The organism is Polaromonas sp. P3_B1 (assembly GCF_056402935.1).
The window spans coordinates 1-90,896 of record NZ_JBFUGK010000022.1; the positions used below are offsets into that span (position 1 = coordinate 1).

Annotated in this window: 88 protein-coding genes; 52 read left to right on the plus strand and 36 right to left on the minus strand. The window is 64.0% G+C overall.

Annotated features, from left to right (window positions below; all coding sequences use genetic code 11):
- Positions 1–106 precede the first annotated feature (106 nt).
- From AC1DXS_RS13990 to AC1DXS_RS14030, 9 genes are all read right to left on the minus strand, one after another.
- Positions 107–967, minus strand: a complete 861-nt coding sequence (locus AC1DXS_RS13990; RefSeq protein ID WP_477738089.1) for an ABC transporter permease — start codon at positions 965–967, stop codon at positions 107–109.
- Complete coding sequence (locus tag AC1DXS_RS13995; protein WP_477738090.1) at positions 964–1,854, minus strand: ABC transporter permease; 891 nt, start codon at positions 1,852–1,854, stop codon at positions 964–966. Before AC1DXS_RS13995 ends, AC1DXS_RS13990 begins: the two co-directional genes overlap by 4 nt.
- Positions 1,854–2,957 carry an ABC transporter ATP-binding protein gene (locus tag AC1DXS_RS14000; protein WP_477738091.1) on the minus strand — a complete coding sequence of 368 codons (1,104 nt, stop codon included), beginning with the start codon at positions 2,955–2,957 and terminating at the stop codon, positions 1,854–1,856. The genes AC1DXS_RS13995 and AC1DXS_RS14000 overlap by 1 nt, the downstream gene beginning before the upstream one ends.
- 175 nt (positions 2,958–3,132) lie before the next feature.
- Positions 3,133–4,284, minus strand: a complete 1,152-nt coding sequence (locus tag AC1DXS_RS14005) for an ABC transporter substrate-binding protein (protein ID WP_477738174.1) — start codon at positions 4,282–4,284, stop codon at positions 3,133–3,135.
- 79 nt (positions 4,285–4,363) lie between these two features.
- A complete protein-coding gene (locus tag AC1DXS_RS14010) occupies positions 4,364–5,644 on the minus strand; it encodes a glucarate dehydratase family protein (RefSeq protein ID WP_477738092.1) in 1,281 nt (426 codons plus the stop codon).
- Positions 5,645–5,647: 3 nt separating this feature from the next.
- Positions 5,648–6,664 (minus strand): Bug family tripartite tricarboxylate transporter substrate binding protein, encoded by a 1,017-nt coding sequence (locus AC1DXS_RS14015; protein ID WP_477738093.1) that lies wholly within the window; start codon positions 6,662–6,664, stop codon positions 5,648–5,650.
- Positions 6,665–6,800: 136 nt separating this feature from the next.
- Complete coding sequence (locus tag AC1DXS_RS14020; protein WP_477738094.1) at positions 6,801–7,844, minus strand: LacI family DNA-binding transcriptional regulator; 1,044 nt, start codon at positions 7,842–7,844, stop codon at positions 6,801–6,803.
- 36 nt (positions 7,845–7,880) lie between these two features.
- Positions 7,881–8,249, minus strand: coding sequence for a hypothetical protein (locus AC1DXS_RS14025; protein WP_477738095.1), 369 nt, complete (start codon positions 8,247–8,249; stop codon positions 7,881–7,883).
- A gap of 10 nt (positions 8,250–8,259) precedes the next feature.
- Entirely contained in the window at positions 8,260–9,054 is a 795-nt protein-coding gene (locus tag AC1DXS_RS14030; protein ID WP_477738096.1) for an SDR family oxidoreductase, read from the minus strand.
- 70 nt (positions 9,055–9,124) lie between these two features.
- Here AC1DXS_RS14030 and AC1DXS_RS14035 point away from each other — a divergent pair, with 70 nt between their 5' ends.
- The 3 genes from AC1DXS_RS14035 to AC1DXS_RS14045 are packed head-to-tail and all read left to right on the plus strand — an operon-like array spanning position 9,125 to position 12,310.
- Positions 9,125–9,703: an SH3 domain-containing protein gene (locus AC1DXS_RS14035; protein ID WP_477738097.1), complete on the plus strand. Its 579-nt coding sequence runs from the start codon at positions 9,125–9,127 to the stop codon at positions 9,701–9,703.
- 39 nt (positions 9,704–9,742) lie between these two features.
- A complete protein-coding gene (locus AC1DXS_RS14040; protein ID WP_477738098.1) occupies positions 9,743–10,795 on the plus strand; it encodes a M48 family metalloprotease in 1,053 nt (350 codons plus the stop codon).
- Positions 10,796–10,837: 42 nt separating this feature from the next.
- Positions 10,838–12,310 (plus strand): tetratricopeptide repeat protein, encoded by a 1,473-nt coding sequence (locus AC1DXS_RS14045; RefSeq protein ID WP_477738099.1) that lies wholly within the window; start codon positions 10,838–10,840, stop codon positions 12,308–12,310.
- A 263-nt stretch (positions 12,311–12,573) separates the two neighbouring features.
- Here the strand turns inward: AC1DXS_RS14045 and AC1DXS_RS14050 are convergent, their stop codons facing one another.
- From AC1DXS_RS14050 to AC1DXS_RS14090, 9 genes are all read right to left on the minus strand, one after another.
- A complete protein-coding gene (locus tag AC1DXS_RS14050) occupies positions 12,574–13,476 on the minus strand; it encodes a DMT family transporter (RefSeq protein WP_477738100.1) in 903 nt (300 codons plus the stop codon).
- Between the two features lie 9 nt (positions 13,477–13,485).
- On the minus strand, positions 13,486–15,096 hold the full coding sequence (locus AC1DXS_RS14055; protein WP_477738101.1) for a gamma-glutamyltransferase family protein: 1,611 nt from the start codon (positions 15,094–15,096) through the stop codon (positions 13,486–13,488).
- 258 nt (positions 15,097–15,354) lie between these two features.
- Positions 15,355–16,335 (minus strand): Bug family tripartite tricarboxylate transporter substrate binding protein, encoded by a 981-nt coding sequence (locus AC1DXS_RS14060; RefSeq protein ID WP_477738102.1) that lies wholly within the window; start codon positions 16,333–16,335, stop codon positions 15,355–15,357.
- A 110-nt stretch (positions 16,336–16,445) separates the two neighbouring features.
- On the minus strand, positions 16,446–17,957 hold the full coding sequence (locus AC1DXS_RS14065; RefSeq protein ID WP_477738103.1) for a tripartite tricarboxylate transporter permease: 1,512 nt from the start codon (positions 17,955–17,957) through the stop codon (positions 16,446–16,448).
- 13 nt (positions 17,958–17,970) lie between these two features.
- The gene (locus AC1DXS_RS14070) at positions 17,971–18,456 is read right to left on the minus strand and encodes a tripartite tricarboxylate transporter TctB family protein (RefSeq protein ID WP_477738104.1); all 486 of its coding nucleotides are present in this window, start codon (positions 18,454–18,456) and stop codon (positions 17,971–17,973) included.
- A 220-nt stretch (positions 18,457–18,676) separates the two neighbouring features.
- A complete protein-coding gene (gene tfpB, locus AC1DXS_RS14075; RefSeq protein ID WP_477738105.1) occupies positions 18,677–20,479 on the minus strand; it encodes a type IV pilus assembly ATPase TfpB in 1,803 nt (600 codons plus the stop codon).
- Positions 20,480–20,533: 54 nt separating this feature from the next.
- The gene (locus tag AC1DXS_RS14080) at positions 20,534–21,319 is read right to left on the minus strand and encodes a class I SAM-dependent methyltransferase (protein ID WP_477738106.1); all 786 of its coding nucleotides are present in this window, start codon (positions 21,317–21,319) and stop codon (positions 20,534–20,536) included.
- Positions 21,319–21,837, minus strand: coding sequence for a DNA-deoxyinosine glycosylase (locus tag AC1DXS_RS14085; RefSeq protein WP_477738107.1), 519 nt, complete (start codon positions 21,835–21,837; stop codon positions 21,319–21,321). Before AC1DXS_RS14085 ends, AC1DXS_RS14080 begins: the two co-directional genes overlap by 1 nt.
- Positions 21,834–22,679 carry a TatD family hydrolase gene (locus AC1DXS_RS14090; RefSeq protein WP_477738108.1) on the minus strand — a complete coding sequence of 282 codons (846 nt, stop codon included), beginning with the start codon at positions 22,677–22,679 and terminating at the stop codon, positions 21,834–21,836. The genes AC1DXS_RS14085 and AC1DXS_RS14090 overlap by 4 nt, the downstream gene beginning before the upstream one ends.
- A gap of 237 nt (positions 22,680–22,916) precedes the next feature.
- Here AC1DXS_RS14090 and AC1DXS_RS14095 point away from each other — a divergent pair, with 237 nt between their 5' ends.
- The 12 genes from AC1DXS_RS14095 to AC1DXS_RS14150 all read left to right on the plus strand — a co-directional run bounded on the left by AC1DXS_RS14095 (position 22,917) and on the right by AC1DXS_RS14150 (position 33,636).
- Complete coding sequence (locus AC1DXS_RS14095; protein WP_477738109.1) at positions 22,917–23,993, plus strand: extracellular solute-binding protein; 1,077 nt, start codon at positions 22,917–22,919, stop codon at positions 23,991–23,993.
- A 21-nt stretch (positions 23,994–24,014) separates the two neighbouring features.
- Entirely contained in the window at positions 24,015–25,115 is a 1,101-nt protein-coding gene (locus AC1DXS_RS14100) for an ABC transporter ATP-binding protein (protein ID WP_477738110.1), read from the plus strand.
- Between the two features lie 8 nt (positions 25,116–25,123).
- Positions 25,124–26,035, plus strand: coding sequence for an ABC transporter permease (locus AC1DXS_RS14105; protein WP_477738111.1), 912 nt, complete (start codon positions 25,124–25,126; stop codon positions 26,033–26,035).
- 118 nt (positions 26,036–26,153) lie between these two features.
- On the plus strand, positions 26,154–27,014 hold the full coding sequence (locus AC1DXS_RS14110) for an ABC transporter permease (protein WP_477738112.1): 861 nt from the start codon (positions 26,154–26,156) through the stop codon (positions 27,012–27,014).
- Positions 27,015–27,314: 300 nt separating this feature from the next.
- Positions 27,315–28,253, plus strand: a complete 939-nt coding sequence (locus AC1DXS_RS14115) for a S1C family serine protease (protein ID WP_477738113.1) — start codon at positions 27,315–27,317, stop codon at positions 28,251–28,253.
- 45 nt (positions 28,254–28,298) lie between these two features.
- Positions 28,299–29,312 carry an AAA family ATPase gene (locus AC1DXS_RS14120; protein WP_477661317.1) on the plus strand — a complete coding sequence of 338 codons (1,014 nt, stop codon included), beginning with the start codon at positions 28,299–28,301 and terminating at the stop codon, positions 29,310–29,312.
- A 117-nt stretch (positions 29,313–29,429) separates the two neighbouring features.
- On the plus strand, positions 29,430–30,410 hold the full coding sequence (locus AC1DXS_RS14125; protein WP_477738114.1) for a DUF58 domain-containing protein: 981 nt from the start codon (positions 29,430–29,432) through the stop codon (positions 30,408–30,410).
- A gap of 23 nt (positions 30,411–30,433) precedes the next feature.
- Complete coding sequence (locus tag AC1DXS_RS14130; RefSeq protein ID WP_477738115.1) at positions 30,434–31,531, plus strand: VWA domain-containing protein; 1,098 nt, start codon at positions 30,434–30,436, stop codon at positions 31,529–31,531.
- Positions 31,532–31,640: 109 nt separating this feature from the next.
- Positions 31,641–32,129, plus strand: a complete 489-nt coding sequence (locus AC1DXS_RS14135; RefSeq protein ID WP_477738116.1) for a hypothetical protein — start codon at positions 31,641–31,643, stop codon at positions 32,127–32,129.
- 39 nt (positions 32,130–32,168) lie between these two features.
- Positions 32,169–32,417, plus strand: coding sequence for a hypothetical protein (locus tag AC1DXS_RS14140; protein WP_477738117.1), 249 nt, complete (start codon positions 32,169–32,171; stop codon positions 32,415–32,417).
- Positions 32,418–32,484: 67 nt separating this feature from the next.
- Complete coding sequence (locus AC1DXS_RS14145; RefSeq protein WP_477738118.1) at positions 32,485–33,060, plus strand: hypothetical protein; 576 nt, start codon at positions 32,485–32,487, stop codon at positions 33,058–33,060.
- 96 nt (positions 33,061–33,156) lie between these two features.
- Positions 33,157–33,636, plus strand: coding sequence for a peptide chain release factor family protein (locus tag AC1DXS_RS14150; protein ID WP_477738119.1), 480 nt, complete (start codon positions 33,157–33,159; stop codon positions 33,634–33,636).
- Between the two features lie 49 nt (positions 33,637–33,685).
- Here the strand turns inward: AC1DXS_RS14150 and AC1DXS_RS14155 are convergent, their stop codons facing one another.
- Complete coding sequence (locus AC1DXS_RS14155) at positions 33,686–34,393, minus strand: hypothetical protein (protein WP_477738120.1); 708 nt, start codon at positions 34,391–34,393, stop codon at positions 33,686–33,688.
- Positions 34,394–34,493: 100 nt separating this feature from the next.
- Positions 34,494–35,654 (minus strand): serine hydrolase domain-containing protein, encoded by a 1,161-nt coding sequence (locus tag AC1DXS_RS14160; RefSeq protein ID WP_477738121.1) that lies wholly within the window; start codon positions 35,652–35,654, stop codon positions 34,494–34,496.
- Positions 35,655–35,966: 312 nt separating this feature from the next.
- Here AC1DXS_RS14160 and AC1DXS_RS14165 point away from each other — a divergent pair, with 312 nt between their 5' ends.
- The 4 genes from AC1DXS_RS14165 (at position 35,967) to AC1DXS_RS14180 (ending at position 39,343) form a co-directional block, all read left to right on the plus strand.
- Positions 35,967–36,581, plus strand: a complete 615-nt coding sequence (locus tag AC1DXS_RS14165; RefSeq protein ID WP_477738122.1) for a TetR/AcrR family transcriptional regulator — start codon at positions 35,967–35,969, stop codon at positions 36,579–36,581.
- Positions 36,582–36,674: 93 nt separating this feature from the next.
- Positions 36,675–37,532, plus strand: coding sequence for an oxidoreductase (locus AC1DXS_RS14170; protein WP_477738123.1), 858 nt, complete (start codon positions 36,675–36,677; stop codon positions 37,530–37,532).
- A 19-nt stretch (positions 37,533–37,551) separates the two neighbouring features.
- The gene (locus AC1DXS_RS14175; protein ID WP_477738124.1) at positions 37,552–38,553 is read left to right on the plus strand and encodes an NADP-dependent oxidoreductase; all 1,002 of its coding nucleotides are present in this window, start codon (positions 37,552–37,554) and stop codon (positions 38,551–38,553) included.
- Between the two features lie 85 nt (positions 38,554–38,638).
- Positions 38,639–39,343: an SDR family oxidoreductase gene (locus AC1DXS_RS14180; RefSeq protein WP_477738125.1), complete on the plus strand. Its 705-nt coding sequence runs from the start codon at positions 38,639–38,641 to the stop codon at positions 39,341–39,343.
- Positions 39,344–39,402: 59 nt separating this feature from the next.
- On the opposite strand, the gene AC1DXS_RS14185 is transcribed toward AC1DXS_RS14180, so the two are convergent.
- Positions 39,403–39,621: a glycine zipper 2TM domain-containing protein gene (locus AC1DXS_RS14185; protein ID WP_477738126.1), complete on the minus strand. Its 219-nt coding sequence runs from the start codon at positions 39,619–39,621 to the stop codon at positions 39,403–39,405.
- Positions 39,622–39,983: 362 nt separating this feature from the next.
- Here AC1DXS_RS14185 and AC1DXS_RS14190 point away from each other — a divergent pair, with 362 nt between their 5' ends.
- The 15 genes from AC1DXS_RS14190 (at position 39,984) to AC1DXS_RS14260 (ending at position 49,291) form a co-directional block, all read left to right on the plus strand.
- Positions 39,984–40,478, plus strand: coding sequence for a hypothetical protein (locus AC1DXS_RS14190; protein WP_477738127.1), 495 nt, complete (start codon positions 39,984–39,986; stop codon positions 40,476–40,478).
- Positions 40,479–40,544: 66 nt separating this feature from the next.
- Positions 40,545–41,006: a hypothetical protein gene (locus tag AC1DXS_RS14195; RefSeq protein ID WP_477738128.1), complete on the plus strand. Its 462-nt coding sequence runs from the start codon at positions 40,545–40,547 to the stop codon at positions 41,004–41,006.
- A 256-nt stretch (positions 41,007–41,262) separates the two neighbouring features.
- Positions 41,263–41,430, plus strand: coding sequence for an ESPR domain-containing protein (locus tag AC1DXS_RS14200; protein WP_477738129.1), 168 nt, complete (start codon positions 41,263–41,265; stop codon positions 41,428–41,430).
- Complete coding sequence (locus AC1DXS_RS14205; RefSeq protein WP_477738175.1) at positions 41,385–42,257, plus strand: autotransporter domain-containing protein; 873 nt, start codon at positions 41,385–41,387, stop codon at positions 42,255–42,257. Before AC1DXS_RS14200 ends, AC1DXS_RS14205 begins: the two co-directional genes overlap by 46 nt.
- 65 nt (positions 42,258–42,322) lie before the next feature.
- Positions 42,323–42,748 carry an ABZJ_00895 family protein gene (locus AC1DXS_RS14210; protein ID WP_477738130.1) on the plus strand — a complete coding sequence of 142 codons (426 nt, stop codon included), beginning with the start codon at positions 42,323–42,325 and terminating at the stop codon, positions 42,746–42,748.
- A 43-nt stretch (positions 42,749–42,791) separates the two neighbouring features.
- Positions 42,792–43,205: a hypothetical protein gene (locus tag AC1DXS_RS14215; protein ID WP_477738131.1), complete on the plus strand. Its 414-nt coding sequence runs from the start codon at positions 42,792–42,794 to the stop codon at positions 43,203–43,205.
- 5 nt (positions 43,206–43,210) lie between these two features.
- Positions 43,211–43,564: a hypothetical protein gene (locus tag AC1DXS_RS14220; protein WP_477738132.1), complete on the plus strand. Its 354-nt coding sequence runs from the start codon at positions 43,211–43,213 to the stop codon at positions 43,562–43,564.
- 70 nt (positions 43,565–43,634) lie between these two features.
- Positions 43,635–44,096, plus strand: coding sequence for a tetratricopeptide repeat protein (locus AC1DXS_RS14225; RefSeq protein ID WP_477738133.1), 462 nt, complete (start codon positions 43,635–43,637; stop codon positions 44,094–44,096).
- Between the two features lie 85 nt (positions 44,097–44,181).
- Positions 44,182–44,463: a hypothetical protein gene (locus tag AC1DXS_RS14230; RefSeq protein ID WP_477738134.1), complete on the plus strand. Its 282-nt coding sequence runs from the start codon at positions 44,182–44,184 to the stop codon at positions 44,461–44,463.
- A gap of 31 nt (positions 44,464–44,494) precedes the next feature.
- Entirely contained in the window at positions 44,495–44,995 is a 501-nt protein-coding gene (locus AC1DXS_RS14235; protein WP_477738135.1) for a DMP19 family protein, read from the plus strand.
- Between the two features lie 92 nt (positions 44,996–45,087).
- Positions 45,088–45,384: a hypothetical protein gene (locus AC1DXS_RS14240; RefSeq protein ID WP_477738136.1), complete on the plus strand. Its 297-nt coding sequence runs from the start codon at positions 45,088–45,090 to the stop codon at positions 45,382–45,384.
- 106 nt (positions 45,385–45,490) lie between these two features.
- Entirely contained in the window at positions 45,491–45,721 is a 231-nt protein-coding gene (locus tag AC1DXS_RS14245) for a hypothetical protein (RefSeq protein WP_477738137.1), read from the plus strand.
- 204 nt (positions 45,722–45,925) lie between these two features.
- Complete coding sequence (locus AC1DXS_RS14250; RefSeq protein WP_477738138.1) at positions 45,926–46,489, plus strand: prolyl hydroxylase family protein; 564 nt, start codon at positions 45,926–45,928, stop codon at positions 46,487–46,489.
- Positions 46,490–47,476: 987 nt separating this feature from the next.
- Positions 47,477–47,935, plus strand: a complete 459-nt coding sequence (locus tag AC1DXS_RS14255) for a hypothetical protein (protein WP_477738139.1) — start codon at positions 47,477–47,479, stop codon at positions 47,933–47,935.
- 981 nt (positions 47,936–48,916) lie between these two features.
- Complete coding sequence (locus AC1DXS_RS14260) at positions 48,917–49,291, plus strand: hypothetical protein (protein ID WP_477738140.1); 375 nt, start codon at positions 48,917–48,919, stop codon at positions 49,289–49,291.
- A 36-nt stretch (positions 49,292–49,327) separates the two neighbouring features.
- On the opposite strand, the gene lolD is transcribed toward AC1DXS_RS14260, so the two are convergent.
- Together lolD and AC1DXS_RS14270 are read right to left on the minus strand one after the other, a co-directional pair.
- Complete coding sequence (lolD, locus tag AC1DXS_RS14265; protein WP_477738141.1) at positions 49,328–50,002, minus strand: lipoprotein-releasing ABC transporter ATP-binding protein LolD; 675 nt, start codon at positions 50,000–50,002, stop codon at positions 49,328–49,330.
- Between the two features lie 115 nt (positions 50,003–50,117).
- The gene (locus AC1DXS_RS14270) at positions 50,118–51,371 is read right to left on the minus strand and encodes a lipoprotein-releasing ABC transporter permease subunit (RefSeq protein WP_477738142.1); all 1,254 of its coding nucleotides are present in this window, start codon (positions 51,369–51,371) and stop codon (positions 50,118–50,120) included.
- A gap of 78 nt (positions 51,372–51,449) precedes the next feature.
- On the opposite strand from AC1DXS_RS14270, the gene AC1DXS_RS14275 reads away from it, so the two are divergent.
- Positions 51,450–52,574: a hypothetical protein gene (locus tag AC1DXS_RS14275; protein WP_477738143.1), complete on the plus strand. Its 1,125-nt coding sequence runs from the start codon at positions 51,450–51,452 to the stop codon at positions 52,572–52,574.
- Between the two features lie 49 nt (positions 52,575–52,623).
- Positions 52,624–54,348, plus strand: a complete 1,725-nt coding sequence (gene recJ / locus AC1DXS_RS14280) for a single-stranded-DNA-specific exonuclease RecJ (RefSeq protein WP_477738144.1) — start codon at positions 52,624–52,626, stop codon at positions 54,346–54,348.
- Between the two features lie 186 nt (positions 54,349–54,534).
- Here recJ and AC1DXS_RS14285 read toward each other — a convergent pair whose 3' ends face one another.
- Positions 54,535–55,203 (minus strand): glutathione S-transferase, encoded by a 669-nt coding sequence (locus AC1DXS_RS14285; protein ID WP_477738145.1) that lies wholly within the window; start codon positions 55,201–55,203, stop codon positions 54,535–54,537.
- A 205-nt stretch (positions 55,204–55,408) separates the two neighbouring features.
- Between AC1DXS_RS14285 and AC1DXS_RS14290 the strand changes: the two genes are divergently transcribed.
- The 12 genes from AC1DXS_RS14290 (at position 55,409) to AC1DXS_RS14345 (ending at position 66,866) form a co-directional block, all read left to right on the plus strand.
- Positions 55,409–56,452: an ABC transporter ATP-binding protein gene (locus AC1DXS_RS14290; protein ID WP_477738146.1), complete on the plus strand. Its 1,044-nt coding sequence runs from the start codon at positions 55,409–55,411 to the stop codon at positions 56,450–56,452.
- A gap of 102 nt (positions 56,453–56,554) precedes the next feature.
- On the plus strand, positions 56,555–57,859 hold the full coding sequence (locus AC1DXS_RS14295; protein WP_477738147.1) for an ABC transporter substrate-binding protein: 1,305 nt from the start codon (positions 56,555–56,557) through the stop codon (positions 57,857–57,859).
- Positions 57,860–57,977: 118 nt separating this feature from the next.
- Complete coding sequence (locus tag AC1DXS_RS14300) at positions 57,978–58,889, plus strand: ABC transporter permease (RefSeq protein WP_477738148.1); 912 nt, start codon at positions 57,978–57,980, stop codon at positions 58,887–58,889.
- A gap of 101 nt (positions 58,890–58,990) precedes the next feature.
- Complete coding sequence (locus AC1DXS_RS14305; RefSeq protein WP_477738149.1) at positions 58,991–59,872, plus strand: ABC transporter permease; 882 nt, start codon at positions 58,991–58,993, stop codon at positions 59,870–59,872.
- Positions 59,869–60,603, plus strand: coding sequence for a GntR family transcriptional regulator (locus AC1DXS_RS14310; RefSeq protein ID WP_477738150.1), 735 nt, complete (start codon positions 59,869–59,871; stop codon positions 60,601–60,603). Before AC1DXS_RS14305 ends, AC1DXS_RS14310 begins: the two co-directional genes overlap by 4 nt.
- Positions 60,604–60,614: 11 nt before the next feature.
- On the plus strand, positions 60,615–61,349 hold the full coding sequence (locus AC1DXS_RS14315; protein ID WP_477738151.1) for an aspartate/glutamate racemase family protein: 735 nt from the start codon (positions 60,615–60,617) through the stop codon (positions 61,347–61,349).
- A gap of 207 nt (positions 61,350–61,556) precedes the next feature.
- Positions 61,557–62,417, plus strand: a complete 861-nt coding sequence (locus tag AC1DXS_RS14320) for a 3',5'-nucleoside bisphosphate phosphatase (protein ID WP_477738152.1) — start codon at positions 61,557–61,559, stop codon at positions 62,415–62,417.
- On the plus strand, positions 62,417–63,319 hold the full coding sequence (locus tag AC1DXS_RS14325) for a DMT family transporter (protein WP_477738153.1): 903 nt from the start codon (positions 62,417–62,419) through the stop codon (positions 63,317–63,319). The genes AC1DXS_RS14320 and AC1DXS_RS14325 overlap by 1 nt, the downstream gene beginning before the upstream one ends.
- Before the next feature lie 25 nt (positions 63,320–63,344).
- On the plus strand, positions 63,345–63,980 hold the full coding sequence (locus tag AC1DXS_RS14330) for an L-threonylcarbamoyladenylate synthase (RefSeq protein WP_477738154.1): 636 nt from the start codon (positions 63,345–63,347) through the stop codon (positions 63,978–63,980).
- Positions 63,981–64,154: 174 nt separating this feature from the next.
- Complete coding sequence (locus tag AC1DXS_RS14335; RefSeq protein ID WP_477738155.1) at positions 64,155–64,823, plus strand: site-2 protease family protein; 669 nt, start codon at positions 64,155–64,157, stop codon at positions 64,821–64,823.
- A 33-nt stretch (positions 64,824–64,856) separates the two neighbouring features.
- Complete coding sequence (locus tag AC1DXS_RS14340) at positions 64,857–66,155, plus strand: tryptophan--tRNA ligase (protein WP_477738156.1); 1,299 nt, start codon at positions 64,857–64,859, stop codon at positions 66,153–66,155.
- A gap of 126 nt (positions 66,156–66,281) precedes the next feature.
- The gene (locus tag AC1DXS_RS14345) at positions 66,282–66,866 is read left to right on the plus strand and encodes a response regulator transcription factor (protein ID WP_477738157.1); all 585 of its coding nucleotides are present in this window, start codon (positions 66,282–66,284) and stop codon (positions 66,864–66,866) included.
- Positions 66,867–67,589: 723 nt separating this feature from the next.
- Here the strand turns inward: AC1DXS_RS14345 and AC1DXS_RS14350 are convergent.
- Positions 67,590–68,951, minus strand: a complete 1,362-nt coding sequence (locus AC1DXS_RS14350) for a sensor histidine kinase (protein ID WP_477738158.1) — start codon at positions 68,949–68,951, stop codon at positions 67,590–67,592.
- A gap of 502 nt (positions 68,952–69,453) precedes the next feature.
- Here AC1DXS_RS14350 and AC1DXS_RS14355 point away from each other — a divergent pair.
- The 3 genes from AC1DXS_RS14355 to tssA are packed head-to-tail and all read left to right on the plus strand — an operon-like array spanning position 69,454 to position 74,043.
- Entirely contained in the window at positions 69,454–71,667 is a 2,214-nt protein-coding gene (locus AC1DXS_RS14355; protein ID WP_477738159.1) for an MASE1 domain-containing protein, read from the plus strand.
- Complete coding sequence (locus AC1DXS_RS14360; RefSeq protein ID WP_477738160.1) at positions 71,664–72,446, plus strand: response regulator; 783 nt, start codon at positions 71,664–71,666, stop codon at positions 72,444–72,446. Before AC1DXS_RS14355 ends, AC1DXS_RS14360 begins: the two co-directional genes overlap by 4 nt.
- A 46-nt stretch (positions 72,447–72,492) precedes the next feature.
- Entirely contained in the window at positions 72,493–74,043 is a 1,551-nt protein-coding gene (gene tssA / locus AC1DXS_RS14365; protein ID WP_477738161.1) for a type VI secretion system protein TssA, read from the plus strand.
- A gap of 148 nt (positions 74,044–74,191) precedes the next feature.
- Here the strand turns inward: tssA and AC1DXS_RS14370 are convergent, their stop codons facing one another.
- From AC1DXS_RS14370 to tssJ, 4 genes are read right to left on the minus strand one after another with little or no spacing between them, the layout of a single operon-like run.
- A complete protein-coding gene (locus AC1DXS_RS14370) occupies positions 74,192–78,028 on the minus strand; it encodes a type VI secretion protein IcmF/TssM N-terminal domain-containing protein (RefSeq protein ID WP_477738162.1) in 3,837 nt (1,278 codons plus the stop codon).
- Positions 78,025–78,702, minus strand: a complete 678-nt coding sequence (locus tag AC1DXS_RS14375) for a DotU family type IV/VI secretion system protein (RefSeq protein ID WP_477738163.1) — start codon at positions 78,700–78,702, stop codon at positions 78,025–78,027. Before AC1DXS_RS14375 ends, AC1DXS_RS14370 begins: the two co-directional genes overlap by 4 nt.
- Before the next feature lie 3 nt (positions 78,703–78,705).
- Complete coding sequence (gene tssK / locus AC1DXS_RS14380; RefSeq protein ID WP_477738164.1) at positions 78,706–80,094, minus strand: type VI secretion system baseplate subunit TssK; 1,389 nt, start codon at positions 80,092–80,094, stop codon at positions 78,706–78,708.
- A gap of 16 nt (positions 80,095–80,110) precedes the next feature.
- Entirely contained in the window at positions 80,111–80,827 is a 717-nt protein-coding gene (gene tssJ, locus AC1DXS_RS14385; protein ID WP_477738165.1) for a type VI secretion system lipoprotein TssJ, read from the minus strand.
- Between the two features lie 127 nt (positions 80,828–80,954).
- Here tssJ and AC1DXS_RS14390 point away from each other — a divergent pair, with 127 nt between their 5' ends.
- Positions 80,955–81,692, plus strand: a complete 738-nt coding sequence (locus AC1DXS_RS14390; RefSeq protein WP_477738166.1) for a hypothetical protein — start codon at positions 80,955–80,957, stop codon at positions 81,690–81,692.
- 35 nt (positions 81,693–81,727) lie between these two features.
- Here the strand turns inward: AC1DXS_RS14390 and AC1DXS_RS14395 are convergent, their stop codons facing one another.
- The 7 genes from AC1DXS_RS14395 to AC1DXS_RS14425 form a co-directional block, all read right to left on the minus strand.
- A complete protein-coding gene (locus AC1DXS_RS14395) occupies positions 81,728–82,507 on the minus strand; it encodes a hypothetical protein (protein ID WP_477738167.1) in 780 nt (259 codons plus the stop codon).
- A gap of 25 nt (positions 82,508–82,532) precedes the next feature.
- Positions 82,533–82,928 carry a PAAR-like domain-containing protein gene (locus AC1DXS_RS14400; protein WP_477738168.1) on the minus strand — a complete coding sequence of 132 codons (396 nt, stop codon included), beginning with the start codon at positions 82,926–82,928 and terminating at the stop codon, positions 82,533–82,535.
- 34 nt (positions 82,929–82,962) lie between these two features.
- The gene (locus tag AC1DXS_RS14405; protein WP_477738169.1) at positions 82,963–83,652 is read right to left on the minus strand and encodes a DUF3540 domain-containing protein; all 690 of its coding nucleotides are present in this window, start codon (positions 83,650–83,652) and stop codon (positions 82,963–82,965) included.
- Between the two features lie 47 nt (positions 83,653–83,699).
- The gene (locus tag AC1DXS_RS14410) at positions 83,700–84,752 is read right to left on the minus strand and encodes a pentapeptide repeat-containing protein (RefSeq protein WP_477738170.1); all 1,053 of its coding nucleotides are present in this window, start codon (positions 84,750–84,752) and stop codon (positions 83,700–83,702) included.
- 76 nt (positions 84,753–84,828) lie between these two features.
- Positions 84,829–87,546 (minus strand): DUF2169 family type VI secretion system accessory protein, encoded by a 2,718-nt coding sequence (locus tag AC1DXS_RS14415; protein WP_477738171.1) that lies wholly within the window; start codon positions 87,544–87,546, stop codon positions 84,829–84,831.
- A 10-nt stretch (positions 87,547–87,556) separates the two neighbouring features.
- Positions 87,557–90,283, minus strand: coding sequence for a type VI secretion system Vgr family protein (locus tag AC1DXS_RS14420; protein WP_477738172.1), 2,727 nt, complete (start codon positions 90,281–90,283; stop codon positions 87,557–87,559).
- 46 nt (positions 90,284–90,329) lie between these two features.
- Positions 90,330–90,896, minus strand: a 567-nt coding sequence (locus AC1DXS_RS14425) for an AAA family ATPase (protein WP_477738173.1), incomplete at its 5' end; no start/stop codon positions are given.

The following is a 90,896-nucleotide window of genomic DNA, read 5'->3' on the forward strand; positions in this document are numbered from 1 at the left end:
GGGCGGGGGTGAGGGCCGCGGCCCATGCACAAACGGCGGGATATTTGCCGCCGCTGGCCCTCACCCCAACCCTCTCCCAAAGGGAGAGGGGGTAAGACATCAGATATCAACCCTTGACCGGATGCTCCTTCACACGGCTGACCAGTTGCGTCGGGTTCACAAAGCGCAGCGCGATCAGCAGCCACAGTACCGTGATCGCCATGTAGATCATGGCCATGGCGTCCACCGACTGCCCGGCGCGCACGCCGGCGGCAAACACCGCGTAGTAAAGCGCGACCACCAGGGTCTGCGTGTCGGGGCCGGCGACGAGGAAGGTCAGCTCGAACATCGCCACCGTGCGCACCAGCACCAGCAGTCCTGCCGCCAGCACACCTGGCGCCAGCAACGGCACCAGGGTGTAGATGAACATCTGCCGCGTGTTGGCGCCAAAGACGCGCGCGGCCGATTCGATGTTGGTATCCACCTGCTCGACAAACGGCGTCATCACCAAAATCACGAACGGCAGTGCCGGGATCATGTTGGCGATGATCACGCCCGGCAGGGTGCCGGCCAGGTGCAGCTGGTACATCACCGTGGCCAGCGGAATGCCGTAGGTGATGGGCGGCACCATCAGCGGCAGCAGGAACAGCAGCGTGAGCAGCTTCTTGCCGCGAAAGTCCTTGCGCGCCAGCGTGTAAGCGGCAGGCACGCCGATCAGCAGCGACAGAAAGACCACCGAGAACACCACCACCACGGTGACCACCAGCACATGGCTGAGCTGGAACTCCTTCCAGGCCGACACATACCAGCCCACCGTGTAGGCCTCGGGCAGCCAGGTGCCCAGCCAACGCGTAGCCACCGAGTTGGTGGCTACCGCCAGGATCAGCAGGCCGACGTTGACCAGGAAAAAACCGATGACACCCCAGACCAGCGCGCGCCAGGCGCGGTCGCGCAGCGGGTGGGGATCGTGTTGTGCGGCGGCGCTCATCCCTTGCCCCCGGTCACCGGGCCGCGGTAAAACATCCGGCGCAGCCCCAGCGCGGCGGCAACGATGGCCAGCTGGGCCATGCCCATGATCATCGCGACGGCCGAGGCCAGCGAGTAGTCGTATTGCTCAAAGGCCGCTTCGTAGGCCGCGATGGCGATCACGCGCGTGGTACCTGCCGGCGAGCCCAGCAGCACCGCCGACGGGAAGACCGAGAAGGCCTGCACAAAACTCAGGCAGAAGGCCATGACCAGGCCGGGTGTGAGCAGCGGCAGGTAGATGTAGCGAAAGCGGTTCCAGCCGTCGGCCCCCAACGTCGCCGCTGCGCGCGGCAGCGCCGGGTCTATGCCGGTGATGTACGACAGGATCAGCAGGTAGGCGAACGGGAAGCCGGTGATGACCAGCGAGATCAGCACGCCCCAGTAGTTGTGCGTCAGGCGTATGGAGCCCTCATACAGGTGCAGCCACTGCAGCGCCTGCGCGAGCCAGCCGCGCGGGCCGAAGTAGGTCAGCATGCCTTCGGCGATCAACACCGTGCCCAGCGTGAGCGGCACCACCAGCAGGGTGGACAGCAGGCGCTGGTAAGGGCTTTTGACGCGCGTGGCATAGGCAATCGCCAGCGCGAAGCCGACATTGATCAGCGTGGCCGGCAAGGCCAGCTGCATGGTGTTGCCTATGGTCTTCCACAAGTCCTGCGTCTGGAAGAAGTGGATGTAGTTTTCGAACACCCCGCCCTGCGCCGGCTGGAAGGACAGCAGCAGGCCGTAGGCGAAAGGGTAGACAAAAAACATGATCATCACCACGGCGGCCGGCGCGACCAGCATCACCGCCGGGTCGAACGGCGGCTTGCTGTGGGTAGCGCCTTGCGAAGGCAGGGTCACTGCGTTCATCAGGCTTCTCCCGCGTAGACCAGCACGCGCTCGGGCGGGGCCGACAGCATGACCCGGTCGCCCGGTGCGACCGCGCGCGAGGTGCGCACGTAGAGCAGGTCGTCAAATGCCGTCTTGACCTGCAGCAGCCATTCGCGGCCGCCGTACTCGGCCGTCTCCACAGTGCCGGCGAAGGCGAGCGGGCCGTCTCCGATTTCGATTTCGTCGGGCCGTATCGCCGCCACGGCCTGCCCGGCGTGGAACAGCGACGCCGCATCCATCCCCGTGCCGGCAAAGCTGATATCGCCAGGCCCTTGCAGGGTGAGGCCGAGGCCGTTGGCCTGTGCCACCTGAACGGGCAACACATTGCGATAGCCCATGAAGCGCGCCACATCCAGCGTGGCCGGCCGCGCGAAGACCTCTTGCGGCGTGCCGACCTGCTGCACCACGCCGAGCTTCATCACCACCACGCGGTCGGCCATGGCCAGCGCCTCGTCCTGGTCATGCGTGACATACACCGTGGAGCAGCCCTGGGCGCGGTGGATGCGGCGAATCTCGGAACGCATTTCAATGCGCAGCTTGGCATCGAGGTTGGACAGCGGCTCGTCCATGAGGATCAGCGGCGGCTCGATGACGATGGCGCGCGCAATCGCCACGCGCTGCTGCTGGCCGCCCGAGAGTTGCCCCGGCAGTTTGTCCGCATGGCCCTGCAGCTGCACGGTGTCCAGCGCTGCGGCCACGCGTTTGTCGATCTCGGCCGCCGGCACGCCGCGCATCTTCAGGCCGAAGCCCACGTTGCGGCTGACCGAAAGGTGCGGGAACAGCGCGTAGTTCTGGAACACCATGCCGAAGCCGCGTTTTTCCGGCGGCAAGGTGTCTATGCGTTGCTGATCCAGCCAGATGCTGCCGCCCGACAGCGGCAGCAGGCCGGCCATGCAGTTGAGCGCGGTCGACTTGCCGCAACCCGAAGGGCCCAGCAGCGCGATGAACTCGCCGCGCTCTATGGTCAGCGACAGCTGGTCCAGCGCATTGGCCCCGCCGAACTGACGGCTCACCCCCTCCAGGCGCAGTTGCTTGAACTCGTTTTTTTCCACGGGCCGCCCCGTGGTGTTTGGCATCACCATGTCGAAACCTTCATGCCCGTCTCGCGGGCCTCTTTATTACCTGTTCTATTTACCCCCTCTCCCCCTGGGAGAGGGTTGGGGTGAGGGCCGGCGGCGATAAATATCCACCGCTTCTTGCGCAGGCCGCTAGCCCTCACCCCTGCCCTCTCCCAGAGGGAGAGGGAGCAAGATCCTTTTATTTGCCTTTACCTGAGCCGATTTCCTGATCCCACTTCTTGAACGCTGCCACCATGGCCTTGTCATCCAGCGGCTGGGCATGCGGCTGTTTGGCGATCCAGTCGGCGTATTCGGGGCGGCCGTATTCCTTGATGATGTCCTGGCTCTTTTGCGGCGCGGCGGTCAGCGGCACGTTCTTCACGGCCGGGCCGGGGTAGAAGTAACCGGAGTCATAGGTGAGCGCTTGCTGCTCGGGTTTGAGCAGGTAGGCCATCAGTTCCATCACTGCCGCCTGGCGCGCGGCGGGCAGGCCCTTGGGCATGGCCATGTAGTGCGCGTCGTTGACCCAGGTGAAGCCGTTCAGCGCCGCCACCTTGAACTGCTTGGGCACCACGCCGAGCGCGCGCGGGTTGATGTCCCAACCAGTGACCGTGACGGTCATGTCGCGCGAGCCTTCGCCGAGCTCTTTCATGACGGCGCCGGTGCCGGTGGGGTAGTACTCGATGCAGCTGTTGAGTTCCTTGAGGTAAGCCCAGGTCTTGTCCCAGCCGGCCATCGGCTCCTTGGGATCCTTGTCGCCCAGCAGATAAGGCAGGCCCATCAGGAAGGTGCGGCCCGGGCCTGAGTTGGCGGGGCGTGCATAGATCAGCTTGTTGGGATTGGCCTTGCACCAGGCCAGCAGTTCGGCCGGTGTCTTGGGCGGCGCCTTGACCTTGTCGGGGTTGTACTCAAGCAAGGGGCCTGCGGGCATATAGGTCACCATGATGGCCTGGCCGTTGGCGAGATCCTGCATCTTGCGGGCGCTGGTCAGGTAGTTGTCCATCAGGCCCGGAAACTTCGCGGCGTGCGCGGGCAGCATGGGCTCCCAGAGATTGAGCGCCATGCCGGCAGCCAGTGCATCGGTGCCGGTCAGCACCAGGTCGATGTCGGTGCGGCCCGCCGCCTGCATGGCGCGGATTTTTCCGGGCAGCTCGGGTGCGGGCGCCTTCGTGAAGGTGATGCGCGACACCAGGTTGGGATTCTTGGCCGCAAAACTTTCCAGCGCTTCCTGCGTGAGCGCGAGGTTGCCCGCCACGTCGACGACGTTAAGCGTCACGGGCTCCGCATGGGCCGCGCCTGCGAACGCCGCAAGGATGCCGGCGGCCCGCAGGCCGAGGCCCAGGCGGGACATCAAATGTTTGAACTTCGTCATGGTCTTGTCTCCTTCGTTGTTGCTGTGGACTGAAAAGTGCGAGGCTCGTGGCGGCCTCTTAAAAACGCGGGCTCACGCCGGAAAACCCCGGCTGGTACTTGCGCATCTGCGCCAGGTCATTGCGGTTGCGTATGCCGCACGCCAGGTACTGTTGGTGCAGTTCGACCAGTTTGGCCGGGTCGAGTTCCACACCCAGGCCAGGTGCTGTCGGTACCCTGACAGCACCCTGCTCAAATTTGATGCGGCCGCCCTTGATAACTTCTTCTTCCTGCCACGGATAGTGCGTATCGCAGGCGTAGGTCAGGTTGGGAATGGCCGCCGCCGCATGCGTCATGGCCATCAGGCTGATGCCCAGATGCGAGTTTGAGTGCATGGACATGCCCATGCCGAAGACTTCGCACATGCGCGCCAGCGAGGCCGTGGCGCGCAGGCCGCCCCAGTAATGGTGATCGGACAGCAAAATCTTCACCGCGTTCAGCGAGGCATTGCGCCGAAATTCATCCATGGTGGTGACCACCATGTTGGTGGCCAGCGGGCTGCGGCAGTGTTTGGCCAGTTCAGCCATGCCCTCCAGGCCCGGCGTTGGGTCTTCGTAATACTCAAGCAGCTCGTCGAGCTCAGGCGCGGCGTCAATGCTGGTCTGCAGCGACCAGTTGGCGTTCGGGTCCAGGCGCAGCGGGTGCGTCGGGAAGGCTTTACGCAAGGCCTTGATGCCGGCGATCTCCTCAGCCGGCGTGAACACGCCGCCCTTGAGCTTGATGCTTTTAAAGCCGTACTGGTCGACCATGGCCTGCGCCTGCTTGACGAGCTGCTCGGGCGTCACCGCCTCGCCCCAGGCGTCGGGCGCATAGGGCTTGTCGACATGCTCGGCATATTTGTAGAACAGGTAGGCGCTGTAAGGCACGGCGTCGCGCACCGCGCCGCCCAGCAAGTCGCAGATCGGCAGGTTCAGTAGCTGGCCCTGCAAGTCCAGCATGGCGACTTCAAGCGCGCTGATGACTTTCTCGGCGTTTTTGGCGGTGTGGGATCCAGGCGCCAGTTCAAACTGCACGCCCCCGCCCTGCCCCGGCTTGATGCTGGCGCGCACGCGCTGCTCCATCACGTTGAGGTCAAAAGGCGAAAGGCCGACAGCCAGGGGACGCGCCTGCTCCAGCGCCAGCAGCATGGGCGCGTCGCCGTAGGTTTCAGCGATACCGAGGCGGCCGTCGGAGGTTTCAAGCTCGATGATGCTGCGCAGGGCCCAGGGTTCGTGGATGCCGCTGGCGTTGAGCAGCGGCCCGTCGCGAAAAGCGATGGGCGTGACGCGGGCGTGTGTGATGCGAATGTCTTTGTTTCTCATGTGTCAGCTTGCCGTGGCTCCGGATTTCTTGACCAGTTCGGCCCAGCGCGCGATTTCGGTTTTCATATGGGCGGCGAGTTCGTCAGGTGAACTGGCGATGATTTCCATGCCGAGCTGGTCGTGCAGCTTGGCGACCACGTCGGGTGTTTTCAGAATCTTGGTGATCTCGGCATTGAGGCGCTGCACGATGGGCTTGGGTGTGCCCTTGGGCGCGTACACCGCCTGCCAGGATGACATCTCGAACTTGGGAATGCCCGACTCGATCATGGTGGGCAGCTCCGGCGCCAGCGCGATGCGCTTGCCGGTGGTCACGGCCAGCAACTTGAGCTTGCCGGCCTGCACCAGCGACACAGCGGCCGTCATCTGGTCGAACATGAAAGGCACCTGGCCGGCTACCACGTCCATCATCGCGGGCGGCGTGCCCTTGTAAGCCACGTGCGAGAGAGGCACACCGATCAGCTCGGCGAACATCTCGCCGGCCAGGTGCGTGGAGGTGCCGGCCCCCGAAGAGGCGAAATAGCGCTTGCTCGGGTCGCGCTTGAGCAACGCCACCAGGTCGGCCACCGAGTTCAGGCCCAGCGCCGGATTGACGATGAGCACATTGGGCAGCATGGCCACCAGTGAAACCGGCTCGAAATCCTTCACCGGGTCGTAGGGCAGGTTTTTGTAGAGGCTGGCATTGATGGCGTGGGTGCTGATGGTGCCGCCCAGCAAGGTGTAGCCGTCGGCCTTGGCCTTGGCGACGTAGGTGGCGCCGACGGCGCCGGCCGCGCCGGGCTTGTTGTCCACCACCATGGGCTGGCCCAGGGTGTCAGACAGTTTTTGCGAGAGGGTGCGGCCGATCACGTCGGTGGAGCCGCCCGGTGTGAAGGGGACGATGTAGGCAATCGGCTTGGTGGGCCAGCCGGGTGTGGCGATGTCGGCGGCCATGGCGCGCAGCGGCGAGCCCGCGGCAAGCGCCGAAAGACCCAGGCCGCCGAGGCCGCCCAGCGCCTTGCGGCGGGTGAAGTGAGTGCTCATCCTTTTGTCTCCTGTATTGACTGTTTGACCCGCCCCACCCTCCGGCGGGTGCGAGCTTTTCATTTCTGCGCTGGTGTTTTATTTATGTTAGCGCTAACAAATCAGGATGTTAGTGAGCAAAACGAGGCCCGTCAAGTCAGGCGCTGGCTCTTTCGACTATGGAAAACCCGAGGTCGCGTACCTTGGGGCCGGGGTCCAGGCCCTCCACGCGGTCCAGGATAAAACGTGCGGCCTGGCGGCCGATGGAGGTGCCGTCTATGCGCACCGTGCTGAGCGCCGGGTGGGTGTGGGCCGCGAAAGGCATGTCGCCAAAGCCCATGACCGCCACGTCGCCGGGAACTGACAGGCCCATGGCCTGCACTTCGGTGATCACGCCCTGTGCGATCACGTCCGAGCCGCAGAACACCACATCGGTCTGGCCATGCTCGGCCCACAGCTGCGCGAAACCCGAACGCCCGTTGGCCAGCGACGAGGGTGCGGGCACCGTGCAGGCCGGGATCGCGGGCACACCCAGCGCCGCGAAGCGCTGCTCAAAGCCCGTGCGCCGCAGCATGGCCCGCTGGTCGTCGGCGGTGATCAGCGCCGGCTTGCGATAACCCTTGCGGTAGAGGTAGTCGGCCACTTCAGCGCCGGCTTTCTCCTGTGAAAAACCCACGATCATGTCGATGGGCGTGGGCGTGATGTCCCAGGTCTCGACGATGGGAATGCCGGACGCCAGCAGCCGCTTGCGCCCTTCCGGCGAATGCATGATGCCGGTCAGCACGATGCCGTCGGGGCGCCGGCCGACGATGGCGTCTATCAGCGCATCTTCGCGCGCGCCGCTGTAGCCGCTTTGCCCCAGGATCAACTGGCAGCCGGCTTCGGCCAGCGCGTCGGTCAGCGCCTGGATGGTCTCCAGGAACACCGGTCCGGCGATGGTGGGCACCAGCGCCGCGACCAGCCGGCTGCGGTTGGACGCCAGGCCGCCGGCCACCAGGTTGGGCACATAGCCGCTGCGCGAAATTGCGCTGCGCACGCGCTCCAGGGTTTCCGGCGACACTGCCGCCGGTGTGTTGAGCGCGCGCGACACCGTGATGGCCGACACGCCGGCCAGGCTGGCCACGTCGCTGAGGGTGATGCCGCCGGTTCCGGGGCGCGGGGCGCGCTTGGCTTTGCGCAGCGTCTCAGAGGGTGATTTCATGCCCGGATGTTAACGCTAACTTGGCACACATCGCGCTCAGTCCTGGCCGAACTGTTGCCGGAAGGCTTCGCAGAAGCCGGCGTTGCCGCTCAGCGTCAGGGTCAAGGTGTGCCGGGCCTTGCCGGGCGCGCCGGGCTGCACCGCCAGGCGCCCTGTCGCCTCGTCGTACAGCAAGGCCTCGGGCGCCGTCAGCTCGCGCATGCCGTGCAGGTCGTAGTCCCAGTCAAAGCCGTCCTCCAGCGGGCCGCGCCGGCCCGGGAATGCCGCGTGGGCCCAGGCCAGCACCTGCACGACTTCGGCATGCACGGAAGGCACATGTTCGGGCCAGGTGGAGGCCATGGCCTCCAGCGTGCCTGAGCCGTCATCGCCTTCCGCGTAGTCGAAGTGGAGGTAGTCCAGGCTCAAAACGCAAAGCTCAGTAGGTACCTGGATAGGCCCCGCCGTCGGCCAGCACGTTCTGCCCCGTCATATAGGCGGCATGCGTGCTGCACAGGAAGGCGCAGATCCCGCCGAACTCTTCGGGCGTGCCGAAGCGCTGGGCCGGGATGTTCTTGCGGCGCGCGTCCATGACGGCTTCCAGCGGCTGGCCGCTTTTTTGCGCGGCGCCGCTCATGGTGCCGCGCAGGCGGTCGGTGTCAAAGGCGCCGGGCAGCAGGTTGTTGATGGTCACACCCTGGGCCGCGAGCTTGCTGCGCGCCACGCCGGCGACAAAGCCGGTCAGGCCGCTGCGCGCGCCGTTGGACAGGCCCAGGATATCGATGGGCGACTTGACCGAACTCGAGGTGATGTTGACGATGCGCCCGAAGCCGCGCGCCGCCATGCCGTCGACCGTGGCCTTGATAAGCTCGATGGGCGTCAGCATGTTGGCGTCCACCGCCTTGATCCAGGCGTCGCGGTCCCAGTCGCGGAAGTCGCCGGGGGGCGGGCCGCCGGCATTGGTCACCACGATGTCGAAGTCCTTGCGCACGGCGAAGACGGCGGCGCGCCCCTCAACCGTGGTGATGTCGGCGGCAACGTACTGCACACTGGTGCCCGAGGGTTTGCCCGTATCCGCCATGAGCTTGTCGGCTGCGGCCTTCAGCGTTGGCTCGCCGCGCGCCACGATCAGCACATGCACGCCCTCGCGCACCAGCGCCTGCGCGCAGCCCAGTCCCAAACCTTTGCTTGCGCCGCACACCAGCGCCCATTTGCCTGCAATACCCAAATCCATAATAATTCCTCATTACAACCACGGGGGAGAGCGGCTCATGATACTGAGTAAATACAAAATACAGGCGGGGATGGTTATCGCTCCCGTGCTCACAGTGCTGGTGGCTTTGAGTGCCCCGGCACAGGCCCAGCCGCAGGGCGAGGCGGTTCTGATCAAACGCGAGTCGCAACTGCGCGATGCGCCCGGCGACTCGGCCCGCAGCCTCGCGCCGCTGCCGGTCCAGACATCGGTCACACGGCTCAGCGAGCGCCAGGGCGCCTGGATCAAGGTGCGCATGGCCGACGGCACCAGCGGCTGGGTCCACATGTTCGACATCACCTCGGCCAGCGCCTCCTCGGGCGGCGCCGCCGGCGGCGCGCTGCGCAGCCTCTCAAGCTTTTTCAACAAGGGCAGCGCGCAGGCGCCTTCCAGCACCGTGTCCACCTCCACCGTCGGCATACGCGGCCTGGGCGCCGAAGACCTGGCCAACGCGCAGCCCAACCTCGCGGCCGTGGCGCAGGCCGACGCCAACCGTGCCAGCGCCGCGCAGGCCCGGCAGTTCGCCGGCAGCGCTTCGCTGAACAGCCGGCAAGTCGAGCCGCTGCCCACACCCGCGCCGCCACCGGCCGCTTCGCCCAGCGGTGCCCCGGCCGAGCAGTACGGCCGCTGAAAAGCACACACAAGAACACACAAGACAAGAGGCCTCGCCATGAATCTTCATCATTTCCAAACGCTGGGAGCACCGGCACGCCAGGCGGCCTTCGCACTGGCCCTGCTGGCCGGCCTGCTGCCTTTCAGCGCCCAGGCCCAGGATGCCGGCAAGGCCCTGGGCGGCCTGTTCCAGTCGCTGATACGCCCCAACCAACCCGCGCAGCCGGCGCCGGCACAGCCCAACACGGCCTCGGGCCTGGCCGGTGCGCTGCTGGGCGCCAGCCTTACGCCGGGCGGCCAGCAAGCCGCCCAGGGCGGCGACCTGTTCAAGCTGCTGTCGCAGTCGCTGGACCAGATCGACGAGCCGCGCGAAATCCAGATCGGCCAGCAGCTGGCCGCCGTGCTGCTGGGCAGCAAGCCGCTTTATCCCGACGTGGCCATGCAGCGCTACATCAACCAGCTGGGCCGCTGGATTGCCCTGCAGTCCTCGCGCCCCGACCTGCCCTGGACTTTCGCCATCCTCGACGACCCGGGCTTCAATGCCTTCGCCACGCCGGGCGGTTATGTCTTCGTCACCAAGGGCCTGATAGACCGCGTGGCCGATGAAGGCGAGCTGGCCGGCATCCTGGCCCACGAGATCACCCACGTCACCGCCAAGCACCACCTGATCGCGATGAACAAGACCGCGCGCGCCGGCCTGCTGACCCAGGTCATCAGCTCGCAACTCAAGAACGACCTGGGCGGCATGGTGTCTTCGCAATTGCTGGCGCTGGGCAAGAACATGTACACCAAGGGCCTGGACCAGCAGGATGAGTTCGACGCCGACCGCACCGGCGTGGCTCTGGCCACGCGCGCCGGCTTCGACCCCTACGGCCTGGTCGCGGTGCTGCAGCAACTGCGCACCGCCGCGCCCGACGACGCGCTGTTCGCGCTGTCGCTGAGCACGCACCCGCCGGCACAAACCCGTTTGAACCAGCTCGAACAAGCCATGGGAACCCGGCTCGATGCCTATGCGGGCCAGCCGTCCGTCACGGTGGCGCAACGCATCAGCGGCACGAACCGCCGGCCGACGGCACAGGCGCCCGCGGGAAAAGTGCCGGCCAAAAAATAAGGTACAAAGCCAGCCACGGCTCACGGCGGGCCGAAGTGCGGAATGAACCTTGGTATGAAGGGCGGTATGGGATTCTGGAGCTGGCTGGGCAAACCACAACAACAGGGGAAAGAGCGCAGCGCTGCGGCTGAACGGGCGCTGCCCCCTGCAAACGCAGCCACTTCGGCCGAACTGAAAAAACAAGGCAACGCCTTGCTGGCCGCGGGCAATCTGCACGAAGCCGGTTTGCGTTACCGCGCCGCCACCCTGGCGGACCCGCAAGATGCCGCCGCCTTCGTCAACCTCGGTTACGTGCTGAGCGAACAAGGGAATGCCCAGCAGGCGCAACAGGCGCTGGAACAGGCACTGGCACTGGACCCCACCCAGTTCGACGCGCATTTCATGCTGGCGACCCTGGCCCAGGACGGGGGCGACATGCGCCTGGCCAGCTCACACCTTCGCGAGGTCTTGCGGCTTCAGCCAAGCTTCGACTTCATGACGGATGTGTCATATGAGGGCCAGTACGACAAGGCGATTGCACGTTACCAGGCGATCCTGGAAATAGATCCCGGCAATGCCCCGGCGCACTGGGGCCTGGGTTTCGCAAGCCTGCTGCTGGGCGACTATGAAAAGGGCTGGCAGGGCTGGGAATGGCGCGCCAAGGTGAGCCACGGCAGCTACGACCGCCACTTTACCCAGCCGCGTTGGGCCGGCGGCGAGTCGATCGCGGGGAAGACCGTCCTGCTCCATGCGGAATACGGCCTTGGCGACACCCTGCAGTTCTGCCGTTATGCGGCCGACGTCGCCGCCCTGGGTGCGCGCGTGGTGCTGCAGGTGCAACGCGGCCTTGGCGGCCTGCTGTCAGGCCTGGCTGCGGATGCACTCGTCGTTGAGGACGGCCAGCCCCTGCCGGCGTTTGACCTGCACTGTCCCCTGATGAGCCTTCCGCTCGCACTGGGCCTGCACACCCGGGAAATCGTGACCTCACCCACGCCCTACCTGCAGGCCGCGCCGGATCGCGCGGAACGCTGGCGCAAGCGCATGGACCAGCTCGGCATGCCAGCCCCGCGCATAGGCATCGTGTGTTCCGGCAATCCCGCGCACAAGCGCGACCACCAGCGGTCCATCGCGATGAGCCAGTTTGTGCGCGCCTTGCCGCATGGCATGAAGGCCGTTTGCCTTCAGCCCGAGCTGCGCGAAGCCGATGCGGCGGCCCTCAAGGCCGACGGCCGCGTCACATTTTTCGGCACGGAACTGGCGGACTTCGCGGATACCGCCGCCCTGATTTCCACACTGGACCTTGTCCTCACCGTGGACACAAGCACCGCACACCTGGCGGGCGCCCTGGGAAAGCCAGTCTGGATATTGGTGCCCCATGCGCCGGACTGGCGCTGGCTGCTCAAGCGCGAAGACAGCCCCTGGTATCCCAGCGCGCGCCTGTTCAGGCAGGAAACAACCGACGACTGGAGCGTCCCCCTGGACAGGGTCAGGGAAGCACTCACCCAGATGCGCGAACGCTCCACGACATCGCCATAAAAAGCGCGGCGCCCCTTCAGGTCTGCAAGGGCCGCGAACCGGCCCTGGCCTGTTCTGAGCTTGGCCTGTCCTGAGCTTGTCGAAGGGTCGAAGGGCCAGGCCGCAGGCGCAGCGGCCCCCTCGGGGGACAGCGGCTACACGCAGTGGGCAAGCATGGGGGTTTTATCTTCACCAGCAGGGGCCGCGGAACTGGCTTTGCCAGGCCACAGGCGCTGCGCCCCCCGGGGGGCAGGGAGCTACACGAAGTGAGCGACCGTGGGGGCCTATCTCGTTCGGGTAAAAACGAAAATCCCGGCGATCACCAGCACCGTCCCGGCCGCCACCCAGGCCGTAAACGGTTCGCCCAAAATCAGCACCCCCATCAGGATGGTGGACATGGGGCCCACCATGCCGGTCTGCGCGGCCATGCCCGCGCCTATGCGTTCGATGGCCATCATCACCATGAGCACCGGCGCGGCGGTGCACAGCGTGGCATTGAGCACTGACAACCAGATCACCTCGGGCGCCACCAGGGCGGCGCTCATGGGCCGCAGCAGCACAAACTGCAGCAGGCAGCAAAGGCACGCCACCGTTGTGGCCAGCCCCACCAGGCGCAGCGAGCCCAGGCGCCTGACCATCTCGCCGCTGTAGACCAGGTAGAGCGCATAGCTGACCGCGCTCAGGAACACCAGCAGCGCCCCCAAGGCGGCATCCGAGCCCTGCAAAGTGATCTCGTGGCCGAACACCAGCACCACGCCGCAATAGCTGATGGCCATGCCGATGACCTGCGGCGCGCTGACGCGGCGCTTGTACATCACCAGGCCCAGCAGCAACACAAGGGTCGGGTTGAGGTACAGGATCAGCCGTTCGAGCGAAGCGCTGATGTAGGCCAGCCCGGCGAAGTCGAGAAAGCTCGCGAGGTAGTAGCCCGTGAAACCCAGCCACAGCACGCCCAGCCAGTCCTTGCGCGTGAGCGGCGCCTTGCCGCGGCTGGCCCACCAGGCCATCACGGCGAAGATGGGCAGCGCGAACAGCATGCGGTACATGATCAGCGTGACGGCGTCCACACCGTAGCGATAGGCCAGCTTGACGATGATGGCCTTGCCGCTGAAGGCGATGGCGCCGAAGGTGGCCAGCAGCAGGCCGGGCGCGAGGCTTTTGGCGGCGGTGTGGGGTGGGCTGCTCAAAACGGTCGCTTAAAAACCCACGGCCTGGCCGTCGCGCCGCGCATCGCTGGCAGCCACATAACCTTCGGTCTTGGGGTTGCCGGCGCGCCAGATGAACTGGCCGGCGCCGAAGTCCTGGTAGGAGTCGTTGATGACTTCCACGCGGTGGCCGCGCTCGGTCAGGCCCTGCACGGTGCGCGCGTCCATGGCGGCCTCGACATTGATCTCCATGCCCGCGTTATAGCGCCAGCGCGGCGCATCGCACGCGGCCTGCGGGTTCTGGCCGTAATCCAGCATGCGCACCAGCGTCTGCATGTGGCCCTGGGGCTGCATGTTGGCGCCCATCACGCCGTAGCTCATCACCGGCTGGCCGTCCTTGCTGAGGAAGGCGGGGATGATGGTGTGGAAGGGCCGCTTGCCCGGCGCGACCTGGTTGGCGCCCGGCTGCAGGCTGAAGCCGTGGCCGCGGTTTTGCAGGCTGATGCCGAACTCGGGCTCCACGCAGCCCGAGCCGAAGCCCATGTAGTTGCTCTGGATGAAGCTCACCATCATGCCGTCTTCGTCGGCCGCCGTGAGGTAAATCGTGCCGCCCTTGACCGGGTTGCCCGCGCCAAAGTCCTGTGCCTTTTTCATGTCGATGAGTTTGGCACGGGATGCGAGGTAGCTGTCATCGAGCATTTGCTCGGCCGTCACCGCCATTGACGAAGGCTCGGCCACGTACTTGTAGGTGTCGGCAAAGGCCAGCTTCATGGCTTCGATCTGCAAATGCTGCGAATCCACGCCATCGACCGGCATGCCCGCCACGTCGAACTTGTCCAGGATGCCCAGCGCGATCAGCGCGGCAATGCCCTGGCCGTTGGGCGGGATCTCGTGCAGGGTATAGCCGCGGTAATCCTTGCCTATCGGCTTGACCCATTCGGGTTTGTAGCTTTCAAAATCTTTTGCGGTGATGCTGCCGCCGTTTTGCGCCGAGAACTTTTCAATCGCCTGGGCAATGGCGCCGCCGTAATAGGCCGCGCCCTTGGTCTCGGCGATGGCGCGCAGCGCTTTGGCCGCGGCCTTGAACTGGAACAACTCGCCCACATTCGGCGCGCGGCCCCAGGGCAGGAAGGACTGCGCAAAACCCGGCTGCGACTTCAGCTCGCTGGTCGCGGCCGCCCACTTCTGCTGCACCACCGTGGGCAGCAGGTAACCGCGCTCGGCGATCTCCACGGCCGGCTCCATGAGGTCGGCAAACGGCAGCTTGCCGAAACGCTCGCTCAGCGCCACCCAGCTTGCGACCGCGCCCGGCACCGTGACGGAATCCATGCCGCGCTTGGGCGGCGTGGCCGCGTCCGCGCCGTATTTGCGCTGGAAGTATTCCGGCGTCCAGCTCTGCGGCGCGCGGCCCGAGCCATTGAGGCCGTGCAGTTCCTTGCCGTCCCACAAAATGCAGAAGGCGTCGCTGCCCAGGCCGTTGCTCACGGGCTCGACGATGGTCATGGCAGCCGCAGCCGCGATGGCCGCGTCCACCGCGTTGCCGCCCTTGAGCAGCATGCGCAGTCCGGCCTGCGCGCCCAGCGGATGCGAGGTCGAGACGACGTTACGCGCGAACAGCGGCAGGCGGGTGGAGGTGTAGGGATTGCTGAAATTGAAGTTCATGTTGGACTGGCTGTTGAAGGCGAGGCAAAGCAGGGGCGGACGTCTGCGCCATCCGCAGAAGAATTCATATCCACAGATTTCGCAGATTTACGCAGATTGAAAACAAGGTGCCTGTATTTGGAACGCGGGCTTTGGAAACGCATATTCAGGTTCGCCAAGGATGGCCATAGCTGTACCCATCGTTGTAAAAGCTCCTGCGTCTCGCCTCTCTTTAATCTGCGAAATCTGCGGATGAATCAATCTGCGGATGAATCTGACTCAATCCGCGGTAATTTTCCGCTCGGCAATGATTTTCTTCCACTTGGCGGTATCCGTCTTGACCATGGCGGCAAAGGCCGCAGGCGTGCCGCCCGTGGGCTCGGCGCCCAGCCGGGCGAAACGATCCTTCACGTCGGCATCGGCCAGCGCGGCGTTGATCGCCTGGTTGACCTTGCCAACGAGGTCTTGCGGCAGGCCTTTGGGGCCGTACACGCCAAACCAGGTGACCGACTCGAAGCCCGGCAGGGTTTCCGCCACCGTCGGCAACTCGGGCGCCAGCGAGGTGCGCTTGAGCGTGGTGACCGCGAGCACGCGCAGCTTGCCGTCCCGCACATGGGGCATGCCGGTCACAAAGGAGTCGAAGAGCACGTCGACCTTGCCGCTGATCAGGTCCGGCATGGCCAGCGCCGTGCCGCGGTAGGGAATGTGCAGGATGAAGGTGCCCGACTGGGCCTTGAAGTACTCGCTCGTCAGATGGACGATGGTGCCGTTTCCGCTGGAGGCATAGTTCAGCCGCCCCGGGTTCTTGCGCGCGTGGTCTATGAAGTCCCGCATGTTTTTGGACGGCGAGGAATTGGGCACCAGCACCACGTTGGGCGAGCTCGCCACGTAGGCGATGGGCGTGAAGTCGGTATCCGCGTTGTAGGGAATTTTCGGGTTGATGGCCGGACCTATGCTGTGCGTGCTCGAAGTGGCCAGCAGCAAGGTGTAGCCGTCCGCCGGCGACTTCGAGGCGGTGTCGGCGCCTATGGTGCCGCCCGCGCCCGGCCGGTTGTCGACGATCACCGACTGGCCGATTTTTTCGCCGAGTTTTTGCGACAGCGCACGCGCCAGGATGTCGGTCGCGCCGCCGGCCGGGAAAGGCACGATCATGCGGATCGGCTTGGAGGGATAGGTCTGGGCCGTGGCGGAACCCGCGAAGGCGGCCGCCAAAACCGAGGTAAAAACTGCCGCGAGGTGAATGATATGTTTACGTTTCATTTCACCATTGTGCAACGATTTTTCAGGGCGACTGCGCTTGCAACGGGCAAAACAAAAGGCACCCAAGGTGCCTTTTGTACCGAATGGGGCCGAGGCCCCGGGGTTCGCGATCAGTCTTCGACGAAGGCTTCCTCGCGCTTGTTCTTCACCGAGGGCAGCAGCACGATGATCAGCAGCAGCAGGGCGGCGCCCAGCAGGCCGGCCGACAGCGGACGCGTGACAAACACGCTCCAGTCGCCGCGCGACAGCAGCAGGGCACGGCGCAGGTTTTCCTCCATCATGGGTCCCAGGATGAAGCCCAGCAGCAGGGGAGCCGGTTCGCAGCCGAGCTTGACGAACATGTAGCCGATCACACCGAAGATGCCCACCATCCAGACGTCGAAGGTGTTGTTGTTGGTCGAATACACGCCGATCGCGCAGAACAGCACAATCGCCGGGAACAGGTAGCGGTAAGGCACGGTCAGCAGCTTGATCCACATGCCGATCAGCGGCAGGTTCAGGATGATCAGCATGGCGTTGCCGATCCACATCGAGGCGATCAGGCCCCAGAACAGTTCGGGGTTGCTGGTCATGACCTGCGGGCCGGGCTGGATGTTGTGGATCGTCATCGCGCCCACCATCAGGGCCATCACGGCGTTGGGCGGGATGCCCAGCGTCAGAAGCGGAATGAAGGAGGTCTGCGCGCCGGCGTTGTTGGCCGACTCGGGGGCGGCCACACCGCGGATATTGCCCTGGCCGAAAGGCACTTCGCCCTTCTTCATCTTGATTTTCTTTTCCAGCGCATAGGCCGCGAAGGCCGCCAGCAAGGCGCCACCGCCGGGCAGGATGCCGAGCGCCGAGCCCAGGAAGGTGCCGCGCAGCACAGCGGGCGTCATGTCCTTGAAGTCCTGCTTGGTCGGGAACAGGCCGGAAACCTTGGCGGTGAACACTTCACGTTCGTGTTCGGGCTGTGCCAGGTTGCTGATGATTTCACCGTAGCCGAACACGCCCATGGCGATGGTCACAAAGCCGATGCCGTCGGTCAGTTCGGGAACGTCAAAGCTGAAACGCGCGACGCCGGAGTTCACGTCGGTGCCGACCAGGCCCAGCAGCAGGCCCATCACGATCATCGCGATGGCCTTGAGCAGCGAACCCGAAGCCAGCACCACGGCGCCGATCAGGCCCAGCACCATCAGCGCAAAGTATTCGGCGGGGCCGAACTTGAAGGCCAGTTCAGTCAGGGGTGGCGCAAAAGCCGCCAGGATCAGGGTACCCACGCAGCCGGCGAAGAAAGAACCCAAGCCGGCCGCGGCCAGCGCGGGCCCGGCCCGCCCTTTTCGCGCCATCTGGTAGCCGTCGATACAGGTCACCACCGACGAGGACTCGCCCGGCAGGTTCACCAGGATGGCGGTGGTGGAGCCGCCGTACTGGGCGCCGTAGTAAATACCGGCCAGCATGATCAGCGCCGACACCGGGGGCAAGGCATAAGTGGCCGGCAGCAGCATGGCGATGGTGGCCACGGGGCCGATGCCCGGCAGCACGCCGATCAGCGTGCCCAGCAGACAGCCGATAAAGGCATACACCAGGTTGATCGGCGTGAACGCCACGCCGAAACCCAGCGAGAGATTGGTAATCAGATCCATTTTTTATATCTCCTTAGCCGATGAAGAAAGGCCACACCGGGAACTGCAGCTTGAGCAGGACGACAAAGGCGAGGTAGCTGCCGATGGCCAACACGGTCGCAAGGATGAAGGTGTTTTTCACTTTCCAGCCGGTTTCAGCCATGCTGGAAACAAAGGTCAGCGCGTAGATGGCCACGATCATGCCCATCGGGGGCAGCTTGATGCTGGGCAGGCCGCCCAGCAGCACGCCGAAGATCAAATTGGCCAGGATGATGAAGGCCAGCGGCTTCCAGGCCCATTTACCGATCTTGTCGCCGCCGACGGCTTCCACGACCAGTGACTTGAAGGTGATGGCCGCGCCCAGAATGGCCATCAGCACGCCCAGCATCAGCGGGAAGTAGCCGGGTCCCATGCGGGCGCCCTCGCCCACGTTGTAGGTGGTAGCCCCCCATGCGAACGCCACGCCGACGCCCATGAACATGAGGCCGGAGAAAAAGTCCTTTTGACTCTTGATATTCACGGCTGTCTCCTCAATACATACATAAAAGTAAAAGAAAGAATCGCTGGATTGTGCATTCAATCCCCCGACATGGGCATGTGGCTTTCACTTACCTTTCATTTATCTTCGGGCTTACCTCTTGCTTACATATCAGCAGAGCGCCGGGAAAGCAGTAAAAACCCGAAGTGGCTGCACCCTTTACGGCCAAAATAGGGGCCGCCTTAAGGCCGCGAACGGGCTCTCAGGATAAAGGTGGGGTGGAGGCGAGAATTTCCTCGATGGTGGTCAGCCCCTCGGCCACCTTCAGCGCGCCGGCCAGCCGAAGCGGGCGCATACCTTCGCTGATCGCCTGGCGGCGCAGCGCGTCGATGTTGGGCTCCTTGGAGACCTTTTCCTTGAAGCCCTCGGTCACCGTCAGCAATTCATACAAGCCCATGCGCCCGCGGAAACCCGTCATGCGGCAGTCCACGCAGCCCACCGGCTTGTAGGGCCGGTAGCTCCCGCTGATCTGCCAGGGCTTGACCAGCTCGGCCAGGGTTTCGCGCGCGGCTTCCTCGTCGGGCTCGCGGCAGCTGGGGCACATGGTGCGCACCAGCCGCTGGGCCAGCACGCCCAGCATGGTGGCGTTGATCAGGTAAGCCGGGATACCCAGTTCCATCATGCGAGAGACCGCCGACGGCGCATCGTTGGTGTGCAGCGTGCTGAACACCAGGTGGCCGGTGAGCGCGGCCTGCACCGCCATCTCGGCCGTCTGCAGGTCGCGGATTTCGCCGACCATGATGATGTCCGGATCCTGCCGCATCAGCGCGCGCAGGCCTTCGGGGAAATCAAAATCCAGGTGCGCCTGCACCTGCGTCTGGTTGAAAGAGGCCTCAATCATTTCGATCGGGTCTTCGATCGTGCTGACATTGACCTCTTCGGTGGCCAGGCGCTTGAGCGTGGAATACAGCGTGGTCGTCTTGCCCGAGCCGGTCGGCCCGGTGACCAGGATGATGCCGTGCGGCCGCTTGACCAGCGATTCCCAGCGGTCGGCGTCGTGCTGCGAAAAGCCCAGCGCGTCGAGGTTCTTCACCGTGGTGTCGGGATCGAAAATCCGCATCACCATTTTTTCGCCGAAGGCCGTGGGCAAGGTCGACAGCCGCATTTCGACTTCATCGCCGCGCGGGTTTCGCGTCTTGATGCGGCCGTCCTGCGGGCGGCGCTTTTCCACCACGTCCATGCGGCCCAGCAGCTTGATTCGCGCCGTCATCGCGTTGTGCACGCCCATGGGCAACTGGTAAACCGGGTGCAGCACGCCGTCGATGCGAAAGCGGATCACCCCCTGCTCGCGGCGCGGCTCCAGGTGGATGTCGCTGGCGCGCTGGTCGAAGGCGTATTGCCAGAGCCAGTCCACCACCTGCACCACGCCCTGGTCGTTGGCGTCCAGCTGCTTGTTGCTCTTGCCCAGCTCCACCAGCTGCTCGAAACTCGCCGAGCCCGACCCGCTGCCCGACTTGATCGCGGCCTTGACCGATTTGGCCAGGGCGAAAAACTCGGCCGTGAACTTGGTGATGTCCTGCGGGCTGGACACCACCAGGCGCACGCTGCGTTTGGCCTGGCGCTCGACTTCCTGCACCCAGTCGGTGATGAAGGGCTCGGAGGTGGCGATCACCACCTCGCTGGGTGTGACCTGAACCGGCAGCACTTTGTGGCGCTCGGCATACATGGCCGACATGGTGTCGGCCACCTTGCCCACGTCGACCTTGAGCGGGTCTATGCGCAGGTAGGCCAGGCCCGCCCGCCCCGCCAGCCACTGCGACATGGTTTCGATATCCAGCGGTTTGCCATCGGCCACGCGCGTCATGCCCACACTGGCCAGCCGCATCAGCGGCGGCTGCGCGCTTTGCACCTGCGAGCAGCGCGCAATCGTGCGCTGCGCCTCGGTGGCGCTGATCACGCCGTCCTCGCCCAGCCACTCCACCAGGATGCGCCAGTCCAGGGGGCCGGTATGGCCTCTTTTCGCATGCGTGTCACGATGGGGCTTGGTATGGGTCGCGGCGCTCATGGGTGGCACTGTACCCCATCCATTGCGGCTTTTACCAGTAGCGTCACGGGAGCATCAAGCCACTGGCTTGAACAACCGCAGCCACTTTTTGGCCGGCAGGTCCCAGCGTGATTCGATCACGCCGGCCTGCTGCAAGAGCGCGGCGCGTTCGGGCCGGGTGGGCTCCTGTTGGGCCAGCACCACGGTGTTGCCTTCGCGCGTCGGCGTGAAGGCCCATACCGCCTCGGGGCCGAAGGCTTCGGCGATTTTGGTCAGCGACTGCACATAGCTGGAATCGCGGCCGAACAGGTTCACCGTCATCACGCCGTTCTCGGCCAGCAGGCCGCGGCAGTCTTCATAAAAATCGGCGCTGTCCAGCACCGGTGCGGCCGCCTCGTGGTCGTAAAGGTCCACATGCAGCAAATCCACCGTGCCCTGGTGGGCGGGCTTTTTGATTTCGGCCGCGGCGTCGGCCTCGATCACATGCAGCCGCAGGTCGTCGCGCGGCAGCTTGAACCAGACCCGGCAGGCCGTGACCACCTGCGGATTGATTTCAATCGCCGTGGTCTTCATGCGCAGCTTTTTGTAGCAGAACTTCGTGAGTGCGGCCGAGCCCAGGCCCAGTTGCATGGCGTGCTTTTTGGGCATGGCCGCCGCGTCCATGAACAGCAGGCCCGCCATCATGCGCTGCACATACTCCAGCTCGATGTCATAGGGCGCGTCGCGCAGCATGGAACCCTGCACCCATTCGGTGCCCAGGTGCAGAAAGCGCACATCGCCGAAATCGGAAAAATTGACTTCAGGCAGTTCCCGCGGCGCGTTCTCTTGGGCCATTTCCTTGGCCTTGTCTTTTCTTTGCATCAAACCAGTCCGTGTTTTTCAAATACTTCCCGCCAGGCCACGAGTTTGCGCTCAAAACTCCAGGAGGCATTCGCCGGGCTGGTTGAAGGCAACTTATAGACCGGCAGGCCCAGCGCCAAGGTGTGCTTTGAGTGCTTGAAACTTTCACCGCCATTGTGGGCAATCGCTTCCAGCGCCGGGCACAGCCGCCGCAGGCCGGCCAGGTCGTTGACCTCGGCATTGCGGATCGCGCTGTCCAGGCTGCCCTCGCGCTCGCAGGCCGCATACACATCCCACAGGCCCAGGCCTTTGGACAGCAGCCATTCGCTGCGTATCCGGTAGCCATCCGGGCCCGTGTCCGCCGGGCCGGGCGGCCAGAGCGCCTTGAGGATTTTCCAGAAATGGTTTTGCGGGTGCCCGTAGTACTGCTGCGCCGCCAGCGAGGCCGCGCCCGGGAAGCTGCCCAGGATCAGCAGCCGTGTTCCGCCAGACACCAGCGGCGCCAGGCCGGCCAGCGACGCGGCCTTCATGGCCGTCATGCGAGCAACGCCTTCAGGCCCGGCAAGGCCTGCATGGCATTGGCCGTGGTGGCGGCCGCCAGTGCATCCGCACTGATGCCGCGCAATTCCGCCACCTGCTGCGCAATGCGCGGCAGCTCACCCGGCTCGTTGCGGCCCTGCGGCTTTCCGGCCTCGCGTTCGGCCGCCGTGGTGTACACCCAGTGCGGCGGGATGTCGGGCGAATCGGTTTCCATCACCAGCGATTCCAGCGGCAGTTCCGTCGCCAGGCGCCTCAACTGGCGCGCCGGCTCAAAGGTCACGGCGCCGCCGAAGCCCAGCTTGAAACCCAGCTTGAGGAACTCGGCCGCCTGCTGCTCGCTGCCATTGAACGCATGGCCTATGCCCTGCCAGCCGCCTTCGGGCGCCAGCTCGCGCAAGTGTTTGAGCAGCTTGTCGGCCGAGCGCCGCACATGCAGGATCACCGGCAGGCCGTGCTTGCGCGCGAGCTTGAGCTGCTCGCGATAAAAAAACTCCTGGCGTTCGCGCATGGGGCTTTCGGTGAGCGCCGGCACAAAATAATCCAGGCCGATCTCACCGATCGCCACCAGCCGCGAATCACCCCGCCTGAGCGTGAGCTCCGCATCCAGCGCCGCCAGGTCTTCATCCTTGGCACGCGGCACAAACAGCGGGTGTATGCCCAAGGCATAGCTGTCCGAAAAGCGATGCGCCAGCAGCCGCACCGCCTCGAAGTTGAACACGCCCACCGCCGGGATCACGATATGCCCCACACCGTTCGCCGCGGCGCGCGCGCGCACCGCGTCCACATCGGGGGCCAGTTCGCCGGCATCCAGGTGGCAATGCGTATCTATCCAGAAAGTCATGCGCTAAAAGGGGGTGATCCCAGGAAAGGAGAACGAAAGAAGCCGCGGGAAGCACCGGCAGGGTGCGGGGGAAACAGCAACGCAGCTGATGAAGATGTTGACACAGAAATGAAATCGGGACACCCTATGCTTTTTTCAGGCGGAACACCTCTTGTTTCATTTTGGTTTCGCCACGGTTTTTGTTTCTTTCGTCTGCCTTCGTCAACCCGTCCCTTCGACATAACAAAGGAAAGCCAAATGAAATTATCCCGCCTGATGAGCCAGATTCTCGGCGCCGGCCTGATCGCCTCCAGCCTCAGCGGCACCGCATGGGCCCAAGACCAGAAGCTGCGCTTGATCACCTGGGCCGACTACGTGCCCGCCGACGTCGTGGCGCAGTTCAAGAAGGAGACCGGCATCGACGTCGAGTTGACCCTCTCGAACAACGAAGAAATGATCTCCAAGCTGCGCGCCACCGGCGGCGCCGGGTTCGACCTGGCCCAGCCCTCGCAGGACCGCATCACCGGCCCGCAGCAGGAGTTCGGCATCTACAAGCCCATGGACCTCAGCAAAATCAAGTCCGAGCTCTTCATCCCCTCCATGCTCGAAGCCACCAAAAAGAACACCACGCTCGACGGCAAGGTCTACGGCCTGCCGCACATCTGGGGCACCGACGGCCTGGTCGTCAATACCAAGCTGACCAAAATGACGGACTACCCCGACCTCTGCAAGGCCGAGGTCAAGGGCAAGACCGCCGTGCGCCTCAAACGCCCCACCTTGCTGGCCTTCGCCTTCGCTTCCGGCAAGGACCCCTTCGCGCTCTACAAAGACCCGAAAGCCTACGGCGCGCTGATGGACGAAGTCGGCAAGACCATGGTCGCCTGCAAGGGCAACATCAAGTTCTACTGGGACAACAAGGACCAGCTGCTCAACGGCATGCGCGCCGGCGAAGTCGTGGGCGCCATGATGTGGGACACCGGCGGCTGGAAGCTCAACAACGAGAAACCCGAAATCCAGTTCATCGCGCCCAAGTCCGGCGCACTCGGCTGGATAGACACCTTCGCGATTCCCGCCAAGGGCCGCAACGATGCCGCCGCCTACGCCTGGATCAACTTCAACATGCGCCCTGAAATTGCGGCCAAGGTCGCGGGCTCGGCCGGCAACTTCACCGCCTCCAAGGGCGCCGACCAGCTGGCCGACCCCAAGCTCAAGGCCCAGTTCGCCGCCAGCTTCCCCGAAGCTGCGCTGAAAAACGTCAAGTGGTATCCCGCTGTTCCAGCCGGCATAGAAGACATCGAAGGCCGGGTCCTCGACCGCATCAAGGCAGCCCAATAAACCGCCAGCGGCGCGCCCAAGGTGCACGCAGACCTGCAAGCCGAGCACGTCGGTAAAACCTACGCCGGCCAGCCCGCCGTGAAGGACTTGTCCTTCACGGTGGAGCGCGGCAGCTTTTTTTCCATCCTCGGCCCCTCGGGCTGCGGCAAGACCACGCTGCTGCGCATGATCGCCGGCTTTCTGTCGCCCGATGCGGGCCAGATCCACATAGGCGGCAAACCCATGAACGGCGTGCCGCCCAACCAGCGGCCGGTCAACATGGTGTTCCAGCACCTGGCGCTGTTCCCCATGATGTCGGTCGGCGAGAACGTGGGCTACGGCCTGGCGCGGCGCGGCCTTTCGCGCGCCGACATCGCGGCCAAGGTGGGCGCCATGCTCGAACGCGTGAGCCTGCCCGGCATGCAGGACAAGCGCGTCGACCAGCTCTCGGGCGGGCAGCGCCAGCGCGTGGCCATCGCGCGCAGCCTGGTGCTGGAGCCCACGCTGCTGCTGCTCGACGAACCGCTGGGCGCGCTCGACCTCAAGCTGCGCGAGCACATGAAGGTCGAGCTCAAACAGCTGCAGGCCGCCTTCGGCACCACCTTTGTCTACATCACGCACGACCAGTCGGAAGCCCTGGTGCTGTCCGACCATGTGGCCGTGATGAACGCCGGAAGTTTTGAGCAACTCGGCACGCCGCAGCAGCTGTATTACCAGCCGCAAACCCCGTTTGTGGCGGGTTTTGTGGGCGCCAACAACAAACTCGCCGGCAGTACCGGTGCCTCGGGCGCGGAAGCCGGCGGCGTGGTGGCGCTCACCACCAGTGAGGGCCTGGCCCTGCGCGCGCGCGCCGCCGGCCGGCTGAAGCCCGAGCAGGCGGTGCAAGCCTTTGTGCGGCCCGAAGCCATCAACCTGGCGCGCGATGCGACCGAGCTGCCGTCCAACCACACGGTCTATGCCGGCCAGGTCGAAAGCCTGCTGTTCGACGGCGCCAACTCGGCCGTGCTGCTGCGCGAAACCGCCAGCCGCACCGAGTTCCGCATCGCCCTGCCGCAGACCGGGCGCTTTGCCGACTTGCGAATTGGCGAAACCATCGCCTTCAGCTTCGACCCCGAGCAGGCCGTCTGCTTCGGCAACGCTTGAAGGTTGCCATGCAAGCTGCGGCCGTCCTGCCTTCCGCCTCCCCCGGCTCAGGTTCAGGTTCGGGCCATGCCAGGTTGATTCTTTTTCTGCTGCTGGCGCCGGCGCTGGTCTGGCTGCTGGGCCTCATCGTGCTGCCGCACATCGACCTGGCCGTGCTCTCGCTGCGCGAGCGCATCGCACCGCGCCAGTACGCGCCCAGCCTCGCGCAATACCGTACCTTTGTCGAGGAGCCGCTGTACTGGCACACCTTTGTGCGCACGGCACTGATGTCCATCCTGGCCACCGGCATCACCTTGCTGCTGGCCTTCCCGATCGCCTGGACGATTGCCAAGCTGGTGCGCGGGCGCGCCAAGTCGCTGCTGCTGGTGATGTGTTTGATCCCCTTCTGGGTCAGCGAAACCGTGCGCACCCTGGGCTGGATGATTCTGCTGCGCGAATCCGGCGTGCTGCCCGCCGTGCTGGTGCAACTGGGCATCACCGCCGCGCCCGTGGAGCTGCTGTACCGCGACGCCACCATCCTGGTCGGCCTGGTCTATACCTCCATGCTCTTCATGGTGGTGCCGCTGATCAGCGCGCTCGAAAGCCTGGACGACTCGCTGGTGGAAGCCGCTTACGACCTGGGCGGCAACGGCCCCTCCATCCTGCGGCAAATCGTCATCCCGCATGCCGCGCCCGGCATCCTGGCCGGCTGCATCGTGGTCTTTATGCTGACCCTGGGCAACTACCTCACGCCCACCCTGCTGGGCGGCAAAAATTCGCTGTGGTTTACCGAACAGATCTACACCCAGTTCATCACGCGCTTTAACTGGGAACAGGGTGCGGCCTTTGGCTTTTTGCTGCTGGGCTTGTCGACTGCCATTGTCTGGCTTGGCTTGAAATTGACCGGCCAAAAGTTCGGCGAAGTCATGAGGAAAACATGACACACCCCCGTTGGATCTCACTGTGTGTAGCTCCCTCCCCCCTTGCAGGGGGCGACCGCTGCGGCCCGGCAAAGCCGGTTCCGCGCCGTCACTGGCGAAAACACAAGCGGAGTTTTAGATGATCGCCTCCCTGCCCCGCCCCGCCTGGCTGCGCGCCGGCACGCTGGCCTATGCGCTGGTGTTTTTCGCCTTCCTGTTTTTGCCGCTGCTGGTGGTCGCCGTGTTTGCCTTTAACGACGCGCCCTACCCGGCCCCACCGTGGCGCGGCTTCACGCTGGACTGGTTTTTCGGCAGCAAGGCCGGCCGCACCGGGCTGTTTGCCGACGGGCCCTTGCTGGCCAGCCTCTGGACCAGCGTGGTGGTGGCCGCCTGGGTCACGGTGCTGGCGGTGCTGGTCGGCACCACCAATGCCTTTTTGATTGAACGCGCCCGCTTTCCGGGCAAACAGGCCTTGTCTTTCCTGATGCTGGCGCCGCTGGTGATCCCGGGCGTGATCCTGGGCATTTCCATCCTGGCTTTTGCCAGCCGGCTGGCGCAGCTGGCCGACAGCTGGTGGGGCCTGGAGCTGGACTTTCTGCGCCCCGGCCTGCCGCTGGTGGTGATAGGCCAGTTTTCTTATATCGTCTCCATCGCCACGCTCATCATCACCGCGCGCCTCAAACGTTTTGACATCACCCTGGAAGAAGCCGCCTACAACCTCGGCGCCTCGCGCGCGGCCGTGTTCAGCACCATCACCCTGCCCTACCTCAAGCCCGCACTGATCGGCGCCGGCGCGATCTCGTTTTTGATGTCGTTTGAGAACTTCAACACCACGCTGATGCTGGTCGGCTCCGACGCGCCCCTGACCGTCATGATGTACGGCCGCATGCGCGAAGGCGCGACGCCGGTGCTCAATGCGGTCAGCCTGTTCCTGATGCTGGCCTCGGCCGCGCTGGCGCTGACTTTGTTGCGCAGTCCGCCGGAAAACTCCGGGCGTTAACAGCCGCTCACAAACCCCCTGCTCTTGTCCCCTCTCCCCCTGGGAGAGGGTTAGGGTGAGGGCCAGCGGCGGTCAATACGCCACTCGCGCGTGCACAGGCCGCGGCCCTCACCCCTCCCTCTCCCGGAGGGAGAGGGTGCAAGACCCCGAAGCGCTTTACAAAGCCCCCCGCCCCCATACCCAAATCCCGTGCATGGATGCACAAATCGTGATACGGTGCAACTGTAAATACAGGGCCTGAAACCAGTTTTTGGCGCCCATACCAGCCCGGTTCTGAGACACAGCCCCAAAGGTGAACGGATGCGCAGGCCAGCCCTTTACAGCAGTTCAAACCGTCCGGCCAAGGGCGCGGGTGATGAAGGCCCACAGCCGCCCGAACCAAGCTCTACCGCAGACGCCACACAACCGTCCCCACCCCGCTTTCCCCGCGCCGCCCGCCTGGCTAACTACCTGGCGCGCCACCAGCTCTACCTGCTCTGGTCCGTGGTCGGCCTGCTGGCCCTGCTGCTGGCCTTCAGCTTCTCCTCGCAGCTGCGCCACCCGGCCCGCAAGCTGACCCAGGAAGACATCAATGCCGCCGTGCTCAAGACGCTGGAGACCACCGTGCTGCCCTCGCCCGGCACCAAGGCCTATGACACCATCATCCCCTCGGTGGTGCGCATCGTCGGCCTGGGCAAGGACAAGGACGGCAAGGAAGACGCCGAGCGCAGCGTGGGCACCGGCGTCGTCATTGTCGACAAGGGCATCATCCTGACCAACCTGCATGTGGTGCAGAACGCCCAGACCATCAAGGTCACCTTTGCCGACGGGCTGGAGTCCACCGCCAGCATCACCGGCGTGCAGCCCGAGAACGACCTCGCCGTGCTGCAGGCCCACAAAATCCCCGATGACCTGATTGCCGCCACCATGCGCTCGACCGCCGACCTGGCCCCGGGCGACCAGGTCATGGCCGTGGGCTATCCCTTCGGCATCGGCCCCTCGGCCTCGCAGGGCGTGATCTCCGGCCTCAAGCGCAACTTCCGCTCACCCGAAGGCAAGCAGATGATGAGCAACCTGATCCAGTTCGACGCCGCCGCCAACCCCGGCAACTCCGGCGGCCCGCTGGTCACCATGGACGGCGAGGTCGTCGGCATCGTCACCGCCATCTTCAACCCCAACCAGCAGCGCACCTTTGTCGGCATAGGCTTTGCGGTGCCGATTGAAAACGCCGCCTCGGCCGCCGGCATGCCGCCGTTCTGACGACAGCTTCACCGACCTGACCTCACCCCTCCCAAGGACTGACGCATGGACCACACGACCCCAGAAAACGCCAACCACGACACCGCCCAGCTCATGGAGCAGATTCTTTACGAGGTCAAGCGCGTGGTCGTCGGGCAGGACCGCTTTCTTGAGCGCGTCATGGTCGCCATCCTGGCCCAGGGCCATCTGCTGGTCGAGGGCGTGCCCGGCCTGGCCAAGACCCTGACCATCAAGACCCTGGCCAACACCGTGCAGGGCCAGTTCAAGCGCATCCAGTTCACGCCCGACCTGGTGCCGGCCGACCTGGTGGGCACCCGCATCTACAACCAGAAAACCGGCGAGTTCAGCACCTCGCTGGGCCCGGTCTTCACCAACCTGCTGCTGGCCGATGAAATCAACCGCGCGCCCGCCAAGGTGCAGAGCGCGCTGCTGGAGGTGATGCAGGAGCGCCAGGTCACGATTGCCGGCACCACCCACAAGGTGCCCGAGCCCTTCCTGGTCATGGCCACGCAAAACCCGATTGAAACCGAAGGCACCTACCCGCTGCCCGAAGCGCAGGTGGACCGCTTCATGATGAAGGTGCTGGTCGACTACCCCACCGACGAGGAAGAATTCGTCATCGTCCAGCGTGTCACCGGCCCGGCCGTGGCCGTGAGCGCCGTCGCCACCACCGAGCAGCTCGCTGCCCTGCAGGCCGAATGCCGGCGCATCTACGTCGACCCTTCGCTGGTGCAATACGCGGTGCGCCTGGTCTCGGCCACGCGCACGCCCGTCAAGCATGGGCTGAAAGACTTGCAGCGCTTTATCACCTTCGGCGCCAGCCCGCGCGCCACCATCAATTTGACCGAAGGCGCGCGCGCCCTGGCCCTGCTGCGCGGCCGCAGCTATGCCCTGCCCGAGGACATGACGGACCTGGTGCCCGATGTGTTCCGGCACCGGCTGGTGTTGTCGTATGAAGCCTTGTCCGAAGGACTCTCGGCAGACGGCCTGATCGCCAAGATCATGGCAAAAATCCCGCCCCCAGCAAAACCGTTGGAACATGAAAAACTCGCCGCCTAGAAATGTGAGCCCCCACGCTCCGCCGCTTCGCGGGTCGCTGCCCCCCGAGGGGGCCGCTGCGCCTGCGGCCCGGCAAAGCCGGTTCCGCGGCCCCGACTTGGATGAAGCGCCCCCGCCATGAAAACCTCGCCGCCTGAATCCACAACCAAGCTCGCTTCGTCAGGAGCAGGCGCGGAGCAACTGCTGCGCCGGCTCGAGTGGACCGTGCTGCGCCGCCTCGACGGCCTGCTGCAGGGCGACTACCGCACCCTGCTGCGCGGCACCGGCATGGATTTAGCCGACCTGCGTGAATACCAGCACCATGACGACGTGCGCCACATCGACTGGAACGTCACCGCGCGGCTGGAGCAACCCCATGTGCGCGTCTTCACCGAAGACCGCGAAATGAGCGCCTGGTTTCTGCTGGACCTCAGCCCCTCCATGGACTTCGGCTCCAGCGAGCAGCGCAAGCGCAATGTCTCCGCCGAATTTGTCGCCGTGCTGGCCCGCATGCTGACCCGCCACGGCAACCGCGTGGGCGCCATGCTGTACGGCTCCGGCGTTGACGCCGTAATCCCCGCGCGCGGCGGCCGCCAGCATGTGCTGCATTTGCTGCACACCCTGCAGGCCAGGCCTGAAATCACCGAGCTGGGCACCACCCGCCTGCACGAGCTGCTCGAATCCGCCGCCAACCTGCTGCGCCGGCGCTCCACCGTGTTTGTGGTGTCCGACTTCATCAGCGAACCCGGCTGGGAAAAGCCTTTGGCACAGCTCGCCCGCCGCCACGAAGTCGTGGCCGTGCGCCTGCTCGACCCGCTGGAGCTGGACCTGCCCGACCTGGGCCTGATCCCGATACGCGACGCCGAAACCGGCGAGCAACTGCTGGTCGACACCCATGACGCGGGTTTCCGCAAACGCTTTGCGCGCATCGCGGCCCAGCGCGAAGCCGAGTTAAGGCAAGCCCTGGCGCGCGCCGGCGTCGACGCGCTGGAGCTGTCCACCGACGACAACCTCGTCGACGCCATCATGCGTTTCACCGAACTGCGCAAGCGCCGCAGCCGCACCACCGGCGCGGGCGGCAATGCATTGCCGGCCCACCTGAAGCGCGCTGCTGCCTGAAGCCGACCCAAGGACATCCCATCATGAACTTCAGCGGGTTCACTTCCTTTTTTGCCAAACTGCCTTGGCCGAACTTTTTGTGGCCGGAATTTCTGTGGCTGCTGCTCGTGATTCCGCTGCTGGTGCTGGTCTACATCTGGCTGCTGCGCCGCAAGAAAAAAATGGCATTACGCTATGCCAGCCTCTCCATCGTGCGCGAAGCCATGGGCCGCGGCCAGGGCTTCAGGCGCCATGTGCCGCCGCTGCTGTTTTTGCTGTCCATCGCCGCCATGCTGGTCGCGGCATCGCGGCCCTTTGCCGTCATCAGCCTGCCCTCGCAGCGCGAAACCATCATCCTGGCCATGGACGTCTCCGGCAGCATGCGCGCCGCCGACGTGTTACCCAATCGCCTGGTCGCCGCGCAAAACGCCGCCAAGGCCTTCCTCGCCGATCTGCCGCGCAATGTGCGCGTAGGCATCGTCGCCTTTGCGGGCACCGCCTCGGTGGTGCAGCAACCCACGCTCAGCCGCGAAGACCTGGTCGTCGCGATCGACAAGTTCCAGCTGCAGCGCGGCACCGCGATCGGCAACGGCATCGTCGTCTCGCTGGCCGAACTGTTTCCCGATGCCGGCATTGACCTGGCCTCCATGCAATACGGCCGAGAAAAACCCCGCGGCACCTCCATAGACCAGGCCCTGAATCCCGACAAAGGCGCGAAGAAAGAGTTCGTCCCCGTCGCCCCCGGCTCCTACACCTCGGGTGCCATCATCCTGCTCACCGACGGCCAGCGCACCACCGGCGTGGATTCACTGGACGCCGCCAAAGCTGCCGCCGACCGCGGTGTGCGCGTCTACACCGTGGGCGTAGGAACGGTGGATGGCGAAACCATTGGTTTTGAAGGCTGGTCCATGCGCGTCAAGCTCGACGAAGAAACCTTGAAAGGCATCGCCCGCACTACACAGGCCGAGTACTTTTATGCGGGCACTGCGGCGGACTTGAAGAAGGTTTATGAGACGCTCAGTTCGCGCCTTGCGATTGAGAAAAAAGAGACTGAGATTTCCGGGCTGCTGGCCTTGCTGGCGGCTGCGTTGGCGCTGGTGTCGGCTAGTTTGTCGCTGCTTTGGTTTAATCGGATTCTTTGAGGGGTGGAGGCCCCTCCGCGGACGGGCCAGCAAGAGTTGCCGACAAGCCTCTTGCCGCCAGTCTTGCGGTATACATTAGCTGGGCCCCTGAACACTCATTCACTCGCGCATGCTTCACAAGGTTTCCGAAAAATACATCGCCGTACGCCGTGGCGGGCCCCGCCGCGTATTCTTCATGATGTCGTCCGTGCTGGCCTTGTTTGCCTTTCTCGCGCTCTCGCTGCCGAACCATCCAGACAACACGTCGTCTTTCGGATCATTGATCCCCGTCATCACGATAGCCGGGGCCATCGCTTTTTTTCAATCGCGGCGCATGTCGAAGGCGACGACGGAACTGGAGTCGCTGACCATCGAAGCTACCAGTGAAGGCATAGCAATTGAAACACCAGGCCTGCGCCAGGTCCTCAACGCCGCCCTGGTTTTAAAGGTTTTGCTGTATCGCACCTATTTCTCGCCGAGCATTTATTGCATCGGACTGCAGCTTGAGAACCACCTCATCGCACTACCCCCGCTGGAGCAGAATGACGCTTTGATCGCCGAACTTCGCCTCGCCGCACCTCATGCCCAATTTCTTGTCCGGCGACAGCTGATTGTTTAGCATCGGCCCAGTGTTCGAACTGAGGCCATCAGCCGATTTATGAAGAATCGCCTTTCTTTCTGGATCTACCTGGCGGGGATATTGCCGCTGGCCTTCTGGGGCCTGCCGGTGCGTGAACTGCTGGGTGACGGGCTGTCGTTTGCCGCGGTTATCGTGTACTCGCTGGTGCTCCGGATCGTTGGCGCTTTTGCAGTCCGATTGCTGGAATTGAGGACGCAAAGAGCGATCGCGAAGCACAATCTCTTCGCTGAGAGTCAAAAGCAGAAAAAGAGATTGGAGCAACCATGACATATCCCCCGAGCAATCTCTCGCGGAGCTTCGAAGCCGTTGCAAGTTTATGCAATACGTACGACAGATGAACATCCTGGCACGAACCGCAAAGCTAGCCCTCCTGCTGGCAGCCGTCCTTGTTTCTTTTGTCTCGTCAGCAGACTCCTGGCGCTATCCCGCCACCATCAGCAGCAAGACGGACACTTATGGCGATGTTTCCGTTCGACGCATCATTGACGCGAGAAAGGACCAGCAGTATCCCGACTTTGTTGTCGAGGTTTCACGGGGAAAGGATCTGCTGGCGCGATTTCCGGGCGTCTATTTTGAGCAAATCTTTCCAGCGCCCGACGGATCTTTCTTCGTTGCACTGTCAAACAACGGGCTCCCCGGAACGGCGGTGCTTATTTTTGACCGCGAAGGAAATCTTCGCCTGGAAGCAAAACACGATGTGGCCTTCTTCGACTACTGCGGCTACTCAGTCACACGGCAGAGGCTGTGGTTCGACGCGGAAAAACCAAGCGTGAAGTTCGTGAAGTATGAAGACATTGACGCATACCGTGTCACGCTGAGGAATTGCCACGGCAAGGAAGTGGACCTGCTCACAACCGTGCAGGAGGCGTACAAAAGATCGGTCGAACGGAAGGCCGCAGGCATCCGATGAAGGTCTCTCAGCGAATAAGTCATGCGGATGCAGTTATTCTCTTCACTTGGACAGTCGGATTTTTCGGTGCCCGTGACGCACATCAAGAGGACTTGGATGGCCAATGCGTATGTTGTGATGAGGGCTGATATGAAGAGCGCCTCTTCTGAGGTGCAGAGCATGTTGAGACAGTGCTTGCTCGCAATACTGGAAGCGTCTCTTGCGGCAGAAATCGTCGACGAACAGTTCCGCGAGAACACTACGGATTTGACAGGCTTTGCATTGAAAGCGTCAGGTCCAGCCGCGTACGAAACATTGCTGCCACTGATGCCAAAACTCCAGAGTGATCGTCCCGGGTCGGTCACCGTTCAGCTGGTAAATGAAGTCGTAGACGCTGAAGTGAATCTCTCGGAGTTCCAGGTGGCGTACTTCCGGAAAGAACGGGCAGTAGAAAGCAAGTTCGTGGTACATGTGGATAGCTGTGTAAGGCTTACCCACCCAGCGACAGGCACCGTGGCGCGCAGCACTTTCCACCGTTCCCGAGCGGCGAACTACAAGGAAGCACTCGCTCTCATGCAGTCTTTGTTGGCAGCTTGAAGCACTATCCAAGAGCCACTTCAGGCGCACCAGTTTTACACTGGCATTGCTAGAGAAGCTGCAAAGCTCCGGTGTACTCAAGTCCCGTGTTGCAGCTGCCGCTCACCGATATCCGAACCTTGCGGCCGTTGGCGATCACCGTAGAGCCTTGCGCGAGGATCAAAGGATTTCCACTGGGGTCGGGCACCGTCTTGTCATCCACGATGAGTTTGAGGGCGCCGGCGGTGCAATCCCCCACTTTTCTGTCGTTGGAAAAGGTCACCATAAAGTCGCGTGGGGCATCGAAAATCCCAAGGATCGCCTCCTTATTGGTTTCCGGGAATATGGTCCAGACAACCGCAGGCAGTGTCACCTGCGCCGGGGCAAGAATGCTCCAGACACCGCTGAATCTCCCGGTCCCGTTGTATTTGCTTGCGTAGATGGTCTTTCCATAGACAAGAGCGCCGCCTCCATAATTCACCGGATAGTTGCTGCCGGCGTCATCGACGAACAGTTGCACGGCGTCGCCCGGGCCATTGCCGGCCTCATTCACCACGAACCAGCGTGACGTCGTCACCCCTTTGGCCGAGATCTGGGCAAAGTTGGCCGAATACCCAATGGCCCAGCCTCCGCGCTGGGTCTGTCCCGGATACGTGCTTGGAATGGGCTCCGCGGCAACGGCCGATCTGGCTGGCTGCGGTACAACAGTCTGCGCTTCAGTCGCTGCCGCAGACACGGCAAGGGTGGATGCCAGGGTAAGCATTTGAAGGGAATTCATCAGTACTCCGGTTGTTGTGGTTTTTGACCTGCGCCTGCTACGGGTCGCTCCTCATTTCGCATCTCAATTATGGTCGCGGGTCGCCGGAAGCACACGGCACTCAAGGCCCCGCAACACCTGCATCGCGGCGACTGCCGGGCGGCAGGTTCTGCCAGCGCCGGTAGGCTAGCCACTCCAGACCCGGCTGCCCTCCTTCCCCCATAGCCAACGCCACCAGGTCTACTGCGATTGACAGACCGTTCACGCTGTTTACAAAGAACACGAGGCCGCGTCGATGCGTGCGCGATACCACTGCGAAGGCCTTGGTGTTGCCGTTGTCGCCCCAGTGCCAGAACGCTTCGTCCCCGTTTCGTTGTTGCAGCCCCCAACCGAGGCCCCAGGTGACTTCGTCCGAAAGCGGTGTTGCCGGCCGGCCAATGCTGCTCGTAAATGGCCCCACGCGAACCTGACTGCGCAGCATCTGCGCGGTGGTGTCCGGCTTCAATCGTTCGCCGTTTAAAACTGCGACCAGGAAGCGCCCGAAATCAGGTGCCGTGGTGCTCAGGCTGGAGGCCGGGTTCGCAGATGTCCAGCGCCGCTGCCCTTGCGGCTCGCCGCGTGTGTCATGGCCGAAGACCTTGCGTTGCGCATGGCTGTCTTGCCAGAGGAAGCTGCTGTGCAGCATGCCCAGGGGTTCGAAAACCAGCCGCTTTACCGTGCGCTCGGTGCTTTCCCCGGTGATGCGCTCCACCACACGAGCAAGGTAGACAAAGCCTTCTCCTGAATAGCTGAAGCGATCACCCGGCGTGAAATGAATCGTCAAGGGTGCGCCCGCCGGCCTCCAGTTCGGAAAGCCCGTGCGATGGCTCAGCACATGGCGCGCTGTCATCTGCGCAAGGCGCGGATCTTCTCCCACTTCGTAGCCACCCGGGAGGTAGCGCACGAGCGGAGTGTCCAGCTCAAGCAGGTCGGCGTCCACGAGTTGCAGCACCGCATAGGCGAAAACCGCTTTACTCAGCGAAGCGGCCTCGAACACGGTGTCTTCCACCACCGGTTCCCGCGTGCGCGCATTCGCCAGGCCGAACGTACCGTGCCAGGCCAATCCCCTGTCGGTAACGAGTGCCATGGATAGACCCGGCACCCCGGCGCTGGCCATCAGCGCCGGTGTTTGGCCTTGCAGGCGCTCGACGGCTTCGTCCAGCTGTGGAAGTACCCCCACCTGCGCGGCGGACGCGGCAAGCGCATTGAGGACCAAAACGACGGCGGTAGCGAGGTGGCGCATGCGAATGACTCCTGCAGGGCTACGGCCTTGACCGCTGCTGATGGCCGCAGACTCTTGGGCCGGCTCCATGTACGGCTGCTCACCGCGGTGGAAGTCTAGCCTACCCGTACATGGAACTGCGCCCGGATGCCATCGCCATCCGCCCACGGACGGCCCTCCAGTCTTCGTCCTTCAAAGTGATCTCGCCGAGCACCGCGAGGGAAAGCATGGCGAACATATCTGGCATGGCGGCGGGATGAAGTCCCAAATACCAATTTCTTCTCTTCAATCTGCGGAAATCTGCGTCATCTGCGGATAAACCTCAGTTCATGTATGATGCACATCATGCGAAACGCAAAACACCCCAAAATCAACGCCAGGACCGCCGCCAAGGAGGCCTCGCACGAACGCATAGTCTCCGTGGCCGCGCGGGCCATACGCCGCAGCGGTTACGACGGCACGGGTGTGGCCGACATCATGAAAGAGGCCGGGCTGACGCATGGCGCGTTTTACGCGCATTTCGCTTCGCGCGAGGCCATGCTGGCCGAAGCGGCGACCCGGGCCTGCGCCGAGTCGGCGGCCCTGGTGGCGGGTGTGGCGGCCGGCTCACCGCCTGAACAGGCCATGGCGGCCATGCTGCGCGCCTACCTTTCGCCGGAGCATCGGGAGCAGATCGAGATGGGTTGCCCCCTGGCCGCGCTGGGCTCGGAGACACCGCGCCAGGCACCCGAAGTGCGCCGTGCGACCACCCGGCACGTCAAGGAAATGGTCGATTTTGTGGCCCGCCAGTCGCCCGACTGGGGCCAGCCCGGCGCCCACGAGCGCGCGCTGGCGACGGTGGCCACCATGGTCGGCACCCTGTTGCTCGCTCGCGTGGTCGACGAGCCCGCGCTGGCGGACAGCTTTTGCGAAGCCGCGCTGACGCAGCTGGTTCCGGTCTCCCATTGAATCCTTTTTGAGCCACGCCTGCTTTTTTCTTCGCCCTTATATATGACAACCATCATGCCAAACACAGCTCACACCGAAAGAGGAACACACACCATGAACACGCACAACAAGATTGCCCTGGTGACGGGCGCCTCCTCGGGCATAGGCGAAGCGACCGCGCTGCGGCTGGTGAAAGCCGGCTACAAGGTCTACGGCACCAGCCGGCGCGGCGCGCAGTCGGGCCAGGCCAAACCGTTTGAAATGCTGGCCCTGGACGTGACCCAGGATGAATCGGCTGAGGCCGCGGTGCGGACGCTGATCGCGCGCGAGGGCCGCATAGACCTGCTGGTCAACAACGCGGGTTTTGGGGTCGCGCCGGCCGGCGCGGAAGAAAGCTCCATCGCGCAGGCCCAGGCGATTTTTGACACCAATTTTTTCGGGCTGGTGCGCATGACGCGGGCGGTGCTGCCGCATATGCGGCGCCAGGGCAGCGGGCGCATTATCAACATGGGCTCGGTGTTTGGTTTTTTGCCCATGCCTTATATGGCGCTGTATGCCGCGACCAAACATGCGGTGGAAGGCTATTCGGAATCGCTGGACCATGAGCTGCGCACCCGCGGCATACGCGTCTCGGTCATAGAGCCGGCGAACACCAACACGCAGTTTGACGCCAACCTGCTGGAGCCCGACGAAAAGCTCGATGCCTATCGCGAAGCCCGCGCGGCCGTGACGCAAAAAATGAATGAACTCGTTGAACAAGGCGACAGCCCTGCTGTGGTGGCCGACACCGTCTTAAAAGCCGCCCTTGCGCCCAACCCCAAGCTGCGCTACACGGCCGGCCCCCGCGCGGGCGGCCTGCAATGGCTGCGCCGCTTCGCGCCGGCCGCCCTGGTCGATGCCGGTATCCGCAAAAACCTTCAGCTGGACGCGGCAGTGGCGCCGCCGCCGCGCACGCCGGCTCTCGGCAACTAAGTCACTCAAGGAAAAAAACATGAAAGCATTTGTCCTGGACCGATACGGCAAACAAGCCGCGCTGCGACTGGCGGAACTGCCCGAGCCGGAACTGCGCGAGGACGAAGTCCTGGTGCAAGTCCATGCCGCGGCCGTGAATCTGCTGGACTCCAAGATCCGTGGCGGCGAGTTCAAGCTCATCCTGCCCTATCGCCTGCCGCTGGTCCTGGGCCACGACGTCGCGGGTGTGGTCGTCAAGGTCGGCCCGCGCGTGCGGCAGTTCAAGCCTGGCGATGAGGTCTATGCCCGGCCCGACGATTTCCGGATCGGAACGTTTGCGGAATTTGTCCCCGTCAAGGAGGCCTCGCTGGCGCACAAGCCCGCGAGCCTCACGATGGAAGAAGCCGCTTCGATTCCGCTGGTGGCCTTGACGGCCTGGCAGGCGCTGGTCGAGAAAGCCGGCCTGAAGAAAGACCAGAAGGTGTTTATCCAGGCCGGCTCGGGCGGCGTGGGCACTATTGCGATCCAGCTGGCCAAGCACCTGGGCGCAACCGTTGCCACAACCACCAGCGCGGCCAATGCCCAGCTGGTGAAGCGCCTGGGCGCCGACGTGGTCATCGACTACAGGACGCAGGACTTTGAAGATGTGCTGCAGGGCTACGACGTGGTGCTCAACAGCCAGGACGGCAAGACGCTGGCCAAGTCGCTGCGTGTGCTCAAGCCCGGCGGCCAGCTGGTGTCCATCTCGGGGCCGCCTGACCCAGAGTTCGGCAAGGAGATCAAGGCTTCGGGTTTTGTGAGGCTGGTGACGCGGCTGCTGAGCGCCGGCATAAGGCGCAAGGCCAGGGGCCGCGGTGTGAGCTATTCCTTCCTGTTTATGCGGGCCAACGGCAGCCAGCTGCGCGAGATCACCGGCCTCATAGATGCCGGCGCGATACGCCCCGTGGTGGACCGTGTTTTTCCCTTTGAAGCGACCAATGAGGCCCTGGCCTATGTGGAAACAGGCCGCGCCAAGGGCAAGGTGGTCATCAAGCTTCGCTGAGTTTCTTTGTTCGTGCCGGTTCGGGTGGAAGCCGGCAGCCGGATTTGTGTGTTTCCCGCTTGTTACTTTTTTTCTGGAGAAATTTATGAAGATCAAAGATTCCGTCGTCCTCGTCACCGGTGCCAATCGCGGCATAGGCCTGGCGTTTGCGCGCGAGTTGCTGGCGCGCGGCGCGCGCAAGGTGTATGCCGGCGCGCGCGACCCGGCGAGCGTCACGCTGCCCGGCGTGCAGGCGCTGAAGCTGGACGTCAACAAGCCTGAAGAGGTGGCAAAAGCCGCTGCGCAGGCATCGGACGTCACGATGGTGATCAACAACGCGGGCATTGCCCAACCGGGCGGCTTCCTGGCGGCAGACAGCGAGGAAGTGGCGCGCCGGATTTTTGAGACCAACTTTTTTGCGGTGCTGCGCGTGAGCCAGGCTTTTGCGCCCGTGCTCAAGGGCAATGGCGGCGGCGGACTGCTGAATGTGCTGTCGGTGGCTTCATGGGTCAATGGCGGCGAGTTGGCGGCCTACTCGGCCAGCAAATCGGCGGCCTGGTCGCTGACCAATGCGCTGCGCACCGAGCTCGCACCGCAAAAAACCCAGGTGCTGGGCCTGCACATGGCATATGTGGATACCGACCTCACACGCGGCTTTGACGTGCCCAAGACCAGCCCTGAAGACATTGTGATGCGCGCGCTGGACGGGCTTGAGGCTGGCCTTGATGAAGTGCTGGCCGATGAAGTGACGCAACAGGTCAAGCAGGGCATGACGGCGGCGCGACCCAGCTACCTGCCTCAGGTGGGCTGAGCCTGAAATTTGACGCGGGTCGCCTCGCACACGCAAGGCGACTCGTCGAAGCTGTCAGCTTATTTTTTCGGGCTGACTTCGTGCCCGATCACGCCGCCGACCGCGGCGCCGCCCACCACGCCCAGGGTGCTGCCACCGGTCAACACCCCGCCGGCTACACCGCCCACGCCCGCGCCTATGGCGGTATTCCTGTCTTGTGTCGTCATGCCGCTGCAGCCCGTCAGGGCGGCCAGTGAAATCGCAGCCGCGCAAATTGCGCTGTGTTTGATGCTGATCATTTCTTATCTCCTTGGAAGTGGATGAAAGTTTGAAGAGCGATTAATGCCGCCTGGTCACGCCATCCAACCCTTCTTCACCTGAATGAATCGTCACCGCTGGTCTATGCACATAAAACCACGCGATGGCTTTTCATTGCTGGTGTCTTCATGCTAGGCCGTTGCCTGTTTGCGGGTGTAGGACGAAGTGCCGTATCGCTGAGGACCGAGTCCGATCTGGACGAGTGCAAATGTCGCGTGGAATCACGGGTCGGGGCGACTCCCGCCCAGTTACCGCAGGGGGTGCGGCCACCGCATGAGTCCTTTGATATGCAGTAGAGTAGCCCGCCAGGCCTCTCTATGCCCAGGCCGTCAACCGTCACCGCATGCCGTACAACATCACACTCGAATACACAGAAGCTTTGCTGCGCCAGGCCGTATTTGCTTTCTGGCGCCGCACAGTCGGCACAGGATTTTTTATCGCGACCGTATTTCTCGTGGGTTTACTTGCCTTCCAACTGTGCAGCGGTGACCGCTCCTGGCAGGTGGGCGCACTAGGCGGCTTCCTGGTCTTCGGCCTCGGCTTTGCCCTTCTGGTGTACGTCGTTCACCTGCGAAACACACTCGCTAAATTTCGAGCCATGGATGCGCCCAGTGCCACCTTGATTCTCGACGACAAGTCCTTCAGCATGAGCTCCGGCCTGGGCAGTGTCTCGCTGCAATGGGCATCGGTTACCGAGATCTGGCGTTATCCATCTTTCTGCCTGTTGTTGTTCTCAAAGGCCCAGTTCGTGACACTCCCGCTCGCGTCCGTTCCCGCGGACGCACAGGCATTCATTCTTGACCGGGTGTCAGCTGCCGGCGGCAAGCTGGTCGGCTAGGCTTTGCGCCAATCGGCCCCTTCTTCCACCTGTTTTTTTTTGACCGTCACTAAGCACTAAATCCCTATGTCCTTCACCCTGGAAGTTCAAACATCCAAGCGTTCCCCCGATGTAGTCGCCGTCTGGCGGAATGCATTGGCAAACCGGGGCATCAGCGCCGAATTCCCTCCGGGGTTTTCGATTGAGTCATGCCGTGGCCTTCTTGTGATGAAGGTTTCGTCGGCTCCCGTCAATCTTGTGGGCGTCAACCTCGCAGAGACGGTGGCTGCCTACTTCCAGGTCTGGGCTGATGAAGACGGCATTGGCTTCAGCACGGCTTCAGGCCGCACAACCGTGGACTTCGCGATTCAATGCCTCTGCGCGGCCGCGCTCGCGGAGGATCTCGACGCTATTTATTTCGACCCACAAATGGACGAATCCGCGCAAGGCGCTGATGCCTACAGGCTGGCAATGTCGGAGATAACGTATTTTCTCAGCGAACCCGGAGAGATCTGGCATCGCCCCTTTGTTGATTGGGAAACGATTTGATGTTTATCGTCAAGGCGAACGGCGCCTGATGGGCATCCACCGGCCGTGGCCAACAAAGCACCTCATCCCTACAACCGCATCCACATGAAGGCAAGCCGCTTTCTTGATGGATTCTGCAGTGTTGGAAATTACCGACTTGACCGAACTTTGTTCTTATAAATCCTGGCCTCCCATGCGATGATCCGCGCGCTGAAAACGTTGAATCATATGTTGACGTAGTTGTTTGCGTCGGGTTTCAACAACACAGGGGGTCAGCATGAACAGTTCTTACCGGGTGATCTGGAGCCCGGCACATCAATCATGGGTGGCGGTGCCGGAAACGGCGACAGGCAAGGGCAAGAGCTCGGTGAAGCGGCCCGCTTCGCAAGCAACCGCAACCTGCGCGGCGGGGATGCGTCCGTGGGCGCAAGCGACAAACCTGTGATTGGACACAATGCCTGGGGCCGCCTGGTGTCCACCGACATCGACGTGACTCAGCCGGGCTTTGCCAGCCCCAACAGCGCGGGCCGGCTTAACGGCTTCCAGAGTGGAACCGACCTTTTTGCAAACAGCAGTTGGCGCGCCGGTGTGTATGTGGGCGCGCTGGACGGCAGCGTGCAGGTCAGCGGTTTTGCCCGCGGCGTGCAAGGCCCCGTGGGCAACAACAAGCTGCGCGCCCGCTACCTGGGCGGCTATGCGAGCTGGGAGACAGGCACCGGCTTTTACGCCGACGCGGTGCTGCAGGCCGGCTACCAGGACTACACGCTGCGGCCCACGGGCAGCGCCTGGTCTTCAGCCCGAAGCAGCAGTTTGCTGACATCGGTGGAAATCGGCCAGTCCTTCGCCATGGGCAATGACTGGAGCATAGAGCCGCAGCTGCAACTGGTTCACCAGCACATCAAGCTGGACGACCTGGCGCTCTCCAATGCCGGTGTGCAGCAGGACAGCCCCGACAGCCTGACCACGCGGATCGGCGTGCGCGTGAAGACCGAAATGAGCACCGACATGGGCGTGCTCAAGCCCTACGGCAGGCTGAACTTCTACCGCGCTTCCAGCGGCCTGGACACCGCGCGCTTCGGCAGCGGTGGCGCGACGACGGACGTCAGCACCCGCAGCGGCGGCAGCTGGACCGAGGCGGCCCTGGGCGCAACCCTGGCCATCGACAAGACCTGGAGCGTGTATGGCGAAGTCGGCCGGCTCTTTAACAACGGCGGCGATGTGGCGGTGCGCAGCGATGTGAGTGCTTCTTTGGGGGTGGTTGCGCGCTGGTAGCCCAGGCGGGCTGCGGCATAGAATGCCTTCGGTTCACCAACAAGATAGCTGAGGCGGGAGGCCCCTTGAAACGTTACATCACCATCTTCACCGCCGCTTACGTCGCGCTGCTCCTGCTGTTCGCCGCTGGGGTGGAGCTACTGAAACTGAATGGCGGCGCCGCTTTCGCGGTGACTTCCGTCATGGGGGCCGGCTTTATCGCGTCGGCGGTATTTGGGAAAGACCACGCCCGGGCGCCTACGCGCGAGGAGAAGGCGGCGTTTGCGTGGCGCGCGCTGCTGTGCGTCTGGCTGGTGTCGCTTGTCTTTTCCATCGTGCTGCTTGCGTTGCTGGTGCCGGCCAGCGAGGTTCGAGCCATGCTGCGCAACTTCACGTCGGGTAGCATGCCGATTTTGGCGGCCGGGATTGTTATGTTTATCTCCGTGCTGTACTACATCGCCATCCGCTGGTCTTTCGGTTGGTATGCGGGGCGCTCGGTGTACCGGGCCTGAGGGGCGCAGGCGCTGGCCGGCCACCTTCACGCAGGCCCGCGCCATGCGCTTCTCGTCCCCGATCATTGCGCCCCAAGAGGCAAGGCTGGGCCGCTTGGCGTCGGCCGGACTGTCGGGCTCCGTTATCCTGCTTGGCGTTTTTGTCTTCTTTGTGGGCACGTCCATGCTCAGCATGTGGCTGGTGGCATCAGCGGCCGCTGTCGCCTTCGCAGCCTACCTGATTCAGGCTTACTACCTGAGCACTATTGGCCGGCACCTTGCCAAGCGAAGGCTTCTCACGTGGCAACTCTCCCTGGCGGTGCATTGCATTGTTCTCGCCATCTGCTATCTCCTTGTTCGCGATTCGGTCATCTTTGCCTTCCTTTTCCCGGAGATGCTCAGCATGCTCATTCATCTCGTTGGCATCCACCATGCACTGAAAGCACGGGAAAGTGCCTCCCCAGTCAATTGCACTTAAGACTTATGGGACCCCACCGCGTCAACATCATCAACACCTTGCAGCTGATCGCGTCTGCGACGGACCAGCTTGCGTATCAGCAGCAAGTGCCGGGCGTCAGGGTGGCGGCGGAACTGGTGAATCAATGGTTTGACGACTTCTACCATCCGGGTGATGCCAGGTCTGATGCCGAGTTTTCACCAGACGAGCTCGAAACCCTGGCTGAATTCAATGAGTTCTACGATGTACGGGTTTCGCAGCTTCCAGACCGGCTCTCCGAGATGCTTGAGTCGCCTGCGTGGCTCCAAGTTATAGCCGCGGCAAAAAAGGTGCTGGACGCCAACAACTGGCTCGACGTAGAAGCACGGTATGAACGCTAGACACTCGCTCACTAGAATCATTTCCGGGTTGTCCGTCACATCTACTTAGAGGGAAAAGAGAGGTCTAACCATGCACGAACTGCCCGAAGAGACCCACACGGAAATCCAGCGCTTGTCCGCCGCCGGAGACCAGCGGGCCGAAGCCTCTCAATTTGCGGAGGCATTGCCACTCTACTGGGCTGCGTGGGATCTCCTGCCCGAGCCAAAAACACAATGGGAAGCCGCCACCTGGATCCTCGCGGCCGTTGGCGACGCGAACTTCCTTGCCGGCGACTACGAGGCCGGGCGGGACAACCTGAGCCAGGCCATGCATTGCCCTGACGCTGTTGGCAATCCCTTTCTGCACCTGAGGCTGGGCCAATGCCAGTTCGAACTTGGCGCGCTGGACCGCGCGGCGGACGAGCTCATGCGGGCCTACATGGGTGACGGCGGCACAGTGTTTGAAGGCCAGGATCCCAAGTACCTTCACTTCCTCCAGACAAAGGCCAAAGGCCTGAGCCCACCGAAAAAATCCTGGCAGTTCTGGAAGTGACGGTAGCCGCGCCATGCAAGAATATTCGCAGTTCGCGTGGACGGCTCACACTGAGCCAGCAAAAGCCAAATCGAGGGGAAGAAAGATGGACAACAACCAGACCGCACTGCTATCCGAAATCCGTGATCTGCTCAAAGAGCAAAACACACTCATCGCCGATATCAAAGCCATGAACATCGAAGCCGCGGGCCGAAATCTGCTGGCGATGGAGCAGGCCGGCGAGTGGCAGGCATCGAGTACCGAGGCCGTGCAGCGTGCGCGCCGCGACAACATGAAAACCTTTGTCATCTTCATGCTGTTTTTGCTTTTGATGGCGGGCTTCGCCTTCTACCGATTCGGCTCATTGAGCCGAATGCTGGGGGCCTGAACGGCACCCACGCAAACAGGACGCTCCACTCATGGCACGCATCATTCCCCCGCTGGTCGTCGAGATGGTCGAGGAAGCCTCCAGCTCCGCCGGCTCCGACGTCTTCCCCTTCTGGCAATCCGACAGCGAGGGAACGCCGGAGGAAGGCATGCACCAGCTGGCGTCTGAGCTCGACGTCGAAAATGCCGAGCAGCTTCTCAGCCAATTGCCGCCCGGCTACCGGATGGTGTACTCGATCTTTCTGTGGGAAGCTAGCCGCGCCGGTGAGGGATTCACGACAGGGACGGACAACTCGGGGCCGGCACTGGTGCAGGCTGCTGCGAAAGCGTACGCCGAAGCAGGCATGCATGAAGAAGCCGCCGCGCTGGAGCGCATGCTGGTGCAGTATGTTCAGACACCGCTGGACTACGACCAGATCGAGGCGGCATACGAAGCTACAGACAACCCTTACAAGGATGACTGGGAGCGTATTCCTCCGCTGATCAGGCATCTTTGCGAAAACGCGGACCGGTATTTTTATGTTGAGGCTTGAGCGGTGGCTCGAGTCACGAACAGTCCCCTCCTACAAGCCCCTCCATTGAGCGAACTTTTCGAAAACTCACACACCCCCCGGCATCAAACCTTATGGCACGTTCACGCAACGACTACGTCAAAAAGCGGGCCATCCGCTTTCAGAAATTGCGTGCCAGGCTGCTTGCCTGCTACCTTGTGCCCGGCATGGTTGCCTTGCTTGCGGCAATTGTTTCCGTTGTGATGGCCGCCTCTACATGGCTGCAGCTTGCGATATTCGGTATTGCCTTCACGCTTTTAGCCATTGGTGAAACAAAGTACCGATGCCCCGTCTGCAACCGTACTCCGCCTGGAAATTTCAATCCGAAGTCGTGCGGCTATTGCAAAACCGTCCTGCGATGGCAGAGATGATATTGAGTGGTACAGGTCCCTCGCGGCCCTACTGTGTAAGCCTCGTCCTACATCCAAAGATGACGTCCATGGATGTCTTTTGACATAGCGGCGAATATGCTTTCGCATGGTTCCCAAAGACAAGCGTGAAAAAAGCGGCACCGCGCTCGACCAGATTCGGGCATCGCTCAGGCAGTTTTTGCGAGTCAGGGACTTGCAGGAGAAGCTGGCCCCCCACGGCACGGAAGAGCCCGGCCGGCCGCTTGCGAGTGACGAGCTGAAGCACTGGCGGGATTCACTCGGCGAGGACAGCCGCACACGGTCGCGGGCCAAGTCACGTGGCGGCAAGAAGGATTAAGCCTCGCCGGGCCTCAAGCCCACTCCGACGACCGCCCCGATACCAGCCTGAACCGCCGCCCGCCAGACAGTGAATCAAATCGCCGTTGAATTTCGTCGAAACCTGATTCACGTAGACCCGATCCCGCCAGCTTTAAAAGCAGGAGGGAATCAAGAGTGATGAGCGCAGATCCCAAGAGCTGGTTCACGGTGCATACTTCATGACATGAACGGAATCACACCGCCGTCTCTAGTCACCCATTCAGAACGAGTTTTCAGCATTGATCATTTTCTTGCTGCGGCGGACTGTGCCGAATTGGTGGGTCTGGCTGATGAGCATGGATTCGAAGCGGCGGGTGTGCGCACTGCCGAGGGCCAGCGATCCATGCCCCTGGTGCGCAACAATGAGCGCACCTTGTTTGAGTCGCCTCGCTGGGTGCCGCGTTTATGGCAGGGTCTGGCGGCGGCCGTGCTGCCGACCTTGCAAGGGCAAAAGGCGGTGGGCCTGCCCAAGGACCTTCGGTTCTACAAGTATTCCCCGGGGCAACGCTTCAAGATGCACAAGGACGGCCCGTGGACGGAGGGCGGCTTCACGAGTCGACTGACCTTCCTGGTCTACCTTAACGAAAACTTTGTTGGCGGGGAAACCGATTTCCGGGACTTCAAAATCCTGCCGCAGACCGGCCGCGCTCTGCTCTTCATTCATGACACCTGGCACGAGGGCGCGACTGTCGAGGAAGGGACAAAGTATGTTCTGCGTTCTGATGTTCTTTACGGGATGGCGCCTTAGTGTGTGTTACGTCGGGTTGATTCGCGATCTTTTTGGCGCCCGACCTCAGGCAGAGGGCGCGTGCACTCGCGACGCGCTGGCGTTCGCCGCCTGAGAGTTCGGCGGGACGATGGCAGCATCGACGGCGATTGACTACCTTCGATCTCCCGCGTAATAATGCTTTCGACGGTGGTCGTAGGTTCGACCGCGGGAAATACCGCATAAGCGCTTTTCCTGCCTAAGCCCCATAAGGAGCAGGCCTCATCCGATGCAGATAACTCATCTGGATGACAAAGACATCTCTGTAATGAGATGGCTATTTGTTATTCAAGTCATCGGAGGCCATATGCCGCACTCCTTCAAGCGCCCACGCAATTGCGCTTGCATAAATCAATCAAATTTTTGCTATTACTGCGAGGTCGTCATGGCTGTCAGTGGTGTAACCCAGTTCGCGCGGAGATATGGGTTGTCTCTGCGCCAGGCCAAACGCCATCGACCCACTGCAGAGCATCTTCACGCGCGTTGTGACGGCGGAAGCAATGCGGCAACAAATATCGTTGCGGCCTGTTGGCATTGCAACTCACTTCGACACAGGTGTCGGAAGCCAATGGACTCAGCCAGCTATAAACGTTTCGTAAAAAGGCGGATAAGCGAGGGCAAATGGCATCAACGTTATGTTTTTGAGCGATTGCTTAAAGACACCGATAGATTGCCGCTGCATTAAAAATCCCTCATAAGTCCCCCTCACACGGGGACGGGGTCTTGCGGGGGATTCAGCAGCTACCGGGGCAACCCGTTCCCTCACATCGCTAGGCTTGACACCAGCAGCCGAGGCGGCATTAAGCAAAACGACTGACACAAAAAAAGGGGGCAGCCAGGCCGAGTTACTGCCGACTCAGGTCARCCACAACGGATTTTTCATCTGTGCTGCACTACTTCATTCTGAGGAGGCCATTTCCAGGCGTGCGGCCTAGAATGCCGCTGAACCCCCAACCGTTAGGTGCAGACATGCTTCACTTCTTTGGAAGACACGCCCCCGTCGTCTACGCAGTTAGTTTTACCGTTGTCGCACTGGTTATCGGAACCTATCTGAGCTGGACGAGAACGGACGCCTCGCTAAATAGAGCAGGTGCATTGATCATCGTGGCTGGAATATTGCTCGGTGCTTCACGCTTCTACGATTGGGTGGAGCAAAAGTTCGCGGGCTTCGTGAACGCCAAATTTGATGATGTGGCAAATGATGCGCTTCAAAAAATTGAATCCAAAATAGGTCAACCTCTCACCTTGCAGCAACGTGAGGAGGTCAAGCGCTCCGCGCGCACAAGCCTGCACGCTGATGTTGCGGCTATCCTTGGTGAAGACCGGAGTCATTTGAAAAAATGGGAACTTTGGCTCATCGTTGGTGGAACCATATTGAACGGGTTTGGAGATCTCCTTGTTCAAGGGATTAAGGGTAGCGGTGTCTAGCAAGTTATCCGACGCTGGCGGCAAGGTGCTATCGCACATTCGTCACTTTCATCGCTAAGGTGGACATTGAATGGACCAACTCCGGAACTTTGCAGACGATCGACTACTTGACGGGTGCATCTATTGTGGAACACAGCCCGACACGAAGGATCATGTTCCTTCTCGTGTGCTTCTAGATCGCCCCTTACCTACCAATCTGCCTGTGCTGCCTGCATGCTTTCCATGCAATAACGGCTTTTCGTCAGATGAAGAGTACGTCGCATGTTTACTGGAAGTCGTGATGGTGGGCTCAACGGAGCCAGATTGCATCGTACGGCCCGTAGTCGCAGACATTTTGCGAAGAAGTCCCGGGCTTCGCTCACGCCTTGAGACAGCGAGGAACTGCGTGAACGGGCAGGTCACTTTTGAAGTTGATAACTCTCGTGTCGAGAACGTATTGCTGAAACTCGCTAGAGGGCACGCCGCGTATGAGTTGAGCGCACTATGCAGGGGACGACCCAATGGGCTTAGGTGGAACCTTCTATCTACTCTCTCAGAAGTTGACCGTCAGTTTTTTGAAGAAGTACCCGCTCCCGAGCTGTTTAGCGAAGTCGGCTCCAGGGGTATGCAACGCCTTGCGGTGGCTCAGTTCGTTCTTCAATCGCCGACTGGGGAGCGCTCAACCATAGGATTTCTAGTGAACGATTGGATTGAGGTTCAAGAAGGGCGCTATAGGTACCTCGTGACTGAAGACGGTGCAGAGATTCGCGTACGAATCGTACTTGGGGAATTTCTGTATTGCGATGCGTCGTGGAACAGAGAAAACTAGTTACCTACCGAGACTTCAACGCCGATGTTTTCTACTCTCAATGAGTGCTAACGCAAGTTTGAATGTCTCGACTTGAGTATTCTCTGTATGAAATACTTCACGCTGGATGGGTGGGCGTTGAAGATAATGGCAAGTGAATCCATCGTGAATCATCTCACCACAATCTCTCCCGAATGAAATTTCCGCACACCGCGCTCCTCTTGGGTCCGCTCTTGCTTTTAATGGGTGCGACTCAGCCGTCGTCAGTTCTGCCTGAAAACTGGGTGGAGTACTACCGAACAGGCTCAGGATTCCCGCCGAATGTGCAATGGGATTTAAATCAGATTGACGTCAACTCGGTTCGCCGCCATGGCGACTTCGTGCGATACCGGGTTCGCGTTCAATTCTTCAGTGGTGAGGTCGGTGAATTTCAGGAGATGCAAGTCGACTGCACGGGGCGCACACGAGGGCAATTTCCCGACCCGAGAATGAATTCGACCTACGACGGCACCCTGGGAGGTGACGAAGTCAAAGCTGCCTGCTTCGTCGCAGCGCAAAAGAAATTGTGAGTCGTTCGGCTACTTCGACCTTATCGACGCAGTCGTTCACCCCCACTCCGACAACCTCCCCGACACCAACCTGAACCGCCGCGCACACCGCGCCGCCAGCGCCTCATCATGCGTGACCAGCACAAAGGCCGTGCCGAAATCGCGCGCAAGCTTCAGCATCAGTTCAAACACGCCGTCGGCCGTGGAACGGTCCAGGTTGCCGGTGGGTTCGTCGGCCAGCACGCAGGCGGGCTGCGTGACCAGGGCACGCGCAATCGCGACGCGCTGGCGTTCACCGCCTGAGAGTTCGGCGGGGCGGTGGTGGATTCGGTCCTTGAGGCCGACTGCCGCCAGCATCTCGGTCGCGATGCGTGCTGATTCGGCCGGCGCCTGGCGGCGTATCCACAGGGGCATGGCGACGTTGTCGAGCGCGCTGAACTCGGGCAGCAGGTGGTGGAACTGGTAGACAAAACCCAGGTGTTTGTTGCGTAGATCGCCTTGCTGCTGGGGCGACAGGGCCGACAGCGCCTGGCCCTTGAGTTCCACCTGGCCGCTGGTGGGCGCGTCCAGGCCGCCCATCAGGTGCAGCAGCGTGCTTTTACCGGAGCCGGAGGCGCCCACGATCGCCAGGGTTTCGCCGGCGTGGACTTGCAGGTCTACGCCGTGCAGGACCGTGAGGTCTATGCGGCCTTCGTGGAAGCGTTTGGTGAGGGCTTGGGCTTTGAGCACCACTTCGCAGTTGGTGTTTGGCGGCCGCTGGCCCTCACCCCTGCCCTCTCCCAGGGGGAGAGGGAGTGAAGCCCCAGGAAGTGAAGTTGTGGGAGCTGAAGGCGAAGTCATGGTTTGATCATTCATAGCGCAGTGCTTCGGCTGGGTTCACGCGGCTGGCGCGCCAGCTGGGGTAGATGGTGGCCAGGAAGGCGAGCACCAGGGAGATCACGACGATGGGCATGATGTCGGCGTATTGCGGTTCGCTGGGCATGCGGCTGATGAGGTAGATGTCTTTGGGCAAAAAGCTGGCGTTGAGCGCGCGTTCGATGGCGGGCACGATGACGTCGATGTTGAAGGCAATGCCCAGGCCCAGGACCAACCCGGAGAGCGTGCCGATGACGCCGACGAGCGCGCCCTGCACCATGAAGATTTTCATGATGCTTTTGGGGCTGGAGCCCAGGGTGCGCAAAATCGCGATGTCGGCGCGCTTGTCAGTGACCGTCATGACCAGCGTGCTGACCAGGTTGAAGGCCGCGACCGCGACGATGAGCGTGAGGATGATGAACATCATGCGTTTTTCAAGCTGCACAGCGGCGAACCAGGTCTTGTTCTGGCGCGTCCAGTCGCGTATCAGCAGGTCGCCGCTCAGGGTTCTGGAGAGTTCGTAAGCCACTTCGCGCGCCTGGTGCAAATCCTTCAGGCGTATGCGTATGCCGGTGGGGCCTTCGAGCCTGAAGATTTTCGCGGCGTCGTCCTGGTGCATCATGACCAGGGCCGAGTCGTATTCATAGTGGCCGGAATCAAAAGTGCCGACGACCGTCATCTGCTTGAGGCGGGGCACCACGCCGGCCGGGGTCACTTGCCCGCTGGGCGCGATCAGGGTGACGGTGTCGCCCTCGCGCACGCCCATAGCGCGGGCCAGTTCGCCGCCCAGTACCACACCGAAATTGCCGGGCACCAGCTTGGCCAGCGTGGGGGCCGAGGTGGCAGCCAGGTCGGTGACCTGGCCTTCGAGCGCCGGGTCTATGCCGCGCACCAGGGTGCCCTTCATGTCTTCACCGCGGGCCAACAAAGCCTGGGCGGCGATAAAAGTGGCGGCGCCGGTGACGTTGGGGTTGGCCTTGATTTCAGCCAGGGTTTTGGCGGGGTCGGGCAGCGCGAGGCCGCCTGGCGCGAAGACTTCAATGTGGGAGATCACGCCCAGCATGCGGTCGCGCACTTCTTTCTGGAAGCCGTTCATCACGCTGAGCACAATGATGAGCGCCGCGACGCCGAGCGCGATGCCCAGCATGGAGACACCCGAGATAAAAGAGATAAAGCCGTTGCGCCGGGTGGCGCGGCCGGCGCGGGTGTAGCGCCAGCCGAGGATCAGCTCATAGGGGATTTGCATACTTGTCAGCAGGCACCCGCGCGGCGGCGGCTGCGATTTTTTTAGAGGTCTCATTGTGGCATCCCGGACAATAGCCCCATGTCAGCCAAATCCCCCACCTCTTTCACCGGGCCGCAACTGCTGCTGCCCTTCGCGGCCTGCGGCGCGGAGGCCTGGCTGCCGGCGATGAAGGCGCTGCCGGCCGACAGCACACGCAACCTGGCCCAGCTGCTCAAGGGCATGAAGTCAGTGCACACTGATGAGGCCGATGCCCACACGCTATCGCCGCCGCATGAACGGGCTTTGGCCCGGGCGCTGGGCATCGCGGATTCGGGCACGCCCGACGGCCTGATTCCCTGGGCGGCGCGCGATGCGGCGCTGCACCTGCCGGGCGGCGCCGGCGGCAAGGCCTGGGCCTGGATCACACCCTGCCACTGGGCCATGGGCCGTGAGCACGCCACGCTGACGGACCCGGCCGCGCTGGGCCTTGAGGAGGGCGAGTCACGCACCCTGCTGGCCGCCATGCAGCCTTATTTCGAGGGCGACGGCATCACGCTGCACTACGTACCTGCCCTGGGGCCGGCGCGCTGGCTGGCCGAAGGCGAGCTGTTTCGCAGCCTGCCGACCGCCTCGCTGGACCGGGTGCTGGGCCGCAATGTGGACCCCTGGCTGCCCAAGCAGGACAAAAGCGATGCCAACAGCACGGCGCGCAAGATCAAGCTTTTGCAAAACGAGATGCAGATGCTGCTTTACACCCATGCGCTGAACGACAAACGCGCTGCGCGGCGCCAGTTGCCGGTGAATTCATTCTGGCCCAGCGGCACGGGTGCGCTGGCCGCCGTACCCGATTTACTCCCTCTCCCCCTGGGAGAGGGCGGGGGTGAGGGCCTGCAGCCTTCGATCCATTCGCAGGATTTTGGTAGGCCGTCAGCCCTCACCMCAACCCTCTCCCAGAGGGAGAGGGAGAAAATCACCATGCCGCGCAGCCTGGCCCAAGCCGTGTTTGCCGACGACTGGGCGGCTTATGCCCAGGCCTGGGCTGCATTGGATGCGAACGAGATTGGCGCCCTGCTGGCGCGCCAGCGCGCGGGCGAGGCCGTGCGACTGACGCTGTGCGGCGAACGCGGCGCGGCCACGTTTGAGACCAGCCGCCAGGGTTTCTTCGCCAAAATCGCGGCCAGCCTGGCCCCCACCCCTTTGTTGACGGTACTGGAGCGGCTGTAAGCCCCAGCGCCCAGTACCCCCTCATATATAGAGAGTTTTAAACCCCCTCATGAAAATCCAGGTACGCGAAGTCCCGCCGCGCAGCGTCTGGGCGCTGCAGCAGGCCGGCATACACCCGCTGCTGGCGCAGCTTTATGCGGCGCGGGGCGTGCATTCGGCCGACGAGCTTGATGACGGCCTGGGCCGGCTGCTACCGCCTTCCTCGCTGCGCGGCGCGCTGGAGGCGGCCAGGCTGCTGGCCGACGTGATGGCCGCCGGCAAAAAGATTTGTGTGGTGGCCGATTACGACTGCGATGGCGCCACCGCCTGCGCCGTGGCGCTGCGCGGCCTGAAGCTGCTGGGCGCGCGGGATGTGGGCTACCTGGTGCCCGACCGCGTGACCGACGGCTACGGCCTGACGCCGCCGATTGCCGAGCGTGTGAAAGCCAACGGCGCCGACCTGCTGGTGACGGTGGACAACGGCATCGCCAGCATGGAGGGCGTGGCACGCGCCCGCGCACTGGGCATGCAGGTGTTGGTGACTGACCACCACCTGCCGGCGCTGAAAGACGGCCAGGTGGTGCTGCCCGAGGCCGATGTGATCGTGAACCCCAACCAGCCCGGTTGCACTTTTGAAAGCAAGTCGATTGCCGGCGTGGGCGTGATGTTTTATGTGCTGCTGGCGCTGCGCGCCGAGCTGCGCGCGCGTGGCGCTTTTGATGCGGCGAATCAACCGAAGCTGGATACGCTGCTGCCGCTGGTGGCGCTGGGCACGGTGGCCGACGTGGTGAAGCTGGATGCCAATAACCGCCGCCTGGTGGCGCAAGGCTTGAAGCGCATACGCGCCGGCCATTTGCCGGCCGGCCTGGCGGGTTTGTTCAGCGCGGCGGGGCGGCAGGCAGCCGCAGCCACGACATTTGACTTTGCCTTTGCGCTGGGCCCGCGCATCAATGCGGCGGGCCGGCTCAGCGACATGACCTTGGGCATTGAATGCCTGCTGACCGACGACGCGGCGCGCGGCGAAGAGCTCGCCAAGACGCTGGACGGCATCAACCGCGAGCGCCGCGACATTGAGGCCGGCATGCGCGAGCAGGCGCAGCTGGCGGCCGACGCGATGATCGATGAGGATGAGGAGCCGCCGCCGGCGATCGCGATCTTCGATCCGGAATTCCATGAGGGTGTGGTCGGCATCGTGGCCTCGCGCGTGAAGGACAAGCTGCACAGGCCGACCTTTGTGTTTGCCGCCAGCCAGGCGCCGGGCAAGGAGCATGAGCTCAAGGGATCGGGCCGATCCATCCCCGGCTTTCATCTGCGCGACGCGCTGGACCTGGTGACCAAGCGCCACCCGGGCGTGCTGCTGCGTTTTGGCGGCCACGCGATGGCGGCCGGCTGCACCATCGCCGAGGAAAATTTCGAGCTCTTCGAGCAGGCGCTGCAGCAGGTGGCGCATGAATGGCTGGACGCGGCCACGCTGACGCGCCGCATGGACACCGACGGCCCACTGGCGCCCGAATACCGGCGCGCCGACCTGGTCGACACACTGCACAAGGAAGTCTGGGGCCAGGGTTTTGCCGCGCCCACCTTTAGCGAGGTGGTGGAAGTGGTGTCGCAGCGCCTGGTCGGCGAAAAACACCTGGCGCTCAAGCTCAAGCACCAGGGCCAGCCGGTGGACGGCATCTGGTTCGGCCATACCGAGGCGCTGCCGGCACGGGTCAAGCTGGCCTTCCGGCTGGACGCCGACGAATGGCAGGGCGTGAAGCGCGTGCGCTTTCTGGTCGAGGGTGCGGAAATCTGAGTTTGCCGACGAACGCGCCTTCAAAACACTCCTTCCCCCTCTGGGGGAAGGTTGGGATGGGGGCCTGCGGCGATGGATGGCGGGGCGTGCTCTAAATCACAGGCCGTAGAGCCCCCATCCCTGCCTTCCCCCAAAGGGGGAAGGAGGAAGAAAAAAGGCCGCTCCTCCTCTGGTGAAAGGTGGACCTCACTGCAGTTCGAACTCGCCGCCGCGCTCTATCGCGCGCTGGTAGGCGGGCCGGGCGTGGATGCGTGCCAGGAAATCCATCAGGCGAGGCCGGCTTTCGTTGAGCCCGCCGCGCGCGGCGGCGGCTTCCAGCGGGAAGCTCATCTGGATGTCGGCGCCGCTGAACTCCTTGCCGGCAAACCAGCCGCCTTGCGGCAACGACATTTCAAGAAAGTCCAGGTGCTGCCTGAGCTGCGGTTCGATAAAGGTCTTCTTGACCTTGCCGGCGATGCCGCGCGCGATCGGCTTCACAAAAAACGGCATGGGCGAGTTCTCGATCTTGTCGAAGACCAGCTTGAGCAACAGCGGCGGCATGGCCGAGCCTTCAGCGTAGTGCAGCCAGTAGGTGTAGCGCAGGTGCTCGGGCGTGCCGGCCGCCGGGGCCAGCCGCCCGGCGCCATAGCGCCCCACCAGGTAATCGATGATGGCGCCCGATTCGGCCAGGGTGAGTTCGCCGTCGGTAATGACCGGCGACTTGCCCAGCGGATGCACGGCGCGCAGCGAGGGCGGGGCCAGCATGGTCTTGGGGTCGCGCTGGTAGCGCTGGATCTCATAGGGCAGGCCCAGCTCCTCCATGAGCCAGAGGATGCGTTGCGAGCGGGAGTTGTTGAGGTGGTGCAGGGTGATCAAGAGGTGGCTCCGTTGGACATCAGCGATGGACGCATGGTAGGCCATGCCGCGTCGCCCTGAAGCCGCCACAGCCGCCACGGCGCGCACCGCGGCCGGCCGCTTTGCACCCCGCGGGGGCGGCCGGGCACCAGAAACAGGCATTTTGTACACAATCTTCTGAAAAATCGCATACAAATCTGGCACAGGCCTTGCACACAAGGCCGGCATGAACGCCCCAGCCAACCCCGCGCCCGCCGCCATTGAAGCCGTCGCGCTGACCAAACGCTATGCGCAGCAGGACAGGCCGGCGGTGGACGGCATTAACCTGCGCATTGCCGGCGGCAGCTACTGCTGCCTGCTGGGGCCTTCGGGCTGCGGCAAAAGCACGACGCTGCGCATGATGGCGGGCCATGAGTCGGTCACCAGCGGGGACATCCTGCTGGAAAACCGCAACATCACCGACCTGCCGGCCGCCGGCCGGGGCACGGCCATGATGTTCCAGAGCTTCGCGCTGTTCCCGCACCTGTCGGCGCTGGACAACGTGGCCTTCAGCCTCAAGATGAAAGGGGTGGACAAGGCGGCGCGGCGGCGCCAGGCCCAGGAACTGCTGGAGCGCGTGGCGATGGGGCACCTGGCCGAACGCAAGCCGGCCGAGCTCTCGGGCGGGCAGCAGCAGCGCGTGGCGCTGGCGCGCGCGCTGATCACCCAGCCGCGCGTGCTGCTGCTGGATGAGCCGCTGTCGGCGCTGGACCCGTTTTTACGCATCCAGATGCGTGCCGAGCTGCGCCGCTGGCAGAAAGAGCTGGGCCTGACCTTTATCCACGTCACCCATTCGCAGGAAGAAGCGATGGCGCTGGCCGACACCATGGTGGTGATGAACCACGGGCGCATCGAGCAGCAGGGCTCGCCCCATGAGATCTACAACCGCCCCGCCAGCGAATTTGTGGCGCGCTTCATGGGCGGGCACAACGTGCTGGACACGCCGGCGGGCCGCATAGGCGTGCGCACCGACCAGATGCGCATCACGCCGGCCGGCGAGGCCGCGCCCGACGCGCCGCACAACCGGCGCGCCGTGGTCACCGACGTCGAATACCAGGGCACCTATGTGCTGCTGGGCCTGCAAAACCCTGGCGTGTCGCTCACCGCCAGCAGCACGGCCGAGCTGTCGGTGATGCTGCCCGAGGCGGCCTTCGCGGCCCGCCCCTATGCGCCCGGCGATGCGGTGCAGCTGTCATGGGCGCCCGAGGCGGCGCACACGCTGCAGGCCTGACAAATGACTGCGACCAGCCCTCTTTTCTTGCTCCCTCTCCCAGGGGGAGAGGGGTCATACCAAGTATCACTTTCCCTCAACCGCTTCACCAGGAGTTTCACCATGTCCGACGCCTTTCCTGATCAAAAGAACCCGCAAGATATCGCCGACGGCACCCCTGCGGGCGGCCTGCCGCGCCGCGCCCTGCTCAAGGGCACGGCGGGCATCCTGGCCACGGGCATGTTCCCGGCCGTGCATGCGCAGGAAAAAATCGTGCTGCGCTACCTGGGCACCGCGGTGAACCAGGACAAGGCGATCGCCGAAAAATTCAAGGCCGACACCGGCATCACCATCCAGTACGTGGCCGTCACCACCGACGACGTGACCAAACGCGCAGTGACCGCGCCCAACAGCTTTGACCTGATAGACACCGAGTACTTCTCGCTCAAGAAGATCGTGCCCACCGGCAACCTGAAGGGCATAGACACCAAAAAGATCAAGAACGCCGACAAGATCACCACGCTGTTCACCACCGGCACCGTGGCCGGCAAGGCCGTGGGCGACCAGGGCACGGCGCCCAAGAAGGTGATTTACCTGGAGGGCGAAAAGAGCAAGGTCTTCGCCAAGAGCCCGACGCAGTTCATGTCGCTGATCCCCACGGTGTACAACGCCGACACGCTGGGCATACGCCCCGACCTGATCAAGCGCCCCATCAATTCCTGGGCCGAGCTGCTGAACCCGGAGTTCAAGGGCAAGGCCGCGATCCTGAACATCCCGTCCATCGGCATCATGGACGCGGCCATGGTGGTGGAAGCCAAGGGCATCTACAAATACCCGGACAAGGGCAATATGACCAAGAAGGAGATCGACCTAACGATCGCCACCCTGATCGAGGCCAAAAAGGCCGGCCAGTTCCGCGCGCTGTGGAAGGACTTCAACGAGTCGGTCAACCTGATGGCCTCGGGCGAGGTGGTGATCCAGTCCATGTGGAGCCCCGCCGTGACGGCCGTGCGCACCAAGGGCATCGCCTGCAACTTCCAGCCGCTCAAGGAAGGCTACCGCGCCTGGGCCGCCGGCTTCGGTCTGCCCGCCACGCTCTCGGGCAAAAAGCTGGACGGCGCCTATGAATTCATCAACTGGTTCCTCGACGGCTGGGCCGGCGCCTACCTGAACCGCCAGGGCTATTACAGCGCCGTACTGGAAACCGCCAAGGCCAAGATGGAAGCCTATGAGTGGGCTTACTGGATGGAAGGCAAGCCCGCCTCGCAGGACATCAAGAGCCCCACCGGCGACGTGCTGGCCAAGGCCGGCGCGGTGCGCGACGGCGGCAGCTACGAGGCGCGCATGGGCGGGATTGCCTGCTGGAACGCGGTGATGGATGAAAACAATTACATGGTTCAAAAATGGAATGAGTTTGTAGCAGCCTGAACGCATTCCCCTCTTACTCCCTCTCCCTCTGGGAGAGGGCAGGGGTGAGGGCCGGCGGCGCCCGCAGCTGCCCTCACCCTAACCCTCTCCCAGGGGGAGAGGGAACAAGACCCAGAACATGAGCACACCTACCGCATCCCTACCTTCAGCCACATCCACTCCTGGCCGCAGCCTTGCCGCCTGGTGGCAGGCATTGCCGCTGGCGTCGGTGTTTGTGCTGTTCTTCCTGATCCCCTTGGCGCTGGTGCTGACGGTGAGCTTCTGGGACTTCAATGAATACGAGCTGCTGCCCGGCTTCACGCTGAAGAATTACTTCGCCATTTTTGAGGGCTGCGGCAGCGGCGCGGACCTGTGCGTGACCTTCAAGACCTATCTGTCGACCTTCAAGTTCAGCCTGCTGGTCTGGCTGATCACGCTGGTGACCGGTTTCACCGTGTCTTACTTCCTGGCTTTCCACGTGCGTTCGCAGGGCGCGCAAACGCTGCTCTTTGTGCTGTGCACCATCCCGTTCTGGACGTCGAACGTGATCCGCATGATCTCCTGGGTACCACTGCTGGGTCGCAACGGCCTGGTCAACCAGAGCCTGGTGGGCATGGGCGTGGTGAACCAGCCGCTCGAGTGGCTGCTGTTCTCGGATTTTTCAGTGGTGCTGGCCTTTGTGCACCTGTACACCATGTTCATGATCGTGCCCATCTTCAACTCGATGATGCGCATAGACCGCAGCCTGATCGAGGCGGCCAACGACAGCGGCGCCTCGGCCTGGCAGACGCTGTGGAACGTCATCGTGCCGCTGTCGCGCACGGGCATCATCATCGGCTCCATCTTTGTGCTCACCATCGTGATGGGCGACTTCGTGACCATAGGCGTCATGGGCGGCCAGCAGATCGCCTCCATCGGCAAGGTCATCCAGGTGCAGACCTCCTACCTGCAGTTCCCGCTGGCGGCGGCCAATGCGGTGATCCTGCTGGCCGTGGTGCTGATGATCATCTGGGCCTTGACGCGGCTGGTCGATATCCGCAAAGAACTATGACCCCCACGCTTGTCACTTCGTGTACTACGCTGCCCCCCGAGGGGGCTCGCCTTGCTTGGGGCGGCCCGGCGCTGCGGCCCCTCCTGCGGAGGTTCTAAGCTATGTCCGATAAACGCTCTGCCGGTTTCTGGCTCCTCGCCGCGTTTTTTGCGCTGTTCGTGCTGTTTCTCTACGGGCCGATGTTCATCATCGTGCTGCTGAGCTTCCAGGGCCCGGAAGGCGGGCTGACCTTTCCGCTGCGCGGCGTCTCGCTGCACTGGTTCCACAAGCTGGCCGAGGGGCTGGGCGTGGTGGACATAGGCGCGGCGCTCAAGCGCTCGCTGGGCCTGGGCCTGGCGGTGACGGCGTTCACGGTGCTGTTCTCGGTGCTCGCGGGACTGGCTTTTCGCAAAAAGCTCGCGGGCGGCAACACCTTGTTCTTTGTGGTGGTGGCCAGCCTGATCATGCCCTCCATCATCGTGTCGCTGGGCATAGGCCTGGAGTTCCGCCTGCTGGACGGCGGCATCAAGAAGGTTCTGGAGTTGCTGGGCATGGCTGGCGCGCTCGAGGATTACGGCACGGCACTGGGCCTCTTTACCTCGGCGCTGGGCGCGCACCTGACCTGGACGCTGCCCTTCGGCCTGCTCATCATGTTCGCGGTGTTCAACCGCTTCAACCCGGCCTACGAGGAAGCCGCGCGCGACCTGGGCGCCACGCCGTGGCAGGGCTTTCGCCACGTGGTGCTGCCGCTGATCGCGCCCTCGGTGGTGGGCATAGGCATGTTCGGTTTCACCCTGAGCTGGGACGAAATCGCCCGCACCTCGCAGGCCATAGGCGACGTGAATACACTGCCGCTGGAACTGCAGGGCCTGACGACCACCGTCACCACGCCGGCCATCTATGCGCTGGGCACCGTCACCACCGTGGTGTCGCTGGGGGTGGTGGCCCTGGCCATGGGCCTGGCCTGGTGGCTGGGCAAGCGGCAGAAAAAAGGACAGCGATGACACCAACGAACACGGCAACGCCCGCCGCGCCCCCGACCGACACCGAGATGTATGAGCGCGTGGTCTCGGCCATCCTGGACCACCGCTTGCCGCCGGGCACCAAGCTCGGGGAAGACAAGCTGGCCGGCGCCTTCGGCGTGTCGCGCACGCGCATACGCCCGGTGCTGATGCGCCTGGCCAATGAGCAGGTGGTCACGCTGGTACCCAACCGCGGCGCCACCGTGGCCCAGCCCACCGAACAGGAGGCGCGCGAGGTCTTCGAGGTGCGCCGGCTGATAGAACCCACGCTGGTGGAGCTGTTCATCGCCAAGGCCGACGAGGCCGACATGCGGCAGCTCAAGCGTTGCATCGACGACGAGGAAGCCGCGCGGCTGGCCGGCGACATGCACCGCGCGATCCGGCTGTCGGGCGACTTCCACCTGCAGATCGCCGAGCGCGCCGGCCACCAGACGCTGGGCCRCATCCTGCGCGAGCTGACCTCGCGCACCTCGCTGATCCTGATGACCTACGGCACGGCCCTGGGGGCCATGCGCGAGGACCGCCGTGACGGCGCCGCCGCCTGCCGCTGCCGCGAACACCGCGTGCTGCTGGACGCGATACGCCTGCGCGACGCGCGGGAAGCGGCGCGCCACATGCGCGAGCACCTGACGCGCCTGGAGTCGCAGCTGCAGTTCACGCCACCGGCGGGCGAGGCGCCCGACCTGTCCAGCCTCTTTTCAGGCACGGTGTAGGGCGCACCCGCATGCGCAGACTTTTGGTCATTAACCCGAATACGTCGGCCTCGGTCAGCGAACTGCTGCAAACCCATGTGCAGGCGGCCGCCGGGCTGCATGTGCAGGTCAGCACCGTCACCGCGCGTTTCGGCGCGCCCTATATTTCGGACGAGGCCAGCTATGCGGTGGCCGCGCATGCAGCGCTGGACGCCTGGGCGGCGGCGCTCGCGGCGCCCGGGGCGGCACCCGACGCGGTGCTGATCGGCTGCTTCGGCGACCCTGGCCTGCTGGCGCTGCGCGAGAGCAGCCCGGTGCCGGTCACCGGCCTGGCCGAGGCGGCCTTTATCGAGGCGGCGCGCCACGGCCGCTTTGCCATCGTCACCGGGGGCGAGCGCTGGGGTCCCATGCTGCAGCGGCTGGCCCAGGCGCTGGGCCATGCGCCTTCGCTGGCCGGCATCCACACCGTCGCGCCGACCGGCGCGCAGCTGGCTGCCGACCCGGCCGCCGCGCGCACCCTGCTGGCCCAGGCCTGCCGCGATGCGGTGCGCCAGTTGGGCGCGCAGGCGGTGATTCTGGGCGGCGCGGGCCTGGCCGGCATGGCCGCGGCGCTGCAGCCCGGGCTGGGCGTGCCCCTCATCGACAGCGTGCTCGCCGGCGCGCACTGGGCCTTGCGCAGCCACGCGCCGCCGCCGCAGCGCGCCAAGCCGGGCTTTGATGTGCCCTGGGAAAACCTGTCGCCCGAATTGACCGCCCTGGGCTTGTAAAAAGCCCCCTTCCCCCTCTGGGGGAAGGTTGGGATGGGGGCCTGCAGCGATGGATGGCATGGCCGGCTTTGGATCGCAGGGCGGAGAACCCCCATCCCCGCCTTCCCCCAGAGGGGGAAGGAGCAAGATTGCCCAGCAGGTGCACAGCCGCGAGAGGATATGTGAGCGCGCACTGCACTGCAGAAGCAGAAGGCCTAAAATGGCCCTGTGACACCCCAAAACATCCTGAATGCCGACCTGCATTGCCACTCTGTGGTGTCGGACGGCACGCTGACGCCGGAGGCGCTGGCGGAACGGGCCAAGGCCAACGGGGTGGAGCTCTGGGCCCTGACCGACCACGACGAGATCGGCGGGCAGCAGCGTGCCGCGGCGGCCGCCAAGGCCCAGGGCATGAACTACCTGACGGGCACCGAGGTCTCGGTCACCTTCGCCGGGCAGACGGTGCACATCGTGGGCCTGGGTTTTGACGCCGGCAATCCCGAGATCATGCAAGGCCTGCGCAACACGCGCGGCGGGCGCGAGCAGCGCGCCATGGAAATGTCGGACTCGCTGGCCAAGGTCGGCATCAAGGGCGCCTACGAAGGCGCGCTGAAGTTCGTCGGCAACCCCGAGCTGATCTCGCGCACGCACTTCGCGCGCTTTCTGGTCGAAAGCGGCGTGTGCCGCGAAACCAATGAAGTCTTTCGCAAATACCTGACCGAAGGCAAGCCCGGCTATGTGCCGCACCGCTGGGCCACGCTGCGCGACGCCGTGACCTGGATCACCCAGGCCCAGGGCGTCGCGGTGATCGCCCACCCGGGCCGCTACAAGTTCACCCCCAACGAGGAATACGCCTTGTTCACCGAGTTCAAGTCCCACGGCGGGCGCGGCGTGGAGGTCGTCACCGGCAGCCACACGCCGCAGGAATACATCAAGTACGCCGAAACGGCCAAAGAGTTCGGCCTGGCCGCCTCGCGCGGCAGCGACTTCCACAGCCCCGACGAAAGCCACACGGACCTGGGCACCCTGCCTTTCCTGCCCGGCGAGCTGACGCCGGTGTGGGAACTGCTGGCGGACCGCATCCAGTGATGGCCGGGCCCGCAAGAACCGCCAACGCCCCGGCCGGCATCGCACTTCTGGTGGGCGCCGTCGCCTGCTTCGCCGTGCTGGACACCACCACCAAGGTCATTGCCAACAGCGTGCCGCTGCTGATGGCGCTGTGGTTTCGCTACGCCTTCCAGGCCGTGGCCACCACGCTGGCGGTGCTGCCGTCGCGCGGGCTGTCGGTGCTGCGCACGGCCCACCCCAAATACCAGTTGCTGCGCGGCCTGCTGCTGTTGTTCACCAGTCTTTTTGCGTTCTACAGCCTGCGGCACATGCCGGTGGGCGAGTTCACCGCCATCGTGATGATCACGCCGCTGGTCATCACGCTGCTGGCCTCGCTGACCCTGGGCGAGCGCGTGTCCTGGCTGCGCTGGGCGCTGGTGGTGGGCGGCTTTGCCGGCACGATCATCATCATCCGGCCCGACGGCGACGACTTCAACTGGGCCATGCTGCTGCCGCTGGGCTTGGTGATCTGCAATGCCTGGTTCCAGATTTTGACCAGCCGTCTGGCGCGTACCGAAGACCCTCTCACCATGCATTTCTACACCGGCTGGGTGGGCACGCTGGCCGCTTCGCTGGCCCTGCCCTTTGTCTGGGCCGCGCTGGACTCCTGGACGCTGTGGGCCGGCCTGGCACTGATGGGCCTGATGGGCACGGTCGGCCATTTCATGATGATCCTGGCCTACGGCCGCGCGCCGGTGTCCACGCTCACGCCCTTTCTTTATGCGCAGATCGGCTTTGCGATGCTGGGCGGCTGGATCGCGTTCTCGCACGTGCCGGACCGCTGGTCCATGCTGGGCATGGTCATGATCGCCGTCTGCGGCGCGACGGGCGCCTGGCTGGCGGTGCGCCAGAGCCGCGTGCTGATAGAGCCCGTCGAATCCTGAACCCGGAAGGCGAAAGCAGCGCACCATGGCCCAGTTTTTTGAAGTCCACCCCGAGAACCCGCATACCCGGCTGCTCAAGCAGGCGGTGGCGCTGCTGGAACGCGGCGGCATCGCGGCCGTGCCCACCGATTCGAGTTATGCGCTGGTCTGCCACCTCGACGACAAGGCCGCGGCCGACAGCCTGCGCCGCATACGCGGGGTGGACGACAAGCACCACCTGACCCTGTTGTGCCGCGACCTCAGCGAACTGGCCAACTACGCGCGCGTCGACAACAAGCAGTTCCGCCTGCTGAAAGCCGCGACGCCCGGGCCCTACACCTTCATCCTCGAAGCGAGCAAGGAAGTGCCGCGCCGCGTGAGCCACCCGTCGCGCAAAACGATCGGCCTGCGCGTGCCCGAGCACAAGGTGCTGCAAGCGTTGCTGGAGCTGCACGGAACGCCGCTGCTGGCCACCACCCTGATCCCGCGCGGCGGCGGCGAGCCGCTCAACGACGCGCACGAGATACGCAGCCTGCTCGAGCATGAACTGGCCGCCGTGATAGACGCCGGCGCCTGCCACCAGGAAGCCACCACGGTGATAGACCTCACGCCCATGGGAGAAGGCGGCGAGCCGGTGGTCGTGCGGCAGGGGCGCGGTGAGCTGGCGGCACTAGGTCTTTGAGGCGGCAAACCGAGTCGACACGTCTGCCTTCAAGCAGGGGCTGCGGGACCGGCCTCGGCCTGTCCTGAGCCTGTCGAAGGGCCGGGCCTGCAGGCGCAGCGCCCCCTCGGGGGGTAGAGAGCCACGCGCAGCGAGCGAACGTGGGGGCTCACAGTCCAATGAGACAATCCAGGCATGGATATCGCTAACCTGATTCAAACCGTCGCCATTTATACGCTACCGGTGCTGCTTGCCATCACCCTGTACGGCGTGGCCCGAAGCGAGGCTGCCCGTTATTTCGGCGACACCACTGCCGAAGAGATGGGTCGCATCACCCTGAATCCCTTACAGCACATCGACCCCATCGGTACCTTTGTCGTGCCCTTGCTGCTGTACCTGGCGAGCGCGGGGACCCTTCTTTTTGGCTATGCCAAGGCCTCACCCGTTGATTTCAGCCGGCTGCGCAACCCCAAGCGGGACTTGATCTGGGTGTCGCTGGCAGGCCCGATGTCCAACTTCGCCCAGGCCTTTCTCTGGGCATTCGGCCTGCTCACGATGAAAGCCTTGGGAATGGAGGAGGTGTTCTTTCTCAAAATGGCGCAGGCCGGCATCATGGTCAATCTCGCGATGTGGGCATTTAATCTTTTTCCGCTGCCGCCGCTGGACGGCGGCCGCATCCTCATCGGCCTGCTGCCCCTGAGGCAAGCGCAATGGCTGTCGCGCGTCGAGCCCTGGGGCTTTTTTGCGGTGCTGGGCCTGGCCGTCATAGGCGTTGTGGGAGCGGTCTGGTTGCGCCCGCTCATGGCGGCCGGTTATGCCGTCATCAGCCTGCTTTTAACGCCTCTCATGTTTTTGCTTCGTTGAGCCTGATGGCTCCCTGTACTCCCCCCAGTCACCATGACCTCTTCCGATAAAACCACCCGCTTCCTGACCGGCATCACCACCACCGGCACGCCCCACCTGGGCAATTTTGTCGGCTCCATCCGGCCCTCGGTGCAGGCCAGCTTTCGCGGCGACGTGCGCAGCTTTTATTTCCTGGCCGACTACCACGCGCTGATCAAGTGCGACGAGCCGGCCCGCATCCAGCAGTCCACGCTGGAGATCGCGGCGAGCTGGCTGGCCGCCGGGCTGGACCCGGAGCGCGTGACCTTTTACCGCCAGTCCGACATCCCCGAAATTCCCGAGCTGACCTGGCTGCTGACCTGCGTGACGGGCAAAGGCGTGCTCAACCGCGCCCATGCCTACAAGGCCTCCGTCGACAAGAACGAGGCAGCTGGCAACGACCCGGATGCCGACGTGACCGCCGGGCTCTTCATGTACCCGGTGCTCATGGGCGCGGACATCCTGCTGTTCAAGACGCACAAGGTGCCGGTGGGGCGCGACCAGATCCAGCACATCGAGATGGCGCGCGACATGGCCCAGCGCTACAACCACCTCTACGGCGAGCACCTGGTGCTGCCCGAGGCGGTGATCGAGGAATCGGTCGCCCTGCTGCCCGGCCTGGACGGGCGCAAGATGAGCAAGAGCTACGACAACACGATTCCGCTGTTCACGCCGCGCGAGCAGTTGCGCAAGCTGATCAACGGCATCGTGACCGATTCGCGCGCCCCGGGCGAGCCCAAGGACGTGGAAGGCTCGGCGCTGTTCCAGATCTACCAGGCCTTCGCCAGCGCCGAAGAAACGGCCGCATTGCGCAAGGCTTACGCCGAAGGCATTGCCTGGGGCGACGCCAAGCAGACGCTGTTCGAGCGCATAGACCGTGAAGTCGCGCCCATGCGCGAACGCTACCACGCGCTGATGGCCGACCCCGGCAAGATCGAGGACATCCTCCAGGCCGGGGCCCGCAAGGCCCGCGCCGAAGCCACGCCCTTCATGGCCGAACTGCGGCGCGCCGTGGGCCKGCGCAAGCTCGACACCCTCCCGGCCGCTTCAACCAAGGCCAAGGCGGCCAAAAGCGCTGCGCCGGCCTTCAAGCAATACCGGGAAAAGGACGGCCTCTTTTACTTCAAGCTGCAGGACGACCAAGCCCGGGTGCTGCTGCAAAGCGAGGGATTTGAGTCGCCCCGCGAGGCCGCGCAGGCCATTGCGGCGCTGCAAAAAGACGGCCTTGCTGCGCTGCGGCAAGGGCGTGCACAGGCCCTGCCGGGGGTCAGCGAAGACGATCTGGCGGCGGTTTTCCGGTTTTTCGGCCCCTGAGCTTGTTGTTTTTTTGGATCAGCGTTCTGAAAAAATACCGCAATCGCCCGTTTATTTATGCACTAAAGTTGACATACAACAGTTATGCTCGATGGTTAATAGGCCCAATTCCTTCAGACTTAATTAATGAGTATTTTTGTAATAGATGACCATCCGCTCATGCGGGAAGCGGTTGTTATGTTGATCCGCCGCCTGAGCAGCAAGGCCACCGTGACCGAGCTGGACCGGCTCGCCGCCGTGACTCCGGCCGTGCAGGAACAAGGCATCCCCGAACTTATCTGCCTGGACTTGCGCCTGCCCGACACCAACGGTGTCTCCGGCGTGCGCGAACTCAAGCAGCAATTCCCCACCGTGCCCCTGGTGGTGCTGTCTGCGGCCCCGGCCCAGGACTACGAGGACCTCTCCATCGAGGCCGGCGCGGATGCCTACATCCAGAAGTCGGCCGGCGCGACCGAGATCTCCAACGTGCTGCGCGTCTTCCTCAGCGAAGACCTGGACCCGGAACCCTCCACCCCGACCGAAAAGCTCTCCAAGCGGCAGAAACAGCTGCTGGTGATGCTGGACAAGGGCATGAGCAACCGCGACATCGCCGAAGAACTGCAGATCAGCGAGCACACCGTCAAAGTGCACCTGTGGCGCCTGTTCCGCCGCCTCAACGTCAAGAGCCGCTCCCAGGCGAGCCACCTGGCGCGCACCCAAGGCCTGCTCTGACAGGCCTTTGACCGTCTACGGTCGGCTAACTAAAACCTGGTTCTGCTGGCCGGGGGTTGCCTGGCGGCAACTCACTTTCTTTTGCTTCGCCAAAAGAAAGTAAGCAAAGAAAAGGCGACCCTGGTTCCTGCGTCCCCTCCGCTTCGCTCCGGGGCAACCTGCGGTGCTCGGTCCAGCCGGGGTCAAAAACAACTCGCTTCGCTCAAACAAGTTTTTGCCCTGATCCGTCTGGCCCTGCGCTCCGCGGCGCATCCACAAGGGGTGAGGACAAAAAATACCAATACCGAATACCTGAAGAAACAAGGACACGCCATGGCGTGTCCTTGTTGGTATTTGTCTTCTTTATCTTCTTTCCCCGCTCCCGATTGCCCCGTCCTGGCTGGGCCGAGGAGCGCAGACGTAGGCGGATCAGGGATCGCGCTTGTCTGAGCCGAAGGCGAGTTTGCGCGAGACCCCGCCGTAGTCGAGCACCGCAGGTTGCCCGAAGCGAAGCGGAGGGACCCAGACTGCGGGTCGCCTTTCTTTTGGGTACTTTTGGTGTTTGCGTAACTTCGCTGCGCGAAGTGAGCAAACCCCGCGCGCGTAGCGCGCCTTTGGCGAACAAAGAAAACCCGCTTTGCGGGTTTCGGTAAAAGTGCCTCGCCCGCCGGGGCGAGTCCCGGCCAGCAAGCCTAAGCAAAAGGCAAAACGCAAGAGCGCGCAAGGCCGGCGCAAGACCCGCCCCTAAACCCTAAGCTCAACCCAAAAAACACTCCCCCGCCCAGCCCGGGAAGCCAACCCTACTGGATGCCCCAGCGCCGCGCTGAGCCGCGACACGATGGCCAGCCCCAGGCCGAAGCCCTCTTCGGTGCCCTGCAGGGGAATCCGGTAAAACTCCTGGAAGATCGCCTGCTGGTGCTCTTTGGCGATGCCGACGCCGGTGTCCCAGATTTCGATGCGTGGCACGCCGCCGCGCCGGCGCACCGCGATCAGCACGCCGCCGCGGTGCGTATTGCGCAGCGCGTTGGACAGCAAATTGCCGACCAGCCGCTGCAGCACCACCGGGTCGGACCTGACGGTGCCGGGCGCCGCGCGGACCCGAAGGCGCAGGCCGCGCTCACGGGCAAAGGGCGCGTACTGCGCCTCCAGGTCCTGCAGCAGCCCCGCCAGGTCCACTTCCTGCAGGTTCACCCTGAGCGGGTCGGTTTCCAGCCCCGCCAGATCGAACAGGGAATTGAACAAGTCGTTGACGGCCTTGGTGGAACGCACGATCTTGGGTGTGATCTGCTCGACGAATTCGGGCTCGGCGGCCAGCCAGCCGGCGTACAGGTCCAGGGCATGCACGGGCTGGCGCAGGTCGTGGGCGGCGCTGGCGATGAAGCGGTTCTTGATTTCGACCGCTTCCAGCGCCGCCCGGCTCTGCTCGGTCAGCGACTTGATCAGCATGGAGTTGTCGTACTGCAGCTCAAGGTTGATGCGCTGCACCTCGTGAAAGCGCAGGCCCGAGATGCGGATCACGGCCCAGTAAATCAGCACCAGCGCCAGCATGCCGTAGGTGTTGAAGCTCGGGGGCAGGCCGCGCTCCATCACCAGTTCGTAGAGCAGCGCGGCCACGACCGAGATCCCCAGGCCGTTCACGTAATTCTTGAAGCAGGGCAGCCAGGATGAAAACGTGCCCACCGCGAAACCGGCCATGCCCACCAGCACGACCATGCAGAGGAACTGGTCGTACACCGGCGCCCGCAGGAAGTAGACAAACATGGAAGCGCCCCAGACCAGGGCGCTGGCCGACCAGGTCCAGCCGTATTTCGCCATGAAGGCGCGCAGGGGCGGGCCGCTGACGCCGGTCAGGTTGCGCTGGTAGATGCCGATGACGCCGTAACGCACCACGGTCACGGCCGCCGCGGCCGCCGCCCACAGGCCCAGGTTCAGCGTGTCGACGCGGTGATAAAGAATGACCACCATGACCACGATCAACACCAGCGCGGAATGCAGCGCAGGCCTTGCATAACGCATGAAGGTGTGGATCAGCCGCATCTCCACCCACTCCTCGCGCGAGAGGTCGGCAACGCTCTGGGCCGGCCGTGTCGTTGGGAGGGTGTCCATGGACCGAGTTTAGGGCCAGTCAGCGGCTCATGGCGGCCCGCAAGCGCCCCCGGCCGCATGCGCCGCGCCGATGTTGCGCAGGGTTGACGAAATCGGTGCCCGGTTAGGGCCTGTTAACGCTATTGATGCAAATGCGAATGGGGTGAAAACGGTGCCAATCAAGGCGCGCGACGACGCCCAGACCGGGTGTCTGGGCTAGGAGTGCAACGCTGAGTGGCGCCGTTTTCACCCCATTCCCTCCGGGTTGCGATCAAAAAGGCCTTGCGCGGCGCTGCAAAGCCTTGACGGGGTCTACCCCGCCTGCGTTTTGCGCCTTGCTCAAGGCCTTTTTGACTCGCAACGCATCTTGCATCAATAGCGTTAACAGGCCCTAGCGCCAATTGCTTACACTGGGCACTTCCCCGGAGGGCGACACCCGTGCAGGGCCGGAGACACTCGCGCACCGCGCCCCGGCGGGCTGCGCAAGGCCCATGCACAGGCACCACAAATGCAGAACCCGCAGATGCAACGCAATGGACAGGCCGAGCTCGCCTCCGTGAGCCCGGCGAAAGGGCAAAGCGCCGGCGGCGTGCTCGCCATGCCGGCCCTGCAGGACCCGGCCAATCCCTTCCGGCTGGCGTTGCTGGCCGTGCTGCTGGCCTTTGTCTATGCCATCCTGTCCACCCCGGCCGCCTACACGTCGCGCCCCGATACCCTGGCCGCCATCATCTGGCCTGCGCCGGCGCTGGGTGCGGCCCTGCTGTGGAGCCTGCCCTATCGCCGATGGCCTGTTTTCCTGGTCGCGATTTTCCTGTCCATGATGCTGGTGGGCGACGCCGACCCGCTGTCGGTGAGCGCCGATGCGGCCTTCGCGCTGCTCAATGTGTTCGAGGTGGCGCTGTACGCCTTCCTGGGCCGGCGCCTGGTCAGCGAGAACGGCGACATCGACAGCACCCGCAAGCTCGCGCGCTTCACGGTCCTGCTGCCGCTGCTGGCCACCAGCGTGGTGGCGGCCCTGGGGGCCACCATAGGCGCGGTGACCAAACACACCGCCTGGCTCGAGGAATGGCGCGTCATGCTGGTCGGCAACGGCCTGGCCGTGCTGGTGTTGCTGCCGGCCTTGCTGGCCTGGTGTTCGCGCCAGGCCCGGGCCGCCGCATCGCCCGGCGACAAGCCGGCCGTCGCCCTGGCGGCCGCCGTGATCGCCGCAGGCTTGATGGCTGCGTCGGCCCTGCTGCCGGGTTTCCCGAGGGAGGTCCTGCGCGCCCTGCTGTCGCTGGTGCTGGTGTGGGCGGCGATCAGCGGCGGCCTGCGGGCGGCGTCGCTGGGCGTGCTGGCGGCAGCCGCCATCGGCATAGGCCTGGCCATGGCGGATTACGGGCCCTACAGCGCCAGCCTCGGCGGCGAAGACGGCACCTGGGAATTGCAGGTGGACCTCGCCGGCCTCGCCATCCTGTCCTTCTTCGTCGGCATTGCGGTGAATGAACGGCAGAAGCTCAACCTGCGCCTGGAGCGCGCCCGGCGTTTTGAGACCATGGGCTTTCTCACCGGGGGCATTGCGCACGATTTCAACAACATCCTGGGGGCGGTGGGCGGCTATGCCGAGCTCGCGGTGGAGCGTGAAAAAGCCGGCCTGCCGGTGCGTGCCCCGCTGGGCGAGGTGTCGGCCGCCGTGGCGCGCGGCAAGGACCTGACGGAGCAGATCCTGCTGGCCGGCCGCCGCGGCGCGCGCACGCGCGAGGCCGGCGACTTGCGCGACCTGGTGTCCGAAGCGGTGGCGCTGGCCACCCCCTTGTTGCCGGCCGGCATACGGCTGACAGTGCGGGTGCCGGTGGCGCCCGTGCCGGTGCTGGTGCACCGGGGCCAGCTGACCCGCGCCATCCTGAACCTGCTGCGCAACGCCTCGCAGGCCGCGGCCGGCCGCGTCGAGCTGCGCCTGACAACGTCGCCAGGCCAGGCGCCGGCCGGCTATGCACGCGAAGCCGACACCGGCGTCGGCGACACGCTGGAGCGCGATTGCGCCTGGCTGGACGTGCTGGACGACGGCAGCGGCGTCGCGCCGGCGCATGTACACCAGCTCTTTGACCCCTTCTTTTCCTCGCGCTCCTCGCAGGGCGGCAAGGGCCATGGAAAAGGCCACGGCACCGGATTGGGCCTGGCCATCGTTGCCGGCGTCGCGGCCGACCATGCGGGCGGCGTGTCGGTGTGGACGGGCCATGGCCAGCGCACACGTTTCAGCCTGATGCTGCCGCTGCTGGCTGCCGAGCAGGTGTCTCAAAATCCTGTACCGGCGCCGCCGCCACCACCGCTGGGCCAGGGCGAGACGGTGCTCGTCGTGGCGCAGGATGCCCAGGCGCGCGAGCGCACCGAAGACGCCCTGGCCGCCTTGGGTTTCGAGCCCGCCGGCCATGACCCGGCCGTCATCGCCGGCGACCCGCAAGGCTTGCAAGGCCTGGGCGAGCACACCGAGCTGCTGGTGTGGCTGGATTCGGAGGCAGCCGGCGAAAACCTGCTGGCCGCGCTGCGCCAGGCGGTCCCCACCCTGCCGCTGGTGCGTTGCACCGGCGCCAACGACGAAGCCGTCATCGCGCATGAAGCCGGCGTGGTTACCATTACCGGGTCCTTCGACGCAGCGGCCCTGCGCCAGGCCGTCAAAATGGCCACTGGACGTTCCGATTCCCCGCCCGCCCGGCACGACGGCGATGTTGATGAAGAAGAAGGCAAGCTCCAGCCATGACGCAGCCCAAACAACCCCAATCCATCCTGGTCGTCGACGATGACGACGCCCTGCGCAAATTGCTGATTGACTACCTGACGGGCCACGGCCTGTCGGTGACGGGCGTGGCCACCGCGACCGAAGCGGTGCAGGCCGTCTCCAACACGGCCTACAGCCTGGTGCTGCTGGACCTCAACCTGCCCGACGGCGACGGCATAGACCTGGCGCGCAAATGGCGCGCCGAGGCCAACATTTCCATCATCTGCCTGACGGGCCGGCTGGAAGAAGCCGACCGCGTGATGGGGCTTGAGCTGGGCGCCGATGACTACATCACCAAGCCCTTTTCGCTGCGCGAAGTGCTGGCCCGCATACGCGCGGTGACGCGGCGCGCCGGCGGTGCAAGCGCGTCGGGCGAGCCGGCCGGCGAGCGCCCCAGCCACAGCGGAGTGCAGGTGCCCGTCACGCGCGGCAAGCATCCGCGCGCCTACCGCTTCGCGGCCTGGGGCCTGAACCTCAACACGCGCCGCCTGACCTCGCCCGAAGGCAAGCCGGTATCGCTGACCAACGCCGAGTTCAACCTGCTGGCGGTCTTCCTCGGCACACCGGGGCGCATCATCTCGCGCGAGCAGCTGCTGGAGCGCACGCGCGCCTTCGACGACATCTACGACCGCGCCATCGACGTGCAGATACTGCGGCTGCGCCGCAAGCTCGAGGCCGACGCAAAAAACCCCAAGCTGCTGTGCACCGAGCGCGGCGTCGGCTACTTCCTCAATGCCGAGGTGGAAGCACTGTGGGAATGAACCCTGCATTCCGTCTTTTTTCCATGGCACTCTTTTTCCGTTGCTTATGACCACTGACCTGATCACCGAACTCGGCAAGCAGCCCATCGCCGGGCCGCAGCCCGCCGGCAACGAAGTACGCGAGGAGCCCGCCTTCGAGCTGCTGGAGGCCGAGGTCGCCAAGCTGGCCAGCCCGGTGCACAGCGTGACCATGGACTGGAACAAGGTCAACCAGTGGTCCACCGAGCTGCTGTCCACCAAGGGCAAGGACCTGCTGGTGGCCTGCTACCTGGCCGGCGGCCTGCTGGAAACGCGCGGCCTCTACGGCCTGGCCGACGGCCTCAAGGTGCTGGCCGACATGCTGCAGGGCTATTGGGACACGCTGTACCCGGGGCTCAAGCGCATGCGAGGTCGCCGCAACGCGCTGCAGTGGCTGATAGACCGTGTGCAGCAGCGCGCCACCGAAACCGACTGGGGCGCGCTGCCGCCGCAGGAAGCCGAGCTCGTGGCACGCCTGACGACCAGCCTGCAGGCCCTGGACACGCTGCTGGCCGACAAGGACAGCGAAGCGCCTTCCATGCGCGCGCTGCTGACCCTGGTCAACACCCTGACGGTGATCGAGGAAAAACCGGCCGAAGAGCCGGCCCCCGTGGAGGCGGCCGCCTCGCCTTCGCCCGCGGCGGCCGCCGGCCCCCCACCGGCCACGCTGCTGCTGGACTCGGCCGACAACGTCGAGCGCGCGCTGGAGGAAGCCTGCTCGCGCCTGGGCAGCCTGGCCGAATGGTTTCTGGCCAATGACAGCAGCAACCCCTTGTCTTATCGCTTGAACCGCACGGCGGCCTGGTCGACGCTGGAGGCCCTGCCGCCGGCCGACGGCGGCCAGACCCGCATCGCGCCGCCGATTTCACAGGTCAGCGACGCGCTGGCCCGGCTCAAGGACAGCCAGTCGGATGCCGAGCTCGTGGCCTTCGCCGAAGCCCAGCTGGCGGCCTTCCCCTTCTGGCTGGACCTCAACGGCGTCTGCGCCGCGGCGCTGGGGCGCATGGGCAGCGGCTATGCGGCCGCTCGCCAGGAAGTGTGCAACGAAACGGCACGCCTGCTGGCGCGGCTGCCGGGCCTGGAAAAACTCTCGTTTTCGAGCGGCATGCCCTTTGCCGCCGGCGACACCCTGGACTGGCTGGCCACGCTGCTGCCCGGTGTGGCAGCAGGAGGCGGCGGACCCGCTGCCGGTGGCCGCGCGAGTGATGCAGTCACGGCCGCCATCGGCAATGCGCGCGCGCTGGCGGCCAACGACGACCTCGCGAGCGCGGCCGCCTGCCTGCAGGAGCAGCTCGCGCTGCAGCCCTCGGCGCGCGACCAGTTGCTGCTGCAGATCCGTTTGTGCGAGCTGCTGCTGCAGCACCGCCCCGGCGCGGCGCTCAAGGCTTTCGCGCATGCCGTGGTCGAGGCCATAGACCGCCACCAGCTCGGCGCCTGGGACCCGGCCATGGCGCTGGACGGCCTGCAGGTGGCCTACGGTGTGATGGCGCGCAACGAGGAAGACCGGGACGCGGCCGATGCGCTGCTGGCGCGCATTGTGGCCTTGGATGCGGCGACGGCGGTCAAGCTGGTGACCTGAGACGGGACGCGGGAAGGGTAACCAAGCCCTTCGACAAGCTCAGGGCGAACGGTGATTTTGGGGGCGCACCTTAAAGCACCAACCGTTCGGGCTGAGCCTGTCGAAGCCCCTTCGACAAGCTCGAACGGAAACACCCTGAACGAAATCGCTAGCGCGCGGGAGCAGCCGGCGCCGTCGTAGCCCCCGGCGCAGCCTGCACCTGCGCCGCAGCCAGCTCCTTGAACAGCGCCTGCGTGTCCTGCGGCTTGTGCGGTGTCATGCGCGTATCCCAGCAGACGCCGATCTGCTTGGGCAGCGAAACCTCAATGGCCGGCACTGCCGTGGCGTTGGAGAGCTTGGCCTGGATGCCGCGTTCCTCGCGTGCGAACTGCGCGTCCTGCAGGCGCTGCTTCTCGGCCGTTTTCTCTTTTTCCTGGCGCTCGAGCTGCTCGAGCTGCTGCGCCGCCTTGAGGATGGCATCCTGGCCCTCGAAGTTGTAGCGCAGGCCGACCTGGCGCACGCCCAGCGCGTCCAGCCGCGCGCGCGCCGCCGGGAATTCGTCGACGTTGAACAGACGCGCGCCGTCGCGGAAGTCCTGCAGGAAACGCACGACGCCGCCGGCGCCGGGGTACTTCTTGGTGAGCACCACGTCCTCGATCTTGATCTGCAGCGTGACGTCGCCGCACTGGCGGTCGCCCAGCGGAAAGCTGTCGCTGACCGGGAAGTTGTAGTTGTTGAGCACGCGCGCGCCGGAAGCGCACTGGATGGACAGCACCGTCACGAAGGGCTTGGCCTTGGCGCCGGGGTTGACGCTGGTGGGCTGGGCGGTGATGGTGAGCTGCTGGGCCTGGGCCTTGATGGCGTCAACCTTCTGCTTGATGTCGGCCAGCGCGCGGTCTATCTGGGCCATGGCCTGCTGCGCCTGCAGCTGCTCCTTCTGTACTGCGAGCTTGTCGGTCTGGTCCTGCAGTTCGGCGCGCTGCTGCGTCACCAGCTGCTCGACGCGCTTGCCTGCCGCGTCATTGAGCATGGGCAGGAACTGGCGCGTGAAGGGCACGCTGTAGCCCATGGTCTGGACGATGGCGAAGCGGTTGGCGTCGCGCTGCAGGAAGGGTTTGGCCGGGCCGTCGGCAAAGGCCCAGACGGTGCCCTTGGCGCCGTACAGCTGATCGACCATGGCCGTCATGTTGGGCGCGGTCTGCAGCGGCCAGTCCACCTTGGAGGCCCACTCGCTTTGCAGGCTGCAGGAGGCCTGCTCCTCGGTGTAGGCCAGCACGAAGCGCAGCGGCCCGCCCATGAGCTGCCAGACGATTTCGTCGTTGGGCGTGTTGTAGCCCACCTGCTTGCGCAACTGCACCAGGCTGTCGGCCGTGGACTGCAGGGCCGAGGCCTTCACGGCCGGGTCGGTTGAAAAGCCGTGGAAGTCCACCGCCGCCTGGTAGGCCTTGGCCGGCCCCACCACCACGTCGGTGGCCACGGCGTTGAGGTCCTTGAAGAACTTCTGCAGCGTGGCCGCCGCGCTCAGGCTGTTCTGCAGGGTGTCCTGCCCCTGTCTGGGCGCGCCGCCCAGGACTTCCTTCATGGCCTTGCCGCCCACGTTGTTGATGGCGCCCACGACGTTGAGCGCCTCGCCCGCGGCGCCGGAGCGCGCGGCCTGCCGGCGCAGCTCGGCCAGTTCGCGCGACAGGCGCAGCCAGCTCGGCAGCTGGGCGGCGGGCTGGTCGTCGAACTCCTCGTTAAGCCTGTCCATCACGCGGAAATAGGGGCTGCGCGCGCTGGTGATCAGGCCCATGGCGGCGCGCCATTCGGCCTCGCCCGACAGGGTGCGCTCGGTGCCTGAAAACCCGGCGGTGAACTTCTGCCAGGCCTGGACGCGGTTTTCCTTGTACCAGGCCTCGAAGGCGCCGCGCTGCGCGAGGAACTTGGGGCCGTCGTCTATGCTTTTTTCCATCTCCGCGAGGAAAGCGTCGATTTCCTTCTTGCCGGCTTTGGTGAAAGCCGCGGGCACCACCGGCAAGGCCTGCCCGGCCGCGGGTGCGCGGGCCTGGTTGGTGCCGACCCAGAAATCCTGCACCGTGACGGGTTTGAGCAGAGGGTTGGTGTCGGGCAGGCCGGCCAGCCAGGTGAGGTTGGGGTCGTGAAAAGCCAGGCGGTTGAGCAGCTGCTGCTCAAAACGCAGGCGCGCGGGCACGTAGGGATCGGTGGGCGCCGACCAGGCGATGTTGGAGATATAGAGGTCGTTCAGCCGCGTGTAGAGCTCGGGGGTGTAGCGCGAGATGTGCTGGCGCTGCGGCATGGCCAGCAGCGCCTGGCGGTCGGCGCCGCGTTCGTGCGCCTGCAGCAGGTTGATGTAGCGCACCAGGTTGCGCATCATGCGCGCGAATTCACGGTTCGGGTCCTCATGCAGGATGCGTTCCGAGTCTTCCTGGTAGTTGGCGTCGGTGGTGGGCAGGATGTAGCGGCGGAAATTGCCGGTGAAGCTGCTTTTGAGGCGGTCTTCGAGGTCGTCGATGTTGGTGCTTTCCACCATCCACTGGCTCTTCCAGCTGTTGTCACGGCGCTCGACCAGGGAAATGGTTTCGCTCAGGCGCTCCAGCGTGGTCGTGTCCTCGTCGAGGTTGCCGGTAAAGCGCATGCTCAGCCGGCCTTTTTCCTGCAGCAGGGACAGCGTCTGCATGTTGTCCAGGAAACCGATGGTGATGAAGATCGCCGCCGCCACGCTGAGCAGCACCCAGGCCAGCAGGCCGAGGTTCTGCGTGGCGGTGCGCCAGGGGTTGCGCAGCGAGGCCGGCAGCGAAATGCTACGGTCCTGCGGCAGCACCCGCCCGAAGAAGTCATGCAGGAACAGCCCGGCGTTGGCGCTGGGGTGCGGCGGCACCGGCGGCAGCACCTGGCCCAGCAGGCTGGAAACGGCGCCGCCCTGCTGCAGGCCGCTGCTGAAGAACAGGCCGCGCAGGAAAGGTGTCTCAAGATAGGCGCTGTCGCCGAAGCAGGCGCGCAGGAAGACTTCCAGGCCGGGCTTGAGCTGGGCCAGCTCATTGGGGAACAGCAGCAGCTCGGGCGCGACCGGAGTGCCGCGCGACACCAGCACGGTGCGCAGCACCTGCAGCCGCTCATGGATGTTGCCGAAGGCTTTGTCGAGGAACTGGGTCTCGCCGGGCTCGCCGCTGTCCGGCTCTGCCAGGTAGCCCATGGCCTGCTCCAGCGATTTTTCGCTGAGCTGGCGGGCCCACTCTTCCATGCCGTAAATGCGGTCGCACTGCGTGACCATCACGTAGACCGGGAAACGCTTGCCGAAAAGGCGTATCAGCTGCTCGATGCGCTCGCGCACCACGCGGCCTTCTTCCAGCAGTGCGTCCTTGTCGGGGTGGGACAGGCGCTCGGTGCTGATGGCCAGCACCAGGCCGTTGAGCCCTTCCTTGCCGCGGTACTTGGCCAGCAGGTCCAGGCCGAGCTCCCATTCGCTGCGGTCCTGCTCGAGGTCGGCCGCCTCCACGTAGCGCCCGGCGCAGTCGATGACCACGGCGCGGTCGAAATACCACCAGTCGTAATTCGAGGTCTGCTCGATGCGCGCGCTCTGGCTGACCTTCTGGATCGACGAAGACAGCCGCGTGCGCGTGAGCGCCGTGGTCTTGCCGGTGCCGGAGCGGCCCACCACCATGTACCAGGGCAGCACATAGAGGGGGTTGCCGAAGCGCTTGAGGCTGGAGGCGCGCAGCGTGGCGGCGGCGGTCTTCCATTTGCGGATCAGCACCGCGCGCGGCGAAGCCTGCTTGGCCACTTTGTCCTGGCTGGCCGCGGACAGCTGCGCCATGCGGCTGCGCGAGCGGAAGACCTGCACCAGGCGGATGATGAAGCGCACCAGCAGGTACAGGCCCAGCACCCCGAAGAACACCGCCACACCCGCCCACAGCGGCCACTCCATATAGAGCGCCAGGCCCCAGCTCAGCAGCGCCAGCACCATGAGGACCAGCAGCCAGACAAGAATGGTGCGCAGTGCCTTCATTTGATCTGCGCCATGATGGAGCTGGCCGTCTGCCAGATGATCAGGTGGTAGATGCCGTAGAGCACGGCCAGCACCACCAGCGGCGCCAGCAGCACGCTGAGCGTCAGCGAGGAAGCGCGCCAGCGCCAGCGGCCTTCGCCCGGCTGCTTGCCGCCCTTGCGCCCCACACTGGCATAGGCCTGCGGAAACAGCACCTTGCCCGAATCGCCGTACAGGCCGTCCCCTTGCACCAGCTGCGCCAGGCTGGCCTGCTTGATGTCTTCCAGGGTCTTGGGATTGCGGTCATGGCCGTAACGCCCGGCAAAGCCCATGCTGAGGCAAAAGAAATACACCTCACGCACCGCAAGCTGCTGCGGGCCCAGGGCCTCCAGGCGGGTGAAAAACTCGACCCCGGCGCTGGACACGTTGAAATAGCGTTTTTGCAGCAGCAGGCGCTTCCATTCCTCGGAGCCCGACCAGGCGGTCGCCAGCAGGAGTTCGTCGGCCCAGGCGGCCACGGCGAACATGCCGTTCATGGTGTCGACCTCGGCGATGCCGGCTTCCTGGGCCTTGCGGCGGCCCTCGGAGAGCAGGCTGTCGAGCTGATCCCTGACCGCCGCCGCGCTTGCCGAGGGCTGGCCCTGGAAGTGGCGCACATAGGCCATGAAGGGAATGAAACAATCAACCAGGCGCACGCGTTATCTCCGCAACACAACAATTTCGGCCTTGAGGTCGGCCGGCGCATCCATCCAGTACAGCGCGACGGAGCCCTCCCGCTCCACCATCTCCCACTGCTGGCTCATCTGCTCGATGCGGAAGTAGTAGGAGTATGACCGGCGCGGCAGGCCCTGCGGCGCGGCCGCCATGTGGATCAGCTCCAGCCCCGGCAGCGCGTGCGCGATCAGGCCCGGCATCTCGTCGGTGGCGGCCAGGCGCGCGTCGCGCTGCACCGCATCCACCACCCACTCCATGTTTTGTTCGGTGCGTATCACCAGGTAGAAGCGGTTGCGYTGGCCGAAGAAATTGCGCGGCAGCTGGCCCACGTGGTAGTCGCCCTGGGGTTGCAGGATGGCGAGGAACTCGGGGCCCACGGTGATTTCGTTGAGCAGGTGGCTCACCATGGTGCGCACGCGGTCGAAACACTTGCCGAGATCGGCATGGTCGTAGGGCGGCAGGCCCGGCGTGCCGTCCTCGGCCTCGCCCAGCATGTTGAAGCGCTCCGAGAACGAACTCAGCTCGCCGATCAGCTGCCGCATGGCGCCGTAGGCCAGCCAGGGATGGACCTGGCGCGTCTCGGTCAGGTGGAACAGGTAGGGGCTGGCCCGGTTCAGCGAACGCAGGGCCAGCAGGAACACCATGTAGCTCGCGTCGAACTCGGCCTTTTGCATCTCGCGCGGACTTTTGTACTCCTGCAGCTGGCGCGCGCGCCCGGTCAGCTCGTCGCGGATGTCCTTGACCAGGCGCAGCAGCACGTTGGAGCCGGAAATCGCGTAGCAGGGCGGGATGAAGCTTTCGGACAGCTTGATCGCGTCGCCGTCGCGCACCAGGCGCGCGATGGGGATCAGGCTGTAGTCCTGCAGCTTGTCGATCTCGCCCTCGAAGAACACCTTGACCACGTGCAGCAGCGTACGCACCTGGGCCGCCGGGCCGTCGGAGTACAGGTCGGCGACCTCGGGCGGGTTGGCCAGCGTGGCGTAGCGCGTGGCGGCGCCTCCGGCAGCCGTCAGGTCGGCGGCGATGGTCACGTTGTTTTCGGTGGCGCTGAGTTTTTTCAGGCCCAGGTAGACCGTGAAGGGCTTGTCGCCCTCCACCCAGTCCACGTCGAAAGGCCTGGCCTTGATGACGGCATTGCCGGGGTATTCAATATAAGTACGGTCCTGGAACAGCAGGCGCGCGGCCTGCACTTCCACCGTGCGGTTGCTGGCCGCCGCGGCGACCAGTTCAAGTTCGCCCACGCCCCAGAAATGCGGGAGGCCGGACTCCTGCATGGGCTTGTGCTGGAACTGGTTGTGCAGGTCAGCCATCTGGAAATGCTGGGACTGCAGGAACATGCCCTGGTGCCAGTAAATGCCTTGTTTTTCTTCCATGTGCTGCCTGCTGTCCTTATTTGTCCAGTTTCTTCACCGCGCTGTTGGCGTTCATCGCATCCTTGAGCGTGTCCGGCGTCAGCTTGATCTCCCGGCCCCCGCCATCGAGCGGAACCGCCTCGCTGGCTTTTGCCCCCGCCGGATCCCGGTTCAGGCGCTCGGCATTGAGCAGCTCGTCCGGCCCGAAATTCAGGCGCACCGCCAGGGTCGCGGGCGCGGCCTTGTAGGTTTTGCTGACCATCCCCTCGCTCTCGACCGTCAGCGGCACCTCGAAGAGGCGCGCGCTGCGGGCCGCATCCATCTGGTAATAACCGGCCGCGACGCCGACGAATTTGGCCTTCTGCGCCCGGTCCAGCTGCAGGATGCTGTGCTGGCCCGGCGTCACGACGTAGCGCGCGAAATGCACAAACCCCTCGCCGCCCTTGCCGGTCTCCAACGATTTTCCCACCAGGGCCGCGTCGGCGATCAATTTATAGAAGGCTGCGGCGTCTTCCATCTGGTAAACACCGAGGACCAGCGTATGCGCTTCACCACTGTATTCATTGAGCCGGTTGTCGGCCTCGACTTCCACCAGGATGGCGTTGCGCGCGAAACTCCAGGCGATTTCGGCCACGGCTTCCTTGCGCGTGTTGCCGCCCATCATGGAGTTGGCCGTGGCGCAGCCGCCCAGTGCCGACAGTGCCACCAGGGCGGCCACCACCAGGCAGGCGCCGCCCACCCGCGATCCCCACACCCCCTTAGACCTTTGTTCAACCAAGTTTTGCCTGCTCGTAATTAAAGGTAATTTTGGTGAATTCATTCGGGAATGAAGATAATAAGCCATGCACTTTGGAGCGGCAATTTACCCGGGGCTTATCTGCATGGCGATGGCACTGCAGGCCTTGCCTGCCCTGGGCCAGGACAGCGCGCCCGCCCCCGTGGCCGATGTGGAACTCCCACCCCCGCCCGTCGTCGTGCCCGTGCTCTACGCCTATGCCACGCTGGCCAGCACCCCCAGCGTCGAGCAAAGCTGCTGGCAGGTGCTGATTCCCGAACGCGAATACCTGGTGCGCCAGAACAACGCCAAACCCTGGCTGCTGCGCAACGCCGTGCCCCTGATAGGCGCGGCCATGGGCGGTTTTACGGGCGGGTTCCTGCTCAAGCGCCATGCCACAGCCGCCGTCTACAAGCGCTGGGCCGTGCCCGTCATCCTCGGCAGCGCCGGTGGCGGCTATGTGCTGGGCCCGGGCGGCGTGGCCGGTGCCGTCGTGGGCGGCGCCATCGGCGACAAACTGGGCAAGCACAAACCCGCCCCCATCGCCGTCGGCATGATTGGCGGCGCGCTGGCCGGCAAGGCGCTGTGGGACATGGTGTTTCCGCCGGCCGTGCCGCCCGAGCCCGGCAACGGGCCCGACGACGACATCCCGGTTGAAGTCTTTCTGCGCGACAAGCAGTGCGGCACGCGGCTGCAGACCGCGCACAGCCAGTCGGTCTATCGCGTCGGCTACCGCTTCAATGATGAAGAGCGCGTCGCCGAACTGCCTTACGACCCCGGCGAAGCCCTGCTGGTCAGCGCGGGCGGCGACATCACCGGCCCGGCGCGCAAACGCTTGGACTGAGAGCGGCTCTCCTGGACCCGGAAGAACCCGCTGGATCACACCAGCCTCAGGATGGTGGCTTCCGCATCCGTTTCCTCGGCATAGGGCATAAAAAGAATCGAGTCGGGGCAGCCCTTGACCTTGACGAAGTAGGACGTGTTGCCATCGACCTGGTTGCGCACCGCCCATGCGGCGTATTCATTCCCGGCGACTTCAAGCTTCAACCCCTCCTGCGCGAACTCCAGCGTGGTCTTCTCCGGCAGCATGGCCTTGGGACCCACAGCCTGGAACTGGATCTCGGCGCCCTCGCCCGTCACGCCGAACATCACGCCTGACCAGGCGCCGGCCACCGGGCCGATTTCGAACCACTGGCCCAGGCGCTCGTTGCCCAGCACGTCGAGCCGGAATTCGGCCGGCGCTGCCTTGGGCGGCACATTCGCCTTGGCCACGATTTTTGCAGGCCAACTCGCACCCGACTCGAGCAACAGCTCGGCCTGCGCCATCAGCGGCGGCAGCGCGGCTTCAGCGGCAGGCGCCGAGTTCCAGAGCGTGAGCATGGGAAAGCTGCCGCCGCGCGCACTGCGCAGGGCCGAGGTCATCAGCGACAGGCCGTAACGCACCGAAGGCTTCTTGATTTCATCGCCATCGACCAGCACCAGCCAGGCGTCGGCCTTGGCTTCGAGCAAAGCCTCCAGCGCGACGCGCCAAGCCATCTTGTCGGGCTGGTCGGCCCAGAAATGGCCCTTGCACTGCAGGCCGTAGCGTTTGAGCACCGCGGTCACGGCGGCCACGCGAGGCTGGTCTTCCTTGAGGGCGGTGATCCAGACGGTTTTCATTCTCTTGTCCTTTGCTTGCAGGCAGTCAGCCCATGATCATGACAATCGCCTGGCTGGGCGCCAGCACCGAGCCCACCCCATTGCCGGCATTCTGTTTGGTGGGGTCACCAAGCTTGACGGCCGGGTTGCCCTCGAGCTTGACCTTCATGCTGCCCATGATGAACTCGGTCTCCCCCATCATCTTTCCCGACACCACACCGCCGGCCACGCCCCCCTGGTCGCCGTTGCTCATCGGAATCTTTGACGCCTTGGTCAGCGCCGGCATGCCGCCTATCAAGACCTTCATGGTGCAGGGATTGCCCATCATGGGCATGGCGATGTTCGGGTAAGGAATGGGAACCGGCGGTGCGGGCGGTGCGGGCGTCTTGCAGACGTCGGGCATGGCCATGCACTGGCCGTTCTGTTTGGTGACTGCGAACATGGTTGTTTTCCCTTTTTCCCTTTTTCCGACCGGCTCAGCCGAGGTCGATTTTTTCGGCGTCTATCTTGACCTGGCCTTCGGCGACCACGCTGGCGTGGCGCGACTTCAGGTGAAAACGCTCGGCCACCTGCAGGCGCATGCGGCCGGCGCGGGTTTCGTCCAGGTTTTCCGTCCAGCGGAAACTGTTGGTCGCTTTTTGGAGCAGACGGCCAACGGTGGAATTGATGCTTTGCGCCACCGTGGTCACGCTGCCCAGCATGCCCCGGAAGTCGTTGATGCTGGTGCGCAGGCTGGCAAACTGCATATCGGCCTGTGCGGCCTTCATGTCGACGCGAGGCGCCTTGACGCTCACGGAGCGCTCGCCGTCCATGGCAATTTCTTTCGCGGCAAAGGAGAGCTTGCCTTCATCGCCGGAAATCGTCGCGCCACCGGGCAAGGCCAGCACGCCGTGCGAAGGATGCGCGCGGGACAAAACAGCCAGGATGTAGGACACGCTGGTCAGTCCCACCGTCACACCGCTGCAGACCAGCACCGTATCACCGCACTCCGGCGCTATCAGGCAACTGTCGGCACGCAAGGCCCGTCCGGCGGACGGCGCACCATCCTGCATGCCGGCCTCGCCGAGGAAGAACCATTTGTCCGCCTGGCCGGTGACAGTGGCCGATACAAGGCCCATGCCCTGGCCCGGGATCGCGGATGTGGAAGCTGGTGTGGTATTTAACATGGCTTGCTCGCTTTCATTCTTTCAATCAAGGGTTCCGGCCCGCGCACTCAGGCCGCTTGCCAGCGCTCTGCCCGTGCCAGCGCTTCATCGGTTTCACGCACGCCGCCGCGCTGCGCGCCGTCCCATCGGGTGCCGCTGCCGCGGATGGCATGAAGGTTTGCGCCGCTCAGGTCCGCGCGGCTGAAGTCGGCGCCCGGCAGGTCCGCATGGGACAGGTCGCAATACACCAGGCTGGCATGGGAAAACCCGGCATCCGCCGCCTTGACTCGCTGCATCACGCACATGTGCCAGCGGGACCCCTCGCAGCGCGCCCCGCTCAGGTCGGCATCACTCGCATCGGCCATTTCAAACACCGCCCCCGTCAGGTTGGCCTGGACCAGTTTGGCCTCCAGCAGCGCGGTGTAGTGGCCCCGCACGCCGGCCATCTGCGCCTGTTGCAACTGCGCGCCTATCAAACTGGTGCGGTCCAGCACCGTGCCCGAGAAATCGGCGGACCGCAGGTCCGCGTTGTTGAAGATGGTCATCGTGAGGTCGCAACCCGAAAACCGCTGGCCGGACAGCTTGCAGCCTTTGAGGTAGGCCTGCACCAGCTGCGTACGGGCAAAGTGCACCGTCGTCAGGTCGGTATCCATGACCGTCCAGCGCGTCAGGTCGGCGCCCGCAAAGTCCACTTTGTTCAACGCACATGCATGGAACGATGCCTTGAAAAGTGTCGCGCCGGAAAAGTTGGTGGCGGCAAAAACGGCGCCGTCAAAAGAAGCGTTGCTGAAATCAGCGCCCGCGGCCTGCGCGTCCGTGAAATCAGCCTTGGACCAGTTGGACTCCGCCGCCTTGGCCGCATCCAGCACCGCCTTTTGCAGGGTGACGGCCATGAACTGGCTGCCGCAAAGATTTGCCTGCGCAAGCCGGGCGCCGGAAAAATCGCAGCCCTGGAAAGCACTGCCCGACAAGTTGGCGCCGGAAAGATCGGCCGCCTGCAGGCGGACGTTTTCAAAGTGGCAGTTTGAGAGATCCTGCCCGGACAGGTCCGCCCCCGACAAATCCGCATTCGCCAGGTGCCGCTCGGTGGCCAGCAAGGCCAGGGTTTGCGTCACATCCATCGCGGCTCACCTTTTCCCGGCATAAGGTCCGCCATTTTTGGGCCCGTGTTGTTGAATAGAGAGAACATCATGGCCCTTACACCACCGGCTTTCTGATGAGCAGCAGGGTCTGGTCGATGTTGGATCCCTCCAGGCTGGCGATGGTGGGCGAGGTGCCGTAAAAATCGACACCGTACAAATTGGCCTTGCGCAGCAGCGTGGCCTCCGTCTTCGTGTGGCGCATGGACCCCTTGAACAGGTTGACCCCGGTGAAGTCGGCGCGGCTGAGGTCGGCCTTGTCGAACTTGGCCCCTTTGGCGGAGGCCCGGCCGAAAAGCGCGCCAGCCGCCTGGGCCCGGCTGAAGTCCGCGTCGTCCAGCGTGGCGCCTTCGAGGTTGGCCCTTGCCAGCAGCACGCCTTCCCACGCGGCACGCCCAAGGTGCGAACGGCCCAGTTGCGCCTCGGCAAACTGGCTGGTCGCATCCGCCCGCGAGGCTTTCAAATTGGCGTTGGTGAAATTGGCCTGCGTCGCATCGGCGCCGTAAAACTCGGCGTTGTCACAGGCGGTGTTGGCAAAATTGGCCTTGCCCAGCCTGGCGCCGGTAAACACCGCGGCCGTCAGCCGCGCATCCGCCATGCTGGCACCGGCCAGGTCGCAATCGGCAAAACTTGCCTGGTGCGCGTTGCAGCGGGCGGCTTGCACGCCGGCCATTTTTGAGCCGTCGAATATCGAGCCGGCGATGTTGGCGTTGCCCAGTTGCGCTTGCGAAAAATCCGCCGCGCTGAAATCACCCTGGCTGGCATCCACGCCGTCCAGGCGGGTTTTGGCAAACAGGGCGGAACCCGCGCTCACGCCGGCGAGCATCGCGCCGCTCAGGTCGGCACCGGAAAAATCACCACCGGCCAGCAGCGCTCCCTTGAAAGCGGCACCGGCCAGCCGGCTGTCCTTGAAACTGGTTTTCTCAAGCAGCGCCGCGGAAAAGTCGGCCCCGGCCAGGTCAAGGCCCGACAGATCAAGGCCGGACAGGTCTTGCGACGCAAAGCCCTGTTTCAGCGCATGGCGTGCAATCACTTCATCGCGCGTGAGCTTGTGCGCCGCCGGCGGCGCCTCTGGCTCAGGTTCGGGCAACTCAAGCTCCGGCGCGTCCAGCTTGGGCTTTGCCAACGCCGCGGCGGGCATGACGGCGGCCAGCCCCGCCATGACGGCTTTGATGTCGGGCGCGGGTAGCCCGGCCATGTCCGCCATCTCCGGCGATTTGGCCATGAAGGCGCCAATATCCGCCTGCGTCAGGCCGGTCTTTTGCAGGGTCGCCTGGGTGTTGGCCTGCAAATCGAGCAAAGCTTTTTCCATCTCGCCGAGAGGATTGGCGGACTCGACTTCCGGCTTGGGCATAAAAGGCGCCAGGTCCTTGTCGCTGATATTGTGCTTTTGCATCAGCTCCCGGGTATGCGCCTGCAGGTCGGCCGCCATTTTTTCCACCGCCTCAAGCGACTGGACGGGCGGCTCTGGCGCTTCCTTCAGGTAGGGCGCGAGGTCCGCCTCAGTGATGCCGTGCTTTTGCATCGTCTCCTGCGTGTTTTTATTCAGCTCCGCCGCCAGCCGGTGCACTTCCTGCAGCTCGGGGTTCGACGCCAGAAAATCCGCGGCAGCCGCTGCGGAGGCTCCGGGCGCCACGGCGACAGCTATCGCCGGCACGGCCACTGCGGCAGCAGGCATTGCAACCGAAGTCGCATCCGCAGCGGCAAAGGCTGGATCGGCCGCCGTTGCAGCGGTGACCTGCGCAGGCTGCGGAAGCCGCCGAAGAAATTCTTCGTGGTAATGCGAAAAACTCAGAGGAGTATCTGCCATGGACTCCCACTCGGCCATGATGTGCAGAATGTCTTCAGCGTCTTCTTCCGTTGTCGGCGTCACTGCACGGTACAACACAATGCCGCAGCCCTGCCCCGGAAACAGCCAAACGGTCTCCGCCCGCGCGGCGACTTCGACGAACTCCTCGCCATCGACCACTCGCCGGTTGATGAAGCAGCGCGCACGAAGCTGCGGCAGGGCCGAGCTGATCAAAGCGCGTTGCGGATGCATGTTGTGGACCACGATTTTTTCGTCGCCGCGGAAGAATCCGCCGATACGCTGGTCGACCGGCGCCACGTTGAAATAGGCTGGCTGCGTGTCGTCGGGCAGATGCGGCCAGCTTGTTTTGAGCCAGGCGTCGTTGAAAGTACCCAGGTGCTGTTTTCGCAGCGGAGAATCGGGTGGCAGCGACCAGAAGCCAGCAGCAGGCGCCTCGTCACCGGGCTTCAGTACCAGCTTCGCCATGTGCTCGACGTTAGGCAGGGGCAGGCCTTCGCTGCCGTCAGCGTTCTTCAGTTTGACCAGGCCCTTGCCGGAGGGGTTGTCGGCAGAGCCCGTTCCGCCAAAGGCCGTCTGCGGGCTGATCGCCATTTGAGTGAACGGCTTGGGCCCGCTGATCACGCTCAGCGCGTTGAAATGCCGGTCACCGCTGACACGCAGCGTTTTGGAGAGGCTGCCGACCTGCGCACTGACGGCCACCTCAGGTGTGGCCGCACCCGAGGGCGCATGCGCCGAGCCGAACACCAGGAACTCGCCAGCCGTTTTGGGCAGGCCTTCGTCCATGATGGCATCACTTCCGATTGCCTCGGCAGCGACCTTCCACATCTGGGCCTCGGGCAACAGGGCCGCGCCCAGCGCCTCGTCCAGAGGAAAGAAGGCCATCATGCCGATCGATAGCTGGTTCTTGCGCGCAAAGCGGATGCTTCGATGCAGCAGGCCAAGCGAGTCTGGTTTGAAGATTTTCATGGCTGTGCGCTCAACCCAGCTGGATTAGAGCGCCGTTTACCTTCGCGCCAGAAGCGTTCAGGCTGATCCCCGTACCAGCCGCGCTGAGCACAGCTACGGCTGCCTTAAGCATCAATTTCGAACCGCTACAGTCAGCAGTCATCGCGGCAGGAAGAAGCGATAACTTGCAGGTTGCAGCTCCTTGGAGAGTGGCTCCAGCCGCTACCTTGAGCTCCAGCTTTGCAGCCCCCGATGTGGCGGTCAAGCCGGCGGCTGCAAGCTTCACACTGCCACCAGTGGGTTGCGTCAGGCCAACTTCCCCTGCGGGATTGGCGGTAGACAGGGTTGCCGCTGTAGCCGACAGATTCAAATTACTCGTCAGTCCCGGTACACCATTACCGGATAACTTGATTTCACTGGGTAGCACTTTGAGTGAAGATGTTCCTGCTGCAGCTGCAGAAAACGAGCTGAGACCGACCTCGCCATTCTTTATCGTGATGCCGCTCTTGCGGACTGGCAGCAGACTGTCCACTGCCATGGCTATGCCGTTGTCGTCAACTAAAATATTGCTCGCATAAACCGATTCAGGACTACCCACTGCTGCAAATGTTTTTGCTGCAGCTATCATCGTGGCGGCGACCGCACCAGCTGTGACCACACCAGCTGCCACCCCAATTCCGCGAGCCGCATTCACGTTATCGCCGTCGTCCCAAGCCTTGATCTTACCGGTGTATTTCCCGTCTTTGTCCTTATTCCCCGTTTCATCCGCAGCGAGGGAGATGTATTTGCCAGCGCCGCCGGCGGCAGCAGCGTTCAAGGCCATGCTGGTGCACACTGCAGCTCGCAGCACCGTCTTGGCAGTTTCGACCGCCGCCTTCACTGCCATGCGCTGGCCACCAGATATCAGCACCTTCTCGGCACCCTGAAGTTTGGCGTCGGATTTCAACGAATATTTGGTGCTGTCATCGAACTCAACACTCTTGCCCATCTTCCAGCTCACATCGAAACCCACACCGACGCTGACAGTCGAGCCTATCGTCATCTTGTTTGTTAACCCAGCAGCGAATGAATTGTCAAAAGACAGCGAAGCGGAATTTTTGAAACCCAGATAGAGGTCATTTTTCGTGCCCACGGTCACGCTCTCCGAACTGCCTCCCGTGCTCTGCCAAAGGCTTCCCCCGCCTTTCGGGTCAATCGAGCCCAAGCCGATGCTGGTATTGTGAAACGGCGAGTGCAGCCACATGACTTCCTTGCCCTTCTGGTCGCCCATGTGAATCAGATTGCCGCCCGCCGTCGTGATCTTGTTCTGGTAAGGATTGGCCTGGTTGACGATGCTGGGGTTTTCCGAGTTGGGCACGGCGCCCAGGATCACCGGTTCGTCCGGGTTGCCGTCAATGAAGGACAGCAGCACCTCCGCATCCTTGTGTAGCGGGAAGTTCATGCCGTGGTCGCTGCCCGAATAAGGCGAGGCCATGCGCACGCGCGCCGACCCCTTGCCCGCCGCTTTGTCGCTGCTGTCGAAAGGCAGCTGCACCTTGTACTGGCCGTATTCATCAAGCTCCGCATAGGCACTGGGTCCGCCGGCGTCGATGGTCGCGTTCATGGTGCCCGAGACACGCGGGCGCGGCGTGCTGCGCTCGGGCCTGAACTGCGTCGCCGCGGGAATGGCGCGAAAGCTGTTGCGGTATATCGTCTCGCCGCCCTGGCCTTCGCTGTAGCTGGTCCGGATGCCGGCGAGCAGTGCCGCGGCCTGTGAACCTTCGTGATGGATTTCGGTGACCAGGTAGCGGCCGTTGAAGTCGTCGCGGTAGTGGCGCGCCATCTCCATCAGGTAGCCGCTGCGCAAGCCCACCGCCGTGGCCTCGCCGGTAAACACCTTGCCGCCGCACAGAATTTCCTCGGCCCTCAATTTGGCGTAACGCCGGCCTTCTTCCTCATTGCGGAAATTCTCACCGTAAAGGTTGACCTCGCCGACGCCGTTGTCAAAGACGGGCTCGGTGACCTTGAGTTCGACGCTGGCCTTGCGGTGGTTGTAGTCGCGCAGCACGACCTGCCGGGGCAGCGGCCTCTGGCGGCAAACGAAATCCTGCACGGAGTCGGGTGCGACGCCGGTGTCCTGCTCGCTGACCGGGCGGTACAGCACCTTGACGGCCTGCGCCGGATGCATGCTGCGGTTGTCGGCGATCACCAGTTTTTCTTTCCTGCCGTCCTGGTCAAAAAAGAAATACATGCCTTCCTTTTCCATCCAGCGGGAAAGAAAATCGAGATGGGTTTCCTGGTACTGGCAGACAAAGCTTCGCGCACGGTAGCTGCCGGACAGCTTGATCTCATAGTCGGCGCTGGTGAGGCGGCCGTCTTTCAGGACTTTTTCGATGATCTGGGGAATGCTCTGGTCGTTGAGGTAGACCTCGGACATCTGGTACAGCGACAAGTGCCACAACCTGGGCACCAGCACCGCACGGTAAAACACATAACCGTCGGTTTGCTGAAGCTGGTCGAACTCGGCAAGCACCCCGTAGTAAGGGGTGGACGACGCGCCGTCCGGCGCGAATATCCGCAGCTTTCCGGCATTCTGCAAAACCTTGTCGAAATCGATGCCGGCATCGTCGGAGACCAGTATGAGTTCGAAGCGAAACGGTTTTGAAATGGATTCAAAACCCGTCATTTTGATGACGGCAAACTTGTCGGCGCCATAGGCGTCGGAGACAAACTCAAACCGTTTGTTGGCTGCGGTGAGATTTTTATCGAGTGAAGTCATTTGAAGGGTCCTGTCATTCTTTTAAGCGCGCGAAGCCGAAAACGTCCTATGCCGCCGATGCGTCCGTGAACCGGACGGCGAATTCGCCTTCGGCGCCGATGTCCAGGTTCACGTCACCGGCCTGCGTGCCGGTGCTCATGCGGGAAAGGATTTCCTGGGACATCAGGGGCATGATGGTGCTGCGCAGGATGAAGTCGACGTTGCGCGCGCCGGTCTCGACCTCGGTGCAGCGCGCGGCGATCTGCGTGACGACGGCGTCGGTATAGGTAAAGCGCATCTTGTTGTTGTGCGCCAGGCGCTTGACGATCTTGTCCAGCTTGAGCCGCACGATGCCGGCGAGTGCGTCCTGCGCCAGCGTGAAGTAGGGAATCACCGTCATGCGCGCCAGCAGCGCCGGCTTGAAGTGCGCCGACAAAATGGGCCGTATGGCCGAGAGCAAGGTCGCGGCGTCGGGTTTGTCCTCGCCGGCCGTCATCTCGGTGATGACGTCGGTGGCCAGGTTAGAGGTCAGGAAGATCACCGTGTTGGAGAAGTCGATGTCCTTGCCTTCACCGTCGGAGAGCATGCCCTTGTCGAAGACCTGGTAGAACAGGTTGAGCACGTCGAGGTGGGC

Excerpts from the sequence above, each read along its gene's own strand:
- AC1DXS_RS14170 (WP_477738123.1), top strand. The coding sequence starts at position 36,675 with ATGAACACGCACAACAAGATTGCCCTGGTGACGGGCGCCTCCTCGGGC.
- AC1DXS_RS14005 (WP_477738174.1), bottom strand. The coding sequence starts at position 4,284 with ATGTCCCGCCTGGGCCTCGGCCTGCGGGCCGCCGGCATCCTTGCGGCG.
- AC1DXS_RS14000 (WP_477738091.1), bottom strand. The coding sequence starts at position 2,957 with ATGGTGATGCCAAACACCACGGGGCGGCCCGTGGAAAAAAACGAGTTC.
- AC1DXS_RS14245 (WP_477738137.1), top strand. The coding sequence starts at position 45,491 with ATGGTTCCCAAAGACAAGCGTGAAAAAAGCGGCACCGCGCTCGACCAG.
- recJ (WP_477738144.1), top strand. The coding sequence starts at position 52,624 with ATGAAAATCCAGGTACGCGAAGTCCCGCCGCGCAGCGTCTGGGCGCTG.
- AC1DXS_RS14150 (WP_477738119.1), top strand. The coding sequence starts at position 33,157 with ATGGCCAATGCGTATGTTGTGATGAGGGCTGATATGAAGAGCGCCTCT.
- AC1DXS_RS14060 (WP_477738102.1), bottom strand. The coding sequence starts at position 16,335 with ATGAAACGTAAACATATCATTCACCTCGCGGCAGTTTTTACCTCGGTT.
- AC1DXS_RS14080 (WP_477738106.1), bottom strand. The coding sequence starts at position 21,319 with ATGCAAAGAAAAGACAAGGCCAAGGAAATGGCCCAAGAGAACGCGCCG.
- AC1DXS_RS14325 (WP_477738153.1), top strand. The coding sequence starts at position 62,417 with ATGGCCGGGCCCGCAAGAACCGCCAACGCCCCGGCCGGCATCGCACTT.
- AC1DXS_RS14180 (WP_477738125.1), top strand. The coding sequence starts at position 38,639 with ATGAAGATCAAAGATTCCGTCGTCCTCGTCACCGGTGCCAATCGCGGC.
- AC1DXS_RS14415 (WP_477738171.1), bottom strand. The coding sequence starts at position 87,546 with ATGAAAATCTTCAAACCAGACTCGCTTGGCCTGCTGCATCGAAGCATC.
- AC1DXS_RS14395 (WP_477738167.1), bottom strand. The coding sequence starts at position 82,507 with ATGAAAACCGTCTGGATCACCGCCCTCAAGGAAGACCAGCCTCGCGTG.
- tfpB (WP_477738105.1), bottom strand. The coding sequence starts at position 20,479 with ATGAGCGCCGCGACCCATACCAAGCCCCATCGTGACACGCATGCGAAA.
- AC1DXS_RS14020 (WP_477738094.1), bottom strand. The coding sequence starts at position 7,844 with ATGAAATCACCCTCTGAGACGCTGCGCAAAGCCAAGCGCGCCCCGCGC.
- AC1DXS_RS14240 (WP_477738136.1), top strand. The coding sequence starts at position 45,088 with ATGGCACGTTCACGCAACGACTACGTCAAAAAGCGGGCCATCCGCTTT.
- AC1DXS_RS14090 (WP_477738108.1), bottom strand. The coding sequence starts at position 22,679 with ATGACTTTCTGGATAGATACGCATTGCCACCTGGATGCCGGCGAACTG.
- AC1DXS_RS14315 (WP_477738151.1), top strand. The coding sequence starts at position 60,615 with ATGCGCAGACTTTTGGTCATTAACCCGAATACGTCGGCCTCGGTCAGC.
- AC1DXS_RS13995 (WP_477738090.1), bottom strand. The coding sequence starts at position 1,854 with ATGAACGCAGTGACCCTGCCTTCGCAAGGCGCTACCCACAGCAAGCCG.
- AC1DXS_RS14360 (WP_477738160.1), top strand. The coding sequence starts at position 71,664 with ATGACGCAGCCCAAACAACCCCAATCCATCCTGGTCGTCGACGATGAC.
- AC1DXS_RS14135 (WP_477738116.1), top strand. The coding sequence starts at position 31,641 with ATGCTTCACAAGGTTTCCGAAAAATACATCGCCGTACGCCGTGGCGGG.
- AC1DXS_RS14145 (WP_477738118.1), top strand. The coding sequence starts at position 32,485 with ATGAACATCCTGGCACGAACCGCAAAGCTAGCCCTCCTGCTGGCAGCC.
- AC1DXS_RS14225 (WP_477738133.1), top strand. The coding sequence starts at position 43,635 with ATGCACGAACTGCCCGAAGAGACCCACACGGAAATCCAGCGCTTGTCC.
- AC1DXS_RS14055 (WP_477738101.1), bottom strand. The coding sequence starts at position 15,096 with ATGAACTTCAATTTCAGCAATCCCTACACCTCCACCCGCCTGCCGCTG.
- AC1DXS_RS14255 (WP_477738139.1), top strand. The coding sequence starts at position 47,477 with ATGCTTCACTTCTTTGGAAGACACGCCCCCGTCGTCTACGCAGTTAGT.
- AC1DXS_RS14270 (WP_477738142.1), bottom strand. The coding sequence starts at position 51,371 with ATGCAAATCCCCTATGAGCTGATCCTCGGCTGGCGCTACACCCGCGCC.
- AC1DXS_RS14290 (WP_477738146.1), top strand. The coding sequence starts at position 55,409 with ATGAACGCCCCAGCCAACCCCGCGCCCGCCGCCATTGAAGCCGTCGCG.
- AC1DXS_RS14175 (WP_477738124.1), top strand. The coding sequence starts at position 37,552 with ATGAAAGCATTTGTCCTGGACCGATACGGCAAACAAGCCGCGCTGCGA.
- AC1DXS_RS14405 (WP_477738169.1), bottom strand. The coding sequence starts at position 83,652 with ATGTTAAATACCACACCAGCTTCCACATCCGCGATCCCGGGCCAGGGC.
- AC1DXS_RS14045 (WP_477738099.1), top strand. The coding sequence starts at position 10,838 with ATGAACCTTGGTATGAAGGGCGGTATGGGATTCTGGAGCTGGCTGGGC.
- AC1DXS_RS14295 (WP_477738147.1), top strand. The coding sequence starts at position 56,555 with ATGTCCGACGCCTTTCCTGATCAAAAGAACCCGCAAGATATCGCCGAC.
- AC1DXS_RS14330 (WP_477738154.1), top strand. The coding sequence starts at position 63,345 with ATGGCCCAGTTTTTTGAAGTCCACCCCGAGAACCCGCATACCCGGCTG.
- AC1DXS_RS14115 (WP_477738113.1), top strand. The coding sequence starts at position 27,315 with ATGCGCAGGCCAGCCCTTTACAGCAGTTCAAACCGTCCGGCCAAGGGC.
- AC1DXS_RS14200 (WP_477738129.1), top strand. The coding sequence starts at position 41,263 with ATGAACAGTTCTTACCGGGTGATCTGGAGCCCGGCACATCAATCATGG.
- AC1DXS_RS14010 (WP_477738092.1), bottom strand. The coding sequence starts at position 5,644 with ATGAGAAACAAAGACATTCGCATCACACACGCCCGCGTCACGCCCATC.
- AC1DXS_RS14125 (WP_477738114.1), top strand. The coding sequence starts at position 29,430 with ATGAAAACCTCGCCGCCTGAATCCACAACCAAGCTCGCTTCGTCAGGA.
- AC1DXS_RS14345 (WP_477738157.1), top strand. The coding sequence starts at position 66,282 with ATGAGTATTTTTGTAATAGATGACCATCCGCTCATGCGGGAAGCGGTT.
- AC1DXS_RS14305 (WP_477738149.1), top strand. The coding sequence starts at position 58,991 with ATGTCCGATAAACGCTCTGCCGGTTTCTGGCTCCTCGCCGCGTTTTTT.
- AC1DXS_RS14260 (WP_477738140.1), top strand. The coding sequence starts at position 48,917 with ATGAAATTTCCGCACACCGCGCTCCTCTTGGGTCCGCTCTTGCTTTTA.
- AC1DXS_RS14215 (WP_477738131.1), top strand. The coding sequence starts at position 42,792 with ATGCGCTTCTCGTCCCCGATCATTGCGCCCCAAGAGGCAAGGCTGGGC.
- AC1DXS_RS14235 (WP_477738135.1), top strand. The coding sequence starts at position 44,495 with ATGGCACGCATCATTCCCCCGCTGGTCGTCGAGATGGTCGAGGAAGCC.
- AC1DXS_RS14420 (WP_477738172.1), bottom strand. The coding sequence starts at position 90,283 with ATGACTTCACTCGATAAAAATCTCACCGCAGCCAACAAACGGTTTGAG.
- tssA (WP_477738161.1), top strand. The coding sequence starts at position 72,493 with ATGACCACTGACCTGATCACCGAACTCGGCAAGCAGCCCATCGCCGGG.
- AC1DXS_RS14250 (WP_477738138.1), top strand. The coding sequence starts at position 45,926 with ATGAACGGAATCACACCGCCGTCTCTAGTCACCCATTCAGAACGAGTT.
- AC1DXS_RS14015 (WP_477738093.1), bottom strand. The coding sequence starts at position 6,664 with ATGAGCACTCACTTCACCCGCCGCAAGGCGCTGGGCGGCCTCGGCGGC.
- AC1DXS_RS14130 (WP_477738115.1), top strand. The coding sequence starts at position 30,434 with ATGAACTTCAGCGGGTTCACTTCCTTTTTTGCCAAACTGCCTTGGCCG.
- AC1DXS_RS14195 (WP_477738128.1), top strand. The coding sequence starts at position 40,545 with ATGTCCTTCACCCTGGAAGTTCAAACATCCAAGCGTTCCCCCGATGTA.
- AC1DXS_RS14355 (WP_477738159.1), top strand. The coding sequence starts at position 69,454 with ATGCAACGCAATGGACAGGCCGAGCTCGCCTCCGTGAGCCCGGCGAAA.
- AC1DXS_RS14230 (WP_477738134.1), top strand. The coding sequence starts at position 44,182 with ATGGACAACAACCAGACCGCACTGCTATCCGAAATCCGTGATCTGCTC.
- AC1DXS_RS14095 (WP_477738109.1), top strand. The coding sequence starts at position 22,917 with ATGAAATTATCCCGCCTGATGAGCCAGATTCTCGGCGCCGGCCTGATC.
- AC1DXS_RS14035 (WP_477738097.1), top strand. The coding sequence starts at position 9,125 with ATGGTTATCGCTCCCGTGCTCACAGTGCTGGTGGCTTTGAGTGCCCCG.
- AC1DXS_RS14190 (WP_477738127.1), top strand. The coding sequence starts at position 39,984 with ATGCCGTACAACATCACACTCGAATACACAGAAGCTTTGCTGCGCCAG.
- AC1DXS_RS14390 (WP_477738166.1), top strand. The coding sequence starts at position 80,955 with ATGGCGATGGCACTGCAGGCCTTGCCTGCCCTGGGCCAGGACAGCGCG.
- AC1DXS_RS14065 (WP_477738103.1), bottom strand. The coding sequence starts at position 17,957 with ATGGATCTGATTACCAATCTCTCGCTGGGTTTCGGCGTGGCGTTCACG.
- AC1DXS_RS14105 (WP_477738111.1), top strand. The coding sequence starts at position 25,124 with ATGCAAGCTGCGGCCGTCCTGCCTTCCGCCTCCCCCGGCTCAGGTTCA.
- AC1DXS_RS14400 (WP_477738168.1), bottom strand. The coding sequence starts at position 82,928 with ATGTTCGCAGTCACCAAACAGAACGGCCAGTGCATGGCCATGCCCGAC.
- AC1DXS_RS14165 (WP_477738122.1), top strand. The coding sequence starts at position 35,967 with ATGATGCACATCATGCGAAACGCAAAACACCCCAAAATCAACGCCAGG.
- AC1DXS_RS14160 (WP_477738121.1), bottom strand. The coding sequence starts at position 35,654 with ATGCGCCACCTCGCTACCGCCGTCGTTTTGGTCCTCAATGCGCTTGCC.
- AC1DXS_RS13990 (WP_477738089.1), bottom strand. The coding sequence starts at position 967 with ATGAGCGCCGCCGCACAACACGATCCCCACCCGCTGCGCGACCGCGCC.
- AC1DXS_RS14370 (WP_477738162.1), bottom strand. The coding sequence starts at position 78,028 with ATGAAGGCACTGCGCACCATTCTTGTCTGGCTGCTGGTCCTCATGGTG.
- AC1DXS_RS14300 (WP_477738148.1), top strand. The coding sequence starts at position 57,978 with ATGAGCACACCTACCGCATCCCTACCTTCAGCCACATCCACTCCTGGC.
- AC1DXS_RS14140 (WP_477738117.1), top strand. The coding sequence starts at position 32,169 with ATGAAGAATCGCCTTTCTTTCTGGATCTACCTGGCGGGGATATTGCCG.
- AC1DXS_RS14410 (WP_477738170.1), bottom strand. The coding sequence starts at position 84,752 with ATGGATGTGACGCAAACCCTGGCCTTGCTGGCCACCGAGCGGCACCTG.
- AC1DXS_RS14185 (WP_477738126.1), bottom strand. The coding sequence starts at position 39,621 with ATGATCAGCATCAAACACAGCGCAATTTGCGCGGCTGCGATTTCACTG.
- AC1DXS_RS14155 (WP_477738120.1), bottom strand. The coding sequence starts at position 34,393 with ATGAATTCCCTTCAAATGCTTACCCTGGCATCCACCCTTGCCGTGTCT.
- AC1DXS_RS14220 (WP_477738132.1), top strand. The coding sequence starts at position 43,211 with ATGGGACCCCACCGCGTCAACATCATCAACACCTTGCAGCTGATCGCG.
- AC1DXS_RS14350 (WP_477738158.1), bottom strand. The coding sequence starts at position 68,951 with ATGGACACCCTCCCAACGACACGGCCGGCCCAGAGCGTTGCCGACCTC.
- AC1DXS_RS14030 (WP_477738096.1), bottom strand. The coding sequence starts at position 9,054 with ATGGATTTGGGTATTGCAGGCAAATGGGCGCTGGTGTGCGGCGCAAGC.
- AC1DXS_RS14120 (WP_477661317.1), top strand. The coding sequence starts at position 28,299 with ATGGACCACACGACCCCAGAAAACGCCAACCACGACACCGCCCAGCTC.
- AC1DXS_RS14110 (WP_477738112.1), top strand. The coding sequence starts at position 26,154 with ATGATCGCCTCCCTGCCCCGCCCCGCCTGGCTGCGCGCCGGCACGCTG.
- AC1DXS_RS14335 (WP_477738155.1), top strand. The coding sequence starts at position 64,155 with ATGGATATCGCTAACCTGATTCAAACCGTCGCCATTTATACGCTACCG.
- AC1DXS_RS14040 (WP_477738098.1), top strand. The coding sequence starts at position 9,743 with ATGAATCTTCATCATTTCCAAACGCTGGGAGCACCGGCACGCCAGGCG.
- AC1DXS_RS14085 (WP_477738107.1), bottom strand. The coding sequence starts at position 21,837 with ATGACGGCCATGAAGGCCGCGTCGCTGGCCGGCCTGGCGCCGCTGGTG.